This is a genomic window from Serinicoccus kebangsaanensis, assembly GCF_008919445.1.
Lineage (GTDB): Bacteria > Actinomycetota > Actinomycetes > Actinomycetales > Dermatophilaceae > Ornithinicoccus > Ornithinicoccus kebangsaanensis.
In genome coordinates this window covers 1-88,492 of the sequence record NZ_VSLG01000015.1, presented here as the reverse complement: position 1 = coordinate 88,492, position 88,492 = coordinate 1, and the positions used below count along the sequence as shown (strand labels likewise).

Sequence of the window (88,492 nt, the reverse complement as noted above, 5' to 3'; positions counted from 1 at the left end):
CACACGCATCATGGCACAAACAAAATGGCATCAAAAAACAAACACGCTGTTGAGTTCTCAAGAATCGGACACACACCATGATCCAAGCGCTTTCGCGCCGTGATGTCCGCGGCTTTCTCCAAGGCTACGCACCCTGACTTCTGCGAGTCAAATCCGCCTGGGGCGTCTGCCTCGGTGGTCGGGATGCGCGGTGCCGAACCCGGGACCGGCCACCTGTCGGTGTCCGTGCCTCCCTGTCGGTGCGGCGAGGGTCAACTCTAGGTCACGACCTGAGGGCACCACAAATCCGCAGGTCAGGAAGCCTTTCGTGCCGCGGCCAGGCTCTTGCGGCCACGCCGGAGGAGCGCCACCTGGCCGTGCAGGAAGTCGGGGTCGCCGAGCCGCTGCTCGACCTCCTCCACCTTGGCGTTGTTGACGCTCACGCCTCCCTCGCCGATCAACCGGCGGGCTGCTCCCTTGCTGTCGGCCAGGCCGGTCGCGACCATTGCGTCCACGACCGGCGTCCCGACGGCCACCGCCGCGCCGGGCAGCTCTGCCGTGGCGTCGCGGAGGGTGCTCGGCTCCAGCGCTGCGGGGTCACCCTTGCCGAACAGCACCTGGCTCGCGGTCTGCACCTGCTCCGTGGCGGCAGGGCCGTGGACCAGGGTGGTGACGTCGGCGGCCAGCGCCCGCTGGGCCTCGCGCAGGTGGGGTCGCTCTCGTGCGGACTCCTCCAGCGCCTCGACCTGCTCCGCTCCCCGGTCGCTGAAGACGCGCAGCAGCTTGCCGGTCTCGCTGTCGGCGACGTTGATCCAGTACTGGTAGAAGGCGTAGGGGCTGGTCATGTCCGCGGACAACCAGATCGCGTTGCCCTCCGACTTGCCGTACTTGTTGCCATCCTCGTCGGTCAGCAGGGGCGTGGTCAGCACCTGCACGGACTCGCCCTCGACCCGGTGGATGAGGTCCACGCCCGCGGTGAGGTTCCCCCACTGGTCCTGGCCCCCGGTCTGCAGGGTGCAGCCGTACTCCCGGAACAGGTGGAGGTAGTCCAGCCCCTGCAGCAGCTGGTAGCTGAACTCCGTGTAGCTGATGCCGTCCTGGCTCTCCAGCCGTGCCGCGATCGCGTCCTTGCGGATCATCTGGTTCACCCGGAAGTGCTGGCCGATGTCACGGAGGAAGTCGAGGGCGCTCATCGGGGCCGTCCAGTCCAGGTTGTTCACCATGATGGCCGGGTTGGGTCCGTCGAACTCCAGGAACGGCTGCACCAGCTCCTGGATCCGGGCCACGTTGGCCGCGGCCTCGTCCTTGGTCTTGAGCACCCGCTCCGCGGACGCCTTGGGGTCACCGATCAGCCCGGTGGACCCGCCGACCAGGCAGATGACCCGATGGCCGGCCCGCTGCAGGTGCCGCAGCACGACGAGCTGCACCAGGTTGCCGAAGTGCAGCGAGGGCGCGGTGGGGTCGAAGCCGCAGTAGACGGTGACCTGCCCCGCGCCGAGTGCCGTGCGCAGGGCGGTCTCGTCGGTGGTCTGTGCCACCAGGCCGCGCCACTGCAGCTCGTCGAGGATGTTCGTCACCGCTCCGGGTCCTTCCGCTGGAGGAGGCGCGGCGCAGCGGCCGCACCAGGTCGAGTGCTCAGCCTAGTGCCGCGAGGTGGCGCGGCTCGGGAGACGTGCGGCGCGGTATGCCGACACCGACGGCTCGGACCGGAGCCAGAACCGCCAGGGGAAGCGCTCGGCGCTGCCACCGGGCCCGCTCACGCCCACCCGCGGGCCGCGACGCACCTCCCCCGGCGCCGGAGCCGGCCCGTGCCGGAGGTCGACCGGTCCCCCGACCTCGAGCAGGTCCACCCCGTCGTGGTCCGCGCCGAGCCCAAGGGCCCGGGCCAGGTTCCCCGGACCTCGGGCCAGGTCGCGTCCCGGCACGACGCCGGAGCGCACGGCCAGCCGGCGCGCGCGCGCGACGCGAGCTCCGTCCACGACCTCACCCGCCCGCAGCAGCACCGCCGAGGCGCTGCCCGGCTCCCCCGTGACGACGTTGACGCAACGGTGCACCCCGTAGCTGAGGTAGACGTACAGGTGCCCCGCCGCACCGAACATCACCTCGGTCCTCGGGGTCGGGCCGCGGAATGCGTGCGACCCCGGGTCCTCCTGGCCGGCATACGCCTCGACCTCGGTGAGCCGCACCGTGACGCCGTCATGGGTCAGCAGCGAGCCCAGCAGCCCGGGCGCCACCTGCAGGACGGGAAGGGCCAGCGCGTCCCTCGTCCAGCGACGTCCGGGCTCGCCGGAGACGGTCATGACGGGCTCGCGCGCGGGCACGGTCGTCGCTCAGTCGCGGATCGCCGGCATCTCACCGACCCAGTGCCGCAGCTGCGCGATCTGCTTGAGCAGGTGCGCACGCTGCTCGGTGACCCGCACCGGCGCGGTGCCCCCGTGGGCGTTCCGCGAGGCCAGCGAGCCCGGCACGGTCAGGACGGAGCGCACACCGGGTCCCAGGTGCTCGCTGATCGCCCGGAGGTCCTCGTCGCTGAGGTCCTCGAGCCCGATCCCGCGCTCCTCGCAGGCGCGCACGCAGGACCCAGCCACCTCGTGGGCCACCCGGAACGGCACGCCGTCCCGCACCAGCCACTCGGCGACGTCCGTCGCCAGCGAGAAGCCCTGGGGCGCGAGCTCCTCCAGCCGCTCGGGATGGAAGGTGAGGGTCGCGACCATGCCCGAGACCGCGGGGAGCAGCACCTCGAGGGTGTCGACGGCGTCGAAGACGGGCTCCTTGTCCTCCTGGAGGTCCCGGTTGTAGGCCAGGGGCAGTCCTTTGAGCGTGGCCAGCAGGCCGGCCAGGTCCCCGATGAGTCGTCCGGACTTGCCCCGGGCCAGCTCCGCGACATCCGGGTTCTTCTTCTGCGGCATGATGCTCGAGCCGGTGGAGAACGCGTCGTCCAGCGTCACGAAGCCGAACTCTGCCGTCGCCCAGAGGACGACCTCCTCGCTCAGGCGGGACAGGTCCACCCCCACCATCGCCATGACGAAGGAGAACTCGGCGGCGAAGTCACGCGCCGCAGTGCCGTCGATGGAGTTCTCCGACGCCCGCGGCATACCGAGGTCGTGGGCGACCGACACCGGGTCCAGGCCCAGCGAGGACCCGGCCAGGGCGCCGGAGCCGTAGGGCGAGACCGCCGCCCGCCGGTCCCAGTCGACCAGCCGCTCGACGTCCCGCAGCAACGCCCACGCGTGCGCCTGCAGGTGATGGGCCAGCAGCACCGGCTGCGCGTGCTGGAGGTGGGTGCGACCGGGCATCGCGACCTCCGGGTGCGCCGCCGCCTGGTCGACCAGGGCCTGGACCACCGCCAGGACCTTGCTGCCGAGCAGCCTGGCCTGGTCCCGGAGGTACATCCGGAACTGTGCCGCGACCTGGTCGTTGCGGGACCGGCCGGCACGCAGGCGTCCGCCGACCTCGGGACCGGCCCGGTCGATGAGGCCGCGCTCCAGCGCTGTGTGGACGTCCTCGTCGGTCTCGGCCGGGACGAAGGCACCCGAGTCCACGTCCTGCCGGAGCCGGCCCAGACCCTCCAGCATCGTCGCCAGGTCCTCGTCCGACAACAGGCCGGCGCGGTGCAGCACCCGGGCATGGGCCCGCGACCCGGCGAGGTCGTAGGGCGCCAGCCGCCAGTCGAAGTGGGTGCTCTTGCTCAGAGCGGCCAAGGCATCACTGGGGCCGCCGGTGAAGCGGCCTCCCCACAGGCTCACGGTCATGGAGTCATTGTCCCCGACGACCGTCGGCCCTCAGTGCTCGGGCTCCGCCGCGAGGCCGAGCAGCCGCTCCGCCGTGCCCGGACCGCCGTCGGGGAGGGTGGTGATGACCAGGATGGTGTCGTCGCCGGCGATCGTGCCGAGGATGTCCGGGGCGTCGCTGCGGTCGATGGCCGAGGCCAGGAACTGCGCCGCCCCGGGCGGTGTCCGCAGCACCACCTGGTTGCCGACCGAGCGCGCGCTGACCAGGAGCTCCTGGCACAGCCGTGCGAGCCGGTGGCTGACCTCGACCGCGTCCTGCGCGGGACGCGGCGTCGCGTCCCCGCCCTCGCCGGGCACGGCGTAGACCAGCTGCCGCCCCCGACGCACCTTGACCGCCTCCAGGTCCACCAGGTCGCGCGACAGCGTCGCCTGGGTCACGGTGATGCCGTCCTCGCCGAGCAGGTCGAGCAGCTGACCCTGCGACCCGACCGCGTGCCGCTCCAGCAGGTCCGTGATGCGCTGGTGGCGCGCCGCGCGGGTCATGGGTATGGAGGTCACGATGCACGACTATACCGTCCACTGCATGAGTATGCGTTCGCCTCGAGTGTCGGTGGGACCGACTAGCGTCCGGACATGGCGCACCCGCTCATGGTCGATCTCGACAGCCCGATCCTGACCCGTCTCCGGGCCCTCTGCCTGGCGCTGCCCGGGGCGGCGGAGAAGATCAGCCACGGACACCCGGCCTTCTACACCGACAAGGTGTTCGCCTACTTCGGGGCCTCGATCAAGGTGGACGGTGCCTACCAGCAGCACCCGACCTCGCTCGTGGTCAAGCCCCACCCGGACGAGGCGCAGGCCCTGCTGGAGGAGCCCCGCTGCTACCGACCCGCCTACCTGGGACCCAGCGGGTGGGTCGGTGTCGACCTCGACGACGAGACGGACTGGGAGGAGGTCGCCGAGCTGGTCGAGGAGTCCTACCGCGCGACGGCGAGACGGCGGTTGGTCGCCGAGCTGGAGGCCCGCACCGCCTGACTCCCAGGTCCGGGCCGCGAGGCACCGGTCAGCGCCCGTCCCACAGGGCCTGCAGCAGCCGCACCGCCGCCTCACCGCGCGACTGCTGGAAGGCGCGCAGCGTCGGCAGACCCGGCGTCGGGGGCCGTCGGGCCGCGTCGAGGAGGAAGCCGCCGAGACCGGCGACGACCCCGGTGACGTCCTCGTGGGTGGCCCCGAGGGCCTCGATCGCGGGGAGGTGCCGCCCAAGGTCCACGGCACCGGCCCACCACACGTCGACGAGGAGCGCGCTGGCGTCGAACCACGGGGCGCCGCGGCTGGCCCACGGCCAGTCCACGACGCGGACCCGGCCGTCGCGCTGGACGAGCAGGTTGTCCGCCCGGGTGTCGGTGTGGGCGATGGACTCCCCGGACAGCCGGGCGCTCGTCCGTCGGGACAGGTCGTGCAGCTCCTCGAGATGGCCGGCGACCCACGGGTCGAGCCCGTCCGGCGCGACCTGCCGCAGCCGCGCCCAGCTGGCGAACTCCACCTCCAGCTCGTCCCCCAGGTCCGGCCACGAGGCCGGCGCCCGGTGCCGGCCGATCTCGCTCAACGCGGCCATGGCCGCCTCCAGGTCGGCATCGGTCCAGGGCTCGTGCGGATGTCGCCCGTCGACCTCCTCGGTCAGGAGAGCGACCCAGGTGCCGTCGTCGTAGGCGGCGATGAGTGCGGGCGCCACCTCCACGCCCTCGTCCGCGAGGCTGCGCAGCACCGCCACCTCCCGTCGGTGCAACCCAGGCGTGTCGGGGTTCTGTGCGGTGCTCACCGCCTTGACGAAGGCCCGGCGCCCGCCCGCCGTCCCCACCCGGTCGGCGGAGCCGGGAGAGAATCCCGCGGGCTGCGAGACGGCCGTCGTGACCGGCGCACCGAGCGCCGCCGCGGCCCAGCGGTGGAGGTCCTCCGGCAGCTCCGACCACGCCAGCCGGGTACCGAACTCGCTCATCGCGAGCCGGCGACCGGGTCGTCCTCGCCCCACGGCATCAGCCGCAGCATCCGCGCCTCGTCCGGCAGTCCGTCGGCCGACGCCGACCTCGCACGCAGCGTGTCGAGGTCGTCTGCACCGGCACGGACCATCCGCCCGGAGAAGCCGTCGAGCTCGCCCGCGGCGAAGGCGAGCAGCAGGTCGGCGACGTCCGCGGGCGCGGTCCACTCGGTCCGCCCCTCGTGCATCCGCATCGAGTGCGTCATGTCGGTCTCGACGACGCCGGGCGCGAGGTCGAAGGCCCGGACGCCGTGCTCGGCGCCGGCCAGGGCCACCCCACCGGTGATCCGGGCGAGGGCCGACTTCGACGCGCAGTATGCGGTGAGGTCGGCCCGCTCCCGGGTCCCGGCACCGGAGTTGATGTTGATGACCCGACCGCCGCCGGCGGCGATCATGTGCGGCACGACGGCCCGGGTCAGCAGGTAGGGCCCGCGCACGTTCGTGACCATCACCTGCCACCACTCGTCGACGTCCGACTCCCACAGCGGGACCTCGGTCTCGATCAGGCCGGCGTTGTTGACCAGCAGGTCGATCCTTCCGTGCCGCCGGAGCACCTGCTCGACCCCGCGGGCGACCTGGTCGGCGTCGGTGACGTCGCACGGCATACCCTCGGCGCCGTCGTCGACCGACCCGGACCGGGACATCCCGACCACGGTCCACCCGGCCCCGAGCAGCGTGCGCGTCGCGAGCGCACCGATCCCTCGGGACGCCCCGGTGACGAGGGCGACCTTCACCGCTGCACCGCCCCGTGGTCCTGGCTCGCCCGTGCCACCGCCGCGTCCCGGGCGGTGTTCACCTCGGTGGTCGTCAGGGTCCGGTCCGGCGCACGGAAGTGCATCCGGAAGGCGAGCGAGTGCCGGTCCTGCGACACCTGGTCGCCGGTGTAGACGTCGAAGAGCTCGATGGCCTCCAGCAGCTCCCCCGCCCCGGCGCGCAGGGACTCCTCGACGTCGCCGTAGCGCACCCCACGAGGGACCTCGAGGGAGACGTCGGAGGTCGCCAGCGGATGCGTGGACAGCGGGGCCACCTGGGTGCGGTGGTCGCTCGCGGCCACCAGGACGTCGAGGTCCAGCTCCGCGGCGCTGGTGCGCGCGGGGAGGCCGAGACGCTGCACCACCTGGGGGTGCAGCTCGCCGGCCCACCCGACCCGGGTCCCGTCGGCCAGGACCAGCTCGACGCACCGGCCCGGGTGGAACGGCGCCCGCTCGGCCTGTCGACGCTCGACCGGCACGCCCAGGGCGTCCGCGACGGCGTGCGCCCAGCCGACGACGTCGACGACGTCCACCGGGCGGCCACGACCCCACCAGCCGGCACGGTCGGCCTGACCGGCAGCCATCACCGCCACGTGCCACGGCTGGGCCGGGACGGCGGCCCGGATCTCGGCGAGCACCTCGTCGGAGGGCAGCTCCCCGACCCCTGGCACCGGGGCCTGGAGCTCTCCCGCCGGCTGGGTCACCGTGTCGATCTCGAACAGCGCCACGTCCCTGCTCCCGCGGGACACGTTGCGCAGCACGGCCTCCGGGAGCGTCTGCAGCAGGGCGGTCCGCAGCAGCGGTGCCTCGTCGGACAGGGGGTTGGCGAGCCGGGTGGTCCGCCGGTGCGGATCGTCCTCGGGCAGACCCAGCTCGTCGAAGCGGTCGGCACCCACGAACGGATAGGTCAGCACCTCCTGCAGCCCCTGCCCGGCGAGGGCGGTGGCGACCGCCCTCCGGGAGCGCTGGGCGTGCGTCAGCCCGCGACCTCCGACGGCGCGGGGCACCACGGAGGGGATCTTGTCGTAGCCGTCGACCCGGGCGACCTCCTCCACCAGGGTGGGTGCGTCGGTCAGGTCTGGCCGCCAGCTGGGTGGCAGCACCGAGACCCGCTGCGGATCCTGGGTGTCCACCACCTCGCAGCCGATCAGCGTCAGCAGCGCACGCACCCGGTCGAAGGAGTAGTTCACCCCGACGTAGCGGGTCGCCATGGTGAGGTCGAGATCGATGGCCGGGCGGTCCGCGCGCTGGTCGACGTCGGCGATCGCCGGGTCGGCGGTGCCGCCACCGTGCTCGACCAGGAGGTCGACGGCCAGCTGCGCCGCGGCCGCGGTGACGTCGGGGTCGACGCCCCGCTCGAACCGCTTGGCGGCCTCGCTGGACAGCCTGTGCCGGCGGGCCGTGCGACCGACGGTGCGGGCGTCGAAGTGGGCGGCCTCGATCAGCACGTCCGTGGTCTGCCCCGGGGTCACCTCGCCGTCCTCACCGCCCATGACGCCGGCCAGGGCGAGGATGCGCTCGCCGCCGTCGGTGATCAGCAGGTCCTCCGGGTCGAGCGCGCGATCCACGTCGTCCAGGGTGGTGAGCCGCTCCCCGGGGCGGGTGCGGCGCACCACGATCGGCCCGGTGAGGGTGTCGAGGTCGAAGGCGTGCAGCGGCTGACCGAGGGCGAGCATGACGTAGTTCGTCACGTCCACGGCCAGGCCGATCGGACGCATCCCCGCCTCGGTCAGCCGGCGTGCCATCCACTCCGGGGTGGTGCGGGTCAGGTCGATCCCGCGCACGATCCGTGCCAGGTAGCGGTCGCACCCCGGCACACCCTCGAGCGGCGCGTCGTCCGCGAGACGGACCGCATACCCCTCCCCGACGCCGGGATCGACGGGCAGCGAGGCGGGGTCGGTGAATGCGGCGCCCGTGGAGTGGGAGTACTCGCGGGCGATGCCGCGGATCGAGAAGCAGTAGCCGCGGTCCGGGGTGACGTTGACCTCGACGGTCTCCCGGTCGAGTCCGAGCACCCGGATCAGGTCGTCACCGGGTGACAGCCCGGCGACGACCTCCGCCGGGAGCAGACGGGGCAGCACCAGGATCCTGTCGTGGTCCTCACCGATCCCCAGCTCGCGGACCGAGCAGATCATGCCCGCCGAGATGTGGCCGTAGGTCTTCCGCGCGCTGATCGTGAGCGGACCCTGGGGGGTCGTCAGCGTGCCGCCCGGCAGGATCACCGCGACCAGGTCGCCGACGGCGAAGTTGTGCGCGCCGCACACGATGCCCTGCGGCTCGCCGGTGCCGTTGCTGTCCCCCACGTCGACCTGGCACCAGTTGATGGTCTTGCCGTTCTTCTGCTCCTCGGGCGTGAGCTCCAGCACCCGCCCGACCACGAGCGGGCCTCCGACGCCGCTGGTGTGCAGGCCCTCCTCCTCCAGGCCCACCGCCACCAGGTCGGCGGCGATCTGCTCGCCGGTGACACCCTCGGGCAGCGCGACGTACTCACCCAGCCAGTCGACCGGAACCCGCATCAGATCTCCATCCCGAACTGCGCGTTGAAGCGCACGTCTCCCTCGATCATCTCCCGCATGTCCGCGATGCCGTGGCGGAACATCGCGGTCCGCTCCACCCCCATGCCGAAGGCGAAGCCCTGGTAGCGGTCCGGGTCGACCCCGCACGCGCGGAGGACGTTCTGGTTGACCATCCCGCAGCCGCCCCACTCGATCCAGCCGGTGCCGCCGCACGTCCGGCACGCGGGGTCGGTGGCGACGCCCCGGCAGACGAAGCAGCGGAAGTCCATCTCCGCGCTGGGCTCGGTGAACGGGAAGTAGGCCGGGCGGAGGCGGCTGACGATGCCGGGGCCGAACATCCCCTCGGCGAGCCGGTCCAGGGTGCCCTTGAGGTGGGCCATGGTCAGCCCCTCGTCGATGGCCAACCCTTCCAGCTGGTGGAACACCGGGGTATGCGTGGCGTCCAGCTCGTCGGTCCGGAACGTCTTGCCCGGCACGGCGACGTAGAGCGGGACACCGCGCTCGATGAGCGAGCGCGCCTGGACGGGTGAGGTGTGGGTGCGCAGCACCAGCCCGGCCTTGGCCGGGTCGACGAAGAAGGTGTCCTGCATCTGCCGGGCCGGGTGGTCCTTGTCGAAGTTCAGCGCGTCGAAGTTGAACCACTCGGCCTCGACCTGGGGGCCTTCGGCGATCTCCCAGCCCATGCCGACCATCGCGTCCGCCATCCGCTCGGCGGTCACGGTCAGGACGTGCCGACGGCCCAGGGGGCGCCGCCCCGGGGCGACCGTCAGGTCCATCGCCTCGTCCACGAGGATGCGCTCGTCCCGCTCCGCCTCCAGCTCGACCTGCCGCGCGGCCAGCGCCTGGTTGACCTTCCCCCTCGCCTGGCCGACGAGCTTGCCCGCCGCGGCCTTCTCCGAGCCCGGCAGCCCACCGATCGCCCGGTTGGCCAGGGCCAGCGGGGACCGGTCACCCGCGTGGGCGAGGCGGGCCTGCTTGAGCTCGTCGAGGTCGCCCGCCGCGCCGACGGCGCGCAGCGCGGCCGCGACGTGCCCCTCGATCGACTCCTGGCTCAGGTCCTGCGCGCCGCCCTCGCCGGCACTCCCGTCACCGTCGGGGGCAGGCATACCGTCGGTCGGATCGGGGGCATCGGCTGCAGACACGGCGGCCAGTCTAGGTGCGAGCCCGGCGGACCCTCGACCGGGTTTCGTCCGACACTCCACCGAGCGTCGCCTGTGGTTGCCACACGGCCCACCGGGCGTCGCCCGTGGTTACCACACGGCCCACCGAGCGTCGCCCGTGGTTGCCACACGGCCCACCGGGCGTCGCCTGTGGTTGCCACACGGCCCACCGGGCGTCGCCTGTGGTTGCCACACGGCCCACCGAGCGTCGCCCGTGGTGACGCCAGCCCTCGATCAGCAACCATGAGCGACGCTCGGTCCGGTATAGGACAACCACGAGCGACGCTCGGTCCGGTATAGGACAACCACGAGCGACGCTCGGTCCGGTCCAGGACAACCACGAGCGACGCTCGGTGGGGAGGGGGTCAGGAGGGGCGGGAGCTCGCGGAGGCGTGCAGGCAGACGGTGGCGGCCATCGCCAGGTTCAGCGACTCCGCCCGCGCGATGGGTATGCCCACGCGCTGGTCGCACGCGGCGAGCACCTCGGGCGACAGTCCCCAGGCCTCGTTCCCCATCACCCAGGCGTGCCGGCCGGTGAGGTCGGCGTCGGGGAGAGCAGTTTGGCCCGATCCGTCCGCGGCCAGCAGCCGGATGCCGGCCGCGCGGCACTCGGCCAGCACCTCCTCCACCGGCGCGCCCACGCTCACCGGCAGGTGGAAGAGCGCGCCGACGGTGGACCGCACCACCTTGGGGTTGTAGACGTCGACCGAGGCATCGCTGACGAGGACGGCGGCCGCGCCGAAGGCGCTGGCCCCGCGCAGCACGGTCCCGGCGTTGCCCGGATCCCGCACGTGCGTGAGCACCACGGCGAAGTCGTGCTCCCCCACCGCACCCAGCGCCGCGGACAGCGGCACGTCGATGGTCTCGGCGACCGCCACCACCCCCTGCGGCGACCCGGTGTCGGCCATCGTCTCCAGCACCTGCGGGGTGCACGTCCAGCGGGGCACGTCGGCCTGCTCCGCGGCCGCCAGCAGCTCGGGGTGCCGCTCCCCCGCCACCTCGGTGGCGTAGAGCGCCCGTGCCCGGCCGGGGGCATACCGCAGCAGCTCCCGCACCGCCTGCGGACCCTCGACCAGGAAGGTGCCGGAGCGCTGCCGGGCAGCACGACGCCCCAGCGCGGCGACCTGCCGGACCCGCTCGCTGCGAGGGTTGCTCAGCAGCGGGTGGGCATCGGCGGTCATGCGCTGGGGCGTCGGTGGACGCTCAGGCCCTGCGGCTCAGGCCGCGGAGCCGGCCTTGCTGCCGGTCGCGGGCACGTTGGCGCGGGAGAGCTCGACGAGGGCGGCGAAGGCGGCCTCGTCGTGCACGGCCAGCTCGGCCAGCATGCGACGGTCGACCTCGACACCGGCGGCCTTCAGGCCCTGGATGAACCGGTTGTAGGTCATGCCGTTGGCGCGCGCCCCGGCGTTGATGCGCTGGATCCAGAGACGGCGGAAGTCGCCCTTCTTCGCCCGGCGGTCGTTGTAGCTGTAGACCAGGCTGTGGGTGACCTGCTCCTTCGCCTTGCGGTACAGCCGGCTGCGCTGTCCGCGGTAACCGCTGGCGCGCTCCAGGACGACCCGGCGCTTCTTGTGGGCGTTGACCGCCCGCTTCACGCGTGCCACGTGAGTACTCCTTGACTAGTTCGGTGGGGAAAGTTCAGGGGGACCCGGTCAGAGCCCGAGCATCTTCTTGACCTTGCGGACGTCGCTCGGGGCGACCTCCTTGTCGTTCACGAGCCGGCGCGCGGCCTGGCTGGTGCGCTCCTGGAACTTGTGCACGTGGCGCGCGCGCTGGTGCATGATCTTGCCGGAGCCCGTCACGCGGAAGCGCTTCTTGGCACCGCTGTGGGTCTTCATCTTCGGCATGGGCCGATCTCCTTCGCTCGTCTCGCCCGGTGTCGGGCGTTGTCCTGTCACGTATGCCGTGGGGCCGGGCCGTGGGCCCGGCGCCTCACTGCGGGTCTGGGGTGAGGGTGGCCTCGTCGGTCGCGGGCGTCTCGGCGGCGTTCTGCGCGCGCTCGGCGTCCCGCCGCTTGGCCTGGCGGACCTGGGCCTTCTTGGCGGTCGGGCCCAGGACCATCACCATGTTGCGTCCGTCCTGCTTGGGCGCGCTCTCCACGTGACCCAGCTCGGCCACGTCCTCGGCCAGCCGCTGCAGCAGCCGGAACCCGAGCTCGGGGCGGGACTGCTCCCGGCCGCGGAACATGATGGTGACCTTGACCTTGTCGCCGGCCTTGAGGAACCGGACGACGTGCCCCTTCTTGGTGCCGTAGTCGTGGTCGTCGATCTTGGGGCGGAGCTTGATCTCCTTGATGACCGTGTTGACCTGGTTCTTGCGGGCTTCCCTGGCCTTCATGGCGGCTTCGTACTTGTACTTGCCGTAGTCCATGAGCTTGGCGACCGGGGGACGTGCCATCGGGGCCACCTCGACCAGGTCGAGGTCGGCCTCGGCCGCCAGCCGCAGCGCGTCCTCGACGCGCACGATGCCGACCTGTTCCCCGTTGGGGCCCACCAACCGCACTTCCGGGACCCGGATGCGGTCGTTGATGCGAGGCTCGCTGATGTGCCTGCTCCTTCGTCGTCGTGTCTGACCCGACCCCGGGCACCAGAAAGGCCTCCTGGCACCTGGTGCGCAAGAGGCCCCGTCCCTCGGTCACGTCGTCGCCCGAGCGGTATGCCCGGACCCGACTCCCGGCTGGACGCCGGGGACCGATCTGACCCGGCGACCTGAGGTCGACGCGGGTGGGGGCTCAGGGCCCCTCTTGCACGTCGGGCACGCTCGCGCCCGACTGGTCACCCAGCATGATAGCAGACGGGTGGCCCGCCCCGACCGTGGTCGAGACGGGCCACCCGGCACCGAGGGGTCGCTCAGCGACTCCTCAGCACCCGATCTTCCGGAGGGCGAAGTCCTCCGTCACGATCCGTCCACGCGGCACCCGGATGTCGTCGACCGTCGGACGGTAGCCGTCCTTGGCCACGATGGCCTGGTACCGGTCGGTGAGCACCCAGTAGGCGTACGAGCCGTCCTCCTCGGTGATGAGGCTGTAGCCCGGGTGGTCACCGCTGTTCGGGGTGAGGTCCACCACCGCGCCGCTGAGCCCGACCCGCGAGGTGTCGCACTCGACACCCTCGACCGTGCCCTGCATCTTGCCCCAGTTCCGAGGCGGCGTGACGTTCATGGTCACGTCGATCGGGTCCAGGTCCTGCGGGGTGCTGGTCCGGATGCCGATGCCGGCGGTGTAGGTGCCCGGCTGCGCCACGTTGGCGTCCGTGGTCACCCGCACCCGCACCCGCTCGCCGGGCTCGACGGTGAACTCCATCGGGTCCACCGTCATCCAGGCGACGTCGGCGCCGGTGGCACCGCAGTCGTCGTAGCCGGGCAGCTGCTCGGCGACGTCGATCGGGGTGAAGCCACCGGTCGAACCGCCGACCTTGGCGATGCCGCAGGCGGCACCTCCGCGGTAGACGGCCGCGCTGCTGGCCGGCATCTCGACCCAGGCGCCGGTGGCCCCGTCGAACGCGAAGCTCGCGTTCGTCACGGCACCGCCCTGGACACCACCGTTGACGACCAGGTGACCGTTGGCACCGGCCGACTGGGCCGCCCACACGTCGACCGGAGCGTCCGGCAACGCCGTCCAGGCGTCGTCCGCCGGGTCGTAGGCGTAGGCGGTCGTGATGCCGGCGGCACCGTCGTTGCCGCCGACGCAGATCACCTGGCCGTCGACCCCACCGCAGGAGGGGAAGGCCACGGCGACCGGGTAGTCGGCCAGCTGGGTCCAGCTGTCCGATCCGGCGTCGTAGGCCATCACCGCGTTGCTGGTGGGCAGGCAGTCCGCCGTGGTGCAGCCGCCGACGGAGTAGAGCATCCCGTCGACCACTGCCGTCCCGGCCGCCGAGACCGCGACCGGGGCGTCCGCCCCGCCGGTCCAGGCGTCCGCACCCGCGTCGTAGACGTGGGTGGCGGTGGCCACGCCACCGTCGACCCATCCGCCGGTGGACACGATCTGCCCGTTGACAGCGGCTGCCGTCACGGCCGAGGCCGCCTCGGGCAGCGGGGCCACGGCGGTCCAGGCCATCGCCTCGGCGTCGTACCGGTTGACGTCCGCGAACGCGGCCGAGCCGGTGGTGCCACCGAGGGTGTACCAGGTGCCGTCGAGGTTGACGACGCGGTTGTCCATGGCGACCCGCGGGTAGTTGCCCAACGGGGTCCACGGGTCCGCTGCGACCCGCTTCGGGTCGGCCGCTCCGGACCTGCCCATGCCGGAGGCCGCAGCGGCGAGCGAGGTCTCCACGTCGAGCGTGACCACCTCACCGCCCGCACCCTCGGCGCTGGCGCCCATCTTCTCCCGGCTGCCGTCGACCCGGAGGATCTCGAACTCGCCGGCCTGCTCGGACAGCGTGACCTCGGCCTCACCGGAGCCGGTGTTCGTGAAGGTCACCCGGTGGCGACGCTCCGAACCCAACGGCTGGTAGACCTCGATCGACTCCGTGTCCACGACGACGAAGCCGGAGCCGAGGGTGAAGTCGGCCCGGACCGCGTCGGCGTGCTCCACGGTGACGTCCTGCGTCGCCGACGAGTAGCCGCGAGCGGTGGCCTCGAAGGGGTGCGTCCCGGGGTTGGCCGAGAACATCCAGTAGAAGCCGTCGTCCAGGTTGTCGTCCGCCGGGGTGGCAGCCGTGAGCGCGGACTCCTCCGGGACGTCGAGGTTGGTCACCGTGGCGCCCACGACGCCGGTGCCGTCCTCCTCGGAGTAGACGTTGCCCACGACGTAGCCGCCCTCGCCGGAGGGCGAGCAGACGCGGTTGCCGAGGAAGACGTCGTCGACCTGCCACCACCAGTCGTACTCCGCCTGGTACATGTGGAAGGCCACCTTCACGTCGGCCTGACCGGCCGCGTCGGGCAGCGGGACGACCTGCTCGTCCGGCCCACGGACGGATGCGTCCTGGGACAGCACCGTGGTCCAGGTCTCGCCACCGTCGAGGCTGAACTCGACGTCGGCCAGGTCGTCACCCAGCGCGTTCCAGTCCTGCCGGAAGCCGACGACCGGCTCGGAGAGGTCGGACATGTCGGCGCTGGGACTCACCAGCGCACTGTCCTGCACACCGCTCGATCCGTAGAAGTCGGAGTCGAGGATCGCGAAGTTGCCCTCGCCGCCGGTCATGTTGTCCCGACCACCGGGGTTGTCGAAGGCCCAGACCTCGCCGGTCTCGGCGTAGTCCACGACCTCCCAGCCCTCGGGTGCGGTGGTGTCGTCGAAGCTCTCGGTCACACCGTCCACGACGTACTCGTAGCCGGGGGCGATGCAGGTGGCCGAGTCGACCGGGACCTCGACGTCGACGGCGTCACCGGAGGTGGCCTCGACGGTCGGGGTGGTGTAGCCCGGGTACTGCACCTGGACCGTGAGCTCGAAGGTCTCCCCCTCGGGGAGGTCCAGCGAGAACTCGCCCGTCTCCGGGTTGGTGAAGGTCGCCGCCGGCGTTCCCTCGGCACTGACGCGGGCATACAGCGGGAAGCCGTAGCCCGACCCGTCGGTGACCGTGCCGGTGACCGCACTGCTCGGCACCGGATCCAGGGCGGCGTCCACCGTGGTGGTCTCGCCGGCCGTGATCGTGGCGCTCGCCGTCGCGGTCGCGTAGCCGAACTTGCTCATCGTGAGCTCGTAGTCACCCGCGGAGAGCTGGGCCTCGTAGCTGCCCTCCTCGTCCGTGAGCAGGCTGCGCTCGATCGGGCCCATGACGTCCACCGAGGTGTCCGCCAGGGGGTCGCCGCTGGAGGCGTCGGTGACCGTGCCCTCCAGGGTGCCGGCGTCGCCGATCGGCGCCGAGTTCACCAGCTCGAGGGCGTCCAGCCGACCCTCGCCGAAGACGTTGTTGTCCTCGGCCGTACCACCGCACTGCAGGTCCTCGGTGTTGACGGCAGAGCCGTCGAGCAGACCTCGGGTGCCGTCCACGTCGCCCACCAGGGCAGGTGCACCGGACCAGGCGAGCGCGACAGCGCCCGCCACGTGCGGCGACGCCATCGAGGTGCCCGAGTAGACGGCATACCCGTTGCCGGGGACCGAGGACCGGACCGCGCTGCCGGGTGCGGAGATGTTCGGCTTGATCTCGCCGTCCTGACCCGCGCCGCGTCCGGAGGTGCCGGAGATGGTGTGGCTGCTGTTGTAGTTGCCTACGGAGTAGGCGACGATCCGGCTGCCCGGTGACCCTGCGCTCTCGCAGGCGGGACCGGTGTTGCCGTTGGCGAAGACGCCGAACTGACCGCTCGCCGCCCAGGCCTCGATGATGTCCTCCATGAAGGGCGCCGTCGAGGGGGCCTGGGTGCCCCAGCTGTTGTTGATGACGTGCGGGCGCTTGGAGACGTCCGGGTTCTCACCCTCGAGGTCCCGCGGCTCGAGCATCCACTCGCCGGAGGCGATCAGTGCCGCGTCGGTCGGGCAGCAGCCGTTGGCGGCGATCCAGGTCGCGCCCGGCGCCACCCCCACCTGGTTGTCCCCACCGTCGTCCCCGACCATGGTGCCGGTGACGTGCGTGCCGTGCCCGTCGTTGTCGGCCGGCGCGTCCGGCGAGGTGCCTGCCGCGTCGAACCAGTTGTAGTTGTGGTCGAACGTCCCGTCACCGTTGTTGCCGCGGTAGGCGTTGACGAGAGCCGGGTGGTCGAACTGCGCCCCCGTGTCGATCGAGGCGACGACGACCCCCTCGCCGCGGATGCCGAGGTCCTCCCACACGGCCGGGGCGTTGACGTCGGCCACCCCCCACTCGACGGCCGCGGGGGCCATCTGCTGGTCCTCCTCCTTGAGGTCCGGCACGTCGATGGTCAGGGTCGGGTAGATCCCCTCGACCCCACCGGCCGAGGCCATCGAGGTGACGAGGTCCAGGTCGGCGCCGCCGACCCGGATCGAGTTGGTGGCCCAGAACGCCTGGTAGTCGACGTCCTCGGCGTCCAGCTGCCCCTTGAGGTCGGCCTGGCTGGCCTTGGCCGACGCCTTCAAGGCATCGACGACCGCCTGGCCCCGCTTGTCCCAGTCGGTGATGGTGGAGAACTGGTCCAGGTCGGGGCGGTCCGCGAACCGCACCCACACATCGGCACGCCCCCCGCCCGCCAGCTCTTCGTCGACCTGGGCGTCGATCTTGTCCTTCAGACTCGGCTCGAGCGCCCCGGGAGCCGCCACGGCCGGGACGGTGGCCGCCAGCCCTGAGGCAACGAGGGCGCCGGCGGCAAGGCTTGCCCACCAGCGTCGTCGCGGATTCGAATGCATGAACTGTCCTCTCGGTTGAGATGGATGCCTGGTGACATACGTCACCCCGACCCGTCGAACCTAGGGATCCGGGCGTGCGCAGAACAACGACAGAACGTGTGCAACACGTGCACAAAATGGGTAGTTGATGGGGGCCCGGACCCACCCGGACAGCGCAGGATCGACGCCCGTTCGGACGCCGATCCTGCGAGCTGTCACAGACTCCTGAGGGCACCTCCGCGCGGGCGCTCCGGCGCGGGCGCCAGGGGTGCGAGGCGGAAGCCGATGCCCCGCACGGCGGCGAGGTGCACCGGTGCGGAGATGGCCTCGAGCTTGATCCGCAGCCGCCGGACGACGGCGTGCAGGTGGGAGCAGTCTCCGGTATACGTCGTCCCCCAGACGATCCGGGTCAGGTCGGCGAAACCGACGACCTTCCCCGGCTCCCGGAGCAGCGTCTCCAGCAGGCCGTACTCGAGCGGGGTGAGCGACTCCGCCGCGGGCGGGTTGAGCACGCGGCGGCTGTCGGCGTCGAGCCGCAGCCCCTGTCCTCGCGTGCTGTCGTCGCTCTCGGTCACGACGGCCCGAGGCGTGGCGTGCAGCGCCTCCCGGGCCTCGGCCACCGAACCGACGACGAGGACGCTCCCCGGCCACCCCATCTCGACGAGCCGGTCGAGGTGCTCGATCGTCGCGTCGGAGAGCACGACCACGAGTGGCGCGTCGCCATCGGTGCCACCGCGGGGTGCGGGCGCGCGGGCCGGGATGGCGGACTGTCCGCTCGGTACCCCCACTACGGGCCTCTCGTTGCCGACACCACCCCTGCTCAGGTGCTTGCCCTCCACGCTAGGAGGGCCTGGACGGGGTCACAAGGGCATTGACCATTTCCTTACCCATGCTTTGCCCAGCCTTTGCCGAGGTCCGGCTCAGGCAGGGGTGATACGGAACGTCACCGCGTCGATGCGCGCCCGGGTCTCGGCATCGGCGGCGAGCCGCTCGCCGACCCGGGTGAGGATCTGCTGCACCTCGGACGCGCGGAGCCCGGGCCGCAGGCTCAGCTCGACCGTCAGGTCCCCCGTCGCGCCACTGAGCGCGTGCTCGGTGACAGCAGGCTCCTCCCGGACCCCGTCCGCCACGGCACTCACCACGTGCTCGTCGAGGTGTGCCGGGACCCAGGTCCGCCGCATCGCCAACGCCCAGACCATCGACCCCGAGAGGGTGTATGCCGCCGCGCCGGGCGGTGCCGGCAGGTCCAGCGGGATGACGGTGCAGCCCTCCTGCACCGCTGCGAGGGCGGCCCGCTGCGCGGTCACCGGGACCGGGCGCGCGCCCGCGTCCCAGCGGGACAGGGAGGCGGTGCTGGTGAACGCCGGGAGCGCCCGGGCGCCGTCGGGCGCGACGAGCGTCACCGAGGCCATGTCGCTGGACGCATCTGCCGGGATCCCCGAGGACTCGTCGACCTCGCCGGCGACGGCCACGATCGGCACCACCAGCCGCGCCCCGGCCACCGCGGCCACCACGTCGGCCGGGGACGGGTCCTCCTCGCTCAGGAGCGCCACGAGATCCGGGTCGGGCTCCCCCGTGTCGTCGTCGAAGCCCGTCCCGGTGAGCGTGCGACCGGCCCAGGGGACTCCCGCGGTGTCGCTGCCGCGGTCGGGCCGGTGGTCGGCGAAGCGGTGCGTCACCGGCATACCTCCAGCGCCTGGGCCAGCGTGAACGCTCCGTGGTGCAGTGCGGCGCCGAGGACCACCTCGTCCACGGCGGCCGAGTCCCGCAGCGCACGCAGGTCCTCCAGGTCGGCCACCCCGCCCGATGCCGTGACCGGGGTCTGCAGCAGCTCGGAGACGTGCGCGAAGGCCTCGAGGTCGGCACCCGTGCGGCGGCCGTCCCGGGCGGCGTCCGCGACGAGCACCCTAACCGCGCCGCCGGCCAGGGACGGGTGCCGGGCCAGCACCTCCGGCACGGGGCCCAGCACCAGGTCGGTGCCGCGGGCGACCACCTGCCCGGCGCGCGTGTCCACGGCCACGACCAGCCGGTCGCCGAGGAGCACGGCGGCCTGCTCGACGAGGTCGGGCCGGGCCAGCGCCGAGCTGGCCAGCACCACCCTGGCTGCCGAGGTCCCCGCCGCCCAGCGCACGTCCTGCTCGGTCGCGAGACCACCGGACAGCTGCACCGGCACGGTGATCTGCTCGACCAGGGCGGTCATCAGCCGGGCATCGCCCCCACGGCCGTGCGCCCGGTCCAGGTCCACGAGGTGGATCATCCGGGCTCCGCCGTCGACGAAGGTCTGCGCGACGGTGACGGGGTCGTCCTCGACGTCGACGGGCACCTGAGCAGCCCGCCCACCCGCGACGTCGACCGCCGGGAGCAGGGCGAGTGACGAGGGCGTCACGGGAGGACGCCGAGCTCGTGACGCAGCTTGACCGAGTCACGCACGGCGTCCTCGAACCACTCCACCTGCCGTCGGTCCGGCACCAGACGCACCGCGCCGGGCAGGTCGTCGGCGCGGGTCGGCTCCTCCAGCAGGCGGGTGCCCGGGAGCCCGAGCGTGGCCATCACCGCCTGCAGCATCCGGGTGGGCCGCACCCGGGTCTCGTGCAGCAGGTCCACCAGCTCGTCGCGGCTGCTCGCGGGAGAGCCGGCGATGCGGACGATCTCGGCCGGTCCCGCCAGCTCCAGCCCGGGTGGGCGCAGCAGTCCCCGCTCCGGGTCCCACACGACCCACCGGACCCGCCGGCGCCGCCCCGGCGCGTGCACGGTCACCAGCGCCCGCCCGTCCACCTCGAAGAAGCCGAGCCCCGGCGCCGCCTTGCCCGACAGGGCACGGCAGGCACTCACCAGGCCGCCGTCCTCGTAGGGCGGGTCGACCTGGGACTGGCCACGCGTGATCACCCCGATCCACCCCTCCAACGGGACCACGGTGACGGGCACGACGCTCCCGGCGACCCAGGCGTCGACCTCGGCGCGGGCACCCGCTGCCAGGACGAGTCCTCCCGAGCGTGCTGACTCGGTCACGGCGTCGGCGGGGCTCACCCGCCCCATCCTACGGACCGGATGGGCCGGTCTCGTCCTCGCCGCGTCGGCGATCGGTGGACCGGCCGAAGGGATCACGGCGGGGCGGCGGGAAGTGCCCCGCGGAGCGGGGCGGCGACACCACGCGGGGCCGTCCGAAGCCGTCCGTCCGCCGGTCCCGCGAGGCGTGGTCCCGACGCTCGCCGGACGACCCGAACCGTCCGGTGGTCCGCGAGTCCGGCTCGGCCTCCTGCCCCGGCCGCGGCGGCTTGTTGCCGAAGAGCAGCCGCTCCACGACGTCCCGGGAGTGGCGTGCCGTCCGACGCCAGTCCTGGGCGAGGGTGCCCCCGCTGCCGGGCGGCCGCCGCATCACCCGCGACATGCCCTCCGCGTCGCGCAGGTCGCTGGGCACGCTGTCCACCGGGCGACCGCGCCACACGATGCCGGCGTCCCGGAGCTGGGAGGCGACGCACCAGGCCTCGAGCAGCGGCACCTCGTCCTGCTCCCGGACCAGCCCGGCCTCCCCCGCGGCCCGGAGCGCGTCGATGGTGCTGGTGGTCCGCAGGCCAGGGTGCTCGTGGGCGTGCTGCAGCTGCAGCAGCTGCGCCACCCACTCCACGTCGGAGAGTCCACCCAGCCCGAGCTTGAGATGGGTGCGCGGGTCCGCGCCGCGCGGGAGCCGCTCCGCCTCCATCCGCGCCTTGAGCTTGCGGATCTCCCGCACCGCTGCGGGGTCGATCCCACCCTCGGGCCAGCGCAGCTGCTCGATCATCTCGACGAAGGCCTCGCCCAGCGCGACGTCCCCGGCCACCGGGCGGGCCCGGAGCAGCGCCTGGGACTCCCACCCGGCCGACCACCGCTCGTAGTAGGCCCGGTAGGCCTCCAGGCTCCGGACCAGCGGACCGCCCTTGCCCTCGGGGCGCAGGTCCGCGTCCAGCTCCAGGACCGGGTCGGGGCCGGGGCCGGACAGGCCCTTGCGCAGCTCGGCGACCACGTCGGCCGCCTGCTCGGCGGCGAGGTCGGCGTCCTCGCCGGCGACGTCGTAGACATACATCACGTCGGCGTCGCTGGCGTAGCCCACCTCACGTCCACCCAGCCGACCCATGCCGACGAGCATCATCACCATCGCCGGGTCCTCGCCGCGCCGGGCCAGGACCCGGCGGGTGGCCACGCCGAGGGCCCCTTCCAGGTAGGCGTCGGTCAGGTCGCTGAGGGCCTGGCGGACCTTCGGCCCCTCCCACCCGGCGGCGAGGTCACCCAGCACGATGCGGACCAGCTCGCGGGCCCGGACCGAGCGCACCGCGGCGAAGGCGTCGTCGGCGCTCGTCTGCCGGGTGGCGGCGGCGGTCATCCGGGCGACCAGCCCGTCCTTGTCCGGGGGCACCAGCTCGCCCTCGTCACCCAGCAGCGAGACCGTCTCGGGGCTGCGGATCAGCAGGTCGACGGCATACCTGCTCGACGACAGGACGCGGGCCAGCCGTTGCGCCGCGCTGCCCTCGTCGCGCAGCATGCCGAGATACCAGTGCGTGGTGCCCAGGGCGTCGCTGATCCGACGGAAGGCGAGCAGCCCGGCGTCGGGGTCGGCGCCGTCGGCGAACCACGACAGCATCACCGGCAGCAGGTGCCGCTGGATGGTGGCGCGTCGGCTCACCCCCTCCGTGAGCGCCTCCAGGTGCCGCATCGCCCCGGCCGGGTCCCGGAACCCCAGCGCCGCCAGCCGTTCGCGCGCCGCCTCCGGGGAGAGCCGCGCCTCGTCGCTGGAGAGACGGGCGACCGCCGACAGCAGCGGACGGTAGAACAGCCGTTCGTGCAGGCGGCGCACCTCGCGGCGGACGGCCTTCCACCGCTGCACCACCGCGCGGTCGGCCTCGCCACGCTCCCCGAGCGACCGCCCGAGGCTGCGCAGCTCGGCCTCGGTCGTCGGCATGAGGTGCGTCCGGCGCATCCGCTGCAGCTGCACGCGGTGCTCCAGGCACCGCAGCAGCCGGTAGGCCTCGTCCAGGCTGCGCGCGTCGGGGCGCCCGACGTAGCCGCCGTCCCGCAGCGCACCCAGCGCCTCCAGGGTGGTGCGCGAGCGCAGCCCGGTGTCGGCCCGCCCGTGGACCAGCTGCAGCAGCTGCACGCTGAACTCGATGTCGCGCAGGCCGCCGGGCCCGAGCTTGATCTGCCGGTCCACCTCCTCCCGCTTGACGTGCTGCTCCACCCGTCGCCGCATGGACTGCACCTCGTCCACGAAGTTGTCCCGACCGGCGGCCTCCCACACCATCGGCTCGACGATCTGCAGCCACTGCCGGCCCAGGTCCCCGTCGCCGGCCACCACCCGCGCCTTGAGCAGCGCCTGGAACTCCCAGGTCTTGGCCCAGCGCTGGTAGTACTCGCGGTGCGAGGACAGGGACCGCACCAGCGGCCCGTGCTTGCCCTCGGGCCGCAGCGCCGCGTCGACCTGCCACAGCGTGCCCTCGGCGGTCGAGTCACCGCAGATGCGCATCACCGCGCTGGCGAGCTTGCCGCCCACCTCGAGCGCGTCGCCCTCCTGCACATCCTCCCGCGGTCGGGCGAGGAAGATGACGTCGACGTCGGAGATGTAGTTGAGCTCGCGCCCGCCGGTCTTGCCCATCCCGATGATGCTGAGGTCGCAGCGGTCCTCCCCCGCCACCTCCGCCCGGGCGAGCAGCAGCGCGCCCTCCAGCGCCGCGGAGGCGAGGTCGGCGAGGGCACCCCCGACGGCGGGCATCAGCGCCACCGGGTCCTCGCTGACCAGGTCGGCCGTGGCCACGCGGAGCAGCTGGCGCCGGTAGGCCACCCGCAGGCGGTCGGCACCGTCGCGCCCGGAGCGCCCGCGCACCGCCTCGACGATGGTCCAGGCCTCGGGCAGGTCGCCCTCGGCCACGTCCCGCACGTGCTCGGGATGGCGCAGCAGCGACTCGCCCAGCGCGACCGAGCCGCCCAGCAGGGCCAGCAGCCGGCGTCGTGGCTCGCCACCGCCCCGCACCACGGGCAGGGTCGCCTCGTCCGTGCGGCTGCCGTCGGCCCCGGTGGAGCGCGGGTCGAGCAGGCGGACGAGCAGCAGCAGGGCACCGTCCGGGTCGGCACTGGCCCCGAGGTCCGAGATGAGGGAGGGCACATCGACCTGGTCCTCAGCCCCGGCGGCGGTGAACCGCTCCAGCACCTCCGCCAGCAGCTGGCCCGCGCGGCGGCCGTCCTGGAACCCGCCGCGGGCCAGCTCCGTGGCCCCGACCGGTCCCGTCGCTCCGGACGCCGCGCGACCACCGGTCGGACGGCGAGCAGCGCTGGAGCCCGGGGTCACGGCATACCCCCGGTCACAGCTGGAGCAGGTAGCGGTCCAGCTCGAACTGCGTCACCTGCGAGCGGTAGTCGCCCCACTCCTGCCACTTGTTGCGCAGGTAGAAGTCGAACACCTGCTCACCCAGCACGTCCGCCACCAGCTCTGACTCCTCCATCACCGCAACGGCCTCCCCCAGGCTCTGCGGCAGCGGGTCGATCCCCATCGCCCGGCGCTCGGCGTCGGTGAGCACCCAGACGTCGTCCTCCGCCTCAGGCGGGAGGTCGTAGCCCTCCTTCACCCCGCGCAGGCCGGCGGCGAGCACGAGGGCATACGTGAGGTAGGGGTTGCAGGCGGCGTCGATCGAGCGGACCTCGATCCGGCGCGAGTGGCCCTTGCCGATGGAGTACATCGGCACCCGGGCGAGCGCGGACCGGTTGTTGTGGCCCCAGCAGACGTGGGCGGGCGCCTCGCCGCCGCCCCAGAGCCGCTTGTAGGAGTTCACCCACTGGTTGGTCACCGCGCAGATCTCGCGGCTGTGTGCCAGCACGCCGGCCATGAACCGTCGACCGGTCTGGGACAGCTCGTAGTTCGCGCTCGGCTCGTAGAAGGCGTTCGAGTCCCCCTCGAACAGCGAGACGTGGGTATGCATGCCGGAGCCGGGCTGCTGGGCCAGCGGCTTGGGCATGAACGTCGCGAAGGCCTTCTCGTGCAGCGCCACCTCACGGACGACGGTGCGGAAGGTCATGATGTTGTCCGCCATCGACAGCGCGTCGGCGTAGCGCAGATCGATCTCCTGCTGGCCGGGGCCGCCCTCGTGGTGGCTGAACTCCACCGAGATGCCCATCTGCTCGAGCATCTCGATGGCCGCCCGCCGGAAGTCGTGCCCGTCGCCGCGGGCGACGTGGTCGAAGTAGCCGGCCTGGTCCACCGGCGCCGGCCCCACGGCCGGGTCGTAGGGCTCCTTGAAGAGGTAGAACTCGATCTCGGGGTGGGTGTAGAAGGTGAAGCCCTCCTGGCCGGCGCGGTCCAGGGTGCGGCGCAGGATGTTGCGCGAGTCGGTCGCCGCAGGGGTGCCGTCGGGCATGTTGATGTCGCAGAACATCCGGGCGGTCCGGTCGCGCCACGGCAGCACCTGGAAGGTGTCGGCGTCGGGCTGCACGATCATGTCCGCCTCGTAGACCCGGGTGAAGCCCTCGATCACGCTGCCGTCGATCCCGATGCCCTCGGTGAAGGCCTGCTCCAGCTCCGCCGGCGCCACCGCCACCGACTTCAGCGTGCCCATCAGGTCGGTGAACCAGAGCCGGACGAAGCGGATGTCCCTCTCCTCGATGGTGCGGAGGACGTACTCCTGCTGGCGGTTCATGGGTTCATCCTGCCGCATCGTCCAGGTCGGCCGCCGCACGGGCGTAGTCGCCGCCGAGCCGCTCGAGGTCGGCCCGGTGGTCGGCGAAGCGGCAGCCCGAGCCGGACGCCTTGAGCGCGATCCCCTCCCGCCGCCAGTGCGGCCTGGCCCGCGCGAGCAGCTCGGCCGGGAGGTCCCCGTCCCGGTTGGTCACCCGCCACCACGTGACGTTGCCGCCCCAGTGCCGCATGATCGAGCCGACCTGGCGCGGTCCGATGCCCACCAGCGCCGCCAGGTCGCCGTAGCAGACGACGTGCCCGGCCGGGACCTGCTCCACGGCTCGCAGCACCCGCTCCACCAGCACCTCGTCCACCTCGCGCAGGCTACCCGGCGCGTGCGTAGGCTGCCCTCATGAGCGAGCTGACGATCGGCTATGCCGCGATGCTGGAGCAGTTCCACCCCACCGAGGCCGTGGCACTCACCGAGGCGGCCGAGCAGCACGGCTTCTCCGGCTGCATGGCGGCCGACCACTTCGCCCCCTGGGTGCCCGACCAGGGCCAGTCCGCCTTCGTCTGGAACGTGCTCACCGCGGTGGGCGAACGCACCACCGGCGACCTGGGCCCGGGGGTCGTGTGCCCGAGCTTCCGCTGGCACCCGGCCGTGGTGGCGCAGGCGGCCGCCACGCTGGAGGCGATGTATCCCGGGCGGTCCTGGCTGGGGGTGGGCGCCGGGGAGGCGCTCAACGAGCACGTCCTCGGGGGCTACTGGCCCGAGGCCGGCGAGCGGTCCCGCCGGATGTTCGAGGCGGTCGAGCTGATCCGGCAGCTGTTCGACTCCTCCGTCGAGGGCAAGGACACGAAGTTCTCCGGCGAGTTCTTCCGGATGGAGACCACCCGCCTCTGGACCATGCCGGAGACCGCGCCGCCGATCCTGGTGGCGACGGCGGGACCGGTCAACGCGAAGCGGACCGGGCGGCTGGCCGACGGCATCATCACCGTCGGGGCGCCGCCGGAGAAGATCGAGATGCTGCTCGGGAAGTTCGCCGACGGGGCGCGCGAGGCGGGCAAGGACCCCGACACGATGCCGAAGGTGCTGCAGCTCCACCTGTCCTGGGCGCCCACCGACGAGGAGGCGCTGCACAACGCGATGACCGAGTGGCCCAACGGCGGCATGAAGTTCGGCAAGGCGGACATCCGGTCGCCGCACGACTTCGCCGCGATGGCCCAGCTCGTCCGGCCCGAGGACTTCGAGGGCCGGATGGTGATCTCCTCCGACCCGGACGAGCACCGGGCGCACATCCAGAGCCTGCTGGACCTGGGCTTCGACCGGGTCTACCTGCACAACGTGGGGCGCAACCAGCAGGAGTGGCTCGAGGTCTTCGGCCGCGAGGTGCTGCCCCGCTTGCACCGCTGAGCCGACACCGGGATCACGGCACCGTGGTGATGCCGCGACGCCGACCGTCAGTTCTCGTCGTTGAGGGGGTTGTTGTCCCAGTTGTCGTCCTCGCGCTCCTGCTCGTCCCACGCCTCGGTCTTGGCCGCCGCGATCTCGTAGGCGCGAGAGGCCTCGTCCTCGCTCGTGTAGGGACCCATGAGGTCGCCGCTGCGCGCGAGCTCGGGGTCGTCGCCCCGCTGCACCCGGCCGGACTTGGTGTTGTACCAGTACTGCATCTGCACACCTTCCCTGCGTCGACGACGTGCGTGCCCCGGTCGATCGGGCGGCACCTAGACTTCAGCCTATGCCCACCCTCGCCCCGATCGCCCCCGGACAGGTCAGCCCCCGACGCCCGGTGCCCGCCTCGATCCGGCGGCCGGAGTACGTCGACCGCCCGGCGCCCGCACCGTTCCGGGGCTCCGAGGTCAAGGACGCCGAGACCATCGAGGCGATGCGCGTCGCCGGCCGGCTCGCCGCCCAGGCGCTGCAGGCGTGCGGTGAGCTGGTGCGGCCCGGCGTGCGCACCGACGAGATCGACCGCGTCGGCCACGAGTTCCTCCTGGACCACGGCGCCTACCCCTCGACCCTGGGCTACCGGGGCTTCCCCAAGTCGTTGTGCACCTCGGTCAACGAGGTGATCTGCCACGGCATCCCCGACGACCGCGAGCTGCGCGAGGGTGACATCTGCAACATCGACATCACGGCATACCTCGGCGGGGTCCACGGCGACAACAACGCGACCTTCCTGGTGGGAGAGGTGGTCGAGGAGACGCGGCTGCTCGTCGAGCGCACCCGCGAGGCGCTGGATCGCGCCATCCGGGCCGCCCGCCCTGGGCGCGAGATCAACGTCATCGGCCGGGTGATCGAGAGCTACGCGAGCCGGTTCGGCTACGGCGTGGTGCGCGAGTACACCGGTCACGGCGTCGGCGAGGCCTTCCACTCGGGCCTGGTCATCCCCCACTACGACGCCGCGCCGGACTACGCCACGATCATCGAGCCCGGCATGACCTTCACCATCGAGCCGATGCTCAACCTGGGCACCCCGGACTGGACCGAGTGGGACGACGGGTGGACCATCCTCACGGCCGACGGACGCCCCTCCGCACAGTTCGAGCACACCCTGCTCATCACCGACGACGGCGCCGAGATCCTCACCCTGCCCTGACGCCGGCGGCCGGGGACGGGCATACTCGCCCCCAGGGACGCGGCGGAAAGGACCAACGATGGCAGGCAAGCACACCCTCGGGATCGACATCGGCGGCAGCGGCATCAAGGGGGCACCGGTCGACCTGAAGAAGGGCGAGTTCGCCACCGAGCGCCAGCGGATCCCCACGCCGGAGGAGTCGACCCCTCACGCGGTCGCCGAGGTCGTGGCCGAGATCGTCGACCACTTCACGGACGAGATCGGCTCGAGCTCACCGGTCGGGATCACCGTGCCGGCCGTGGTGCACCACGGCGTGGTCCGCACGGCCGCCAACATCGACCCGTCGTGGATCGGGGCCGACGCGGACGCGATGTTCACCGAGCGGATCGGCCGACAGGTCCACGTCGTCAACGACGCGGACGCCGCCGGGGTCGCCGAGGTGCACTACGGCGCGGGGCGCGGGAACGACGGGGTGGTGCTGCTCACGACCCTGGGCACCGGCATCGGCACCGCCCTGTTCATGAACGGTGAGCTGCTCCCGAACACCGAGCTCGGCCACCTGGAGATCGACGGCCACGACGCCGAGACGCAGGCGGCCAGCAGCGCCCGGGAGCGCGAGGACCTCTCCTGGGAGGACTGGGCCGACCGGCTGCAGCGGTACTACTCGCACGTCGAGGATCTCTTCTGGCCGGACCTGATCATCGTGGGTGGCGGCATCTCCAAGAAGGCGGACAAGTACCTCCCGCTGCTGCACACCCGCGCGCCCATCGTCCCCGCGCAGCTGCGCAACGACGCGGGCATCATCGGCGCGGCCTGGCAGGCGAAGCACCTCGGCTGACCCCGCGCCGCGGACCCTCAGCCGTCCTCGCTCCGCCTCTGCACGCCTCGACGTCACTCGAGAGCCTGTTCGAGGGGGCTCTCGGGTGACGAACCGGCTCGAAGTGCTGGCGGTGGCACCGACCGGGCTCGCCGGACAGTTATCCACAGATGTCCTCCAGACGCCCCGCGCTCGCGTGCGATGGGTCAGCGTTGAGTCATGCATCCCGAGCTCGCGGCGTTCCTCACCACGCATCACCACGTCGTCACCTCCCAGGAGGCCTCGGCTCTGGGCTTCAACCGCGAGGTGCTTCGTCGCCTCGTGCAGCGAAGGGTCCTGACCAGGGTGGCCCGTGGAGCCTATGTCCAGACCTCGGTGCTCCTGGGCCACCACCACCTGGCGGACAGACACCTCCTCCGCGCTCGCGCTCTGCTCCGCCGGCACCCGGACGGGTGGGCCGCGAGCCATACGACGGCCGCCCTGCTGTGGCGGCTGCCCGTCCTGAACGATGGCCTGGAGCGGGTGCACCTCTGCCATGCGAGCGCCAAGGGAAGCACGCGTCGGCACGAGAGCTACACCGTCCACACCTTCCCGGGTGCGGAGCACGTGCACGCCGACGCCGACCCGAGACGGGTCGACGTCGCCACAGCCGTCGTCGGAATGGGCCTGGTCGCGCCCATGCGCTCCTGCGTCGTGGCGGCGGACGCTGCACTCCACCGGCAGCTGGTCACCGGGGCCCAGCTCGACGCGGCGCTGGTGCGGCACGCGCACGTGCCCGGCGTCGGGGTCGCACGGTCGGCGATCCGCTCCGCTGACGCCAGCAGCGAGTCACCCGGCGAGACGCTCCTGCGGTTGATCCTGGCCGACCTCGGGCTGACGGCGATCCCGCAGTACCGCATCGTGCACGACGGGCGAGTCCTAGCACGGGTCGATTTCTACCTGCCCGAGATCGGTGTCGTGCTGGAGTTCGACGGCAAGGTCAAGTACGACGGTCTCGACGGTGCGGCGGCGCTGGCGGCGGAGAAGCGACGCGAGGACCAGATCCGCGCCTTGGGATATGGCGTGGGTCGTGTCGCGTGGTCGGACCTGGAGCACTCCTCGGCGGTCGACGCGATCGTGCGTCAAGCAGCCCGCGGGGCGAGGCCGACGTTGATCGCGAGCGGTCGGCCCGCCTGAGCGAGACGTCTTCGAGCCGCCATGTCACTGCAGAGCCTGCTCGAGGAGGCTCTCAGATGACGAACCGGCTCAGAGATGACGAAACCGCGCGCAGACCATCCGCCTGTCCCTCACCAGGAGGTATGCCGGGGGCGCCCCTCGTCGTAGCCTGCGGCGCCCTGGATGCCCACGACGGCGGAGGTGTGAAACTCCCCGATGGTCCGCGCCCCGGCGTAGGTAAAGGCCGAGCGCACCCCTGAGACGATCTGGTCGAGCAGGTCCTCGACACCGGGGCGCGCGGGGTCGACGAACATCCGGCCCGAGGAGATCCCTTCCTCGAAGAGCGCCGCCCGGGCCCGGTCGAAGGCCGACATCTCGCGGGTGCGGTGGCGCACGGCCCGGGCCGACGCCATACCGAAGGACTCCTTGTAGTGCCGCCCGTCCGTGTCCCGGATGAGGTCCCCCGGCGACTCCAGCGTGCCGGCGAACCACGAGCCCACCATGACCGAGGCCGCACCGGCAGCGAGCGCGAGCGCCACGTCACGGGGGTACTTCACCCCGCCGTCCGCCCACACGTGAGCACCGAGCTCACGCGCGGCGTCGGCGCACTCCAGGACCGCGGAGAACTGCGGTCGGCCCACGCCGGTCATCATCCGGGTCGTGCACATCGCGCCCGGCCCCACACCGACCTTGACGATGTCCGCGCCGGCCTCGACCAGATCCTGGGTGCCGGCCCTGGACACGACGTTGCCGGCCGCGATCGACACGCGCACACCGGTGCGCTCCAGGTGCGCGTCCCGCGCCGCGACGACCGCGGGCAGCACCTCGATCATCTTGTCCTGGTGCCCGTGCGCCGTGTCGACCACCAGCACGTCGGCGCCCGCGTCCAGCAGGTCGGCGGCCCGCCCCGTCACGTCCCCGTTGATCCCGACGGCCGTGCCCACGCGCAGCCTGCCCGCGCCGTCCAGGGCCGGCGTGTAGATCCCCGAGCGCACGATGCCGGTCCGCGTCAGCACCCCGACGAGCCGGCCGTCCACGACGACCGGCGCCATCCCCGCACGCGTCTGCTCCAGCTCGTCGAAGGCGGTCCGCGGGTCCACCCCGTCCTCCAGCACCACCCGCGGCGGCTCCATGACGTCGCGCACGGACGCGAAGCGGTCGACCTCCTCGGTGTCCGACTCGGTGACGATGCCCACGGGCCGCCCGTCCTCGACCACCACGGCGGCACGGTGCGCACGCTTGGACATCACCGAGACGACCTGGGCCACCGGCGCGGCCGGGTCGACGGTGATCGGGGTCTCGTAGAGCGGGTGGCTGGCCTTGACCTGCTCGATCGTGCGACGCACCTGCGGCAGCGGGATGTCCTGGGGCAGGACGGCGATGCCGCCGCGGCGGGCCACGGTCTCGGCCATCCGGCGCCCGGCCACCGCCGTCATGTTCGCCACGACGACCGGCAGGGTCGTGCCCGTGCCGTCCGAGGTCGTCAGGTCGACGTCCAGGCGCGAGGTCACCGACGACCGGGACGGCACCATGAAGACGTCGTTGTAGGTCAGGTCGTGCACCGGCTCCGTGCCGTTGAGGAACTCCACGGGGAGCAAGGCTACGTTCTGTTCCCTAGGGTGGCGGTATGCGCATCACCCACCTCGGCCATGCCTGCCTCCTCGTCGACGTCGCAGACGAGCGGATCCTCATCGACCCGGGAGTGTTCTCCGAGCTGGAGGACCTCACCGGCCTGACCGCGGTCGTCGTGACGCATCAGCACCCCGACCACCTGGACCCCGAGCGCGTCGACGCCCTCCTCGCCGCCAACCCGGACGCCCGGGTGCTCATGGAGGCCGACACGACGGAGTCCGTGGCGGACGCAGGGTATGCCGACCGCGTGGAGATGCTGCGCGACGCCGAGCCGGTGCCGCTCGGCGACGGCACTGTCGAGCTGACCGGCGTCGGGGAAAGGCACGCGGACATCCACCCCTACGTGCCGCGGATCGGCAACACCGGGGTGGTCGTGCGGGCCGCGGGCGAGCCGGTGCTCTACCACCCCGGGGACGCGCTCGACGGTGAGCCGGGCGAGGTGGACCTGCTCTGCGTGCCGGTGAGCGCCCCCTGGGGCAAGGTCGCCGAGGCCATCGCCTTCGTGCGCCGGATCGCCCCCTCCCGGGCGGTCGTCCCGATCCACGACGGGCTGCTCAACGAGCAGGGCAGAGGGATGTATGTCACGCACATCGGCGACTTCGGCGCCGAGGGCGGGGTCGAGGTGCTCGACCTGCGGGGCGCGGGGCCCACCAGCGTCTGAGCAGACCGTGCGGCCGGTCGACGCAGACCGTGCGGCCGGTCGACGCAGACCGTGCGGCCGGTCGACGCAGACCGTGCGGCCGGTCGACGCAAGACCGTGCGGCCGGTCGACGCGCTCAGCCGAGACCGATGGTGCCGAACGCGAGGCCGAGCAGGTAGGTGGCCCCGGCCGCGGCATACCCGATGAGCAGCTGCCGCAGACCGCGTGCCGCCGGCGAGGCGCCGGAGAGCAGCCCGACCACCGCCCCGGTGACGAGCAGCGCCACACCGACGAGGGCGAGCGCCAGCGTCACCGCCTGCCAGCCGCCCATCCCGACCAGGTAGGGCAGCACCGGCACCAGCGCACCCGAGGCGAAGAACCCGAAGCTCGCCACCGCCGCGCCCCACGGGTTGAGGACCGCATCGTCCTCCGCCGCCTCGGCGGCCACGGCCGGGACCGCGTCCTCGGGCACCCGCCCGGCGCTCTGCACCTGACCCAGCACCTCGGCGGCCCGGCTGCGCGCATGGTCCCGGTCCATGCCGCGCGCCCGGTAGACCAGCTCCAGCTCGTTGGTCTGCAGGTCCAGCTCCCCCAGCGCGGCCCGCGTGCCACGGGCGGGCTGGGAGGCGGAGAGCAGCTCACGCGCCGACCGCACGGAGATGTACTCCCCCGCGCCCATCGACAGGGCACCGGACAGCAGCCCGGCGAGCCCGGCGGCCAGCACGATCGCGCTGGAGACACCGGTCGCGGCCATCCCCATGACCAGCGCGAGGTTGGACACCAGGCCGTCGTTGGCCCCGAAGACCGCGGCGCGGAAGTTGCCGGAGAGCTGCAGCCGCCCACGTGCCGCCAGGCCGCGCAGCACCTCTTCGTGCACCTGCTCGTCCGCCGCCATCGACGACGAGGCGTCCTGCTCCTCCGCATACTGGTTGTCGGACTTGGAGCGCTGCAGCAGCGCCAGGACGAAGACCATGCCGAAGCGACGGGCGAGCCAGGCCTGCACCCGGTGGCCCAGGGTCGGCCGGGGCGGCGGGTCGGCACGCGGGCCCAGCAGGCCGACCCAGTGCTGCGCGTGCCGCTCCTCGGCGTCAGCGAGGCCGGTGAGGATGTCACGCTCCTCGCCCTGTCGCCGCGCGGCCAGGTCCCGGAACACGCGGATGTTCGCGTGCTCGTCCGCCAGGTGGCGGCGCCATCGCCGGACGTCGGCAGCAGCGGGCTCGCGGGTCGTCATGTGCGGGGAGTCTACGGATCCGACGGACGTGCGCCAGGAAGGTGATGCTTCCTTCGCCAACAGTGGTATGACGTAATTCCGCGGACGGTCGTCTGCCGGTATCCTGCCGCTGTGGATGAGTCGGCCAGGCGGCCGCGTCGGGCGCCCCAGCGGCGACCCGCCGAGGAACGTCCGGGCTCCACAGGGCAAGGTGATGGCTAACGGCCACCCGGGGTGACCCGCGGGACAGTGCCACAGAAAGCAGACCGCCCGCCGCCTCGGCGGTGGGTCAGGGTGAAACGGTGGTGTAAGAGACCACCAGCGCGCCAGGCGACTGGCGTGGCTCGGTAAACCCCACCTGGAGCAAGACCAGACAGTGCGCGCCCGAGGGCTGCCCGCCCGAGCGCACGGGTAGGTCGCTGGAGGTCTGCGGCAACGCAGACCCGAGATGGATGGTCGCCACCCTCGCAGGGCCGGTGACGGCGCGAGGGGACAGAACCCGGCGTACCGGCCGGCTCATCCACCCATCCGCGCGACCGCGACGAAGACGGCCAGCGCCAGCAGCACGACGTTGGTGCCGGCCGGCTGCCACTCCCTGCGCCGTCCGTGCACCACGACGGCGCCGACCATGGTCACCGCCAGGCCGATCGCCGCGGCCGGCGTCAGCCAGGTCGCGATGCCGGTCAGCACCGGGAGCACCAGACCGACCGCTCCGGCCAGCTCGAGCGCGGCGATGGTCTTGATCTGGCCGGCCGAGAAGTCCACCGCCCATCCCATCGCCGGGTTCTCCAGCAGCTTCTCCCGGGGCGTGGCGAGCTTGATCCCACCTGCCAGGGCGAAGACGGCGGCGAGCAGCACGGAGACCACCCACACCGCGATGTCCATGACCGAGTCCCTTCGTCGACGCACGCGTGTCAGACCACGATAGGGCGCCCGGCGAGGCCCCCGGCGGACCACCTCGCGACCGGCTCGTCAGGCACGGGCCGCGAGCAGCTCCTCGAGCGTCCGTGCCACCCCGTCCTGGTCGTTGCTGGCGACCACCACGTCCGCCAGCTCCAGCACGTCGGTGTGCGCGTTCGCGACGGCGTGGGCCCGACCGACCCACTCCAGCATCGGCAGGTCGTTCGGCATGTCGCCGAAGGCCCAGACCTCCTCGGGCAGCACCGGCGGATGCTGCTCGGCGCACCAGGTCGAGAGGGCCAGGGCCTTGGTCACCCCCACCGCACTGACCTCACCCAGCTGGATCGCACCGGAGTGCGACACCTCCGCCCGACCGCGGACGACGCGTGACACCTGCCGGAAGATCTCCTCGGTGCTCCACTCGCTGTGCCGCACCAGGATCTTCCCGGCGGGCTCGCTCGCGATCTCCTCGACGGTGCCGACCAGCCACTGTCCGTCCGCGCGCCCGGTCGCCCGCTCGAAGTCGGGCTCACGGGCGAAGCCGCGCAGCGACTCGGTGGCCAGCTGCACCCCGGGCAGCTCGCGCTTCAGCTCGTCCAGCAGGTCCGACACGAGGGCGCGACCCATGAGGCGGTGTCCCACGATCTCCCGCGTCGCCATGTCGTAGGTGAAGGCGCCGTTGCCGCAGAGCGCCAGGCCGCTCACCCCGAGATCGGCCAGCTCGTCCATCCACCGCGGCGGCCGCGCGGTCACGAGGACCACGTCCAGCCCCTCGCGGTCGCACCGGGCCAGCACGGCGCGGGTGTATGCCGACACGGTGCCGTCGGTGCGCAGCAGGGTGCCGTCGCAGTCGGTCGCGACGACGCGCACCTGCGTCATCGGTCTTCCTGCCCCACGATCCGCAGGTCGACCTCGCCCTCCAGGACGTCCGCGCGCTCCACGCGCACCGTGACCGCGCTCCCCAGCCGGGCACTGCCGGTGGCGACATCGCTCACCGGCGGGTCCACCAGCTGGACCTCCACCCTGCCGCCGTCCACACCGTCGACGACGACGGCCTCGAAGTCCTCGCCGACCCGGTCCCGCAGGACCGCGGCCTCGACCGCCGTCACGCACGCCCGGTCGACGGCGTTGGCACGGGCCCCCGTCTCCTGCATGACGTCCGGCAGTCCCGGCAGCGCCTCCCGGGCCCAGGCGGGCACGTCCCTGCCGGCGCTGAGCGCCTCGCAGACGGCCAGCCCGAAGCGGTCGACGAGGCGGCGCAGCGGCGCGGTGACGTGGGCGTAGGGTGCGGCGATCGCCGACTGCACCTGCTCGTCCTCGCGGGGCAGCTCACCGTCGAAGGCGGTGTACCCGGCGCCGCGGAAGAGGAACGTCGCGGCGTTGACGATCGCCAGGTGACGGGTGTCGGTCTTGTCAAGCGTGCGGAGGAACTCGCCGTAGGGCATACCGGCCGGCCACTGCGCCCCCAGCGCCTCGACCTCACGCCGGAAGCGGGCCACCGCACCGTCCGTCGGCTCGGGCATGGTGCGCAGGATGCCCACCGCGCCGTCCAGCATGATCCGCGCGGCGACCATGCCGGTGAGCAACGAGATCTGGGCGTTCCAGTCCTCCGCCGGGAGCAGCGGCCTCAGCGAGAGCTGGTACTCGCACCCGCTCTCCGGACTGCCGACGCCGACCTCCTGCTCCGGCATCGGCAGGCTGGCGCCACCCCGCGCGATCTCCCGCGCGATGCGCAGCTCGCCCACCTCCTTGAGCAGCAGCAGCGTCTCCTCCCCCTCGCCGTCGTCCACCAGCTGCTGCACCTCGGTGTAGGTGTAGCGCCGGCGCGAGCGGACCATCGCTCGGTAGATCTCGGCGCTGCCCCGCTCCCCCTGGTCGGTGAGCCGGATGTCCCAGACGTATGCCGGCCGGTCGGCGTCCGGCAGCAGGCTCGCCGCCTCCTCGCTCAGCACGGGCGGGTGCAGCGGCACGCGCCTGTCGGGGCAGTAGATGGTCTGGCCGCGGAGCCGGGTCTCGGCGTCCAGGGCACCGCCCTCGGCGAGGAACGCAGGCACGTCGGCGATGGCATACCGCACCCGGTAGCCCTCGCCGTCCCGGGCAATGTGCATCGCCTGGTCCAGGTCCATCGAGCCGGGTGGATCGATGGTGATGAAGTCGACCGACGTCTCGTCCCGGTCCGGCAGCTCCGGTGAGTCCACGGCCTGCTCGGCCTCGGCCAGGGCCGCCTCGGGGAAGGTCTCGCGGACCTCCTGCTCCTCGCGGATCCGCTCGAACGCCCGGGTCAGCAGCTGCCCCGTCTCCGTCGCGGACGGGTCGCAGGTGAGGGTGGTTGCGCGATCGACCATGGCGCACACCCTACGTGTCCGCTCCGACCGCTGCCCTACCCTGGCGCGGTGCTGATCCTGCTGCCGCCGTCCGAGACCAAGGCGACCCGCGTGCGGGGGGCGGCGCTGCGGTGGGAGGGGCTGAGCGCCCCCGGGCTCACCGGGCCACGACAGCAGGTGGCCAGCGCGCTCGCCCAGGTCAGCGCGGGTGCCGATGCCCCGGCGGCCCTCGGGGTCAGCCCCAACCTGGGCGAGGAGATCTCCCGGAACACGCGGCTCTGGTCGGCGCCGACGCTGCCCGCCCGCGAGCTCTACTCCGGGGTGCTCTACGACGCCCTCGACCTGCCCTCCCTGGACGCGGGCGCCTCACGCCGCGCCACCTCACGGCTCCGGGTCGTCTCGGCCCTCTACGGGGTCGTCCGGATGACCGACCGGGTCGCGCCCTATCGCCTCTCGATGGGGGTGAACCTGCCCGGTGTCGGCCCGCTCGCCGGCTTCTGGAGGCCGCACCTGGATCCCGTGCTCACCGAGGCGGCCGGCCGCGGCCTCGTGGTCGACACCCGCTCCAGCACGTATGCCGCCGCCTGGTCGCCGTCCGGACCGGCAGCCGCGCGCTGGGTCCAGGTCCGGGTGCCGGGGGCGACGCACATGGCCAAGCACACGCGCGGGCTCGTGGCACGGGCGCTGTGCCAGGCGCCGGGCGACCCGCGCCGTCCGCAGGCCCTGACCGACCTGCTCGCACCGGACTTCGAGGTTCAGTTGCACGAGCCGAGCCGCCCCGGCCGCCCCTGGGTCCTCGACGTCCAGCCCGCCTGACCGGGAGTGACCACGGGATAGCACAACCTTCATCGGCATACATCCCGATGAAGCTTGTGCTATCCCGTGGTCGGTCGGAGCGGGGGCCTGCGGGCCACCACGCTGAGCGCCACCGGCACCTGGCTGCGCCACGGCTCCGGCAGCACCCAGGCCTCGCCCTCCACCGTCATCGACGGGTGCTGCGGCCACGGCAGGTCCTGGTGCTCACCGACCTCCACGAGCTGCAGACCGGCGTCGACCAGGGCCATGAGGGTCTCCGAGACCGGGTGGGACCACTCGTAGTTGCGCGGCTGCGTGATGGGCGAGGTGTCCCCGTCGGTGTAGGTCACGCCGTCGTCGTGGGTGAAGACCTCACCCGGGGGGAGCGGGAAGTAGCCGTAGGCCGGGGTCATCACCGACGGGTCCGTGTCCAGCATGAGGTTCGACATCGGATGGCTGTCGCGGAAGAAGAACGTCCCACCCGGGCGCAGCAGCCCGGCGACCTGTCTGCCCCACCCCGCCAGGTCCTGGAGCCAGCAGATGGTCCCGATGGAGGTGTGCACGAGGTCGAACTGCGTGCCGACCGCCGCCGCGGCGTCCAGCACGTTGGCCTCGACATACCTGATCTCCTGCCCGGCGCGGGCGGCGAGGTCACGGGCGATCCGGAGCGACCGGGGCGAGAGGTCGACGCCGGTGCATCGCGCGCCGCGGCGCGCCAGGCCGAGGGTGTCGGTCCCGATGTGGCACTGCAGGTGGCACAGGTCGAGCCCGTCCAGCCGGGGTATGCCGTCGCTGCCCTGCCGACGGTCGGCGTCGGGCAGGTGCGGCGCCAGGATCTCGAGGTCCCGGCGCACGACGGCGCTCACCCGGGTGGGGTCGGAGACCAGGCCGTCGAGGTCGTAGGTCGCGCTGGCGGCGTGCACCTGGGCCCGGCCGTCCCAGTTGTCCCGGTTCGCGGCGTAGGCCTCCTCCGGCGTCGCCCGGCTGCGGCTCATGGGCTCCAGACCCTCGGGGAAGACCTCCACGGCGGCCAGCCTAGGGATCGGTCCGGCGCAGGTCGTGCAGGTGCTGGGTGTCGTTGACGAAGGCCACCTGCACCCCGCCGTCGGGCCAGAACTCGACCGCGGTGAGCGAGGCCGGGCCGGTGGCGATGCTCCAGCCGCGCTCGTGGTCGACCCCGAGCACCCGGCACAGCACCGACATGATCGCCACCCGGTGGGTCGCCACCACGACCGTGCCACCAGGCTCGAGCGCCCGGTCCAGGGCCTGAGCCACGCGCTCGTCCAGCTCCCGGCGCGACTCACCCCCGGGCCGGGCGAAGTCGAGGTCGCTGCGCAGCCGCGCCACGTCGTCCGGCTCCCGGGCGGCGAGGGCCGGCATCGCCCGCCCGTCCCAGTCGCCGAAGGACTGCTCGTCCCAGTCGCGGTCCTCCTCACGCCGCACGCCGAGCGCCGCGGCGACGGCCTCGCCCGTCTGCCGCGCGCGGCTCAGCGAGGAGGACACCACCCGGGGGGTCCCGCCGTCCGAGCGGGACAGCAGCGCCCGCACCGCACCGGCCGCCGCCTCCGCCTGGCGGACTCCGTCGTCGTTGAGGCTCGGGTCGGCCCCACCCCGACCGTCCATCCGGTGCTGCACGGTGAAGTCCGTGACGCCGTGCCGGACCAGGACGAGGCGGGTGGGCCCCTCCAGGACCGGCACGGTCTCGTCCGAGATGTAGGCCTCGGTCCGGGCGTCCTCCGCAGCGTCATCCGTCGACCCGGCCACTCCCGGTGCGCCGGTGTGGTCGCGGCGGACGGTATGCCCGTCCATGCCGTCGTTGGAGAGCGCGTCCGCGGCCGCGTTCTCGCCGCGGGGGATCCAGGTGAAGTCGACCGCTCCGCCCCGGCTCTGGATGTCCTGCACCAGCCGGCGCGCGTCCAGCGCCAGCCGGCGCATGTCCTCGTGCTTGATCTTCCACCGGCCGGCCATCTGCTCGACGACCAGCTTGGAGTCCATCCTGACCTCCACGGAGGCGTCGGTGGCCAGGTCGAGCTCGAGCACCGCGCGCAGCCCTTCGATCAGCCCGGTGTACTCCGCGACGTTGTTGGACGCCTTGCCCAGGGGGGCCGCACGCTCGGCGAGCAGCTCCCCGGTCCTGGCGTCCCGGACGAGGGCGCCGTAGCCCGCGACCCCGGGGTTCCCGCGCGACCCGCCGTCGGCCTCGACGACCAGGGCGCGCGGCGTCACAGGCCGGACTCCGCCGTGCGGACCAGGATCCGCCCGCACTCCTCGCAGCGGACCACCTCGTCCTCGGCGGCCGCCCTGATCCGTCCGAGGTCGACCGCGTTGAGCTCCAGGCGGCACCCGCCGCACCGGCGCTGCTGCAGCTGTGCCGCGCCCGAGCCCAGCTGGGTCCGGAGCCGCTCGTAGAGCGCGAGCAGCTCGGCGGACAGGTCGGCGACGATCGCCTCGCGCCCGGCGGCCACGTCGTCCCGCTCGCTGCCGATGGCGGCGGACTTCTCGTCGCGCACGGACCGCAGCTCACCCAGCCGGGAGGCGTGCTCGTCCCGGGCGGCGGTCGCGGCCCGCTCGGCCTCCTGGGCCTGCTCGACCCGCTCCATCACCTCGAGCTCCTCGTCCTCCAGCACCGTCTGCCGCCGCGCGAGCGACTCCAGCTCGTGCTGCAGCCCCTGCAGGTCCTTGGCGCTCCCGGTGCCGGCCTCCAGCCGCTGCTGGTCCCGCGCGGCCCGGTCACGGACCTGCTGCACCGCCGCCTCGGCCTTCGCGACCTCCCGCTCGAGGTCGCTCACCTCGGTGCCGGTGCGCACCACGTCCGCCTGGAGGCCGGGCTCCTCGCCCTCCATCCGGCTGATGTCGACCTGCTCGGGCAGGCTCGCGAGCCGGTGCTCGAGCTGGGCGATCCGGGTGTCCAGGTCCTGCAGCTCCAGCAGCCGGGCCTGCATCTCGGGGGTGGCCTTCACGTTCGGTCTCCTTCGGACGGGTGGGCGGGGGAGGCAACGGAGGGCTCGTCCGACGTGCTCGTGGCGCCGACGACGAAGTCCCAGGGGTCGGTGGACACCGTCGAGATGTCCACGTCGACGTCGAGCCTGCTGCGCAGGAGCTCGCGCAACCCTGGCAGCCAGAGCCACTCGCTCGCGTAGTGCCCGGCGTCGACGAGGTAGGGCGTCGCCGGCCGCCCGGCGCGGGCGGCGGCATACGCCTCCTCCCGGGCCTCCAGCGCGGGGTGGTGGCGCAGGTCCGCGGTCACGTAGACGTCCGCGCCGGAGCGCCGGACGGCCCCGAACTCCCCGTCGCCCGCTCCCCCGAGGACGGCGACGCGGCGGACCTGCCCCTCCGGGTCTCCGCTCACCCGCACACCCCCCGCGGTCGGCGGGAGAGCCGCGGCCAGCCGGGAGGCGAAGGCACGCAGCGTGACCGGCTCGGCCAGCTCGCCGACCCGGCCCAGCTCCTGCTCCTCGGTCACGGTGAGCGGCTCGGTCGCCGCGAGCCCGCAGGCGGCGGCCAGCGCCTGGCCCACCCCGGGGTCGGCCACGTCGGCGTTGGTGTGCGCGCAGTAGAGCGCGATGTCGTTGACCACGAGCTCGGTGACGGTGGCGCCCTTGGCGCTGGTGGTGGCCACGGAGTGGACACCACGCAGCAGCAGCGGGTGGTGGGTGACGATGAGGTCGGCACCCGTGCGCACCGCCTCGGCGACGACCTCGAGCGTCGGGTCGACCGCGACGAGCACGCGGCGCACGCTCTGCTCCGGGTCACCGGTGACCAGGCCCACGCGGTCCCACGACTGGGCGGTGCCGGGAGGGTAGAGCTCCTCCAGGGAGGCGATCACGTCGGCCAGGGGGACGCCGACCTCGGCTGTGCTGCCTTTCACGTGGGCCCGGCCGGGCTCGAACCGACGACCTACGCGGTGTAAACGCGGCGCTCTACCAACTGAGCTACAGGCCCCTCACACGGGTGTGTGCGCGCCATTGTTACAGGTCGCGGACCGCCTGGTGCAGCGCGCCGATCTCCCGCGCCTCCCCGGCCGGGTGGACGAGGTTCCAGCGCACGGTCATCGAGGGGTCGACGAGGAAGGTGCCGCGCACAGACATACCGGAGTCCTCGTCGAAGACGCCGTAGGCCCGGGCGGCCTCCCCGTGCGGCCAGAAGTCGGACAGCAGCGGGAAGCGGTAGCCCTCGCGCGCCGCCCAGGCGCGGATGGCGTGGACCGGGTCGCAGGAGACGCCGTAGACCTGGACCCGGTCGTTGACGAACTCGTCGATGTTGAGCTGGATCTCCAGCAGCTCACCGGTGCAGATGGAGGAGAAGGCGAAGGGGTAGAAGACGAGCAGCGCGTGCCGGTCGGCCACCGCCCGGGAGAGGGTATGCCGGTCGCCGGCCTGGTCGGTCAGCGTCAGGTCGGGTGCCCGCTCCCCCACCTGCGGGCAGGTCGCCAGGGTCGCGCTCACTTCCGCCCCACCAGGCGCTGCCCGATCCAGCCGCCGAGGTTCACGGCGCCGGAGGCGATCATCGAGCACGTGGTGCAGGCGTCCTGCACGTCCGCGGCCGGCACGCGGTCCTCACGGCCGGCCCCGGGGGTGAGCAGCACGACGCAGCCACCCTCCTCGAGCGTGGTGAGGGTGTCCATCAGCTCGTCGGCCAGGTCGCCCTCGCCGTCGCGCCACCAGAGGAGCACCACGTCCACGACGCCGTCGTAGCCGTCGGGCTCGACAGGGCTGCCGACCACGGTCTCGGTCGCGGGCCGGACACCGGGCTCGACGTCCTCGTCGTCGCCGTACTCGACGACGATCTGCCCCTCGCGCAGCCCGAGCTTGCGCATCGGTCCGACCAGCGGGTCGGTTCCCTCGTCGTCCGCACCCGGCTGCTGCTCCGTCCTGTTCTGCCCGTCCATGGTGTGACTAGACAAGCAGAAGCCGCCCCGCGAGGTAAAGGCACCCCCGACCGGCCGCGGCGGACGCTACGTCACCGGGCGTGACAGACTGAGCGGGTCACCCCCTGGAGGAAGGATCACACCTGATGACCGAGGAGCGCTCCACCGGCCCCATCCTGAACGGTCTCCCGACCCAGGTCCCGGACACGGACCCCGAGGAGACGCAGGAGTGGCTGGACTCGTTGGACGCCGCCATCGACAGCGGCGGTCGGCAGCGGGCCCGTTACCTCATGCTCAGGATGCTGGAACGGGCACGTGACTCCCAGGTCGGCATCCCCTCGCTGGTGACCACCGACTACATCAACACGATCACGCCGGAGCAGGAGGCGGACTTCCCCGGCGACGAGGACGTCGAGCGCCGCTACCGCGCCTGGATGCGGTGGAACGCCGCGGTGATGGTGCACCGCGCGCAGCACCCCGACATCTCGGTGGGCGGACACATCTCGACGTATGCCTCGCAGGCCACCCTCACGGAGGTCGGCTTCAACCACTTCTGGCGCGGCCGGGACCACGAGGGCGGCGGCGACCAGGTCTTCTTCCAGGGTCACGCCTCGCCGGGGATCTACGCCCGGGCCTTCCTCGAGGGTCGGCTCACCGAGGCCGACCTCGACGGCTTCCGGCAGGAGAAGAGCAAGGGGCTGCGGGACGACGTCAAGACCGTCCCGTCCTACCCGCACCCCCGCTCCATGCCGGACTTCTGGCAGTTCCCCACCGTGTCCATGGGGCTGGGCCCGATGAACGCGATCTACCAGGCGTCGTTCAACAAGTACCTCCACAACCGCGGGCTGAAGGACACCAGCCAGCAGCACGTGTGGGCCTTCCTCGGCGACGGCGAGATGGACGAGCCCGAGTCGCGTGGGCTGCTCCAGGTCGCCGCCAACGACGAGCTCGACAACCTCACCTTCGTGGTGAACTGCAACCTGCAGCGGCTCGACGGCCCGGTGCGCGGCAACGGCAAGATCGTCCAGGAGCTGGAGAGCTTCTTCCGCGGTGCCGGGTGGAACGTCATCAAGGTCCTCTGGGGCCGTGGCTGGGACAGCCTCATCGAGAACGACACCTCCGGCGCGCTCGTCAACCTCATGAACACCACGCCGGACGGCGACTTCCAGACCTTCCGCGCCAACGACGGCGCCTGGATCCGGGACCACTTCTTCGGGCGGGACCCCCGCACCAAGGAGCTGGTCAAGGACTGGAGCGACGAGGACATCTGGTGGAAGCTCAAGCGCGGCGGCCACGACTACCGCAAGGTCTTCGCCGCCTACCAGGCGGCGATGGACCACACCGGTCAGCCGACGGTGATCCTGGCGCACACGATCAAGGGCTACTCCCTCGGCACCCGCTTCGCGGGCCGCAACGCCACCCACCAGATGAAGAAGCTCAGCCTGGACGACCTCAAGGCGTTCCGGGACGGCCTGCAGATCCCGATCACCGACGAGCAGCTCGAGGCCGACCCCTACAAGCCGCCGTACTACCACCCGGGCCAGGACGACGAGGCGATCAGATACCTCCACCAGCGCCGGGAGACCCTCGGTGGCTACCTGCCCAGGCGCCAGCCCTCCGACGCGCGGCTGCCGCTGCCCGCCGAGAAGACCTACGACGTCGCGAAGAAGGGGTCGGGCAAGCAGGAGGTCGCGACCACGATGGCGCTGGTCCGCATCTTCAAGGAGTGGATGAGGGACAAGGAGTTCGGCAAGCACATCGTGCCGATCATCCCGGACGAGGCCCGCACCTTCGGGATGGACAGCTTCTTCCCCACCGCCAAGATCTACAACGTGCACGGGCAGAACTACACGTCCGTGGACGCCGACCTGATGCTGGCCTACAAGGAGTCCGAGCAGGGCCAGATCCTTCACGTCGGCATCAACGAGGCGGGATCGGTGGCGGCGTTCAGCGCCGCCGGGACCTCTTACGACACCCAGCAGGTGCCGATGGTGCCGTTCTACATCTTCTACTCGATGTTCGGCTTCCAGCGCACCGGTGACGGCATCTGGGCCGCGGCCGACCAGCTGGCCAAGGGCTTCATGATCGGCGCGACGGCCGGTCGCACGACGCTCACCGGGGAGGGTCTGCAGCACGCGGACGGCCACTCGCCGCTGCTGGCCTCGACCAACCCCGCGGTCGTCGCCTACGACCCGGCCTACGCCTACGAGCTGGCACACATCCTCCCGGACGCGCTGGAGCGGATGTACGGCGAGAACCCCGAGGAGATCATCTACTACCTCACCGTCTACAACGAGCCGATGGTCCAGCCGGCGCAGCCCGAGGACGTCGACGTCGAGGGCATCCTCGCGGGTATGCACCGGATCGCCGCGGAGGAGCCGCAGGAGGGCAAGCACGTGCGGCTGCTCGGCTCGGGCGTCGGGGTGCCGTGGGCGCTGGAGGCGGCCGAGCTGCTGCGCGAGGACTGGGGCGTCAGCTCCGACGTGTGGTCGGTCACCTCGTGGTCCGAGCTGCGCCGCGAGGCGATGGCGTGCGACGACGACGCCTTCCTGCACCCGGAGCAGGAGCGTCGGGTGCCCTACGTCACCCGACGGCTGTCCGAGGGGACCGGCCCGATCGTGGCGACGAGCGACTACATGCGCGCCGTGCAGGACCAGATCGCCCCCTGGGTGCCGGAGGACTACTACGCCCTCGGGGCCGACGGCTTCGGCTTCGCCGACACCCGCGCGGCGGCGCGGCGCTTCTTCCACATCGACGGCCCGTCGATGGCGGTCAAGGCGCTGCAGATGCTGGCCGACCGGGGCGAGCTGGACCCGCAGGTGCCTCGGGACGCGGCCGAGAAGTACCGCCTGCTCGACGTCACCGCCGGCACGTCCGGCACGGCGGGCGGCGACGCCTGAGCCACCGGCGCTCAGCCGCCGGCGGCCTGCCCGCCGCGCAGCGCCTGGACCACCAGGTCGGGGTGGTCGGTGAAGATGCCGTCCACCCCGGCGTCCAGATGCGCCCGCACCTCGGCCGCGAGGTCGCCGTGGGCGGCGTCCTGCGGGTCGCCGGGGTTGTCGCTGCGCCACGGCGCGGGGAGGAACCGGTTCTCCGCGCGGAAGGTCCACGCGTGCACCACCAGCCCGGCGTCGTGCGCGTCGTCGACCAGCGAGGTCGGCGCGCCCAGCGACGCGTCCGCGTCCCACGGCAGCACCATGGTCTTGCTGGGGCCGACGCCGTCGATCACGCCCTCCAGCTCGTGCAGGCCGACCGGCGACATGAGCTCGGCGTAGGTGCGCCGCTCCCCCGCCGCGACGAGGTCGTAGGGGACGTCGTCGAAGGCGGTCGCCAGGAGCACCTGCCGCAACGGTGAGCCGAGCTCGGTGCGGATCCGCCGCAGGCTGCCCGGCTCGAAGCACTGCACGTAGACCGCGTCCGCCCCGTCGCCGGAGGCGAGGCCGGCCGCGTCCAGGTCGGCCAGCATCCGCTCCTCCAGCGGCAGGCCGACCGAGGCGAAGTGGGTGGGGTGCTTGAGCTCGACGTAGAGCCCGATCTCGCGCCCCAGCTCGGCGCTCAGCGAGGCCCGGAGGTCGATGATCTCGGCGAAGGTCGGCACCCTCCAGGTGTCGTCGTGGCGGGTGTCGCGCAGCGCGGGGAGGCGCTCCCGCGCCAGCAGCGACTGCAGCTCCTCGAGGGTGAGGTCCTCGGTGAAGACGCCGTCCACCTGCCTGCCGTCGACCGTCGACGTCCGCCGGCGGGTGGCCAGCTCCGGGCGGTCGGCCACGTCGGTCGTGCCCCAGATGTTGTTCTCGTGCCGGGCGACGAGCACGCCGTCCTGCGTGGCGACGAGGTCGAGCTCCAGGTAGTCGGCACCCTGGCGGGCCGCGAGCTCGTAGGCGGCGAGGGTGTGCTCCGGGAGGTGACCGCTGGCGCCGCGGTGACCGAGGACGAGAGGTGCGTGGGTCGGCATACCCCCGATCCTCACCCATCGACCGGCTCGCCGCGGGGTTAGGCTCGCGGAGTGCCGCAGCCCACCTCCTCCCCGGCGCCGCGCGAGAGCCTGACCCGTCGTGCGGGAGAGCTCGCGACCCGGGCGACGCGGCGGATGGAGGCGGAGCACCAGTGGTTCCGGGAGCTCGGCGCCGCCGACCGCTCCTGGGTGGCGCTGGTGGCCCAGGCCGGGATCGGATCGCTCCTGGGGTGGTATGCCGACGGGTCCCGGGCCGGCCCGCCCGGGCAGATCTTCGCGGCCGCACCGCCCAGCCTGGCGGGCACGATCACCCTCGCCCAGACCCTGGACCTGACGCGCACCGCGATCGTCACGGTCGAGGAGGCCGTGCCCGAGCTGGTGGCGGCGGACGAGACCCAGGCGCTCCGGGAGGCGGTGCTGCGCTACTCCCGCGACCTCGCCTTCGCGGCCGCGGGGGTGTATGCCCGCTCGGCCGACCACCGCGGCGGCTGGGACACCCGGCTGGAGACCCTCGTGGTCCACGCCGTGGTCCGTGGGGAGGCCAACGACGCGATGGCGTCCCGGGCGGCCGAGCTCGGCTGGGAGGGAGTCACCGACGTCGCGGTCGTCGCCGGGGTGCTGCCGCAGGGTGACCCCACCCCGGTGGTCGAGGAGCTGCGCGCCGCCGCCGGGGTGCTGGGACGCCGGTGCCTCACCGCCGCGCACGACCGGCGCATCGTGTGCGTCCTCGGGGGGTCGACCCGGCCGGTCGAGGACGCGGAGCGGCTGGTGGGAGCCTTCGGCGAGGGGCCTGTCGTCGTCGGGCCACGGGTGCCCCACCTCTTCGCGGCCGGGCGGAGCGCCCGGGCGGCCCTGTCCGGCGTGGACGCGGCCCCGGCGTGGGGTGCGGCCCCGCGTCCGGTGGCCGCCGACGAGCTGCTCCCCGAGCGTGCCCTGCTGGGCGAGGGGCCGGCGCGGCGCATGCTGGTGGACCGGGTCTACGCCCCGCTGCGGGACCACCCGTCCGCGCTGCTGGACACGGTGCAGGCCTACCTCGACCAGGGGATGGTGCTGGAGGCGAGCGCCCGGCTGCTCTTCCTGCACCCCAACACCGTGCGCTACCGCCTGCGCCGGGTGGAGGAGCTCGTCGGTCTCGACCCGCACACCGCCCGGGACGCCTGGGTGCTCCAGGTGGCGCTGGCGCTCGGCCGGATGGGCGGCGGGCCCCGGCTGTGGCGCGGCACCCGCTGAGCCCGACCGGACAGGCCCTGCGGGGGTCGAGGCACGTCCCCGAAGGCCTGTCCGGTCTGCGGGTTGGAGGGTTCCTCCAAAGAAGGCCGCGGATCCTGGTGCGTCTTGGTGTCGCGATCTGGAGGGTCTCACCGGCACAGTAGGGGGGTGCTTGTCATCGTCGCGCCCGGACAGGGCTCCCAGACACCCGGATTTCTCGCCCCCTGGCTCGAGGACCAGGGCGTGCGCAGCCGCATCGACGCCCTCGCGGCCGCCGCCTCGCTGGACCTGGTGACGCACGGCACGACCTCGGACGCGGCGACCATCAAGGACACCGCCGTGGCCCAGCCGCTCATCGTCGGCGCCGGCCTGGCCACGCTTCCCCTGGTGCTGGAGGGTGAGGCACTCCCCCGGCACGTGTCGGCCACCGCCGGTCACTCGGTCGGCGAGATCACCGCGGCCGCGATCGCCGGGGTGCTCGACGCCGACGACGCGATGAGCTTCGTCCGCGAGCGCGGACTCGGCATGGCCGAGGCCGCGGCCCTCACCCCGACCGGCATGGCCGCCGTCCTCGGCGGCGATCCCACCGAGGTCGCCGAGACCCTGGAGCGGCACGGCCTGACCGCCGCCAACATGAACGGCGCCGGCCAGGTCGTCGCCGCCGGCACCACCGAGCAGCTGTCCGCGCTGGAGCAGGACCCGCCGCACCGTGCCCGGGTGGTGCCCCTGCCCGTGGCCGGCGCCTTCCACACGACCCACATGCAGCCCGCCGCGGACCGCCTCACCCGCCACGCCGAGACGTTGGGACCGCACGACCCGCGCATCCCCTTGCTGTCCAACGCCGACGGCCAGGTGGTCGCCGACGGCGGCGAGGTGCTGCGCCGCCTCATCGCCCAGGTCGCCGGACCGGTCCGGTGGGACCTGACGATGGAGGCGTTCACCGCCATGGGCGTGACCGGCCTGATCGAGCTCCCGCCCGCCGGAACCCTCGTCGGTCTGGCCAAGAGAGGCCTGCGCGGCGTCGAGACGCTCGCGCTCAAGACGCCGGACGACCTCGAGGCCGCGGCCCGCATGGTGCGTGAGCACGGCACCGCCTGAGACGCACCACCGACCCACCCACTCCCCGCCCCCCAGGAGGTCCCGACCGTGAGCACCAGCCCCACCCTGTCGGCCCCGACCACGCTGCGCCACGCCCGGATCCTCGGGCTCGGCGGCTACCGACCCGAACGGGTGGTGACCAACGAGGAGGTGCTGCAGTTCATCGACTCCAGCGACGAGTGGATCCGGCAGCGCTCCGGGATCGTCACCCGCCGGATCGCCCGGGAGGACGAGAGCGTCGTCGACATGGCTGAGGCCGCGTCCCTGCAGGCCCTGGAGCGCGCGGGGCTGGAGCCGGGGCAGGTCGACGCCATCCTCATGGCCACCGTCACCCACCCGCTGCAGACACCCGCCGCCGCCCCGATCCTGGCCGACCGGCTGGGGATCGAGGACCCTGCCGCCATGGACCTGTCGGCCGCCTGCGCGGGCTACTGCTACGCGATCAGCCTCGCGAACGACATGGTGCGCGCGGGGTCGGCCGACACGGTCCTCGTGGTCGGCGTGGAGAAGCTCTCCGACTTCACCGACAAGCACGACCGCGGGTCCGCCTTCATCTTCGGCGACGGCGCGGGCGCGGCGGTCGTGGGCGTGTCCGACCGTCCCGGCATCGGACCCACCGTGTGGGGCAGCCTCGGGGAGCGCGCCGACGCCATCACCCAGCGCGAGTCCTGGACCGACCTGCGGCCGGACATGGAGGCCGCGGGTCGCGAGGCGGGGATCGCGTGGCCGGCCTTCGTCATGCAGGGCCAGACGGTCTTCCGCTGGGCCGTCTTCTCGATGGCCCCGGTGGCGCTGCAGGCGGTCGAGGCCGCCGGCATCACCCCCTCCGACCTGGGCGCCTTCGTCCCGCACCAGGCCAACATGCGGATCACCGACGCCATGGTGAAGGCGCTGGAGCTGCCCGCGCACGTGCCGGTGGCCCGCGACATCGCCGAGACGGGCAACACCTCGGCCGCCTCCATCCCGCTCGCGATGAGCCGGATGCTGGACGAGGGCGAGGCGCAGCACGGCGCCCTGGCGCTGCAGATCGGCTTCGGGGCCGGTCTGGTCTACGCGGCCCAGGTCGTGGAGATGCCCTGATCGGTGCACACTGACTCCCGTGGCCCGGCGGGTGAGCAGGATTCCGGGTCAGGATCGCCACCGACACAAGGAGAAGACACATGGCACGCAGTGAGCAGGAGATCCTCGAGGGTCTGGCCGAGATCGTCAACGAGGAGACGGGGCTGGAGGCCGAGGAGGTCCAGATGGACAAGTCCTTCACCGAGGACCTCGACATCGACTCCCTGTCCATGATGACGATCGTCGTCAACGCCGAGGACAAGTTCGGCGTGCGCATCCCGGACGACGAGGTCAAGAACCTCACGCACGTCAAGGACGCGGTGTCCTACATCGCGAACAACCAGGGCTGATCCGTCCGACCCGGCGCCCCCCGCGGCGCGCCGGGTCGGCCCAGCCGGCGGCATACCCTCGAGGAAGCCGCCACCACCACCCGACTGCCACCAGGAGGCTGCCGCCCATGACCGACACCACCCAGACCTCGCGCCGCGTCGTCGTCACCGGACTCGGTGCCACCACCCCGGTGGGCGGCACCGCACCGCAGACGTGGGAGGCGATCCTGGCTGGGCGCTCGGGGATCGACACGCTGACCCAGGACTGGGTCGCCGAGCACGAGCTGCCGGTGACCTTCGCCGGGTCGATCCACACCGACCCGCTCGAGGTGCTGGCCAAGGTCGAGGTGCGGCGGAACGACCCGTCCGGGCAGTATGCGCTCATCGCCGCCCGGGAGGCGTGGGCCGACGCGGGCGCGCCCGAGGTGGCGCCGGAGCGGCTCGGTGTGGCGATCGGTTCGGGCATCGGTGGCGTGCACACGCTGCTGAGCCAGTGGGACGTCCTGAAGGAGAAGGGCCCGCGCCGGGTCTTCCCCCTCACCGTGCCGATGCTCATGCCCAACGGCCCCGCGGCGGCGGTCTCCCTCGACCTTAGCGCCCGCGCCGGTGCCCACTGCCCGGTGAGCGCCTGCGCCTCCGGCGCCGAGGGGATGGGCCTGGCGCTGAACATGATCCGCACCGGCCGCGCGGACATGATGGTCGCCGGGGGCACCGAGGCGGCCATCCACCCGGTCTGCATCGCCGCGTTCGCCGCGATGACCGCCCTGTCGGACCGCAACGACGACCCGCAGGCCGCCTCCCGGCCCTACGACGTCAACCGGGACGGCTTCGTCATGGGCGAAGGTTCGGGCGTCATGGTGCTCGAGGCCGAGGAGCACGCCGTGGCCCGCGGCGCCCGGATCTACGCCTACCTCGACGGCGTGGGGATGTCCTCGGACGCGTACCACATCACGGCCGGCGAGCCCGAGGGAGCCGGGGCCGCCCGCGCCATGGAGGAGGCCGTGGCGGACGCCGGCCTCGGCACCGACGACATCGCCCACATCAACGCGCACGCCACGTCGACCCCGGTCGGCGACGTGGCCGAGACGCGGGCGATCCACCGGGCCTTCGGCGGGCATACCGGCGACATCGCGGTGACCGCCACCAAGTCGATGACCGGGCACCTGCTCGGCGCGGCCGGAGCGCTGGAGGCGGTGCTCACCGTCCTGACCCTGCACCACCGGCAGGTGCCCCCGACCATCAACCTGGACGAGCAGGACCCGGAGATCGACCTCGACGTGGTGACCGGGGAGCCGCGCACCCTGCCCGACGGGCAGGTGGCGGCGGTCAACAACGCCTTCGGCTTCGGCGGCGTCAACGTGGCGCTGACCTTCACCTCCGCGTCCTGATCGCCCCGGCGGCATAGGCTGCCCGCGTCATGCACATCCTGCGCGTCGCCAACTTCGTCAGCCCCACCTCCGGCGGGATCAAGACCGCGCTGCGCCACTGGGGCGAGCTCTACCAGCAGGCCGGGCACCGCGCGTCCCTCATCATCCCCGGCCCCGGCCAGGAGATCACCGAGGAGGAGCAGGGCCTGATCTACCGGGTGCCGGCCCGTCCGGTGCCCGGGACCGGCTACTCCCTCATCTGGAGCAGGGTGGGGATGTCCCGGCTGATGGACGCCATCGCGCCGGACGCGATCGAGGTCTCGGACCGTTCGACGACGCGGTGGATGGGTCGGTGGGCCCGTCGCCGCGGCATCGGCTCGGTGATGATCAGCCACGAGAACATGACCGGGATCATGGTGCGGCGGACCCCCGTGCCCGAGCGTCCCTCGCACTGGGCGGCCGACGTCATCAACCAGCGCAGCGCCCGCGACTACGACGCCATCGCCTGCCCGAGCCGGTTCGCCGCCGAGGAGTTCCACCGCAACGGGCTGGACGCCGACGTCGTGCCGCTCGGCGTCGACCTGGACGTCTTCACCCCGGTGCGCGACCTCGCCGACGGACCGCCGCCGGGTCAGGACGGCCCCATGCGGATCGCGCACTGCAGCCGGCTGTCCCGGGAGAAGAACCCCGCGCTCTCGATCGAGACGGTGCGCGAGCTGGTGCGTCGCGGTCACGAGGTCGAGCTGACCGTCTTCGGCGCCGGTCCGATGCTGGACGAGCTGGTGGACCGGGCGCGCAACCTCCCGGTGACCTTCCACTCCTACATCACCGACCGCCGCGAGCTGGCCGGCGAGCTCGGGCGCGCTGACCTGGCGATCTCACCCGGGCCGCTGGAGACCTTCGGCCTGGCCGCCCTGGAGATCCTGGCCTGCGGCATACCCGTCGTCTGCTGCGACGAGGGCGCGCTGCACGAGGTCGTGGGCGACGGCGGCGTCGTGCTGCCCTCGACGCCCGCCGCCTTCGCGGACGGGGTGGAGCAGCTCATGGCACGACCGCACGCCCGTGCGCGTGCCCGGGCGGCGGCGGAGCGCTTCAACTGGCCCGTGAGCGCGCAGCGGATGCTGGAGGTGCACCAGCGGGTCGCCGCAGACCTGCGGCGCTGAGCGCGCGGGCGGGCGCGACCTCACAGGCGGTCGCACCCGGCCGGCTCAGCCGACCTTGTGCAGCCAGGTGGCCGGGGCACCCTCACCGGCGTGCCGGTAGGCCTCGAGCTCGGCGTCCCAGGCGGCGCCGAGGGCACGGTCCAGCTCGGCGGTCAGCGTGGCCGCCGACCCGGCGGCCTCGTCCATGATGTGCCGCAGTCGGTCCTCGTTGACGACGACGTCACCGTTGGCCGACAGCCGCGCCGTGTGCAGGCCCAGGCCGGGGGTGTGCGTCCAGCGCACGCCGTCGCTGCCTCGGCTGGCTTCCTCGACGACCTCGTACCGCAGGCCGTCCCAGCCGCGCATGGCGCTGGCGATGGTGGCACCCGTGCCGGCCTCGCCGGTCCAGGCGAACTCGGTGCGCATCGTGCCGGGCTCGGCGGGCTGACCCACCCAGTCGAGGGCGACGCGGGTGTCGAGGACACCCTCCAGCGCCCAGGCGATGTGCGGGCACAGCGCAGTGGGGGTGGAGTGTATGAACACCACCCCGCGAGTCATGACTCGTGGCATGACAGCGGACATCCTGGCCTCCTGTGTGGTGAGGGACGTCTTCCCCAACGACCTCGACCACAGCGAGCGGTATGCCGCGTGCTGAGTCACATTGTGCTCTCTTGTCACGCAGGGAGCAAGTGCCACACCGAACTCGTGGCGTCCCACCCGTCGCAGGAGTGCGGCAACGATCGGGTGACGTCGCGTCACCCGGTCTGCTATTTTCACGCCATGCGCGTCGCCGACCTGATCAAGAAGAAGGGCAGCACCGTCACCACGCTGCCGGCGACGGCCACGGTGGCCGAGCTGCTGGAGACGCTCGACGACGCCAAGATCGGGGCCGTCGTCGTGCTCGACGGTGACGACGTCGCGGGCATCGTCTCCGAGCGGGACGTCGTCCACCACCTGCGCGGCGGGCGCGACCAGAGCGCCGCCCTGACCGACCTGATGACCACCGACGTCAAGACCTGCACGCTCGAGGACGACCTCACCCACCTGGCGACCACGATGACCGAGGGCCGGTTCCGCCACCTGCCGGTCGTCCAGGACGGCCGGCTGGAGGGCATCGTCTCGATCGGTGACGTGGTCAAGGCGCGGCTGGACGCCCTGGAGGCCGAGCGCGACCACCTGGAGTCCTACCTGCGCCAGTGACGGGCCTGCGGCACCGCCCGTGCCGGATGCACCCGGCGCGACACCTAGACTGACCCGCCGAGGGCCAGTAGCTCAGCCGGTCAGAGCAGCGGACTCATAATCCGTCGGTCGCGGGTTCAAGCCCCGCCTGGCCCACTCCCCTCGCGCGAGAACCCGCACCGGCGCAAAGGTCACAATGCGGTGACAACCACGCGAAGTTGCTGCCCAGCGCGGGCATACCCGTCTAGGGTGCGCGACATGACCGACACCCGTGAGTCGCCGGGCTCTGGCCTGGGCGCACCTCTGGTCGTGCTCGAGGACGTCAACAAGCACTTCGGCGACCTGCACGTGCTCAAGGACATCAACCTCACCGTGCACGAGGGCGAGGTCGTCGTCGTGATCGGCCCGTCCGGGTCCGGCAAGTCGACCCTGTGCCGGACCATCAACCGGCTGGAGTCCTACGAGTCCGGGCGCATCACCATCCACGGCGACGAGCTGCCGAGCGAGGGCAAGGCGCTCGCGAAGCTGCGGGCCGACGTGGGCATGGTCTTCCAGAGCTTCAACCTGTTCAGCCACAAGACGATCCTCGAGAACGTCACCATGGGCCCGATCAAGGTGCGCAAGAAGAAGAGCGCCGAGGCCAAGGCACGGGCGATGGAGCTGCTGAAGCGGGTGGGCGTGGACCACCAGGCCGAGAAGTACCCCGCACAGCTCTCCGGCGGCCAGCAGCAGCGCGTCGCGATCGCCCGCTCGCTGGCGATGGACCCCACCGTCATGCTCTTCGACGAGCCGACCTCCGCGCTGGATCCGGAGATGATCAACGAGGTGCTGGACGTCATGACCCAGCTCGCGAAGTCGGGCATGACGATGATCGTGGTCACCCACGAGATGGGCTTCGCGCGCAAGGCGGCCGACCGCGTCGTCTTCATGTCCGACGGCGCCATCGTCGAGGAGAACACCCCGGAGGAGTTCTTCACCAACCCCCAGTCCCACCGTGCCAAGGACTTCCTCGGCAAGATCCTGACCCACTGAAACCTGAAACCACGACAGGAGCACCACATGCGTTCCAGCACCTTCAAGATCGCGGCCCTGGCAGCGGCCACCACGCTCACCCTCGCCGCGTGCGGCGGTGGCGGCGAGAGCACGGACTCCGGCTCCGGCGGGGAGGAGGGCGGCAGTGAGCCGCTGACGATCGGCGTCAAGATCGACCAGCCCGGCCTGGGGGTGCAGGACGGCGACAGCTACTCCGGCATGGACGTCGACGTCGCCCGCGCCGTCGCCGAGCAGCTCGGCGTCAGCGAGGACGACATCACCTTCCAGGAGGCACCGACCCCGCAGCGGGAGAACCTGCTGACCACCAACCAGGTGGACATGATCTTCGCGACCTACTCGATCACCGACGAGCGCAAGGAGCAGGTGCAGTTCGCCGGTCCGTACTTCGTCGCGGGCCAGGACCTGCTGGTCGCGGCCGACTCGGACATCGCCGGCCCGGAGGACCTCGACGGGCAGATCCTGTGCTCGGTCACCGGGTCGACGTCGGCCACCAACGTCCAGGAGGAGGTGCCGGGCGTCCAGCTGCAGGAGTACGGCCGCTACTCGGAGTGCGTGGAGCAGCTGGCCAACGGCACCATCGACGCCCTGACCACCGACGACACCATCCTCGCCGGCTATGCCGCGCAGGACCAGTACGCCGGTCAGCTCAAGGTGGTCGGCAACACCTTCTCCGAGGAGAACTACGGGGTCGGGCTGAACAAGGACTCCGACCGGTGCGAGGAGATCAACGAGATCCTCCAGGGCCTGTGGGACGACGGCACGATGGAGCAGATCATCTCCGACAACCTCGGTGCCGCCGACTACACCCCGAACGCCGACCTCAACCCGCCGGAGATCGGCGGGCACTGCGGCTGACCGCGCCCACTCGTCGGCACGGCGGCGCTCCCGGCAGGGTGCGCCGCCGTCGCCGGTCGGGCCCCGGCCCGTCACGGAAGGAGAGCGATGCTCGAGCTGATCGACCAGTTCAACGTCTTCGACGCGTTCTGGACCACCATCAAGCTGACCCTGTGGTCGGCCCTCTTCTCGCTGCTCCTCGGCACGGTGGTGGCGATCATGCGCCTGTCCCCGGTGGGCTTCCTCCGGTGGCTGGGTGGCAGCTACGTGACCCTGATCCGTAATACCCCGCTCACTCTCATCATCGTCTTCTGCAGCATCGGGCTGTGGGGGCAGTTCGGCATCGAGCCGGCGTCGCGCGACTCCCCCACCTTCATCGTCGACCTCAACTTCCGGCTCGCCGTGATCGGTCTGTCGGTCTATCACGCCGCCTTCGTGTGCGAGGCCCTCCGCAGCGGGGTGAACACCATCCCGGTCGGCCAGGCCGAGGCGTCCCGCTCCCTGGGGCTGACGTTCGGCCAGGGGCTGCGCCACGTGATCCTGCCGCAGGCCTTCCGCGGGGCGATCACGCCGCTGGGCAACACGCTCATCGCGCTGACCAAGAACACCACGGTGGCCGTTGCCATCGGGGTCGCCGAGGCGGCCTACGCGTTGCGGAACATGATCGAGTTCCGCCCCGACGTCATGCTGCTGAACTTCCTGCTCATCGCGATCGGCTTCGTCATCCTCACGCTGCCGACCGGGCTCGCCACCTCCTGGCTGGCCTCCCGACTGGCGGTGAAGCGATGAGCACGCAGCAGGTCCTCTTCGACATCCCCGGTCCTCGCGCCCGGGTCCGGCACCGGGTGCTGGCGGTCCTGACGCTGGCCCTCTTCGTGGCCGTGGCCGTCTGGTTGCTGATCCAGCTGCGCGCCGGCGGCCAGCTGGACGCGAACAAGTGGATGCCCTTCCTCCAGTGGCGAACCTGGACCACCTATCTGATCCCCGGCATCGGTGGCACCCTGCTGGCCGCGCTCATCGCCATCCTCATCGCCTCCCCGCTGGCCCTGGGGCTGGCCATGCTGCGCATGTCGGACGTCGCGCCGGTGCGCTGGGTCGCCTCGGTCTTCGTCGAGTTCTTCCGCGCCGTCCCGGTGCTGATCATGATGATCTTCACCTACTTCTGGCTGTCCCAGCAGGAGTGGTCGGTCGATCGGTGGAACCCGCTCATCGGCGTCGTCACCGGCCTGGTGCTCTACAACGCCAGCGTCCTGTGCGAGGTCATCCGCAACGGTGTCGCCTCCCTGCCCAGCGGGCAGCGCGAGGCCGGGCTGTCCATCGGCCTGTCGACGGTGCAGGTGCGCCGGTCGATCCTCATCCCCCAGGCGCTCACGGCGATGATGCCGTCGCTGGTGAGTCAGCTGGTCGTCATCGTCAAGGACACGGCGCTCGGGTCGATCATCCTCTACTACGACCTGCTCACCCGGAGCCAGCAGCTCTCGTCCGCGTTCAGCAACGTGGTGCCGGCCTACATCGTCGCGGCCGTGATCTACATCCTGATCAACTACTCCATCAGCAAGGTCGCCGAGACGTTGGAGAGCCGGCAGCGCCGCAAGCGTCGGGCCACGGGTGGGCAGACCACGGACGGAGCAGGGCCCACCGGTGTCGCTGGCCCGGCGGTGGACCCGCTGGTGGAGCACAACACCAAGCTCTGAGACGCGCACCGCACGACGAAGGCCCGGAGCATGGTGCTCCGGGCCTTCGGTCTGGGGATTGGCTCCCCCGACTGGACTCGAACCAGTAACCTGCCGGTTAACAGCCGGCTGCTCTGCCAATTGAGCTACAGGGGATCGTGCAGCAGGCACTCTAGCAAGAGCAGCCCCGGCCGCCGAAATCCTCGCCGACGTCCCGTTCTGGACATCGGTTCCTGGGGCCCGTCCCCCAAGAACCGATGTCCAGAACGCGGGGTCAGGGGGGTATGCCGGGTCAGGCGGGAGGGTTCGGCGGCAGGCCGACCATGTCCCGCACCTCGATCCGCGCCGCGCGGACGCGCGCCGCCAGCTCGACGTCCGACTCCCCCGCGCCACGGCCCCACAGCACCTGCTCCACCAGCTCTCGCGTCGGCAGGACCTTGCGGATCGTCACCCGCGCGCTGCGCCGGGGGCCGAGGTCGACCGCCCGCAGCAGCACCACGCTGGCCGACGTGCGCTCCCGGAAGACCTGCGGCACCATCCCCGGGCCGGTCCGGCGCTGCAGCACCCACTGCCTGCCGTCGAGCCGGTCGACGAAGGCGACGGTCAACGCCCACAGGTCGGGATCCCAGGCGCCGGTGTCGACCTCGTGCCACGGCCGCTCCAGCGTCACGGCCCCGCTCTCGTCGACCTCGATGAGGCGGTACGTGGTGAGCGCCAGCCACAGCCCGCCCGCGTCCTCCTGGGCGGTGGCGAGCAGCTGCTCGCCCTGCTGCATCCGCGGCCGGGCCGGGGCCGGGAGATCTCCGGGTGAGCGCTCCGGGCGTGGTGTCGCCCCGATGCGCCGGGTGCGCGAGAACCGCACGGCCTACTCCATCCTGGCCCGCAACCGGGCCCGCTCGCGGTGCAGCGCCATCAGCCGCTCGTCCAGCTGCCGCTTGTCCGGACTGCCCTCGGCCGCCCGGGCCTGACGGCCCAGCAGCTCGGCCACCTCCTGCTCGACGCCCGCCAGACGCACCCGCAGCACGAGCCAGTCGACGAAGGCCTCGCGCGGCATCGCGGTCTCCGGGTCGAGCCGGTCCGGCAGGCTGGCGACCGACAGCTCGTGGACGAGCGGGTGCACGGGCGGAGGCGTCCCGGCCAGCACCGTCTCCACCCAGGAGCGGGCGCTGCGCTGGGCCGCCCCCTGCACGCCTCCCGCCTCGCGCATGGCGTGCCAGACCGCCCGGTGCATGGGGGCTCGGAGGGCGTCGGGCTCGAGCTCGTCCATGTCCTCGGCGACGATCGCCAGCGGATACTGCAGCGCCACCTGGACCAGGTGACGCTCGGCCATCTGCACCGGGTCCCGCAGGTCCGGTTGCGGCAGCGTCGGAACAGCAGGGTTGTCGTCTTCCCCTGCGTGGACATCATGGCCTCGTCCCCCCGGCGCTGTCGCGTGCCGACTGGTCGACGGCTTCCGCCTCTCACGCCGAATCGCCATCAAGATCACGTCAGTGTTCGGCGAGCCCACTAGCCGGTCGGCGTACCTGGCCAGTTCAGTGAGCAATGACTCATCCTTGAGTTTGGCCAGCAGGGGCACGATTTGCCGCAACACAGAGGCTCGCTGCGTCGACTGGCTGAGGTCATACTGGTCAACTACCGAGCGAACAGCGAATTCCAGCAGAGGCTCAGCGCCCTCCACCAGCTCGCGCACCGCGCGGCCCCTCTCCTCCCCCTCGGCGTCCTTGGTCGCGATCCACAGGTCGTTCGGGTCCTGGCCGTCGGCGGCCACCGCCACGTAGGACTGGGCCGCCCACCGCTGGTCCTGCTCGAAGGCCTTCATCGCCGCCTTCTGCCCCGCCGCGTCGCCGTCGAAGGTGAAGATCACCCTGGCCGGTGCCCGCCCCGCCTCGTCCCGCAGGATCCGCCGCAGGATGGAGATGTGGTCGGCGCCGAAGGCGGTGCCGCAGGTGGCGACGGCGGTCTCCACCCCGGACAGGTGCGCCGCCATGACGTCGGTGTAGCCCTCCACCACCACCGCGGTGCGCTCGGTGGCAATCGGCTTCTTGGCCAGGTCCAGGCCGTAGAGCACTCCCGTCTTCTTGTAGATCGGCGTCTCGGAGGTGTTGAGGTACTTCGCCGGGCTCCAGTCGTCGTCGAAGAGGCGCCGCGCGCCGAAGCCCACGGTGTCCCCGGTGATGGCCCGGATCGGCCACAGCACCCGCCCCTGGAACCGGTCCGACAGCCCGCGGCCGCGACGGTTCGCGAGCCCACCGAGCACCAGCTCCTCCTCGGTGAAGCCGCGCCCCCGCAGGTGGGTGACCAGCGCGGTCCCCTCGCGCGGGGCATACCCCACCATGAACTGCCCGGCGTGCGCGCCGGTGAATCCCTTGTCGCGCAGGAAGTCCCGCCCCGCTCGTCCCTCGCCCGAGCGCAGCAGCGCCTCGTGGTAGAACTCCTCGGCGACCCGGTGCGCCTCCATCAGTCGGGTGCGCTGCCCGACCGGCGCCTGCTCGCCACGCCCCGTGCCCGGGCCGGTGTCCTCGTAGCGCAGGGTGATCCCGAGCTTGTCCGCGAGCCGCTCCACCGCCTCGGCGAAGGTCAGGTGGTCGATCTCCATGAGGAAGGAGATGACGTCACCACCCACCCCGCAGCCGAAGCAGTGGTAGGTGCCCAGCGCGGTGCGGATCTGGAACGACGGGGTCTTCTCGTCGTGGAAGGGGCACAGCCCCTTCATCGCACCCACCCCGGCGGTGCGCAGCGTCACGTGCTCCCGCACGACCTCCTCGATCGAGGCACGCTCCTTGACCGCCTTGACGTCCTCGTCCTTGATCCGCGGCACCCGCACCTCCTCCTCACACCTGTTGCTGCCCGAGTCTAGGTCGGCCGACCGACCTCGCTGCGCCCGCCGGGGAAAACCTGGGGACGGGCAGGTCAGGGGCGGATATCATGGAGTGCCTCGACCCACCGATGAGTTCACCCGGTGACGGTGAGTCCACCCCCCATGATCCGCGAGGAGATCCCTGTGTCGTCCGTGTCGACCCCGAGCGCGACCCCCGCCCCCGCCGCTGACGACGCGCGGGTGCGTCTCGTGCTGCGGGTGCTCACGGCGGCCGCCTTCGTGGTCATCCTCAACGAGACCCTCATGCTCAACGCGCTGCCGCCGCTGATGGCGGCCTTCGGCGTGGACGCCGGCGCGGGTCAGTGGCTGACGACCGGCTTCATGCTGACGATGGCGGTGGTCATACCGATGACGGGGTGGCTGCTCAAGCGGCTGTCGATCCGCGCCGCGTTCCTGCTGGCGATGAGCGTCTTCATCGTGGGCACGGCGACCGCCGCCCTGGCCCCGACCTTCTCCATCCTGCTCCTCGGCCGGGTCATCCAGGCCAGCGGCACCGCCGTGATGATGCCCCTGCTCATGACCACCATCATGACGATGGTGCCGCCGCAGCGCCGGGGCCGCGTCATGGGCAACCTGACGCTGGCCATCTCGGTGGCCCCGGCGATGGGACCGCCGGTCTCCGGCCTCATCCTGCAGGTCGCCTCCTGGCGCTGGCTCTTCCTCCTCGTGCTCCCAATCGCCGCGGCGATGCTGATCGGCGGAGCACGGCTGCTGCGTGGCAGCGACCCGGGGTGCGAGGCGCGGCTGGACGTGCTCAGCGCCCTGCTCACCGCGCTCGGCTTCGGCGGCCTGGTCTACGGCCTGAGCGCGCTCGGCGAGGGTGCCCCCGGCCCGGTCGGGCCCGGCACGTCGCTCGCCGTCGCCGGCGTCGCGCTGGCGCTCTTCGTCTGGCGTCAGCTCAGCCTCGCGCGTCGGGACGAGACCCTGGTGTTCCTCGACCTGCGCGCGCTCCAGGTGACGCGGTATGCCGTGCCGCTCGCGCTCATGTGCCTCGCCTTCATGGCGCTCATCGGCGCCATGCTGCTACTGCCGATCCTGCTCCAGCAGGTGCGCGGCTTCAGCACCCTCGCCTCGGGGCTGATGCTCATGCCCGGAGGCCTGGCGATGGGGCTGCTCGGCCCGACCGTCGGACGGCTCTACGACCGGTTCGGCCCGCGCCCGCTCGTCGTGCCCGGTGGTGTCGGCCTCGTGACCGGCATGGCGGGGATGGCGCTGCTGGCCACCGAGGTGCCCTGGTGGGGCCTGGTGGGGCTGCACGTGCTGGTGAGCATCTCGCTCGCCTTCCTCTTCACGCCCAGCTTCACCGCGGGGCTGGGTGCCCTGCCGCACCGCCTCTACTCGCACGGCAGCGCCATGCTCGGCACCGGCCAGCAGGTCGCCGCGGCCGCGGGCACGGCACTGGTCGTCACCGTCATGGAGACACGCGCCCACCAGCTGGGCCTCGGCGGGACCCCCGAGCTCGAGGCGCTGTCCGGCGGGATCGTGTCCGGCCTGGTGGTCGCGACCGGGATCACCGTGGGCGCGCTCGTGCTCGCGCTCTTCGTGCGCGCTCCGCTGCCCGAGAGCGGGGACGGGTCGGCAGACCCCGAGGTGCGCGATGGTGAGCCGGCGCGCGCGACCGGGGGCACGGCATACCCCGAGCCCGCGGTCTGACCCTCACCCGGTCTGGACGTCGATCACCAGCCGCAGGGGGTCCTGCAGGGTGAACACCCGGTATGGCCGGGGCTCGCCGCCCATCCCCACGAAGACCTGGAGCTGGCCCTCGAACGGTGTGGTCCGGATGACCTCCACGACGGCGCCCAGGGAGTGCGTGTCCAGCCCGGCGTCGCCCGCGTCGTAGACCGGGTCGCCCGGCTCGGGATAGGCCATCCCGGCGAGGACCAGCTGGAGCACGCTGTCGCCCGCGACCCCGGCCGGTGCGCCCGACCCGGCCCGGGTGGGGGCCGCCTCGTAGGACGCGACCCATCCCGGTCCCGCCGATCCCGCAGGCCCGGTGAGGTCGACCACCACCCGGTCGAAGCCCTCGTGCAGGCCGGCGCGCAGGGACGGCGCGAGGAGCTGCCCACCGGCGCTGACCCCGCCCCCACCCTCGGTCGGCTCGCCCGGTGTCGTCCACGGGAGCTCCGGACCCTCGCCCTCCCCCGGGTCCACCCCGGTCCCCGGGTCCACGACCGGCGGGGCCGGCTCCGGCTCTGGCTCGACCGGATCGGGCTCGGTCTCCGGCGGGTCGACCGGCTCGGTGGTCGGCGGCGGCTCGGGCTGCGCGACGGGCGGCTCCTCGCTCGTCGGCGCCGGCGCCGGTTGCTCGGCCTGGCCCGTCTCCGCGGGGGCCGGCGACTCACTCTCCGTTGCCTCGTCCTCGGGGCGCGTGGGCTCCGGTGCGGGCGTGGTCACCGCGACCGGGTCGTCGACCACGGGGCCGACCACGGTGAGCAGCAGCAGCCCGCTGTCCTCACCGCCGAGCCGGTGGATCGACCCGCCGCCGGCGAGCGCCTCCATCCAGAAGTCCTCCGCCTGCTGCACCTCGTCGGCGCAGCCGATGTCGGTCGTGCCCATCTGCTGCGGCGCGAAGGCGCCGTCCGGCTCGAGCACCAGGCTGCCCTGGGCGGACGCCTCCCCGCAGCCGTCCACGGAGATGCCCCAGCCGCCGCCGATCGCCGGGAAGGAGAGCTCGGTGGCCGGGCCGGACCCGACGACGCCGGCGGCCTCGCCGCCACGCCACAGCTCGTCCTGCAACTCCCACCTGGTGCCGGTCAGCTCGTCCGCCTCGACTGGCGCCACCGCCGAGATGGTCGCCGGCTCGGCGTCCTGCCCGGAGCCGACCTCCGCGAAGACGAAGGTGGTCCCGCCCCGCGGGAACTCGGCCGCGACCCCGTCCTGCAGGTCGTCCCCGCCGCCGAGGAAGCCCGTCTGCCAGACGAGGACTGCCGCCGCCAGGGTCGCGACACCGCTGGCGACCGCCCCGCCGACCCGCTTGCGGGCGCGGCGACGCCGCCCCGCGCCCCAGGCCGCGTCCGGGGCGACCCGCTCGTCGCCGCCGATCCTGGACGCACCCTCGAGCAGGTCGCGGACCTCGGGCTCGCCGTTCATCCCAGGCTCTCCTTCTCCTGCACGCCACCGGTGGCCCGCGTGCCCAGCTCCTCGCGCAGCCGGGCGATCGCGTGGTGCGACAGGCTCTTCACGGTCCCGGGCCGCACGCCCATGACCTCGGCCGTCTGCGCCTCGGTCAGGTCCTCGAAGTAGCGAAGCACCAGGGCCGCGCGCTGCCGCGGTGGCAGCGCGCGCAGCGCCGTGTGCACCTCGTCGTCGCGGGCCCGGTCGTCGGCACCGTCGGGTGTGCCGCGCTCCGGCATCCGCTCCACCGCCACCTCACGACGTGTCTTGCGCCACCACGAGACGCGCTTGCGGTAGATGACCCGGCGCACGAAACCGTCGGGGTTGTCCACGCTCTCCCACTTCTCCGCCAACGCGATCAGGGCCTCCTGCAGCAGATCCTCGGCCAGGTCGGCGTCACCGCACAGCAGGTACGCGGCGCGGCGCAGGCGCGGCCCACGGGCCTCCACGAACTCGCTGTAGGCAGGGTCAGCCGTCAGCACTGCAGGCCTCCTCTCGCGCTGCACACCAGGATGTCGCATCCGGAGGCGAAAAGGTTCAGATCGACTGTTCCGGGTCGCCCGTGCCGCGCCGGGCAGGTACGGTCGAGCGGTGACCACGCTCCCCGCGGACCTGCGGGTCCTCGCCGTCGTCCAGGCCGGTGGCCGGGGCAGTCGGATGGACGTGCTGACCCGGGAGCGGGCCAAGCCCGCCCTCCCCTTCGCGGCCAGCCACGCGCTCGTCGACTTCCCCCTCTCCGCGCTCGCCGCCGCCGGTGTCAGCGATGTGTGGGTCTCGGTGCAGTTCCAGTCCAGCTCGTTGGACAGCTACCTCGCTGGCGGACGGCCGTGGGACCTGGACCGCACGCGCGGCGGCTTCCGCCGGGTGACGCCCGAGGAGGGGTCCGGGACGGCCCACGAGGACGGCTTCAGCCACGGCAACGCCGACGGTCTCTTCCGGATGCGGGAGGCCATCCGGCTGGAGCAGCCGGACGTGCTGCTGGTGCTCTCCGCCGACCACATCTTCAGCCTGGACCTGCGCTCGGTGACGGCGGAGCACCTGGCACGTGAGGCGGAGTGCACCCTCGTGACGGCGCAGATCGGCCGGCAGGAGGCGCGGCACAAGATGGTGGTCGCGCAGGACGGGCACGGGCGGGTGACCGAGGTCTGGAACAAGCCGAGCCGGCCGAGGTCCGGCACGGTGGCGACCGAGATCTTCCTCTACCGCCCCGACGTGCTGCTCGACGAGCTCGACCACCTGCGACGTGAGCTGAGCCGGACCGGTGAGGACAGTCACGACACGGGTCTCGGCGACTTCGCGGACCACCTGGTGCCGGCGCTGGTCCGGCGCGGACGCGTCTACGCGGCGCCGATGACGGGGTACTGGAAGGACGTGGGTCGACCCCAGGCATACCTCCAGGCCCACCGCGACCTGCTGGCGGGCAAGGTCGACGTCTTCGACCATCCCGACCGGCCGGTGCTCGGCCCCGCGCTCCCGGGTGTGCCCGGCTGGGTCGGGGACGGCGGTGAGCTGGTGGACGCCATGGTCGGGCCGGGTTCGCGCGTCCGGGGCCGGGTGGTGCGGTCGGTCCTCGGCCCCGACGTCGAGGTGCAGCGGGGCGCGGTCGTCGAGGACAGCGTGCTGCTGTCGGGGGTCGTGGTCGAGGCGCACGCGACGGTGCGCTCGGCCGTCGTGGACCGCGGGGTATGGGTCGGCCGGGGCGCCGTGGTCGGCGCGGCACCACCCGGAACCCGGGTCACCGACGCCGCCATCGCGCTCATCGGTCAGGACAGCCGCGTCGGTCGGGGCACGACGGTCCCTCCCGGTGCCCGCCTGGAGCCGGGCAGCACGACCTGACCTGCTCGTGCCTGGTCACGCGGGCGCAGGGCGCTCACCGAAGGCGGGGTAGCCGGGCAGCTCGAGCGGGCTGCCCGCCCACGACCTCCGGGCCCAGACCGTCGCCTCCTCGCACGCCGCGGCGATGTCCGGCAGCTCGGTGGCGCACTCCCGCGCCACCCACCCCCACCGGCTCAGCAGGAGGGCTCGGAACGCCGGACCGATCCGGCCCTCGGGGCCCATCGTGCGATCGGCGACCGCCCCGTCCAGCAACCACAGGCTGCCCGCCAGCACCCACAACGCCACGGCGGACCGGACCTGGCGCGGCCACGCGGGGTCGTCCGCGAGGCCGGGCAGCGCGCCCTGGGCGGCGTCGGTGAAGGCGGCCGCGGCCGCGGCCGTCAGGCCGTCCGGTGGGGTGAAGACGCACCAGCAGGTGCTGAACGGCTCGGCGGCGTAGGCCGCGTCGAAGGCCAGGTGCCGCACCCCGGCGCCCTCCAGGTCGAGCAGGCGGACGCCGCCCGGCGTGAGCACCGCGTTGTCCGGGCAGGAGTCACCCGGACCGAGCACGTGCCGGCCGGTGTCGTGCTGCAGCTCGTCGACGACGTCCCTGGCCTGCGCGGCCGCGGCCCTCCCCGACCGGATGCCCGCGACCTCGACCAGCCGGTCCACCCCGCGGCGCGGGTAGTCCACCTGCCACCTCCGGTCCTCCGCCAGCAGCTCGGTGCCGAGATCGCGCCGGACCCGCTCCAGCGCAGCTCCGTCGGCGACCACGGAGCCGCCGAGGGTGCCGGCCCAGGCGACGGTGTTCCGCCAGGCGTCCGCCCCGTCCGCGCCCAGCAGGGCATCGGCCAGCGTCGGGTGCGGGCCGAGGTCCTCCATCACCAGCACCTGGGTGTCCGCGTCCGCCGCGAGCAGGCGCGGCGCCCCCTCCAGGTGCCGCAACCCGGTGAGCTCGCGACGCCACCCCATGGCGGCCCGCCGCCCTTCCGGCTGCGGCAGGAACCGCTTCACCACCACCGAGCCGCCCCACTCAGGCGGCCCATGCACCACCTCGTGCCGGTGGACCGTGGACCGGCCCGACCCGCCCAGCGGGACCCCGGCGCCGAGGTCGGTGCCAGGGGGCAGGACCGCCCGCAGCTCGCTCACCCGGCCAGCTCCCGGACGATCTCGCCGGCCGGACGCTCCTGCGCCGCCCGCCACCCGGACCCGGCCCAGATGTGGATCGCCTCGACGTCACCGCGCTCGGCGGCGGCCCGCCGCAGCGGCTTGGTCAGCTGGTCGACCACGGGGAAGGCGGCGGGCGCGTCGGCATGCTCCCTGATCCACCTGTTCGCCACCGCACCCGCGACCCGGCCCGAGAAGGCACGGGTGAGCACCCGCTCCGTGTGCTGCGGGCTGCGCAGCGCGGCGCGGTAGGTGGCGGACGCCCCTGACTCGGTCGACAGCAGCAGTGCGGTCCCGACCTGCACGGCCGCCGCCCCGGCCGCTACGGCTCGGCGCACGTCGCCGGCGGTCGTGATCCCGCCGGCCGCGACCAGCGGCAGGTCGGTCCTGCTCCGCACGGTCTCCAGCAGCCCGAGGTGGTCCACCGGCTGCGGGTGCGCGGACGGGTCGTGGGTGCCCCGGTGCCCGCCGGCCTCCTGACCCTGCAGCACGATCACGTCGGCGCCGCACGCCGCCGCCGCGTCCGCCTCGGGCACGCAGGTCGCCGTGACGTGCACCTCGCAGCCGACCTTCCTCCACCGGTCCACCGTCGAGGCGTCGGGGACGCCGAAGGTGCAGGACACGACCGGCGGCGCCAACGTCTCGACCAGCGCGACCTTGGCCTCCCAGTGGTCCGTGTCCCCCCAGCTGACCTGGCCCGGGGCGGTCCCGAGGGCCCGCGCGTCCCCCGCGATGCGTGCGGTGAAGTCGTCCACCTGTGCCTGGAGGGCGGCACGGTCGACGGGGACCGGCACGAAGAGGTTGACCCCGAACGGCCGGTCGGTGAGGTCCCGCACGTGCACGAGGTCGGCCGCCAGCCCCTCCGGCGTCTGGTATCCCGCCGCCAGCATCCCCAGCCCGCCGGCGTCGCTGACCGCGGCGACCAGCAGGGGGGTGGACACGCCACCGGCCATCGGGGCACCGACGATCGGCCGTCCCAGCCGGGACAGCACGCTCACCCGCCCGTCTCGATCCGCTGGTGCACGGCGAGCGCCCTGGCGTCGGAGAGGCTCGCCACCTGGTCGATCACCGCGCGCAGCCGCGCACGGTCGTCACCGGCCCGCTCGGCCGCGCCGACCGCCTCGGCGTGCAGGGGGTCCACCCGCCGGGCGTCGGACCCGTAGTACTCGACCAGCTCGGCGATCACCTGGTGCTGGACGTCCAGTGTCGAGCGGCGCTCGTCGCTGAGCATGACGAAGTGGGCGGCCACCGCCTTGAGCGCCGCCGCCTGTGCCCGGATCCGGTCTGGGACGACCAGGTCGGCGGCGAAGCGGGTGAGCCGGCCCGGGCCGTGCCGCTCGCGCGTGGCCAGCTCGACGGTATGCACGAAGTGGCCGATGAGGCGCGAGGTCATGTCCTTGAGCGCGGCCAGGTCGGCGCGGGTCCCGGTGTGCTCGGTCGGGACCCACCCGGTGGCCAGGATCTCCTGCAGGGCGGCGTGGAGCGCGTCGACCGGGAGGTCCGCGGCATACCACTCGTGCGCCACGGCGGCGACCTGCTGCTGGACGTCCGCGGAGCGCAGCGCCCGGGGGTCGATCCGCCGCGAGGCGATGGCGTCCTCGACGTCGTGCACGCAGTAGGCGACGTCGTCGGACCAGTCCATGACCTGCGCCTCCAGGCAGCGCCGGTGCGGCTGCGCGTCCGGAGCGCCCGACCTGACCCAGGCGAAGACGTCCGTGTCGTCGGGATAGACCCCGAACTTGTGCTCGGGCGACCCGGCCGGTCCCCCGCCCCGGGTCCACGGGTACTTCATGGCGGCGTCCAGGCTGGCCCTGGTGAGGTTCAGCCCGGCCGGCCGGCCGTCCTCGTGGCTGCGCTTGGCCTCCAACCGGGTGAGCACCCGCAGGGTCTGCGCGTTGCCCTCGAACCCGCCGGCCGCGGCCGCGATCCGGTCCAGCACCGACTCCCCGTTGTGGCCGAACGGCGGATGGCCGATGTCGTGCGCCAGGCAGGCGGTGTCCACCACGTCGGCGTCGCAGCCGAGCGCAGCGCCGAACTCCCGCCCGATCTGGGCGACCTCGAGGGAGTGCGTGAGGCGGTTGCGGACGAAGTCGTCACTGGTGGGTGCCACGACCTGGGTGGTCGCGGCCAGCCGCCGCAGCGCCGCCGAGTGCAGCACCCGGGCGCGGTCGCGGGCGAAGTCCTGCCGGTCGGAGCGCCTCTGCGCCGGGTCCTCGGCGACCCACCTCTCCCGGTCGGGTGGGGCATACCCGCCGCTGGCCTCGCTCGTCACACCCGCAGGGTATGCCGTGCCCGTCACCTCATCCTCGCGGGTCGGGCGCCGTGCCCACGTCGAGTCCCGCATCCAGTCCGCGGCGCCCGGTGACGATCGCCCGCAGCGCCCGCGCACCGTCGGCGAGCACCGGTCCGACGGGTCGGGTGGGCACGTCGACGTAGCCACCCAGCGCCAGGCCGGCGTGCCGCTCGAACACGCTGCGCGCCGCCCGGTCGCCGGTGCGCAGCCACGACCAGCCCATCGAGGCGACGTACAGCGGCAGGAAGGGCAGGCCCAGGCACGCCGCCCACTGGCGGCTGTGCGCCAGCTCGTGGTCGAGCAGCCCGGGGCGCCGGGCGCGCAGCGTGTCCCGGTCGTGGCGGCTGATGACGACATCGCCGACGGTGAAGGCCCCGGCCGCCGGGAAGCGCCAGCGGTAGTGGTCGGCGAGGAAGCTGCGGGCCGGACCGCGGCGGATCCGTGCGCCACCGGCGGCGGCGATCCCGAGCCCCAGCGGGGTGGACAGGTTGACCCAGTTGAGCAGGTGCCGGACCCGGTCCGCCCGGGAGGCCATCAGGCGGAGGCGTAGCGCTTGGCCGCGCGGGCCTTGGCCTTCGCCGCCTCGGTCTCGCGGTCCTTGGGCGGTGCCGTCGTGACCAGCGCGTCCAGCAGCTCCTGGGTCGCCATCGTCACCGCCGCGACGGCGGTGGCGTAGGCCGCTTCGTTGGCCTGCGAGGGCTTGCTGCCGCCGCCCACCTTGCGGACGTACTGCAGCGCGGCCGCCTGCACCTCGGTGCGGGTCGCGGGCGGCTCGAAGTTGTTGAGCGGGCGGATGTTGCGGCACATGCCGTCCACTCTGCCACGACCGCGTCGTCCCCGCCCGGTGCTGCGGCTAAGGTCGGGCGCATGGGCACCTTGTGGCATCCGTTCTCCGACATGGCCGCCGTCGAGCAGGCCGGCGAGCTCGTCCTCACCCACGGTGAGGGGGTGCACGTCTACGACACCGACGGTCGGCGCTACCTCGACGCGACGGCCGGGCTGTGGTTCACCAACGTGGGGCACGGGCGGGGCGAGCTCGCCGACGCGGCCGCCGAGCAGATGCGCCGGATCGCGGCATACTCCACGTTCGGCGACTACGCCACCGACACCACGCTCGCGCTGGCCGACCGGCTGGAGGGCATCGCCCCGGTGCCCGGCAGCAAGGTCTTCTTCACCTCGGGCGGCTCGGACTCGATCGACACGGCCGCCAAGATGGCCCGGCGCTACTGGGTCGAGCAGGGCAGGCCGGACAAGACGGTGCTGCTGTCCCGGTCCAAGGCCTACCACGGCATGCACTACGCCGGCACCGCGCTGGCCGGGATCCCCGGCAACCGCGAGGGCTACGGCGAGCTGGTCCCGGACACCGCCCAGGTGGAGTGGGACTCGGCCGAGCGGCTGCGCGCGACGATCGAGCAGGTCGGTGCGGACCGGGTCGCCGCCTTCTTCTGCGAGCCGATCATCGGCGCGGGCGGGGTCTACCTGCCGCCGGACGGCTACCTGGCCGAGGTCCGCAAGATCTGCACCGAGCACGACATCCTCTTCGTCGCCGACGAGGTGATCACCGGCTACGGCCGCTTCGGCGGCAGCTGGTTCGCCAGCTCCGCACTCGGCCTGGAGCCCGACCTCGTGGCCACGGCCAAGGGCTTGACCAGCGGGTATGCCCCGATGGGCGCCGTCCTCGTGGCACCCCGCGTGTGGGAGCCGTTCTTCGGTCCCGAGCGCGGCGTGTGGTTCCGGCACGGCTACACCTACTCCGGGCACGCCATGGCGGCCGCCGTCGCCCTGGCGAACCTGGACCTCATCGAGCGTGAGGGACTGCTCGACGAGGCGGCCCGGCTGGCGGGCAGCCTGCACCGCGAGCTCGCGCCGCTCGCCGAGCACGACGGTGTCGTCGAGGTGCGCTCCGGCCTGGGTGCGGTCGCGGCGGTCCAGCTGGCCGACCCGCCCACCGCCATGCGCTTCGCCACCGAGGTCCGTCGCCACGGCGTCGCCACCCGGGCCTGCGGGGCCGGGGCGATCCAGGTCTCCCCCGCGTTCGTCATGACCGACGAGCAGGTGCAGGAGCTCGCCGGGCGCCTGCGGGCCGGCCTGGACGAGCTGCGGGCCGCGGCATGAACGACCCGCTGCTCACGACCACGCAGCTGCAGGCGATGCGCGTCGGGCCGGAGCCGAACCGTCCGGTGCTCGTGGACGTGCGCTGGGCGCTCGGTGCCGGCCCGGCAGCCAACCGCGCGGCCTACCTGGAGCTGCACCTGCCCGGGGCGGCCTTCCTCGACCTGGAGAGCGTCCTGTCGGACCCGCTCCCCGGCGACGGTCGCGGCGGGCGGCACCCGATGCCGTCGGTGCAGCGGGTGCAGGAGGGGCTGCGTGCCGCCGGCGTCCGCGCCGGGCGTCCGGTCGTGTTCTACGACGCCGGCCCGGGCCTGGGCGCGGCGCGGGCCTGGTGGGTCGCGGCCTACCACGGCCTGGAGCGGGCGGCGGTGCTCGACGGAGGGCTCGCGGCGTGGACCGCCGCCGGTCTGCCCGTCGAGGGTGGCACGGTGCAGCCCGAGCCGGGCGACGTCGTGCTGGAGCCCGGAGGCCGCGAGCTGCTGGACGCGGACGGCGTGCAGGAGCACCTCGCCGGTGGCGGTCAGCTGCTGGACGCCCGGCCCGCCGAGCGCTACCGCGGGGAGAACGAGACCATCGACCCGGTGGCCGGCCACATCCCCGGCGCGCTCAGCCTGCCGGCCCTGTCTCTGGTCACCGACGAGGGCTTCGTCGACGCCGAGCACGTCGTCGGCGCGCTGACCCGGGCGGGCGGGCATACCGACCGACCCACCGCGGTCTACTGCGGCTCCGGTGTGCAGGCCGCCCACCTGGCCCTGGCGCTGGAGGCGCGGGGGGTCGGACCGCGCCCGGCGGTCTACGTCGGCTCGTGGAGCGACTGGATCAGCGACCCCTCGCGCCCGGTCGAGCGCTGATCAGGAGGCGAAGGCCTGGACCATCTCCCGGTTGAAGGCCGCCAGGTCGGCCGGCGTGCGGCTGGACACCAGCCACCCGTCGACCACGACCTCCTCGTCGACCCAGGTCGCGCCGGCGTTGCGCAGGTCCGTCTGCAGCGAGGGGAAGGAGGTCATCCGGCGCCCGTCCAGCACGTCCGCATCGGTGAGGATCCACGCACCGTGGCAGATGACCGAGACGGGCTTCGCCTGCTGGCCGAAGTGCCGGGCGAAGGCGACCGCGTCGGCGTCCATCCGCAGCGCGTCCGCGTTGCCCGTGCCGCCCGGGAGCACCAGCGCGTCGTAGTCGGCCGGGTCGGCGTCCGCCACGACCACGTCGACGTCCTGGGTGTGCCCCTTCTTGCCGCTCAGCGACCCGCCCTCGGGCGCGATGAGGTGGGCGGTCCCGCCCGCCTCCACCACGGTGTTCCAGGGGCTGGTCAGCTCGCTGTCCTCGAAGCCGTCCGTCGCCAGGAAGGCCACTGTCTTTCCGTCGAGTTGTCCCATACGGCCCACGGTAGGAGGCGAGGGCCGACCTCGCAGGTGGAACCGGTCAGCCCCCGCTGACCGACAGCTCGGCCTGGGCGACCTCCGCCTGCTGGGCGCCGTCGAGCTCGCGGGAGACCAGCCACCGGTCGGGCAGCGCGACCACCCGGGCGGACCCGGCCCGACCACGCTGGCCGTCGGCCGCCTCCCCGGGCCACGGCTGGTCCAGGTCCAGGGTGCCGATGAGCGCGTCCAGGGCGGCCAGCGAGTCCACCAGGCCCAGCTGGTGCCGCAGCTGGCCCCCGACGCGGAAGCCCTTGGTGTACCACGCGATGTGCTTGCGGATGTCGCGGCAGCCGCGACCCTCGTCCTCGTGGAACTCGACCAGGAGCTCGGCGTGCCGCCTCAGCACCCGGCATACCTCGCGGAGGGTGGGCTCGACCCGCACCCGCGACCCGGCGAAGGCCGCGGCGAGGTCGGTGAACAACCACGGCCGCCCGAGGCAGCCACGACCCACGACCACGCCGTCGCATCCGGTCTGCTCGACCATCGCGAGCGCGTCGTCGGCCGACCAGATGTCGCCGTTGCCCAGCACCGGGATCGAGGTCACGGCCTGCTTCAGCTCCCCGATCCGGGACCAGTCGGCCTCCCCGGAGTAGGCCTGCGCGGCGGTGCGGGCGTGCAGGGCGACCGCGGCCGCCCCCTCCTGCTCGGCGGTGCGGCCCGCGTCCAGGAAGGTCTCGTGGTCGGCGTCGATCCCGACGCGCATCTTCACGGTGACGGGTATGCCGGCGGGCGTCGCCTCGCGCACGGCGGCACGGACGATCCCGCGGAAGAGGTCGCTCTTCCACGGCAGCGCCGCGCCACCACCCTTGCGGGTGACCTTGGGGACCGGGCAGCCGAAGTTGAGGTCGACGTGGTCCGCGCGGTCCTCCTCCACGAGCATCCGCACGGCCGCCCCGACGGTGGCCGGGTCCACGCCGTAGAGCTGGATCGACCGCGGCGACTCACCCGGTCCGTGCTCGATGAGCTTCATCGAGATCGGCGTCCGCTCCACCAGCGCGCGGGAGGTGATCATCTCGCTGACGAACAGGCACCCCGACCCCGTCGCGGCGTCCGCGCCGCTCCCGGTCGCGGCCAGCTCGAGCCCGTCCTCGCCGTACTCCCGGCACAGCTGGCGGAAGGCACGGTTGGTGATGCCGGCCATCGGGGCCAGCACCACCGGGGAGTCGATGGTGTGCGGCCCGATCTGCAGGGGCGGGAGCAGGGGTGAGGTCACGGTCATGGCGCCTCCATTCTCCCACCGCGGTCAGCGCCCCCGGTCCACCTCATCCGCGCCGTGCGCCGCGCCGTTGGTGCAGCGCCGTGGCGGCCGTCTCGGTGACGCAGCGGGTGAGCACCTCCAGGGTCCTCGAGGAGAGCCGCGCGCTGAGCCAGTGCAAGGGCACGTCGACGTCCGACCGCGGACCCAGCTCCACGATCTCACCGTCGGCCAGCCACGGCTCGGCCCACTCCAGGGGGATCATCCCCCACCCCATGCCCAGCCGGACCGCCTCGGCGAAGCCGTGGCTGGACCCGACCACGTGGGCCGGTGGGTCGATCTCGCGCCGCGCCCAGCGGCGTGCCACCCGGTGCTGCATCCGGTCCTTGTCGTCGAAGCGCACGATCGGTGCCGTGTCCAGCGCGCCGGCCCGCGGACCGTCGGCGAACCAGCGCTCGTGGAAGGCGGGGGTGCAGGCCGCCACGTAGCGCATCGACCCGAGCGCGGTGATCCGGCACCCGGGGACCGGCGTGGGGTCGGCGGTGACCGCCGCGAGCGCGGTGCCGGCGCGGACCCGCTCGGAGGCATACTCCTCGTCCTCGCGGACCAGGTCCAGGACCACCCCGAGCTCCTCCTGGGCCCGGGCCAGCGCCGGGAGCAACCAGGTCGCCAGGGAGTCCGCGTTGACGACCACCGAGACGCGGGGGTATGCCGTCCCGCTCGCCTCGGGGACGAGCTCGGCCAGCGCGTCGCCCACCAGGACCTCCCAGTGGCCGGCGAGGCGCAGCAGCACCTCACCGGCAGGCGTGGGGACGACCGGCTTGCTCCGGGTCACCACCACCCGCCCCAGCGACTGCTCCAGCGCACGGATCCGCTGCGACACCGCGGACGGCGTGACCCGCAGCCGTGCCGCGGCCCGGTCGAAGGTGCCCTCGCGCACGACGCAGGCCAGGGTGTCGAGGGCGGCAGGGTCCAGGTCCATGTGAAGTGATGCTAATGGTTCTGCAGAATCCTTCGTGCTGTTTCGGACTTGTCCAGCCCGTCCAGGCCCTACCGTTGATCTCATGCCCCTCACGCTCGTGCTCACCGGTCTGCTGACCGGGATCGGACTCATCGCCGCCGTCGGCGCGCAGAACGCCTACCTGCTGCGCGCCGGGCTGCGGCGTCAGCACGTCGCGCCGCTGGTGCTGCTCTGCGCCGCCTCCGACGTGGTGCTCATCGGCCTGGCGGTGCTCGGCGTGGGCGCGGCGGTGCAGGAGTGGCCGGCCTTCCTCGACGTCGCGCGGTGGGGCGGGGCCGCCTTCGTCATCGGCTACGGGTTGCACGTCGGGTGGCGTGCCCTGCGGCCGGGTCAGGCCCTGACCGCGGCCCGCGGCGGCGAGCTGACCCTGCGGCGGGCCCTGACGACGATGGCGGCACTCACCTGGCTGAACCCGCACCTCTACCTCGACATCATCGTGCTCGGCTCGATCGCGAACACCCACGGGCCGGACGGGCGGTGGTGGTACTACGCCGGTCTCGTGGCCGCGAGCGTGCTGTGGTTCAGCCTGCTCGGCTTCGGCTCCCGAGGGCTGGCTCCGTTGCTCTCCCGGCCGCGCTCGTGGCAGGTGCTGGACGGCCTGATCGCGGTCGTCATGCTGGCCATCGGCGCCGGCCTCATCCTCGGCGGCTGAGGCGAGTGGGGCTGCGGGCGGCGTCGGTCCACGAGCGCGGGTCATCCGCCACGGCACGGTCGACGGTCGGCAGAGCCACCGGCACCGGCAGAAGGTCGCCGACCGTCGACGGCGCGGCACCCGGCCGGCGCAGCAGCAGGACCCCCTCAGAGGTCGAGGCCACGGGTTCGGACTCCAGGAACTCGGCCCACCCGCCCGCGTTGGCGGTGCCGACGCAGGAGGCCGCGGGGTCGGGATCGACAGCCTGGATCCAGGGGCCGGTGACCTGCACGACACCGTCCTCCCGGCGGCCCGGTGCCGTCATGCGCAACCCGCAGTCACGCACGGTCCACGTCCGGTCAGCGAGCCGCAGGGTGACGAAGGTGTCGCTCGCCGGGTAGAAGGGCTCCAGGTCCGCCTCCGGATCGAGCAACCGCCACGACCCGCTCTCCACGTCCAGACGTCCTGAGGTGTCCTCTGCTGCTGGCGCGTCAGGCGCGAGGGCGATGGCCGGGGGGAAGGGCACGACCTGGTCGACGGTGGTCATCACCCGGGTACCACCAGCCGTGACCTCCGCGGACGGGTGCGACGGCTCGGCGACGCTGCACCCGGCGACGCAGACGACCGCCAGCGCAGCGGCATACCGGCCTCGGTTCACCCTGCTGCGACGCCGCCCGCGCGCTGACGGTTCCCCGCACCTGGTCAGGACGACCGGGGTGTCTCAGCAGCCGATCAGCCGCTGCGCCAGGTATGCCTCGACCTGGTCCAGCGACACCCGCTCCTGCCCCATGGAGTCCCGGTCGCGGATGGTGACGGCCTGATCCTCCAGGGTGTCGAAGTCGACGGTCACGCAGTAGGGGGTGCCGATCTCGTCCTGCCGGCGGTAGCGCTTGCCGATGGCGCCGGCGTCGTCGACGTCGACCATCCAGTGCTGGCGCAGCCGTGCGGCCAGGTCCTTGGCCTTCGGGGTGAGGTCGGCGTTGCGCGACAGCGGCAGCACGGCCACCTTCACCGGGGCGAGCCGCGGGTCCAGCCGCAGCACGACCCGCTTGTCGACCCCGCCCTTGGTGTTCGGGGCCTCGTCCTCGGCGTAGGCGTCCACGAGGAAGGTCATGAGCGACCGGGACAGCCCGGCTGCGGGCTCGATGACGTAGGGCGTGTAGCGCTCGCCGCTGGCCTGGTCGAAGTAGGTGAGGTCCTGACCGGAGTGCTCGCTGTGCGTGGACAGGTCGAAGTCGGTCCGGTTGGCGATGCCCTCGAGCTCGCCCCACTCGCTGCCGGCGAAGTTGAAGCGGTACTCGATGTCCACGGTGCGCTTGGAGTAGTGCGACAGCTTGTCCGCCGGGTGCTCGAAGTGCCGGAGGTTGTCGCTGGCGATGCCGAGGTCGGTGTACCAGCGGGTCCGCTCGTCGATCCAGTACTGGTGCCAGGTCTCGTCCTCGCCGGGCTTGACGAAGAACTCCATCTCCATCTGCTCGAACTCGCGCGTGCGGAAGATGAAGTTGCCGGGGGTGATCTCGTTGCGGAAGCTCTTGCCCGTCTGCGCGATGCCGAACGGCGGCTTCTTGCGGGACGTGCCGAGCACGTTGGAGAAGTTGACGAAGATGCCCTGCGCGGTCTCCGGCCGCAGGTAGTGCAGCCCGGACTCGTCCTCGATGACACCCAGGTAGGTCTTGAGCATCATGTTGAACTCGCGCGGCTCGGTCCACGCCTTGTTGCCGCAGCTGGGGCAGGTGATGTCGTCCAGCGGGACGTCGTCGGGGTCGATCTCCTTCCCCTTCTTCGCCGCCTTCTCGGCCACCGCCTCCTGCATGTGGTCGACGCGGAAGCGCTTGTGGCAGGACTGGCACTCGGTCAGCGGGTCGGAGAACTCACCGACGTGACCCGAGGCGACCCAGGTCTGACGCGGCAGGATGATCGAGGAGTCCAGCCCCACGACGTCGTCCCGGGTCTGCACCATCGCGCGCCACCACTGGCGCTTGATGTTCTCCTTCAGCGCCACCCCGAGGGGTCCGTAGTCCCAGGCCGACCGGGTGCCGCCGTAGATGTCTCCGGAGGGGAAGACGAAGCCACGGCGCTTGCACAGGGACACGACGGTATCGACGGTGGAGGTGGGAGCCATGCGGGTCAGTCTAAGCGGCGTGAACGCCCCGATCGCCCTCGCCACCCGCACGCGGATCCCGCCCGGCACGGCGGTTTAGGGTGGGCCGGTGAGCAGTTCCGAGCAGCCGTCCCAGCCCGCCGGTGAGCGCCCCGAGGGCGAGGCCGGCACCGGCCGGGGCGAGGGCATACCGGAGCAGGCGATGCCCGGGCGGCTGCGGCTCACGATCGAGCAGGCCAGCCGCCCGATGCTGGAGCGCCTGGCCCGGCTTCCGGTCTGGCTGCCGTTCCTCGCCCTGCTGCTGCTCATCCTCGGCGGCGGGCTCGTCGGGGGTCCCGTCGGGTGGGTGATGGTCGGCATCGCGCTGCTCTTCGTGGGCTGGCTGCTCTACCTGTCGTGGCCGCGGCTGACCGGGGTGGAGCGGGTGATGCGGCTGGCCGTGCTGCTGCTCTTCCTGGCCCTCACGATCATCCAGCTCGTCCCCCGCTGACCGTTTTGACAATCATTATCACTCCGTCGACACTGGAGGTATGCCCCGCTTCTCCCGTGCCCTCGCGCTCGCCTCGACGCTGACCCTCGGGCTCTCCGCCTGCGGCGCCGCCGCGGGGGACGACGCGGGGGCGGGCGCGTCGGAGGACGGTCTGCAGGTGATGACCAGCTTCTACCCGCTGCAGTTCGTCACCGAGCGGGTCGCCGGGGAGCACGCCGAGGTCGAGACGCTCACCAGCCCCGGTGTGGACCCGCACAGCCTCGAGCTGTCCCCGCGCGCGGTCGGCTCCCTCGGGTCGGCGGACCTCGTCGTCTACTCCGCCGGGATGCAGGCCGCCGTGGACGATGCCGTCGCCAGCCAGGTGGGCGACACCGCGCTGGACGTGGCCCCGGCCGCAGACCTGCTCGAGACCGGCGAGTCCGAGGAGGAGCACGACGAGCACGAAGAGGGCCACGACGACGAGGAGGGGCACGACCACGGGTCTGAGGACCCGCACTTCTGGCTCGACCCTGAGCGCTACGGGCACGTCGCCGAGACGGTCGCCGACCGGCTCGGCGAGGTCGACCCGGACCACGCCGCCGACTACGAGGCCAACGCCGCCGCCCTGGTCGAGGAGCTGCAGGTGCTGGACGAGGAGTATGCCGACGGGCTCGCCGAGTGCACCAGCCGTGACCTGGTGACGACGCACGAGGCGTTCGGCTACCTGGCGCAGCGCTACGACCTGCACCAGCTGGGCATCACCGGCATCTCCCCCGAGGCCGAGCCGTCCGCCGCCCGGCTCGCCCAGATCAGCGCCCAGGTCGAGGAGCTCGGGGTGAGCACCATCTACGCCGAGCCGATCCTCACCGACGCGATCGCGCAGACGGTGGCCCAGGAGACCGGCGCCCAGGTCCTCACTCTCGACCCGCTGGAGGCGATCACCGAGGACTCCGCGGGGGCGGACTACCTCGAGGTGATGCGCGCCAACCTGCAGGCCCTCGGCGAGGGTCTCGGCTGCTCATGAGCACCGCCGCACCCCCGGTCCTCGAGCTGTCCGACGCCGCCTTCGGCTACGACGGCAGGCCGGTCATCTCCCATGTGGACCTCACCGTCGCACGTGGCGAGGTGGTCGCCGTGCTGGGGCCGAACGGGTCGGGCAAGACCACGCTGGTGACCGGCCTGCTCGGCCTGTCACAGCACCTCTCCGGCGACGTGCAGGTGCTCGGCACGCCGCTGGCCCGGCTCACCGACCGGACCCGCCTCGGCTACGTGCCGCAGCGGCATACCCTCAGCGGCGGGGTGCGCGCCACCGTGACCGAGGTGGTCTCGACCGGGCTGCTGGCCGGACGGCCGTGGTGGCGACCGGCCGGCCGAGCCGACCGCAAGGCGGTGCAGGAGGCGCTGGAGGCCGTCGGCCTGGCCGACCGCGCCCGGTTCGACGTCGAGACCCTGTCCGGCGGGCAACGACGCCGTGTCCTCATCGCCCGCGCGCTCGTGGCGCGCCCCGAGGTGATCGTCATGGACGAGCCGACGGCGGGGGTGGACCGCGCGAGCCAGCGGGTGCTGGCCGGGGTGCTGCAGCGCCTGGGCCGGGGAGGCACCACCATGCTCGTCGTCACCCACGAGCTCGCCGCGCTGCGTGGCGTCGTCGACCGGATCGTCGAGATCGACACGGGACGGGTGACCTTCGACGGCCCGCCGCAGGGGTATGCCGAGCACCGGGCCAGGTACGCGCGCTCGGCGGGGCGGGGTGCGGCATGAGCGAGATGCTGGCCCTGGACTTCATGCGCAACGCCCTGCTCGCCGCCCTGGTGGTGGGGCTGGCGGCGCCGATGGTCGGCATCTTCCTGGTGCAGCGGCGGCTCTCGCTCATCGGGGACGGGCTGGGGCACGTCGCCCTGGCCGGTGTCGCGATCGGTGTCATCACCGACAGCGCCCCTGTCTGGACCGCGCTCGTCGCCGCGGTCCTCGGCGGCGCCGCCATCGAGCTCGTCCGGGCGCGGGGTCGGACCTCCGGCGACATCGCGCTGGCGCTGATGTTCTACGGCGGCATCGCCGCCGGTGTGGTCGTCATCAACAAGGTCGACGGCACCCAGACCGCCAACCTGACCGGCTACCTCTTCGGCGCCATCACGACGACCACCCGCGCCGACGTCGTGCTCTTCGCGGTGCTGTGCGCCGTGGTCGTCGTCGTGGTGACGGTGCTGCGCCAGCGGCTCTTCGCCGTCGCGGGCGACGAGGAGTATGCCCGCGCCTCCGGGCTGCCGGTCCTCGCCCTCAACATCGCGCTGTCGATCCTCACCGCCGTGACCATCGTGGTGGCCATGCGGGTCATCGGGCTGCTGCTCATCAGCGCCCTGATGATCATCCCCAACGCCGCCGCCCAGCAGGTCTCGCGCAGCTTCCGGGCCGCGAGCTGGTGGGGCGTCGTCCTCGGGATCGTGTCGTCGGTGGGCGGGGTGGTCACGAGCTACTACGCCGACACCGCCTCCGGCGGCACGGTCGTGCTGCTGGCCATCGGCATCTTCGTCGCCGCGGCGCTGGCCGGGGCGGCACGGCGGGCGATCGCCGGCAGTCGTCACCGGCACGCCGAGCGGCACCCGCACGAGCACGGACCCGGGTGCGGACACGAGGCGGTCACGCACGGGGACCACGTGGACTACCTGCACGACGGGCACCGGCACGCCGCCCACGAGGGCCACTACGACGAGCACTCCGCAGACCCGCCGGACGCGGCGCATACCCTGGAGGACCGCGAGGAGGTGCCACGATGACGACCCGACGCCCCACCCGGCAGCAGAACGCCGTGATCGACGCCCTGGGTTCGGGCGGGGACTTCACCAGCGCCCAGGACCTGCATGCCCAGCTGCGCGCCTCGGGCGACAAGGTCGGTCTGGCCACCGTCTACCGCACGCTGTCGACGCTGGCCGACGCCGGGGACGTCGACGTGCTCCGCACCGCGGACGGTGAGGCCGTCTACCGCAGGTGCTCGACCGGACACCACCACCACCTGGTCTGTCGCTCGTGCGGCCGCACCGTCGAGGTCGAGGGTCCGACCGTCGAGCGCTGGACCGACGCGGTCGCCGCCGAGCACGGCTTCACCGACGTGGCGCACACGCTGGAGATCTTCGGCACCTGCCGAGCCTGCTCCTGACCCCTCCCTCTTGCGGCCTCATCCCTCCTCAGCCCCTCTCCGGCCCCTCCCCGGCCCCTCCTCGGCCCCCCTCCAGCCACCGGAATTCGACTACTGCTTCTGCTGCCATGGCACGAGAAACAGAGGTCGAAATCCGGTTGCGGCCACGATCGCCGACTCCCTAGCCTCACCAGCACCATGGGGTTCACCATCCGCGACTACGCCGACGTCGACGAGCCGTCCTGGCTGCGCTGCCGGGCGCTGTCCTTCCTCGGCTCCTCCTACTTCGACGACGTCAAGGACCGGCGCACGACCTTCGACGGGCCGTCCGTGCAGCTGGTCGCCGTCGCGCCCAGGCCGGAGGGCATGAGCACCCCCGGGGAGGAGGAGGTGGTCGGCGTCCTCGACGTCGAGCTCTGGGAGGACGAGGGCGGGGCGTCGGTCGCGACGATCGACACCGTCGCCGTGCACCCGGACCACCAGCGCGCCGGGGTCGCGGGCGCACTGCTCGACGAGGCGCTGGGTCGGCTGCGCGGCCGCGGCCTCGCCTGGATCGACGCCTGGACCCGGGAGGACCCCGAGGCGTGCGGCTGGTATGCCGCGCAGGGCTTCCTCGTCGACCAGACCTACCTGCACGTCTACCGCGGTGGGGACGAGCAGCGCGCCGACGCCCACGGCGACGAGGGCTTCGACGCGCCCTACGGGCTCGGGGCGCCGGTCAAGGGCTTCTTCCACGGCCCGGACGAGGACCCGCAGGTCTGGCGAGCGCGTTTCGCCAGGGTGCACCAGTGCCGCCGCTACCTGCGCCGGCTGGACGTCACCGCCTGGCCGGAGGACCCGCGCCTGGCCGAGCTCTACGACGTGGAGAACGCCGGGACCTGGGACCACGACTACTTCCGTGGCCTGGCCGCCCGGCTCGCGGCGCACCGGGTCACCGACGTCGGGTGCGGCACGGGCACGTTGGCGGTCGCCCTTGCGGCCGACGGGCACGACGTCACGGGGCTGGAGCCCGCCCGCGCCAGTCTCGACGTGGCCCGCCGCAAGCCTGGCGCGGAGCGGGTGACCTGGGTGCACGGGTATGCCGACGCCCTCCCGGACGAAGCCGCTGACCTGGTCGTGATGACGGCCCACGTGGCGCAGTACCTCACCACCGACGAGGACTGGGAGGCGACGCTCGGGCACCTCCACCGGCATCTCGCCCCGGGCGGCCATCTGGCCTTCGACTCCCGCAACCCGGCGGCGCGGGCGTGGGAAGGATGGACGCCCGAGGCGACGCGCACGACATACCCCCACCCGCGCGGCGGGGAGGTCACCGCGTGGGCGCAGGTCGACCGGGTCGAGCAGCCGCCCGGCGAGGTCGGCGGGGAGCCCCGCGGGCCGGTCGTGACGCACGTCGGGCACACCGTGCTGGAGGACGGCCACCTCGCCTACCCGGAGACCCTGCGCTTCCGCACCCGTGCCGAGCTCGAGGAGAGCCTCGCCCGGACCGGCTTCGAGGTCCTCGAGGTCGCCGGCGACTGGGACGGCTCCGCGGCGCGGCCGGACTCGCCGGAGCACATCGTCCTCGCCCGCCGTCGCTGACCTCCCCCGCTCCCCCTGCTCCCGGCCGGCACTCCCTCCCCCCGCCGGCACCGACCCCACCCGGGAGTGACCACGGCATAGCACAACCTTCATCGGGAAGTTCGCCGATGAGGGTTGTGCTATCCCGTGGTCACTCCCGCGTGGGGTCGGGGGTGTCCACGGCGCCGCCGTAGCGGCGGTCGCGCGAGGCATACTGCTCGATCGCCGCCCACAGGTCGCGCCGGTCGTAGTCCGGCCAGAGCACGTCCTGGAAGACCATCTCGGCATAGGCGCTCTGCCACAGCAGGAAGTTGGAGGTGCGCTGCTCCCCCGAGCTGCGCAGGAAGAGGTCCACGTCGGGGACGTCGGGGTGGTAGAGGTAGCGGCCGATCGTGCGCTCGTCCACCCCGCGGGGCGCGAGCCGGCCGGACTTGACGTCGTCCGCGATCCGGCGCACGGCGTCGGCCAGCTCGGCCCGGCCGCCGTAGTTGACGCAGAAGTTGAGCGTGATCACGTCGTTGTCGCGGGTCTGGCGCTCGGCGGACTCCAGCTCGGAGATGACCGACTTCCAGAGCCGCGGCCGGCGCCCGGACCACACGACCCGCACCCCCCAGGAGTCGAGCTCCTCGCGGCGACGGTGGATGACGGCCCGGTTGAACCCCATGAGGAAACGCACCTCGTCCGGGCTGCGGCGCCAGTTCTCGGTCGAGAAGGCGTAGGCGCTGATGCACTTCACGCCGATCTCGATCCCGCCGGCGATGACGTCCAGCAGCGAGGCCTCCCCCGCCTCGTGCCCCTGGGTGCGCTTCAGCCCGCGCTGGTTGGCCCAGCGCCCGTTGCCGTCCATGACGATCGCCACGTGCCGCGGCACCAGCTCGGTGGGGATCGCCGGAGGCCGCGCACCCGAGGGGTGGGCGAAGGGTGCGCGGGGCATCTACGGCGTCCTTTCCAGGTGCCGCAGCGAGCGCACGCCTCGCTCCAGGTGCCACTGCAGGTATGCCGCGACCATCCCGCTCGCCTCGCTCCGGTGACGCCGCTGGCTGGCGTCGGCGACCGACCAGTCGCTGGTGAACAGGGCCGACAGCAGCGCCAGGGTCTCCGGCGCGGGCGCGGTCGAGCCGGGCGGACGGCATACCGGGCAGACCACGCCTCCGGAGGGCACGTGGAAGGCGCGGTGCGGCCCGGTCATCCCGCACCGGGCGCAGTCGGCGAAGCTGGCGCGCCACCCGGCGATCGCCAGGGCACGCAGCAGGTAGGAGTCGAGGACCAGCCGAGGGTCGTGCTCGGCGGCGGCCAGCGCCGCCAGGCCCCCCGCCAGCAGCCGGAAGTGCTGCAGCGCGGGCGCGCCCTCCTCGGTGAGCTGCTCGCAGGTCTCGAGCATGACGCTGGCCGAGGTGTAGGACGGGTAGTCGTGGGAGATGGCCTCGCCGTAGGGAGCCAACCCGTCGGCCTGGGTGATGGTGTCCAGGTTGCGCCCCTCGTAGCACTGGACGTCGACGACCATCCCCGGCTCCAGTCGCGCCCCGAACTTGCTGGAGGTGCGCCGCACGCCCTTGGCGACCGCCCGGATCCGCCCCCTCGTGCGACCGAGCAGGATGACGATCCGGTCGGCCTCGCCCAGCTTGTAGGTCCGCAGCACGATCGCGGCGTCACGGTAGGTGGGCATACGTCCAGTGTCCCACCACGGGGCACGGTCGCCCGGCGCGGCGCACCGGCGCGAGCACTGGTGGATGTCGAACACCTGTTCTATGCTGGTCCCATGATGCTGCAAGGGTCGCTGCTCGACCAGGTCGACGAGGTCGGCCTGCGCCCGCTCGGGGACGCGGTCCGCCGCACCACCCTGGACCACGGCGCCTGGATCGACCTGCGGCCCGGGTGGCTCACCGGCTCCGACGAGCTCTTCTCCCGGCTCGCGCTCGGCGGCCCCGCGGGCGTCGAGTGGCACGGCGAGCAGCGTCAGATGTGGGACAAGCAGGTGACCACGCCGCGACTGCTCCGCTTCTACGCCGAGGGCGAGCGCCTGCCGGACCCGGTCCTCGAGCAGGCACGGTTGGACCTGGGCGCGAGGTATGCCGGTGAGCTCGGTGAACCCTTCGTCACCGCGGGGATGTGCCTCTACCGCGACGGCCGGGACAGCGTCGCCTGGCACGGCGACCGCATCGGTCGGAGCAAGGAGCACGACACGATGGTGGCCATCGTCTCGCTGGGGGCGCCGCGAGCGCTGCTGCTGCGGCCCCGGGGTGGCGGCCGCAGCATCCGGCACGTCGTGGGCCACGGCGACCTGCTCGTCATGGGCGGGTCCTGCCAGCGCACGTGGGACCACTGCGTGCCGAAGACCAGCACCCCCGTCGGCCCGAGGATCAGCATCCAGTTCCGCCCGCGTGGGGTGCGCTGAGCGGCACTCAGGTGAGCAGCAGGTCCCGCACGGCCGCGGCGTCGCGCGCCGCGACCGCTCCGGCGGCGAGGTCCTGCAGGTCCCGCAGCGAGGCCGCCCGCAGTCGCGCCTTGACCGTCGGCACTGCGCTCGGGGAGGCGCTCAGCTCCCGCACGCCAAGCCCGACCAGGAGCCCGGCGACGTCGGGGTCGCTGGTCAGCTCCCCGCACAGGCTGACGACGACTCCCTCTGGCGCACGGTCGCAGATGGTGCGGATCAGCTGCAGGATGGCGGGGTCCAGGGCGTCCGACCACGGCGCCACCTGCGGGTTGCCGCGCTCGGCGGCGAGGGTGTACTGGCTGAGGTCGTTGCTGCCGATCGAGATGAAGTCCAGCCCCCGGGCCAGCCGGGCGAGGCGGACCGCCACCGCGGGCACCTCCACCATGATGCCGACCCCGAGCTGGCGCGGGGGTGCGGAGAGGCCGACCCGGCGGGCCGCCTCCTGCAGCCGGGACCTGGCCCAGTCGACGTCGTCCACCGAGGTGACCATCGGGAAGAGCACGTTCAGCCGGTGGGTCCGACCCACCCGGCAGAGGGCCTCGAGCTGGTCCAGCAGCAGGGCGGGGTCGTCCCGGAAGGCGCGGATCCCCCGCACCCCGAGGAAGGGGTTGGCCTCCTCGGCGATGGGGATGAAGTCGAGGGGCTTGTCACCGCCGACGTCCCAGGTCCGGATGGTCACGGCGTGCGGTGCGAAGGCGTCGGCGATGGCGGTGTAGACCTCGACCTGCTGGTCCACCGTCGGCGCCCGGTGCCACTGTGCGAAGACCGCCTCGGTGCGCACCAGTCCCGAGCCCTCGGCACCGAGACCGGCACCGAGGCGGGCGACCGCGACCGAGGACACGTTGGCCTTGACCGTGATCCGGGCACCGTCGCGGGTCACCACCGGCAGGTGGGTGTCGGCCAGGGCGTGCTCCCGCTCGCGCCGGCGGCGGTCGAGCATCTCGGTGAAAGCCGCCTGGACCTCGGGGGCCGGGTCGATCTCGAGCCTCCCGGCCCGGACGTCGAAGGCGATCATCGTGCCGGCCGCCACGTCGGGGAGCTCCCCGGCGCCGGTCAGCACCGGCACACCGCGGGCCCGGGCGATGAGCACCCCGTGCCCCAGCGCACCACCCCGCCGAGTCACCACCCCCTGGACGGCAGCCGCGTCCAGCGAGATGGCGATCGCCGGGTCGAGCTCGTCGACCACGAGCACGCCCTCGCCGAGCGACTCCGGCTCGGCGACCCCGAGCAGGATCCGCATCACCCGGTCCCCGACGCTGCGCACGTCCTGCGCCCGCTGCTGGAGGTAGGGGTCCGGCAGCCGCTCGAAGCGCTCCGCCACGTCCCCGACGGCACCCTGCCAGGCCACGGCCGCGGTCTGTCCCTGCTGGATCCGGGAGCCCACGTCGCGCGCCAGCTCGGGGTCACGCACCAACGTGGCGTGCGCGTCGAAGACCTCCGCCTGCCCCTGCCCGAGGTGCCGTCGCGCGTGCTGCGCCAGCTCCCCGAGTCGCGCCAAGGCCTCGTGGACCGCCGCGTCCAGCCGCTCCTGCTCCACCTGGGGGGTGTCGGCCTCCCGCTCCTCCGGCTCGGGCACGGTGCGGTCCAGCACCGCCGGACCCATCGCCGCCTCCAGCCCGGACCCTGCCACCCCCGGCTGGTCGGACACCGCCGGCGCGGGGACCTCGACGTCCGCGAGCGGCTGCGCCGGGCCGGGCTCGTCACCGAAGGCGGTCCTGGCCAGGTGCTCGATCTCCTGGAGCACCGCACCTGCGCGGTCGCCGGTCGCCTCGACCCGCAGGACGTGGCCCTGCCGGGCGGCCAGGGTGGCCACCGACGAGAGGCTCAACGCGTCCACCGGCCCGGTCCCGGTCGTCTGGTTGCGCACCCGCACCCGGGTGTCCGGCGCCACCGAGCCCGCGGCGGCCACCAGCCGCGCGGCCGGGCGCGCGTGCAGGCCGTGCTCCATCGTGACCGAGACCTCGATGCAGTCCCACTCGCAGGGCTGGTCCCCGTCGTCCTTCGGGGCGGAGGGCTGCGCCCCGTCCGGCTCGCCGAGGTGCGTCCGCTTGGCCTCGGTGCCCCTCCGCGCCTCCTCGGCGCAGCGCTCGAGGTCGCCTCCCGCGCCGGCGGCGACGGTGGCCGCGACCAGTCCCTCCACCAGCGGGGCGGCGCTGAGCCGCACCCTGTCGGCGACCTCCGGGTCCACCATCTCCAGCGCCATCTCCGCCGAGAGCACCGCGCTGCCGAGGTCGAGCAGGACGAGCACCCCGTCTCCCCCGGACGCCTCGTCGGCCCGACCGATCGCCTCCGCGATGGCCACCCCGTCGGTGCCGGTGGTCTCCTCGTCCAGCCCGGCGGCGATCTCGACCCGTGGTCCGCCGCCGGTGCCCATCTCGGCAGCGAGGGCCGCAGCCGCCCGGGCGAGCGGTCGGCTGTGCGAGACGACGACCAGGGAGATCATCGCATCGCCCTCACGTCAGCGTCTGTGCGGCGGCCTCGACGAGCAGGGTGGCACTCGTGGCGCCGGGGTCCTGGTGACCGACGCTGCGCTCGCCGAGGTAGGACGCGCGACCCTTGCGCGCGACCATCGGCTCCGTCGCGTCCCGTCCCTCCGCGGCCGCCCGGGCGGCCGCCTGCAGCGCGTCGGCGAGGTCGGAACCGGCGCCAGCCGCCTCCTCGAAGGCGTCCAGCGCCGGCGAGAGCGCGTCATACATGGTCTTGTCACCCAGCTCGGCCTTGCCCCGCGCGACGATGCCCTCGACCCCGGCGCGCAGCGCCTGGCCGAACTCGTGGGCACCGACCTGCTCGCTCGCCGCCAGCGGCCCCGCGAGCCGGAGGAAGAAGGTGCCGTAGAGCGGGCCGGACGCGCCACCGACGGTGCTGACCAGCGTCATACCGACCTTCTTGAGGTAGGCGTCGATGCTGCTGAAGTCCTCCTGCTCGGCGAGCTGCGCGCAGGCGCTCATCCCACGCTTCATGTTGCTGCCGTGGTCGGCGTCACCGATCGCGCGGTCCAGCTCGGTGAGGTCGTCGGCACGGTCCGCGATCGCGGTGGCGCAGGTGGTGATCCAGGACTGGAATGCGGTCAGGTCAGCCATGTGCTCATCCTCCCCATCGCAGGCCGGGAGTGTCCACAGGGGCGTCCCAGAGCCGCACCATCTCCTCGTCGGCGCGCAGCAGCGTGACCGAGCACCCGGCCATCTCGAGGGAGGTGATGTAGTTGCCCACCAGGGACCGGGCCACCGTCACCCCTGCCTCGTCCAGCAGCCGCTTCACCTCGCCGTACATGAGGTAGAGCTCCAGCAGCGGGGTCCCGCCCATGCCGTTGACGAAGGCGATGACCGACTCGCCGCGCTCCACCGACAGGTCCGCCAGGACCGGCTCCACGAGCCGGGCCGCGACCTCTTGGGCCGGCGCGAGCTTCTCCGTCGACCGGCCGGGCTCACCGTGGATGCCGATCCCGATCTCCATCTCGTCCTCGGCGAGCTCGAAGGTCGGCTTGCCGGCCGCCGGGACGGTGCAGGAGGTGAGGGCGATCCCCATCGAGCGACCGCCGGCGTTGACCCGACGCGCGAGCTCGGCGCAGGCGGCGAGGTCCTGCCCCTCCTCGGCGGCGGCGCCGACGATCTTCTCCAGCAGGACCGTGACGCCGACGCCGCGGCGGCCGGCGGTGTAGAGGCTGTCCTGGACCGCGACGTCGTCGTCGGTGACGACCGCCTCGACCTGGATGCCCGACTCGCCGGCCAGCTCCGCGGCCATCTCGAAGTTCATCACGTCGCCGGTGTAGTTCTTGACGATGTGCAGCACCCCGGCCCCACCGTCGACGGCGGTCGTCGCCGCGAGGATCTGGTCGGGGACGGGCGAGGTGAAGACCTCTCCCGCGCAGGCGGCGTCGAGCATCCCTCGCCCGACGAACCCGCCGTGGAGGGGCTCGTGACCGGAGCCTCCGCCGGAGACGAGGGCGACCTTGCCGGAGACCGGCGCGTCGGCCCGCAGCACGAGCTTGTGGTCGAGGTCGACGCGCAGGTGGTCGGGGTGGGCCGCGGCCATCCCGGCCAGGGCCTCGACGACCACGTCAGCGGGGTCGTTCAGCAGCTTCTTCATAGGCGTCACTCTGCCATGGAAAGGTGCTCCCGGGTATGCCCCGCCGCCGGTCGGCGCCCCGCCCGTCAGCAGCGCACAGCGCGGTGCCCCTTCCCCGGGTCACCTCCGTGGACGCCACGGCTGACGACGCGCCCGGCCCGACCGGCCCAGGTGTGGCGGTCTCAGAGCGTGGTTGCAACACCGGGTGGTGTGAGTGAGAGTAGCTCGGCCATGGCCTCGGCGGGGGTGG

Annotated in this window: 84 protein-coding genes, 3 tRNA genes and 1 other RNA gene; 33 read left to right on the top strand and 55 right to left on the bottom strand. The window is 72.8% G+C overall.

What is annotated here, in order from left to right; translation table 11 throughout:
• Positions 1-293: 293 nt before the first annotated feature.
• The 4 genes from tyrS to argR all read right to left on the bottom strand — a co-directional run bounded on the left by tyrS (position 294) and on the right by argR (position 4,253).
• A complete protein-coding gene (tyrS, locus tag FXF60_RS14225; RefSeq protein WP_151526628.1) occupies positions 294-1,556 on the bottom strand; it encodes a tyrosine--tRNA ligase in 1,263 nt (420 codons plus the stop codon).
• Between the two features lie 63 nt (positions 1,557-1,619).
• Positions 1,620-2,279, bottom strand: coding sequence for a DNA-3-methyladenine glycosylase (locus tag FXF60_RS14220; RefSeq protein WP_151526627.1), 660 nt, complete (start codon positions 2,277-2,279; stop codon positions 1,620-1,622).
• Positions 2,280-2,309: 30 nt separating this feature from the next.
• Positions 2,310-3,731: an argininosuccinate lyase gene (gene argH, locus FXF60_RS14215; RefSeq protein WP_151526626.1), complete on the bottom strand. Its 1,422-nt coding sequence runs from the start codon at positions 3,729-3,731 to the stop codon at positions 2,310-2,312.
• A 30-nt stretch (positions 3,732-3,761) separates the two neighbouring features.
• On the bottom strand, positions 3,762-4,253 hold the full coding sequence (gene argR / locus FXF60_RS14210) for an arginine repressor (protein WP_151526638.1): 492 nt from the start codon (positions 4,251-4,253) through the stop codon (positions 3,762-3,764).
• Positions 4,254-4,343: 90 nt separating this feature from the next.
• Here argR and FXF60_RS14205 point away from each other — a divergent pair, with 90 nt between their 5' ends.
• Positions 4,344-4,742 carry an MmcQ/YjbR family DNA-binding protein gene (locus FXF60_RS14205; RefSeq protein ID WP_151526625.1) on the top strand — a complete coding sequence of 133 codons (399 nt, stop codon included), beginning with the start codon at positions 4,344-4,346 and terminating at the stop codon, positions 4,740-4,742.
• A 28-nt stretch (positions 4,743-4,770) separates the two neighbouring features.
• Here the strand turns inward: FXF60_RS14205 and FXF60_RS14200 are convergent, their stop codons facing one another.
• From FXF60_RS14200 to FXF60_RS14125, 16 genes are all read right to left on the bottom strand, one after another.
• Positions 4,771-5,703, bottom strand: a complete 933-nt coding sequence (locus FXF60_RS14200) for a phosphotransferase (protein WP_151526624.1) — start codon at positions 5,701-5,703, stop codon at positions 4,771-4,773.
• Positions 5,700-6,476, bottom strand: coding sequence for an SDR family oxidoreductase (locus FXF60_RS14195; protein ID WP_151526623.1), 777 nt, complete (start codon positions 6,474-6,476; stop codon positions 5,700-5,702). The genes FXF60_RS14200 and FXF60_RS14195 overlap by 4 nt, the downstream gene beginning before the upstream one ends.
• On the bottom strand, positions 6,473-9,010 hold the full coding sequence (gene pheT, locus FXF60_RS14190) for a phenylalanine--tRNA ligase subunit beta (protein WP_151526622.1): 2,538 nt from the start codon (positions 9,008-9,010) through the stop codon (positions 6,473-6,475). Before pheT ends, FXF60_RS14195 begins: the two co-directional genes overlap by 4 nt.
• Positions 9,010-10,116: a phenylalanine--tRNA ligase subunit alpha gene (pheS, locus tag FXF60_RS14185; RefSeq protein ID WP_151526637.1), complete on the bottom strand. Its 1,107-nt coding sequence runs from the start codon at positions 10,114-10,116 to the stop codon at positions 9,010-9,012. The genes pheT and pheS overlap by 1 nt, the downstream gene beginning before the upstream one ends.
• Before the next feature lie 419 nt (positions 10,117-10,535).
• Positions 10,536-11,351, bottom strand: a complete 816-nt coding sequence (locus FXF60_RS14180) for a TrmH family RNA methyltransferase (protein ID WP_151526621.1) — start codon at positions 11,349-11,351, stop codon at positions 10,536-10,538.
• A 36-nt stretch (positions 11,352-11,387) separates the two neighbouring features.
• Positions 11,388-11,774, bottom strand: a complete 387-nt coding sequence (rplT, locus tag FXF60_RS14175; RefSeq protein WP_151526620.1) for a 50S ribosomal protein L20 — start codon at positions 11,772-11,774, stop codon at positions 11,388-11,390.
• A gap of 48 nt (positions 11,775-11,822) precedes the next feature.
• Positions 11,823-12,017: a 50S ribosomal protein L35 gene (gene rpmI, locus FXF60_RS14170; RefSeq protein WP_022925542.1), complete on the bottom strand. Its 195-nt coding sequence runs from the start codon at positions 12,015-12,017 to the stop codon at positions 11,823-11,825.
• Between the two features lie 85 nt (positions 12,018-12,102).
• A complete protein-coding gene (gene infC / locus FXF60_RS14165; protein ID WP_437440874.1) occupies positions 12,103-12,672 on the bottom strand; it encodes a translation initiation factor IF-3 in 570 nt (189 codons plus the stop codon).
• 358 nt (positions 12,673-13,030) lie between these two features.
• Complete coding sequence (locus FXF60_RS14160) at positions 13,031-17,320, bottom strand: S8 family serine peptidase (RefSeq protein WP_238335872.1); 4,290 nt, start codon at positions 17,318-17,320, stop codon at positions 13,031-13,033.
• A gap of 281 nt (positions 17,321-17,601) precedes the next feature.
• Positions 17,602-18,087: a winged helix-turn-helix domain-containing protein gene (locus tag FXF60_RS14155; protein WP_202879647.1), complete on the bottom strand. Its 486-nt coding sequence runs from the start codon at positions 18,085-18,087 to the stop codon at positions 17,602-17,604.
• A gap of 219 nt (positions 18,088-18,306) precedes the next feature.
• On the bottom strand, positions 18,307-19,071 hold the full coding sequence (locus FXF60_RS14150; protein ID WP_151526616.1) for an SseB family protein: 765 nt from the start codon (positions 19,069-19,071) through the stop codon (positions 18,307-18,309).
• Positions 19,062-19,772, bottom strand: coding sequence for a 1-(5-phosphoribosyl)-5-[(5-phosphoribosylamino)methylideneamino]imidazole-4-carboxamide isomerase (locus FXF60_RS14145; RefSeq protein ID WP_151526615.1), 711 nt, complete (start codon positions 19,770-19,772; stop codon positions 19,062-19,064). Before FXF60_RS14145 ends, FXF60_RS14150 begins: the two co-directional genes overlap by 10 nt.
• Positions 19,769-20,413 carry a hypothetical protein gene (locus FXF60_RS14140; RefSeq protein WP_151526614.1) on the bottom strand — a complete coding sequence of 215 codons (645 nt, stop codon included), beginning with the start codon at positions 20,411-20,413 and terminating at the stop codon, positions 19,769-19,771. The genes FXF60_RS14145 and FXF60_RS14140 overlap by 4 nt, the downstream gene beginning before the upstream one ends.
• A gap of 10 nt (positions 20,414-20,423) precedes the next feature.
• Positions 20,424-23,699: a bifunctional [glutamine synthetase] adenylyltransferase/[glutamine synthetase]-adenylyl-L-tyrosine phosphorylase gene (locus FXF60_RS14135; protein WP_151526613.1), complete on the bottom strand. Its 3,276-nt coding sequence runs from the start codon at positions 23,697-23,699 to the stop codon at positions 20,424-20,426.
• Between the two features lie 13 nt (positions 23,700-23,712).
• Positions 23,713-25,041 (bottom strand): glutamine synthetase family protein, encoded by a 1,329-nt coding sequence (locus tag FXF60_RS14130; RefSeq protein ID WP_151526612.1) that lies wholly within the window; start codon positions 25,039-25,041, stop codon positions 23,713-23,715.
• 4 nt (positions 25,042-25,045) lie between these two features.
• The gene (locus FXF60_RS14125; protein ID WP_151526611.1) at positions 25,046-25,393 is read right to left on the bottom strand and encodes an MGMT family protein; all 348 of its coding nucleotides are present in this window, start codon (positions 25,391-25,393) and stop codon (positions 25,046-25,048) included.
• Positions 25,394-25,431: 38 nt separating this feature from the next.
• On the opposite strand from FXF60_RS14125, the gene FXF60_RS14120 reads away from it, so the two are divergent.
• Entirely contained in the window at positions 25,432-26,433 is a 1,002-nt protein-coding gene (locus FXF60_RS14120) for a TIGR03557 family F420-dependent LLM class oxidoreductase (protein ID WP_151526610.1), read from the top strand.
• 47 nt (positions 26,434-26,480) lie between these two features.
• On the opposite strand, the gene FXF60_RS14115 is transcribed toward FXF60_RS14120, so the two are convergent.
• Entirely contained in the window at positions 26,481-26,690 is a 210-nt protein-coding gene (locus FXF60_RS14115) for a hypothetical protein (protein WP_151526609.1), read from the bottom strand.
• A 68-nt stretch (positions 26,691-26,758) separates the two neighbouring features.
• Here FXF60_RS14115 and map point away from each other — a divergent pair, with 68 nt between their 5' ends.
• The 3 genes from map to FXF60_RS14100 all read left to right on the top strand — a co-directional run bounded on the left by map (position 26,759) and on the right by FXF60_RS14100 (position 29,591).
• Positions 26,759-27,619, top strand: a complete 861-nt coding sequence (gene map / locus FXF60_RS14110; RefSeq protein ID WP_151526608.1) for a type I methionyl aminopeptidase — start codon at positions 26,759-26,761, stop codon at positions 27,617-27,619.
• 58 nt (positions 27,620-27,677) lie between these two features.
• Entirely contained in the window at positions 27,678-28,436 is a 759-nt protein-coding gene (gene ppgK, locus FXF60_RS14105; protein ID WP_151526607.1) for a polyphosphate--glucose phosphotransferase, read from the top strand.
• Positions 28,437-28,634: 198 nt separating this feature from the next.
• The gene (locus FXF60_RS14100) at positions 28,635-29,591 is read left to right on the top strand and encodes a type IV toxin-antitoxin system AbiEi family antitoxin domain-containing protein (protein WP_151526606.1); all 957 of its coding nucleotides are present in this window, start codon (positions 28,635-28,637) and stop codon (positions 29,589-29,591) included.
• Between the two features lie 110 nt (positions 29,592-29,701).
• Here FXF60_RS14100 and FXF60_RS14095 read toward each other — a convergent pair whose 3' ends face one another.
• The gene (locus tag FXF60_RS14095; RefSeq protein WP_151526605.1) at positions 29,702-31,159 is read right to left on the bottom strand and encodes a GuaB1 family IMP dehydrogenase-related protein; all 1,458 of its coding nucleotides are present in this window, start codon (positions 31,157-31,159) and stop codon (positions 29,702-29,704) included.
• Positions 31,160-31,197: 38 nt separating this feature from the next.
• Here FXF60_RS14095 and FXF60_RS14090 point away from each other — a divergent pair, with 38 nt between their 5' ends.
• The gene (locus FXF60_RS14090) at positions 31,198-31,863 is read left to right on the top strand and encodes an MBL fold metallo-hydrolase (RefSeq protein ID WP_151526604.1); all 666 of its coding nucleotides are present in this window, start codon (positions 31,198-31,200) and stop codon (positions 31,861-31,863) included.
• 115 nt (positions 31,864-31,978) lie between these two features.
• Here FXF60_RS14090 and FXF60_RS14085 read toward each other — a convergent pair whose 3' ends face one another.
• Positions 31,979-33,073: a VIT1/CCC1 transporter family protein gene (locus FXF60_RS14085; RefSeq protein WP_151526603.1), complete on the bottom strand. Its 1,095-nt coding sequence runs from the start codon at positions 33,071-33,073 to the stop codon at positions 31,979-31,981.
• 116 nt (positions 33,074-33,189) lie between these two features.
• Here FXF60_RS14085 and rnpB point away from each other — a divergent pair.
• Positions 33,190-33,575, top strand: an RNA gene (gene rnpB, locus FXF60_RS14080) — RNase P RNA component class A.
• Here the strand turns inward: rnpB and FXF60_RS14075 are convergent.
• From FXF60_RS14075 to FXF60_RS14065, 3 genes are all read right to left on the bottom strand, one after another.
• On the bottom strand, positions 33,569-33,937 hold the full coding sequence (locus FXF60_RS14075; protein WP_151526602.1) for a DoxX family protein: 369 nt from the start codon (positions 33,935-33,937) through the stop codon (positions 33,569-33,571). The two genes, rnpB and FXF60_RS14075, sit on opposite strands and share 7 nt — an antisense overlap.
• Before the next feature lie 87 nt (positions 33,938-34,024).
• Positions 34,025-34,831, bottom strand: a complete 807-nt coding sequence (locus FXF60_RS14070) for an HAD family hydrolase (protein ID WP_151526601.1) — start codon at positions 34,829-34,831, stop codon at positions 34,025-34,027.
• Positions 34,828-36,297, bottom strand: a complete 1,470-nt coding sequence (locus FXF60_RS14065) for an RNB domain-containing ribonuclease (protein ID WP_151526600.1) — start codon at positions 36,295-36,297, stop codon at positions 34,828-34,830. The genes FXF60_RS14070 and FXF60_RS14065 overlap by 4 nt, the downstream gene beginning before the upstream one ends.
• 48 nt (positions 36,298-36,345) lie before the next feature.
• Here FXF60_RS14065 and FXF60_RS14060 point away from each other — a divergent pair, with 48 nt between their 5' ends.
• Entirely contained in the window at positions 36,346-37,092 is a 747-nt protein-coding gene (locus FXF60_RS14060) for a YaaA family protein (protein WP_151526599.1), read from the top strand.
• 59 nt (positions 37,093-37,151) lie between these two features.
• On the opposite strand, the gene FXF60_RS14055 is transcribed toward FXF60_RS14060, so the two are convergent.
• The 7 genes from FXF60_RS14055 to FXF60_RS14025 all read right to left on the bottom strand — a co-directional run bounded on the left by FXF60_RS14055 (position 37,152) and on the right by FXF60_RS14025 (position 41,959).
• Positions 37,152-38,096 carry a class I SAM-dependent methyltransferase gene (locus tag FXF60_RS14055; protein ID WP_238335871.1) on the bottom strand — a complete coding sequence of 315 codons (945 nt, stop codon included), beginning with the start codon at positions 38,094-38,096 and terminating at the stop codon, positions 37,152-37,154.
• Positions 38,097-38,106: 10 nt separating this feature from the next.
• Positions 38,107-39,297: a bifunctional RNase H/acid phosphatase gene (locus tag FXF60_RS14050; RefSeq protein ID WP_192796755.1), complete on the bottom strand. Its 1,191-nt coding sequence runs from the start codon at positions 39,295-39,297 to the stop codon at positions 38,107-38,109.
• On the bottom strand, positions 39,294-40,031 hold the full coding sequence (locus tag FXF60_RS14045) for a zinc ribbon domain-containing protein (RefSeq protein WP_151526598.1): 738 nt from the start codon (positions 40,029-40,031) through the stop codon (positions 39,294-39,296). The genes FXF60_RS14050 and FXF60_RS14045 overlap by 4 nt, the downstream gene beginning before the upstream one ends.
• Positions 40,028-40,939, bottom strand: coding sequence for a Nif3-like dinuclear metal center hexameric protein (locus FXF60_RS14040; RefSeq protein WP_151526597.1), 912 nt, complete (start codon positions 40,937-40,939; stop codon positions 40,028-40,030). The genes FXF60_RS14045 and FXF60_RS14040 overlap by 4 nt, the downstream gene beginning before the upstream one ends.
• Before the next feature lies 1 nt (position 40,940).
• Positions 40,941-41,013 (bottom strand) — tRNA-Val (locus FXF60_RS14035).
• Between the two features lie 26 nt (positions 41,014-41,039).
• Complete coding sequence (locus FXF60_RS14030) at positions 41,040-41,516, bottom strand: peroxiredoxin (protein ID WP_238335870.1); 477 nt, start codon at positions 41,514-41,516, stop codon at positions 41,040-41,042.
• A complete protein-coding gene (locus FXF60_RS14025; protein ID WP_238335869.1) occupies positions 41,513-41,959 on the bottom strand; it encodes a DUF3052 family protein in 447 nt (148 codons plus the stop codon). Before FXF60_RS14025 ends, FXF60_RS14030 begins: the two co-directional genes overlap by 4 nt.
• A 125-nt stretch (positions 41,960-42,084) precedes the next feature.
• Here FXF60_RS14025 and aceE point away from each other — a divergent pair, with 125 nt between their 5' ends.
• Positions 42,085-44,838: a pyruvate dehydrogenase (acetyl-transferring), homodimeric type gene (gene aceE / locus FXF60_RS14020; RefSeq protein WP_151526596.1), complete on the top strand. Its 2,754-nt coding sequence runs from the start codon at positions 42,085-42,087 to the stop codon at positions 44,836-44,838.
• Positions 44,839-44,849: 11 nt separating this feature from the next.
• Here the strand turns inward: aceE and FXF60_RS14015 are convergent, their stop codons facing one another.
• Positions 44,850-45,890, bottom strand: coding sequence for a glycerophosphodiester phosphodiesterase family protein (locus tag FXF60_RS14015; RefSeq protein ID WP_151526595.1), 1,041 nt, complete (start codon positions 45,888-45,890; stop codon positions 44,850-44,852).
• A gap of 51 nt (positions 45,891-45,941) precedes the next feature.
• On the opposite strand from FXF60_RS14015, the gene FXF60_RS14010 reads away from it, so the two are divergent.
• The 6 genes from FXF60_RS14010 (at position 45,942) to FXF60_RS13985 (ending at position 52,115) form a co-directional block, all read left to right on the top strand.
• Positions 45,942-47,120, top strand: a complete 1,179-nt coding sequence (locus FXF60_RS14010; protein WP_238335868.1) for a PucR family transcriptional regulator — start codon at positions 45,942-45,944, stop codon at positions 47,118-47,120.
• A 147-nt stretch (positions 47,121-47,267) separates the two neighbouring features.
• Complete coding sequence (locus FXF60_RS14005; protein ID WP_151526594.1) at positions 47,268-48,197, top strand: ACP S-malonyltransferase; 930 nt, start codon at positions 47,268-47,270, stop codon at positions 48,195-48,197.
• A gap of 48 nt (positions 48,198-48,245) precedes the next feature.
• The gene (locus FXF60_RS14000; protein WP_151526593.1) at positions 48,246-49,277 is read left to right on the top strand and encodes a beta-ketoacyl-ACP synthase III; all 1,032 of its coding nucleotides are present in this window, start codon (positions 48,246-48,248) and stop codon (positions 49,275-49,277) included.
• An 80-nt stretch (positions 49,278-49,357) separates the two neighbouring features.
• Positions 49,358-49,606 (top strand): acyl carrier protein, encoded by a 249-nt coding sequence (locus FXF60_RS13995; protein ID WP_022925579.1) that lies wholly within the window; start codon positions 49,358-49,360, stop codon positions 49,604-49,606.
• A 107-nt stretch (positions 49,607-49,713) separates the two neighbouring features.
• Positions 49,714-50,973 (top strand): beta-ketoacyl-ACP synthase II, encoded by a 1,260-nt coding sequence (fabF, locus tag FXF60_RS13990; RefSeq protein WP_151526592.1) that lies wholly within the window; start codon positions 49,714-49,716, stop codon positions 50,971-50,973.
• A 29-nt stretch (positions 50,974-51,002) separates the two neighbouring features.
• On the top strand, positions 51,003-52,115 hold the full coding sequence (locus tag FXF60_RS13985; RefSeq protein WP_151526591.1) for a glycosyltransferase: 1,113 nt from the start codon (positions 51,003-51,005) through the stop codon (positions 52,113-52,115).
• Between the two features lie 45 nt (positions 52,116-52,160).
• On the opposite strand, the gene FXF60_RS13980 is transcribed toward FXF60_RS13985, so the two are convergent.
• Positions 52,161-52,664, bottom strand: a complete 504-nt coding sequence (locus FXF60_RS13980; RefSeq protein WP_151526590.1) for a DUF3145 domain-containing protein — start codon at positions 52,662-52,664, stop codon at positions 52,161-52,163.
• 210 nt (positions 52,665-52,874) lie between these two features.
• Here FXF60_RS13980 and FXF60_RS13975 point away from each other — a divergent pair, with 210 nt between their 5' ends.
• The 6 genes from FXF60_RS13975 to FXF60_RS13950 all read left to right on the top strand — a co-directional run bounded on the left by FXF60_RS13975 (position 52,875) and on the right by FXF60_RS13950 (position 56,854).
• Positions 52,875-53,294, top strand: coding sequence for a CBS domain-containing protein (locus FXF60_RS13975; protein WP_151526589.1), 420 nt, complete (start codon positions 52,875-52,877; stop codon positions 53,292-53,294).
• Between the two features lie 61 nt (positions 53,295-53,355).
• Positions 53,356-53,429 (top strand) — tRNA-Ile (locus tag FXF60_RS13970).
• Positions 53,430-53,531: 102 nt separating this feature from the next.
• On the top strand, positions 53,532-54,305 hold the full coding sequence (locus FXF60_RS13965) for an amino acid ABC transporter ATP-binding protein (RefSeq protein ID WP_437440873.1): 774 nt from the start codon (positions 53,532-53,534) through the stop codon (positions 54,303-54,305).
• Between the two features lie 27 nt (positions 54,306-54,332).
• Complete coding sequence (locus tag FXF60_RS13960; protein WP_151526588.1) at positions 54,333-55,181, top strand: glutamate ABC transporter substrate-binding protein; 849 nt, start codon at positions 54,333-54,335, stop codon at positions 55,179-55,181.
• 87 nt (positions 55,182-55,268) lie between these two features.
• The gene (locus FXF60_RS13955; RefSeq protein WP_151526587.1) at positions 55,269-55,949 is read left to right on the top strand and encodes an amino acid ABC transporter permease; all 681 of its coding nucleotides are present in this window, start codon (positions 55,269-55,271) and stop codon (positions 55,947-55,949) included.
• On the top strand, positions 55,946-56,854 hold the full coding sequence (locus tag FXF60_RS13950) for an amino acid ABC transporter permease (protein ID WP_151526586.1): 909 nt from the start codon (positions 55,946-55,948) through the stop codon (positions 56,852-56,854). Before FXF60_RS13955 ends, FXF60_RS13950 begins: the two co-directional genes overlap by 4 nt.
• 59 nt (positions 56,855-56,913) lie before the next feature.
• Here FXF60_RS13950 and FXF60_RS13945 read toward each other — a convergent pair.
• The 3 genes from FXF60_RS13945 to dnaG all read right to left on the bottom strand — a co-directional run bounded on the left by FXF60_RS13945 (position 56,914) and on the right by dnaG (position 59,651).
• A tRNA-Asn gene (locus tag FXF60_RS13945) sits at positions 56,914-56,989 on the bottom strand.
• Positions 56,990-57,125: 136 nt separating this feature from the next.
• Positions 57,126-57,695 carry a hypothetical protein gene (locus tag FXF60_RS13940; protein WP_151526585.1) on the bottom strand — a complete coding sequence of 190 codons (570 nt, stop codon included), beginning with the start codon at positions 57,693-57,695 and terminating at the stop codon, positions 57,126-57,128.
• A 3-nt stretch (positions 57,696-57,698) separates the two neighbouring features.
• The gene (dnaG, locus tag FXF60_RS13935) at positions 57,699-59,651 is read right to left on the bottom strand and encodes a DNA primase (protein ID WP_151526584.1); all 1,953 of its coding nucleotides are present in this window, start codon (positions 59,649-59,651) and stop codon (positions 57,699-57,701) included.
• A 183-nt stretch (positions 59,652-59,834) separates the two neighbouring features.
• Here dnaG and FXF60_RS13930 point away from each other — a divergent pair, with 183 nt between their 5' ends.
• Positions 59,835-61,364 (top strand): MDR family MFS transporter, encoded by a 1,530-nt coding sequence (locus tag FXF60_RS13930; RefSeq protein ID WP_238335867.1) that lies wholly within the window; start codon positions 59,835-59,837, stop codon positions 61,362-61,364.
• A 3-nt stretch (positions 61,365-61,367) separates the two neighbouring features.
• On the opposite strand, the gene FXF60_RS13925 is transcribed toward FXF60_RS13930, so the two are convergent.
• Positions 61,368-62,801, bottom strand: coding sequence for an AMIN-like domain-containing (lipo)protein (locus FXF60_RS13925; RefSeq protein WP_151526583.1), 1,434 nt, complete (start codon positions 62,799-62,801; stop codon positions 61,368-61,370).
• Positions 62,798-63,307, bottom strand: a complete 510-nt coding sequence (locus FXF60_RS13920; RefSeq protein WP_202879646.1) for a SigE family RNA polymerase sigma factor — start codon at positions 63,305-63,307, stop codon at positions 62,798-62,800. The genes FXF60_RS13925 and FXF60_RS13920 overlap by 4 nt, the downstream gene beginning before the upstream one ends.
• Before the next feature lie 109 nt (positions 63,308-63,416).
• Here FXF60_RS13920 and FXF60_RS13915 point away from each other — a divergent pair, with 109 nt between their 5' ends.
• Complete coding sequence (locus FXF60_RS13915) at positions 63,417-64,661, top strand: glucose-1-phosphate adenylyltransferase family protein (protein ID WP_151526581.1); 1,245 nt, start codon at positions 63,417-63,419, stop codon at positions 64,659-64,661.
• 15 nt (positions 64,662-64,676) lie between these two features.
• Here FXF60_RS13915 and FXF60_RS13910 read toward each other — a convergent pair whose 3' ends face one another.
• Genes FXF60_RS13910 through FXF60_RS13890 form a run of 5 tightly spaced genes read right to left on the bottom strand, consistent with a single transcriptional unit; the run spans position 64,677 to position 68,907 of the window.
• Positions 64,677-65,789, bottom strand: a complete 1,113-nt coding sequence (locus FXF60_RS13910; protein ID WP_151526580.1) for a phosphotransferase family protein — start codon at positions 65,787-65,789, stop codon at positions 64,677-64,679.
• Positions 65,786-66,805 carry a nitronate monooxygenase gene (locus tag FXF60_RS13905; protein WP_238335866.1) on the bottom strand — a complete coding sequence of 340 codons (1,020 nt, stop codon included), beginning with the start codon at positions 66,803-66,805 and terminating at the stop codon, positions 65,786-65,788. The genes FXF60_RS13910 and FXF60_RS13905 overlap by 4 nt, the downstream gene beginning before the upstream one ends.
• Positions 66,802-68,079, bottom strand: coding sequence for a deoxyguanosinetriphosphate triphosphohydrolase (locus FXF60_RS13900; RefSeq protein WP_238335865.1), 1,278 nt, complete (start codon positions 68,077-68,079; stop codon positions 66,802-66,804). Before FXF60_RS13900 ends, FXF60_RS13905 begins: the two co-directional genes overlap by 4 nt.
• A gap of 28 nt (positions 68,080-68,107) precedes the next feature.
• Entirely contained in the window at positions 68,108-68,635 is a 528-nt protein-coding gene (locus FXF60_RS13895; RefSeq protein ID WP_192796753.1) for a hypothetical protein, read from the bottom strand.
• A complete protein-coding gene (locus FXF60_RS13890; RefSeq protein ID WP_151526578.1) occupies positions 68,635-68,907 on the bottom strand; it encodes a DUF2277 domain-containing protein in 273 nt (90 codons plus the stop codon). Before FXF60_RS13890 ends, FXF60_RS13895 begins: the two co-directional genes overlap by 1 nt.
• A gap of 60 nt (positions 68,908-68,967) precedes the next feature.
• On the opposite strand from FXF60_RS13890, the gene FXF60_RS13885 reads away from it, so the two are divergent.
• Entirely contained in the window at positions 68,968-70,215 is a 1,248-nt protein-coding gene (locus FXF60_RS13885; RefSeq protein WP_151526577.1) for an aminotransferase family protein, read from the top strand.
• Positions 70,212-71,063 carry a sulfurtransferase gene (locus FXF60_RS13880; RefSeq protein WP_151526576.1) on the top strand — a complete coding sequence of 284 codons (852 nt, stop codon included), beginning with the start codon at positions 70,212-70,214 and terminating at the stop codon, positions 71,061-71,063. The genes FXF60_RS13885 and FXF60_RS13880 overlap by 4 nt, the downstream gene beginning before the upstream one ends.
• On the opposite strand, the gene FXF60_RS13875 is transcribed toward FXF60_RS13880, so the two are convergent.
• Genes FXF60_RS13875 through FXF60_RS13865 form a run of 3 tightly spaced genes read right to left on the bottom strand, consistent with a single transcriptional unit; the run spans position 71,064 to position 73,810 of the window.
• The gene (locus tag FXF60_RS13875; RefSeq protein WP_151526575.1) at positions 71,064-71,588 is read right to left on the bottom strand and encodes a type 1 glutamine amidotransferase domain-containing protein; all 525 of its coding nucleotides are present in this window, start codon (positions 71,586-71,588) and stop codon (positions 71,064-71,066) included.
• Positions 71,589-71,634: 46 nt separating this feature from the next.
• Positions 71,635-72,852, bottom strand: coding sequence for a tRNA dihydrouridine synthase DusB (gene dusB, locus FXF60_RS13870; RefSeq protein ID WP_151526574.1), 1,218 nt, complete (start codon positions 72,850-72,852; stop codon positions 71,635-71,637).
• Between the two features lie 43 nt (positions 72,853-72,895).
• The gene (locus tag FXF60_RS13865) at positions 72,896-73,810 is read right to left on the bottom strand and encodes a LysR family transcriptional regulator ArgP (protein ID WP_151526573.1); all 915 of its coding nucleotides are present in this window, start codon (positions 73,808-73,810) and stop codon (positions 72,896-72,898) included.
• 82 nt (positions 73,811-73,892) lie between these two features.
• Between FXF60_RS13865 and FXF60_RS13860 the strand changes: the two genes are divergently transcribed.
• On the top strand, positions 73,893-74,501 hold the full coding sequence (locus tag FXF60_RS13860; RefSeq protein WP_151526572.1) for a LysE/ArgO family amino acid transporter: 609 nt from the start codon (positions 73,893-73,895) through the stop codon (positions 74,499-74,501).
• Here the strand turns inward: FXF60_RS13860 and FXF60_RS13855 are convergent.
• Positions 74,485-75,138: a hypothetical protein gene (locus FXF60_RS13855; RefSeq protein ID WP_202879645.1), complete on the bottom strand. Its 654-nt coding sequence runs from the start codon at positions 75,136-75,138 to the stop codon at positions 74,485-74,487. The two genes, FXF60_RS13860 and FXF60_RS13855, sit on opposite strands and share 17 nt — an antisense overlap.
• 63 nt (positions 75,139-75,201) lie before the next feature.
• Positions 75,202-76,602 carry a glycine--tRNA ligase gene (locus tag FXF60_RS13850; protein WP_151526570.1) on the bottom strand — a complete coding sequence of 467 codons (1,401 nt, stop codon included), beginning with the start codon at positions 76,600-76,602 and terminating at the stop codon, positions 75,202-75,204.
• Positions 76,603-76,690: 88 nt separating this feature from the next.
• On the opposite strand from FXF60_RS13850, the gene FXF60_RS13845 reads away from it, so the two are divergent.
• From FXF60_RS13845 to FXF60_RS13820, 6 genes are all read left to right on the top strand, one after another.
• Positions 76,691-77,071, top strand: a complete 381-nt coding sequence (locus FXF60_RS13845; RefSeq protein WP_151526569.1) for a DUF6703 family protein — start codon at positions 76,691-76,693, stop codon at positions 77,069-77,071.
• 40 nt (positions 77,072-77,111) lie between these two features.
• Positions 77,112-78,074, top strand: coding sequence for a metal ABC transporter substrate-binding protein (locus FXF60_RS13840; RefSeq protein WP_151526568.1), 963 nt, complete (start codon positions 77,112-77,114; stop codon positions 78,072-78,074).
• Complete coding sequence (locus FXF60_RS13835) at positions 78,071-78,811, top strand: metal ABC transporter ATP-binding protein (protein ID WP_151526567.1); 741 nt, start codon at positions 78,071-78,073, stop codon at positions 78,809-78,811. The genes FXF60_RS13840 and FXF60_RS13835 overlap by 4 nt, the downstream gene beginning before the upstream one ends.
• Complete coding sequence (locus FXF60_RS13830; protein WP_151526566.1) at positions 78,808-79,824, top strand: metal ABC transporter permease; 1,017 nt, start codon at positions 78,808-78,810, stop codon at positions 79,822-79,824. The genes FXF60_RS13835 and FXF60_RS13830 overlap by 4 nt, the downstream gene beginning before the upstream one ends.
• Positions 79,821-80,204: a Fur family transcriptional regulator gene (locus tag FXF60_RS13825; RefSeq protein WP_151526565.1), complete on the top strand. Its 384-nt coding sequence runs from the start codon at positions 79,821-79,823 to the stop codon at positions 80,202-80,204. Before FXF60_RS13830 ends, FXF60_RS13825 begins: the two co-directional genes overlap by 4 nt.
• A gap of 177 nt (positions 80,205-80,381) precedes the next feature.
• Complete coding sequence (locus FXF60_RS13820; protein ID WP_151526564.1) at positions 80,382-81,764, top strand: GNAT family N-acetyltransferase; 1,383 nt, start codon at positions 80,382-80,384, stop codon at positions 81,762-81,764.
• Positions 81,765-81,894: 130 nt separating this feature from the next.
• Here the strand turns inward: FXF60_RS13820 and FXF60_RS13815 are convergent, their stop codons facing one another.
• Positions 81,895-82,677 (bottom strand): isoprenyl transferase, encoded by a 783-nt coding sequence (locus tag FXF60_RS13815; protein WP_151526563.1) that lies wholly within the window; start codon positions 82,675-82,677, stop codon positions 81,895-81,897.
• Positions 82,678-83,409 carry a DNA repair protein RecO gene (gene recO / locus FXF60_RS13810; protein WP_151526562.1) on the bottom strand — a complete coding sequence of 244 codons (732 nt, stop codon included), beginning with the start codon at positions 83,407-83,409 and terminating at the stop codon, positions 82,678-82,680.
• Between the two features lie 93 nt (positions 83,410-83,502).
• Here recO and FXF60_RS13805 point away from each other — a divergent pair, with 93 nt between their 5' ends.
• The gene (locus FXF60_RS13805; protein WP_151526561.1) at positions 83,503-84,138 is read left to right on the top strand and encodes an alpha-ketoglutarate-dependent dioxygenase AlkB; all 636 of its coding nucleotides are present in this window, start codon (positions 83,503-83,505) and stop codon (positions 84,136-84,138) included.
• Positions 84,139-84,145: 7 nt separating this feature from the next.
• On the opposite strand, the gene ptsP is transcribed toward FXF60_RS13805, so the two are convergent.
• Genes ptsP through dhaK form a run of 3 tightly spaced genes read right to left on the bottom strand, consistent with a single transcriptional unit; the run spans position 84,146 to position 88,263 of the window.
• Positions 84,146-86,620 carry a phosphoenolpyruvate--protein phosphotransferase gene (gene ptsP, locus FXF60_RS13800; protein WP_151526560.1) on the bottom strand — a complete coding sequence of 825 codons (2,475 nt, stop codon included), beginning with the start codon at positions 86,618-86,620 and terminating at the stop codon, positions 84,146-84,148.
• Between the two features lie 10 nt (positions 86,621-86,630).
• Complete coding sequence (dhaL, locus tag FXF60_RS13795; RefSeq protein ID WP_151526559.1) at positions 86,631-87,257, bottom strand: dihydroxyacetone kinase subunit DhaL; 627 nt, start codon at positions 87,255-87,257, stop codon at positions 86,631-86,633.
• A gap of 4 nt (positions 87,258-87,261) precedes the next feature.
• On the bottom strand, positions 87,262-88,263 hold the full coding sequence (gene dhaK, locus FXF60_RS13790; RefSeq protein ID WP_151526558.1) for a dihydroxyacetone kinase subunit DhaK: 1,002 nt from the start codon (positions 88,261-88,263) through the stop codon (positions 87,262-87,264).
• Positions 88,264-88,492 lie beyond the last annotated feature (229 nt).

Coding starts and splice junctions, on each gene's coding strand:
- FXF60_RS14220 (WP_151526627.1), bottom strand. CDS start 2,279: ATGACCGTCTCCGGCGAGCCCGGACGTCGCTGGACGAGGGACGCGCTG.
- argH (WP_151526626.1), bottom strand. CDS start 3,731: ATGACCGTGAGCCTGTGGGGAGGCCGCTTCACCGGCGGCCCCAGTGAT.
- argR (WP_151526638.1), bottom strand. CDS start 4,253: ATGACCCGCGCGGCGCGCCACCAGCGCATCACGGACCTGCTGGAGCGG.
- FXF60_RS14205 (WP_151526625.1), top strand. CDS start 4,344: ATGGCGCACCCGCTCATGGTCGATCTCGACAGCCCGATCCTGACCCGT.
- FXF60_RS14200 (WP_151526624.1), bottom strand. CDS start 5,703: ATGAGCGAGTTCGGTACCCGGCTGGCGTGGTCGGAGCTGCCGGAGGAC.
- pheT (WP_151526622.1), bottom strand. CDS start 9,010: ATGCGGGTTCCGGTCGACTGGCTGGGTGAGTACGTCGCGCTGCCCGAG.
- pheS (WP_151526637.1), bottom strand. CDS start 10,116: ATGCCTGCCCCCGACGGTGACGGGAGTGCCGGCGAGGGCGGCGCGCAG.
- FXF60_RS14180 (WP_151526621.1), bottom strand. CDS start 11,351: ATGACCGCCGATGCCCACCCGCTGCTGAGCAACCCTCGCAGCGAGCGG.
- rpmI (WP_022925542.1), bottom strand. CDS start 12,017: ATGCCGAAGATGAAGACCCACAGCGGTGCCAAGAAGCGCTTCCGCGTG.
- FXF60_RS14150 (WP_151526616.1), bottom strand. CDS start 19,071: ATGCCGGTGACGCACCGCTTCGCCGACCACCGGCCCGACCGCGGCAGC.
- FXF60_RS14130 (WP_151526612.1), bottom strand. CDS start 25,041: ATGAACCGCCAGCAGGAGTACGTCCTCCGCACCATCGAGGAGAGGGAC.
- FXF60_RS14120 (WP_151526610.1), top strand. CDS start 25,432: ATGAGCGAGCTGACGATCGGCTATGCCGCGATGCTGGAGCAGTTCCAC.
- FXF60_RS14115 (WP_151526609.1), bottom strand. CDS start 26,690: ATGCAGTACTGGTACAACACCAAGTCCGGCCGGGTGCAGCGGGGCGAC.
- map (WP_151526608.1), top strand. CDS start 26,759: ATGCCCACCCTCGCCCCGATCGCCCCCGGACAGGTCAGCCCCCGACGC.
- ppgK (WP_151526607.1), top strand. CDS start 27,678: ATGGCAGGCAAGCACACCCTCGGGATCGACATCGGCGGCAGCGGCATC.
- FXF60_RS14100 (WP_151526606.1), top strand. CDS start 28,635: ATGCATCCCGAGCTCGCGGCGTTCCTCACCACGCATCACCACGTCGTC.
- FXF60_RS14090 (WP_151526604.1), top strand. CDS start 31,198: ATGCGCATCACCCACCTCGGCCATGCCTGCCTCCTCGTCGACGTCGCA.
- FXF60_RS14085 (WP_151526603.1), bottom strand. CDS start 33,073: ATGACGACCCGCGAGCCCGCTGCTGCCGACGTCCGGCGATGGCGCCGC.
- FXF60_RS14075 (WP_151526602.1), bottom strand. CDS start 33,937: ATGGACATCGCGGTGTGGGTGGTCTCCGTGCTGCTCGCCGCCGTCTTC.
- FXF60_RS14070 (WP_151526601.1), bottom strand. CDS start 34,831: ATGACGCAGGTGCGCGTCGTCGCGACCGACTGCGACGGCACCCTGCTG.
- FXF60_RS14065 (WP_151526600.1), bottom strand. CDS start 36,297: ATGGTCGATCGCGCAACCACCCTCACCTGCGACCCGTCCGCGACGGAG.
- FXF60_RS14025 (WP_238335869.1), bottom strand. CDS start 41,959: ATGGACGGGCAGAACAGGACGGAGCAGCAGCCGGGTGCGGACGACGAG.
- aceE (WP_151526596.1), top strand. CDS start 42,085: ATGACCGAGGAGCGCTCCACCGGCCCCATCCTGAACGGTCTCCCGACC.
- FXF60_RS14015 (WP_151526595.1), bottom strand. CDS start 45,890: ATGCCGACCCACGCACCTCTCGTCCTCGGTCACCGCGGCGCCAGCGGT.
- FXF60_RS13995 (WP_022925579.1), top strand. CDS start 49,358: ATGGCACGCAGTGAGCAGGAGATCCTCGAGGGTCTGGCCGAGATCGTC.
- fabF (WP_151526592.1), top strand. CDS start 49,714: ATGACCGACACCACCCAGACCTCGCGCCGCGTCGTCGTCACCGGACTC.
- FXF60_RS13985 (WP_151526591.1), top strand. CDS start 51,003: ATGCACATCCTGCGCGTCGCCAACTTCGTCAGCCCCACCTCCGGCGGG.
- FXF60_RS13980 (WP_151526590.1), bottom strand. CDS start 52,664: ATGCCACGAGTCATGACTCGCGGGGTGGTGTTCATACACTCCACCCCC.
- FXF60_RS13975 (WP_151526589.1), top strand. CDS start 52,875: ATGCGCGTCGCCGACCTGATCAAGAAGAAGGGCAGCACCGTCACCACG.
- FXF60_RS13965 (WP_437440873.1), top strand. CDS start 53,532: ATGACCGACACCCGTGAGTCGCCGGGCTCTGGCCTGGGCGCACCTCTG.
- FXF60_RS13960 (WP_151526588.1), top strand. CDS start 54,333: ATGCGTTCCAGCACCTTCAAGATCGCGGCCCTGGCAGCGGCCACCACG.
- FXF60_RS13955 (WP_151526587.1), top strand. CDS start 55,269: ATGCTCGAGCTGATCGACCAGTTCAACGTCTTCGACGCGTTCTGGACC.
- FXF60_RS13950 (WP_151526586.1), top strand. CDS start 55,946: ATGAGCACGCAGCAGGTCCTCTTCGACATCCCCGGTCCTCGCGCCCGG.
- FXF60_RS13925 (WP_151526583.1), bottom strand. CDS start 62,801: ATGAACGGCGAGCCCGAGGTCCGCGACCTGCTCGAGGGTGCGTCCAGG.
- FXF60_RS13895 (WP_192796753.1), bottom strand. CDS start 68,635: ATGGCCTCCCGGGCGGACCGGGTCCGGCACCTGCTCAACTGGGTCAAC.
- FXF60_RS13890 (WP_151526578.1), bottom strand. CDS start 68,907: ATGTGCCGCAACATCCGCCCGCTCAACAACTTCGAGCCGCCCGCGACC.
- FXF60_RS13885 (WP_151526577.1), top strand. CDS start 68,968: ATGGGCACCTTGTGGCATCCGTTCTCCGACATGGCCGCCGTCGAGCAG.
- FXF60_RS13880 (WP_151526576.1), top strand. CDS start 70,212: ATGAACGACCCGCTGCTCACGACCACGCAGCTGCAGGCGATGCGCGTC.
- FXF60_RS13875 (WP_151526575.1), bottom strand. CDS start 71,588: ATGGGACAACTCGACGGAAAGACAGTGGCCTTCCTGGCGACGGACGGC.
- dusB (WP_151526574.1), bottom strand. CDS start 72,852: ATGACCGTGACCTCACCCCTGCTCCCGCCCCTGCAGATCGGGCCGCAC.
- FXF60_RS13865 (WP_151526573.1), bottom strand. CDS start 73,810: ATGGACCTGGACCCTGCCGCCCTCGACACCCTGGCCTGCGTCGTGCGC.
- FXF60_RS13860 (WP_151526572.1), top strand. CDS start 73,893: ATGCCCCTCACGCTCGTGCTCACCGGTCTGCTGACCGGGATCGGACTC.
- FXF60_RS13850 (WP_151526570.1), bottom strand. CDS start 76,602: ATGGCTCCCACCTCCACCGTCGATACCGTCGTGTCCCTGTGCAAGCGC.
- FXF60_RS13840 (WP_151526568.1), top strand. CDS start 77,112: ATGCCCCGCTTCTCCCGTGCCCTCGCGCTCGCCTCGACGCTGACCCTC.
- FXF60_RS13835 (WP_151526567.1), top strand. CDS start 78,071: ATGAGCACCGCCGCACCCCCGGTCCTCGAGCTGTCCGACGCCGCCTTC.
- FXF60_RS13830 (WP_151526566.1), top strand. CDS start 78,808: ATGAGCGAGATGCTGGCCCTGGACTTCATGCGCAACGCCCTGCTCGCC.
- FXF60_RS13825 (WP_151526565.1), top strand. CDS start 79,821: ATGACGACCCGACGCCCCACCCGGCAGCAGAACGCCGTGATCGACGCC.
- FXF60_RS13820 (WP_151526564.1), top strand. CDS start 80,382: ATGGGGTTCACCATCCGCGACTACGCCGACGTCGACGAGCCGTCCTGG.
- FXF60_RS13815 (WP_151526563.1), bottom strand. CDS start 82,677: ATGCCCCGCGCACCCTTCGCCCACCCCTCGGGTGCGCGGCCTCCGGCG.
- recO (WP_151526562.1), bottom strand. CDS start 83,409: ATGCCCACCTACCGTGACGCCGCGATCGTGCTGCGGACCTACAAGCTG.
- FXF60_RS13805 (WP_151526561.1), top strand. CDS start 83,503: ATGATGCTGCAAGGGTCGCTGCTCGACCAGGTCGACGAGGTCGGCCTG.
- ptsP (WP_151526560.1), bottom strand. CDS start 86,620: ATGATCTCCCTGGTCGTCGTCTCGCACAGCCGACCGCTCGCCCGGGCG.
- dhaL (WP_151526559.1), bottom strand. CDS start 87,257: ATGGCTGACCTGACCGCATTCCAGTCCTGGATCACCACCTGCGCCACC.
- dhaK (WP_151526558.1), bottom strand. CDS start 88,263: ATGAAGAAGCTGCTGAACGACCCCGCTGACGTGGTCGTCGAGGCCCTG.